We start from the raw sequence: 115,343 nt of genomic DNA on the forward strand, positions 1-115,343 counted from the left end.
TACTTGATACGCCTAAAGGTTTACGGGTATATGGTGGCGGTATTTTGTCTTCACCAACGGAAACTGAATATGCATTAAATGATAAAAATGTTGAAAGGAAACCACTCGATGTTTTAGATGTATTACGGACACAATATCGTATTGATATTCTGCAACCGGTTTATTTTATGCTAACCAAAGTCAGTGATCTCGATGAGATACGAAAATTAGAAGTAGAAGATATTATGGCCTTAGTAGAACAAGCGAAAAAAATAGGTCTACATCCAGCTAAATTTGAATTAAAAGCAAGTTAAGGAATTTTTTATGAGCGGCGAATTATCAAATCAACAATGTGAAGCATGCCAAGTCGACGCGCCAAAAGTTAGTGATGACGAATTGGCAAGTTTATTAGCACAAATACCTGATTGGGTTCCTGAAGTGAACGAGGGTATTATGATGCTAGAACGGGTTTATAAGTTTAAAAACTACAAGCTAGCATGGGCTTTTGCAAATAAAGTCTCTGAATTAGCAGAAAAAGAATTTCATCATCCGGCCATTTTATTAGAGTGGGGAAAAGTAAAGGTTACTTGGTGGACCCATGCTATTAAAGGGCTGCATAAGAATGATTTTATTTGTGCAGCAAAAACTGATCAGCTTCTGTAATGTTTTCTTAGTCATAATGAATAGCCTCCTAAAAATGGAGGCTTTTTTTTGTTGTAAAAATTAGTTTACAATAGAGGTATTAGATTTTTGTTGTTTGCTTGAGGTTAATAAATGCGTTTAGAAATTGGTTGCCAAGACCGAGTTGGTATTGCGCAAAGTGTGCTGGCAATATTTGTTGAGCGTGGGATTGACCTGCGTGGTATTGAGCTAAAACAGCCGGGAAAAATTTTTATTAATATCCCTGATTTAGAGTTTTCTGAGCTGCAAAGTTTTATGCCTCAATTACGTTTAATTGATGGTGTTGTCGATGTTAAAACAACGCCTTACATGCCATCTGAACGTGAAAGAAACGAATTTGAAACCTTAGTTAAAACCTTTCCAGACCCTTTTATTTCGGTTGATAATAAAGGCCAAATTCGAGTGGTCAATAACATTGCCGCGCAAATAATGTGTGAATCACTAGAGCATATTATTGGCGAGCATGTAGGGCAATGGTTAAAAGGCTTTAACTTTTCTCGTTGGCTCGACAGTGAAGAGGTGTTGGCTCAAACCCGCCGTGTTAAATTTCAAGATGACGATTTTGTTGCTGATATCATTCCCATACATATTGCTGAAGGTGAAGAAAAGAAAGTCCTCGCTGGCGCGGTACTGATATTAAAGTCAGAAGCAAGGTTAGGTCAGCAAATTAGTGTTTTTAAAAAAGCTAATGAAAATGACTTTACCGGTATTCAGGCTAATAGTAGTTCAATGCGTAAATTGATACGCGAAGCTAAGCGTATGGCCTTGCTAGACTCCTCTATGTTGATTGTTGGGGAAACAGGCACGGGCAAAGAGTTACTGGCGCGTGCTTGCCATGCTGCCAGTGATCGCACAGACAAACCTTTTATGACGTTAAGCTGTGCAGCGTTGCCAGATGATGCCGCGGAAACTGAGTTATTTGGCTCTGGCGCTGCAGGCCAATTAAATAGTAAACGTGGCATTTTTGAGTCAGCTGATGGCGGCACCATATTTTTCGATGAAGTCGGCGAGATGTCGGCTAAGTTACAAACTAAAGTGTTACGGGTGATTCAAGACGGAACTTTCAGACGCATTGATGATGAAAAAGAAATCAAAGTGAATGTACGTATTATCGGCTCAACAAACAGAGACTTACTTAATATGGTTTCTTTAGGTGAGTTTAGAGAAGACTTATATTATCGCTTAAATGTGTTGGGGCTTAATATTCCATCGTTACGTGAGCGCCGTTCAGATATTGTGCCTTTAGCGGAACTATTTGTCGCTAAGTTTGGTCAACGTATTGGTAAATCGCATATTTCTTTTGACAACGAATGTCTTGAGTTTATTGAACATTATCCTTGGCCGGGTAATGTTAGGCAGCTTGAAAACGTGCTGATACGGGCAGTATCATTAATTGAAGGTAATATAATCATGACCTCACACTTGCAGTTGCCTGCATATACACGAGAACATGGCTACCTTGAGCAAGACTTTGAAGGTACGTTAGATGCGGCCGTGAAAAATTTTGAAGCAGATTTATTGCGTAAACTTTATCCTGCTTATCCAAGTACACGACAATTAGCGAAAAAATTAGGGCTTAGTCATACCGCCATTGCAAATAAGCTACGTGACTACGATATTAATAAAAAAACCGTTAAAATTTAACGTAAATATGCCAATGTATTAGTCATTCTATATTGGTGTTATGTCCAACGTTATATGAGTATTAGAAATGAAATTATATGGTTATTGGCGTTCGTCTGCCGCTTATAGAGTTCGAATTGCTATGCACCTAAAAGGATTGACGTTTGAATCAATTCCAGTGCATTTAGTAAAAGAGGGCGGAGAACAACATAAAGATGCTTACACAGAGTTAAACTCAACGCATTTAGTACCAACCTTAGTTGACGAAGATGTTACTCTACATCAATCGATTGCGATAATTGAGTATCTAGATGATAAATATCCTTCGGTTGCTATCTACCCTAAAAACATAGTTGCTAAAGCAAAAATAAAGGCGCTTGCACTGGATGTAGCCTGTGAAATACATCCGGTTAATAATTTACGCGTACAACAATACTTAGTTAATAATTTTTCACTGCAAGAAAGTGATAAACTGACCTGGAGTCATCATTGGATGAATTTAGGCTTTGTCGCTATTGAGCACCAGCTAAAGCTAAACTCTGGAGAATATTGTTTTGGCGATAATATAACGATGGCCGATATCTGTTTAGTGCCTCAAGTATATAATGCATATCGATTTAATCTTGATATGAGCAAATTTCCAAATATCTGTCGAGTAGCAGAAAATTGCAATCGACACCCAGCATTTATCGCATCCTTACCTGAAAATCAGGCTGATGCACAGAATTAATATAGGATAACGTTTAAAATTCAACTACGAATTTCATCATTTTTTATTCCATTTATTACAAAGAACAAGGGTTATTATGTCAATTCAAAATACTGAACAAAAACAAACGCCTTGGGCTATTATTGCCATAATCATTGCTGCTATTATCGCTTTTGTTATCTATTACTATGTTATTGCTGCAGATGACAATAAAGTTATTGATACTGCTGTTCCTACCGTCATTGCACCCGTTGAAGAGCCCGTGCTTGAAATTGATATTACGCCTGAGATCATTGAGTCGGATATTACGACAGAGCAAGTTGAAGAAGACACTACTGATATTGAACCTGAAATTGTATTACCTACCTTAGACGAAAGTGACACTTGGTTCAGTACTAAATTGCCAACGTTAACTTGGCGTAAAGAATTACTGAAACTGGTGGTTACTGACGATATGATCCGCCGCTTTGTGGTCTTTACTGATAACTTTAGTCAAGGAACCCTAGCCTATGAACACACACCTTTAATTACCCCTAATGCGAAATTTACCGCTGTAGAAGAACAAACAAACGAGGGAATTAAATGGCAGTGGGATGAGAGTAGTGCTCGCAGATTTAGTAATTATGTTGATCTATTACGCTCGATGGATAGCGAAATGCTTGTGCAATGGTACGTTGAATTGAAACCGTTAATTGATCAAGCATATGGAGAATTAGGATATCCAGAACAAGACTTTACCGAAGTGTTGCATAACGCCATAACCAAGGTTTTAGATATGGAAGTCCCAAAAAATCAACCTGAGTTAGAACGTCCTAGCGTTATGTATAAATACAAAGATGAGTCTTTAGAGTCTTTAGATGACGCAGAGAAGCTATTGCTTAGATTAGGCAAAGAAAACTTACTTGTTATCAAATCAGTACTGCTAGAAATTAACGAAAAATTAGCAAGAGAACGTTGAGTCTTGGCTAGCGAAAAATGAATAAATTGCAAACGCCAACGTTACATTCGTGTATCGCAACCCGCGATTATGGCATGTTAAGACGATGCGCAAGTTACATGATGGTGTGCTTTGGATGGAAGATTATTGGAGAGTTGCCAAAACAGCCAAAGTTTATTCTTGCGGTGGCGCCTCATACCTCCAATTGGGACTTTTTTGTTGCCATCGCCAGTGTCTTTTCATTAAACCTGAAAGTGTCTTTTCTCGCTAAAGGCAGCATATTCCGGTGGCCAGTTAAATCGTTATTGACTGCCATTGGTGGTATTGGTGTCGATCGTAGTCATAGTCATGGCGTTGTCGGTCAAATGGTAGAAGAATTTAAAGCTCATGAGCAATTTATTCTAGGCATTGCACCGGAAGGAACCCGTAGTAAAACTATTGAGTGGAAAACTGGCTTTTTGCAAATCGCCAAGCAAGCTAATGTTCCCATTGTACCGGTGAGTTTTGATTTCATTAAAAAAGAAGTGCGATTTCATTCCGCCGTCCTTATAACGGGAGATATAAATCAAGAGTTAGTCGAATTTAAGCAAATATTTGCTGATGTTTGTGCAAAAAATCCGCAAGCAGTCTGATTTTCGTAACTAGCGCTTGCAACCAAGCAATTGATTAGCGATAATTCGCGCCGCGCTAAAGAGATTCTTTCAGCGCTTCTATGGTGACCCTTTTGGTCCCTCCGCAATGATACTCTGTGAATTCGGCCAGGTCCGGAAGGAAGCAACCGCAGCAGACGACTCATGTGCCGGAGTGTGGCTATTAGGGTTGCCACCCAATATTTAAAGTACCTCTCAAGACAGTAAAAAATACTCACCTTCTACGAACTCCAGAAAATATCATATTAGGTATCACAAGTAAGCTTGTCCTAGACCAATTACCTTATTTATCTAAGTCACTTTTTTCAACAGCCTCTAGACTAGCATGTGAAAGCAGCAGTATTTTTCTTAATATTTTTGAGAAATGAACATTGGAGTCCATTCTACTCAATATTTTTAGTCCAATTATATACCCAGCCTAAAAATCAGAAATTACAATTATCCAAGTTATAAACCGCTATATCGTTTTCACTCCATCGCGCAATAAATATATCTAATCAAATGGCTAAGTTAATTATACCCTGCAGGCCGGTAATAAATGAATACGTATGTAGATACTTGTATTAGAACTGACTAACTAATTAGGATATAGCACTACAAATAATAACTTATAAAATATCAGCTGAACCTTTCTTTACTAGTGATTAGTGCCAACAATAGCTATTAGAATAAAGGATGGTAATGGTATGAAACAGGATAATTCCACTATGAATTTTAGCCGAGCATTGATCATAACATCTGTTAGTTCCATTTTATCTTTTTCAATTTTTGGCTGTACATCTTCAGTAACGTTGCCTTCAAATTCATCAGTTATGTCGAATAAACAAACACCAGAATTTTACGGTACTTTGGATCCTTATGCTTCTGAATCAGTGTATTTTTTATTAACTGACAGGTTCGTTGATGGTGATAAAACTAACAATCATGAAGCGCAAGGCGGAAAATATCCTAGTTTCGATATTCCACTGAACGGCCCGGATGGACAACAAGCTAATGTTGGCTATTTAGGTGGTGACTTCAAAGGTGTATTAAATAACGCCGAGTATATTCAAAATATGGGTTTCACTTCGGTTTGGCTAACACCGATATATGACAACCCAGACCAAGCTTTTAATGGTGGTGATAAAGTCGCTTTTGGTGAGTATTACAAAGATGGCGGAAAAACCGGTTATCATGGCTATTGGGCCAATAATTTTTACCAAGTTGATGAACATCTACCGTCAAAAGACTTAAGCTTTGCTGACTTAACTAAGCAACTTAAAAATAAGCATGATTTAAATTTCGTGCTTGATATTGTCGCCAATCACGGTTCGCCTTCATACAGCATGGTAGAAGATCAGCCTAAGTTTGGCGAAATATATGATCAAAGTGGCAAGCTAGTTGCCAATCATCAAAATATCCATCCTGAAAAGCTCGATCCTAGTAACCCGATGCATGCCTTTTTCAATACCCATACTGGCCTTGCACAACTATCAGATTTAAATGAAAACAATGAAGCTGTGCTAGATTATTTTGAAGGAGCTTATCTTAAGTGGATAGCACAAGGCGCCCATGCTCTTCGTGTTGATACTATTAAAGAAATGCCACATCACTTCTGGAAAAAACTCTTTGACCGTATTCGTCAGCATCATCCTGATATTTTTATTTTCGGCGAAAGCTACTCTTATGACGCAGAATTTATTGCTGAGCATACTCGTCCTGAAAATGGTGGTGCTAGTGTTTTAGATTTCCCAGGCAGAAAAGCGATCACCGAAGTATTTGAAAATACGGATAGCGATTTTAGCGATATATTGTCGTATTTACATCTAGATGACGGTATTTATCAAAACCCGTATGAGCTAATGACTTTCTACGATAATCACGACATGGAACGCATGAATGCCACTGATGAAGGCTTCATCGATGCCAATAACTGGTTATTTACCACTCGCGGAATTCCTGTAATTTACTATGGCTCTGAAATCAATTTTATGACAGGACAGCCAGAGCATAAAGGTAATCGAAACTATCTCGGTCAGCAAAGAATTGAACAAGCTAAAAATTACATTATACATAATGAGTTAACCAGCATAGCCCATGTTAGAAAAAGCTCAGTTGCCTTACAACGGGGCTTACAAGTTAATGCCGACTTTAAAGGTGATTTGGCAAGCTTCTATCGTGTTTACCAAAACAATGGTGATAACCAAACCGCATTAGTGCTACTGAATAAAGGTGATAGCGAAGCCGAGTTCACTCTGGACAAAATGATGAGTACAGGACTATGGACCGATGCAATGACGGGTCAAGAGTATCTTATTGATAACAATAATTTAGCCTTGAATCTCACAGTGAAATCTCATGGCGTAGCGGTGCTACTACTTAATAGCCCTATCAATAATTCTGAACTACTAACACAGCTCCTTAGCCAACAAAGCAAACTCCACGAAGCAGCTTCACAATAAGCTCGGCTGTGATGAAAGGGATGTTTTTAAAAACAATTACTTATGCAATAAAAAGTAGGGCGTGTAATTTTTTTGTGATTGGGAATATGACGAACGTATAGAAAAATTTTTTAAAGATAACCAGTTGATATTTTTAAAAATCAGTTTTGTTTTGCATTCAAATTAATGGCGGCTGTTCAGGAACTTAATCGGGAAAAATTATGAATATTAGAATTCACAAACGTCGTGTTTACCTTTTGACGGCGGTATTTTTAATTATGCTTGCTGGCAATGGCTGTAGTGATACTGTTCATAGTGATAAAGCAAACCTAACTAATGCCTGCGATGCATCAATATCTGGCTGCGTAGATGGACGGTTAATACATGTTCCGTCACCAGAATGGCAAGATCAGATTATTTACTTCCTCATGATTGACCGCTTCAACGACGGTGAACCCGCTCGAAATGATCAAGGTTATAACCTCTATGATCCTAAAAAAGAAAGCCACTATAGCGGTGGTGATCTGCAGGGGGTTATCGACAAATTAGATTATATTCAAAATATTGGTGCTACCACCTTGTGGACCACACCACCTGTTACTAACCAATGGTGGAATGCGGCGCAGAATTATGGCGGATTTCATGGCTATTGGCCAATAGACCACAGAAAGATTGACGAGCATTTTGGGGATTTAGATACTTACAAAAATCTATCTCACGAGCTCCATAGCCGGGGTATGTATTTGATCAAAGATATCGTTATCAACCATACGGGCAATTATTTTGATTATGACCATGAGTACGATCCAAATGACCCCACCATAGGCTTCGAATTTGTTGGCAATAATATCCCCACTTCAGCGCCAACGATGCCACCGCTAGATATGAATAATGCCAATAACCCAGAACATGTTAAGGCCGGCATTTACCACTGGACACCACTTGTGGTTGACCTCGACGATCCGGTGCAGGAATGGACTTATCAAATGGGCCGATTAGACGATATCAACACCTCTAATGAATTGGTTCGTAAAGCATTTAAAGATGTTTATAACTATTGGATAAGAGAAGCTGGCGTTGATGCTTACCGTATCGACACAGTGAAATATGTTGAACATGATTATTGGCACGACTTTTTGCACGCGCAAGACGGCATTCTTAATACCGCAGCCGAAACAGGCAGAGACAATTTTCTTACTTTTGGTGAAGTTAAAGATGTTTCTAAACCATTGTCAGATGCTGCAGAGCGAAAACTGTTAACTTATTTGGGTACTGAAGAAAAACCAGAATTATCCTCAATCATTGGCTTTCCGCTGCACGAAGAACTGGGCCGAATTTTTGCCGCAGGTCGCCCAACCAGTTGGTTGACCTTTCGCGTTAAAGCACACTTAGAAGTTTATCCTGATCCTTATATCGTGCCCAACTTCATTGATAACCATGATACCCCTAGGTTTCCTGGCAGTGAGGCAGGCATGAGGCAAGCGCTAGCGTTAATTTTTACCATCCCAGGTATTCCGGTGATTTATCAGGGGAACGAGCAAAATCATGTTGATTCGCGCCAAGCCATGTTTGCCGGTGGTTACCTAACGGATACCGACCAATTTAATCAAGATTCCGAATTATTTAAATTCACTCAATCCCTAGCAAAGCTTCGTCAAGGTGACAAATTATTTAGCCGTGGTTCAATGGAATTACTGGCTGATAACCCTACAAGTGCTGGCGTATTTGCTTACAAACGCAGCTACAAAGGCGAGCACGCCTTTATCATTATGAACACTGCAGAGCACACTACCTTACTAAATAATATGCCGACAGGCTTGCTTGACGGGCAGGTGCTACAGCCTATTTTCTCAGACAAACTTGGCAACAATACAACCACCTTGGTTGTTGGGCAAGATGGTACTCTGACTACGGAAGTACCTGCACGGGGGCTGCTAATATTCAAAGCTGAAAATAAATCTAATGCTGAAGCAGTTGCAGCTCACAGTATTAGTGTTGATCAGGATTATCGCAAGAAAACGCTAAAGAAGAGCGTCACAATCAGTGGCTCAATCAGCAAACCAAATAGCACCTTAGCGCTAGTCGTTGACGGCAATCTTGATAACGTAACAAGTATCACCGCAGATGCTAATGGTCGTTGGGAGACCACATTACCAGTTGTTGACTTAGGCACTCATAAACGGTTCTTCGAAATGTATTCTACTGAGCTTAATGCCGCGAGCGAACGCCAGCAATATAACGAAACCGTAGTTAAAGCCAATTGGGATGTAGCGTTTAAAGATGGACTTAATGATGACAATGGCCTTTCGGGGAACATTTTTCCTCCAAGTGAATCTACCTTTGGCAAGCAAATGGATATTGAGGCCGTTCGTGCCCGTAGTGCTGGCGATACATTACTGTTAGATATTACTATGCATGAGCTCACTGATATGTGGGTAGCTTCCAATCATTTGGATCATGTCGCTTTTACACTCTTTTTTGATTTTCCAGGCCTAGAGGGTATAAAGCCCTTATCTACATTACAGGCAGAGGCACCAGATGGTTTCCTATGGGATTTTTCTCATGTGCTTTATGGCTGGGGCAATTTCTTATTTGACAGTAATGGAGCCACTGCTGATAAACCCGGACAAAAGCTTGGCACTGCCCCTAGTGTCGAGGTAGATAAAGATGCGCGTACTATTACGTTAGCTTACAGCGCTTCGGCGCTTGGCCAAGACGGTTGGGCAGGAGCCAAAATCTATCTTACAACTTGGGATAGAGCGGGCGAGGGCGGTATTCGAATCTTGTCTCCTGCAGGAGCTGAGTGGGAATTTGGTGGTGCTGAAGGCAGTGCCCCGTTGATTTTGGATGATTTACTGATTGAGCTTCCTAGCCCATAACAACCACCAAAAATAAAAGCCTGCTATTTGTAATTTCAACCTTTTTAGCGCTTTCGATTATTAATAAAGCTCACAGGATGCATCAAGTTAAACTGGTGCAAAAATTCAGGCGAAAAGTCGACTTTACTCGATACGAAAGGCCATTCTCAAGTGACAACACGAAGTGAATATAATGCCTATGGTGTTAAGTGCCCTTTACAGATAAAACAATTTAACTTTTATTTTCATCGTGTGATCCTATTTTAATTAATTATTTAATCTGCTTTTTATGTTAGCTATTTATGAATATAGAGCACAATTGCATACGTATTCATATATGAATCGACTTTGGTGGCTAGAAGCTAAAATCGCTAATGATTTTTTGTAAATTAGTTCTTCTTATATTCAATGTTAACTTAGTTATATTAAGCATGTGCTGCGCTTGCCGACATTTACGCCTACTTTTCAAACAACAATATTACTGAGCAATCAAGGCAATTATTGTTGGGTTTTGCCAATTAGGAATACGTATGCAGTCTATATCTATTGTGTTTTATGTTTTCTATATTGGTTTTAATCAATAAATCAGTGGTGAGGCTGATCTACAAATAGAATATTCAGGGATGAAATCAAGGGGGAACAATGTCTAAAATTAAACCAAGCTTTAAACTCAGTAACCTTACTTTAGCTATAATGACGAGTGGTTTGATTGCTTATTCTGGAGCTTTGTATGCTCAAGATGACAAGAAAACAGCTGTAGCAGAACAAGTTGAAAACATAGAAGTACCAGAAAAAATAGAAGTGATTGAAGTGACCGGCTTTCGTCGCTCACTGATACAATCTATTAACCAAAAACGTTTTGCTGATACGGTAACCGAGCAACTCAGCGCAGATGATTTAGGCAGTTTACCTGACGTTTCTATGGCGGATGCATTAACACGCTTACCTGGTATTTCTGCAGTAAGAACGGGTGGGCAGGCGGCTGAAATTAACATTCGTGGTATGTCAGGTGGTTTTGTTTCTACAACCTTAAATGGTCGCGAACAAGTCTCTACTGGCGGTAAACGTAGTGTTGAATTTGATCAATATCCATCAGAGTTAATTTCAAAAGCGGCAGTTTATAAATCGCCTAAAGTTTCATTAATTGAAGGTGGTGTTGCTGGTACGGTGGAGTTAACCACTGCTAGCCCCTTGTCTAACGAAAAAGATCACACCTTTAGTATTAATGCCCGTGGCATGTATAACGATTTAGCCGCAGATGTGCCAGATGCCACATCTACAGGTCATCGCTTTAGTGTTTCATATCAAGGTAAATTTGCCGATGAAACGCTAGGTGTTGCTTTAGGCTATGCTCGTTTATTTCAACCAAGCGCTACTGCGCAATTTGTCGGTTTAAATTACAGTAAATTACGCGACGTTGATAATCTTGATAATGATACTAACGGTCCGACTAAAGATAACGGCGTTAATATCAATAAAGAATACATCAGCGAAGGTTTTGAGATACAGCACAAAGGCGGTGAAGAGACCCGTGATGGCTTCATGGCAACGCTTGAATGGCAACCTACTGATAACTTCAAACTTAAAACAGATGGTTTTTATTCAAAGTTTACTTCGGAAGAGTTTGCTCGTGGTTTTCGAGTGAAATTTGAAGGAGATCAAGCCGCGATTAGTAACCCTGTACTTCATGAAAACTCTGTTATTGGTGGCAACATTAGCCGCACATCGAACAGCGCAACTCGCATTGAAATGGTTAACGATGATAATTCTGATGTTGATGAAGTGCAAAGTTTTGGTATTAATGCTGATTGGCAAATAACAGAACGCCTAAATATGAATCTGGATTTATCGTATTCATCGGCAAAAAGTGAATTTCAAAATGGCTTGATTTGGGCGCTAGTGGCACAAGATGCTAACGCGGATGTTCCTAAACTTGATAGCAATGTATCTATTAACTACTTATTGAATGGTTTAGACCTACCTGATGTTGGCTTAAACCAAGCTGACGCTTTTACTGATTTAAACAAAGTAATGGTAAGTAAATACGGGATCTATCCGTATGTTAATTCAGATGAAGTAAGCGCTGTTCGAGTTGATTTTTCTTATGAACTAGATAATGACTACATTACTTCAATTGAAGTAGGTGCGCGTTATTCCGAACGTGAATACAGTAACGATCGCTCGGTATTTGAATACGGTAGTGATAGTTCGTTAAGTTCATTAGAGGCGCCACTTCGCATTACTGATGATATGGCGACAATTGTTAACTGGAGTGGCAATTTTTCAAACTTCCCAAGCTACCTAGCGTTAGATCAAGATAAAGTATTGGATGCTTGGTTCCCTGATGGACGTCCAGATCCAGTGCAAACTTGGGGTGATAAAGCCAGCGGTGTCATTAACGGCGCTGCGATTGGTAAAACCTCTGATTGGACGATGAAAGAAAGTGGTCAAGTATATGAAGATGTTCTGTCAATTTATGTGATGGCGAACATTAATACAGAAATTGCGGGCATCCCAGTCACGGGTAATTTTGGCGTACGCATGGTGGAAACTACGCAAGCGTCAACATCATTGCAAGATGTTGGTTTAAGCACTAAGAAAGATCAATACGGGCAAGATATTAAAGATGCACAAGGTAACCCATTAGAATTTGCTAACGCTGACTTGGGTGCTCAATTTATCACGGACGAAGTGGGTCTAATTAACCAACGTTATTTTCCTACTGTGATCAGCAGTACTTACAGAGACTATTTACCACAGATCAATTTAAATTTTCAGTTAAGTGAAAGCGATCAAATTCGTTTTGCTGCAGCTAAAGTCATGAGTCGTCCTAACATTGAACGTTTAGCATCAAACTCTAGTTATAATATCAATGTGGTTAATACTGATGCTGGCAGTTATGCCAAAATTGGAGGCCAAGCGAAAAATAGCCCGCATTTAAAGCCGTTTTATGCCAATCAATATGATATTTCTTATGAAAAGTATTTTACTGAAACCGATGGTAAATTTGTTGCGGCTGTTTTTTATAAAGACATAGAATCAGCGGGTATTATTACCCAAACCATTACAGAATATGACTTTGCGGGCAATGGCTTTGCTGTACCCGAAGCCTATACCGATCCATTGAGTGGTATCCCCTTAGAAGTCAGAAATGGTGATTTTGAAACGGCATTTAACGACGAAGCCGGCGGTTACATTCGCGGTATTGAATTAGGTTATACGCAAATATTTTCATTCCTACCTGAGTTATGGTCTGGTTTAGGCTTTGATGCGAGTTATTCACACACCGAAAGTGAAATACAACAAATTTCACAACTTGGGCAACAAAATTTAGCTATTTCACTACCAGGCTTATCTGAAAATGTGCTGCAAACCACACTATTTTGGGAATACCAAGGCTTCGAAACCCGCTTAAGTGTGCGTTATCGCGACGAATTTGTTTCTGAACAAGTCGCTGTGGAAGCACAAACAGTCAACTACGATGGCGAAACTGTCCTTGATTACCAAGCCTCTTATCAAGTAAATGATAATTTAGGTGTAGTTTTCCAAGTGAACAATTTAACCGACGAACCTACCAAAAGTTACTTTGGCGAAACCGCTCAAACTGGCACGTTACAATACTTTGGCCGCCAGTTCTTTTTAGGTCTCACTTATTCATTGTAAGCATAGTTAAAGAGAGTAATAAAAATGAAAATATTCAAACAACTTAATGCTAACAATAGATTAGCGTCAAATAGCGCTCGAAACTCGGGCCAACGGAGTTCTGTTATGTTTACTTACAATGCCTTTATTAGGCTAGCGACAGTCGCGTTATTTAGCTTACTGTTATCAGCTTGTGGCGGTAGTGATGCAACTGAGCCCGGAAAAGTATTATTAAGCTGCGATGTGCCCTTGGTGCCAGATGCAACCGGCTCAACTTGTGTAGCCCCCGAGCCTATTCAATGTGCAGCACCAACAGTCCCCGACGCTTTAAATGAAAGCTGTGTTGTTGGCGTAGATCCTAATGCTGCTATTCCGGTATTTTTTCCTAGCGATAATCAAGCCGTACTTTATTACAACCGCACTGACGAAAACTATGCGGAATATAAAGTACATAATTGGAACGACACCACCTGTGATGCCTATGCCGATGATTCAATTGCCCCAAGCTGGGACAACGGTTTATCTCTAACCGGCATTGACCCAGTTTATGGCGCATATTGGGTATTTAACTTAAAAGAAGGTTATAACGAATGTGGTAACTTTATTGTTCATAAAGGTACCGATGATGCTGGCAAAGAATTTGGTGGTGGAAACTTTAAAATGCCACTTATGCAAGAAAATGAAACTTATCAACGGATGAATTTTACCATTTCTGGTGAAGGTTCGGTGTTTGAGTTTCCTATTGAATCTTTAGGTGAGCAAGCGTTAAAAATAGCTGATTTTGCGGGTCATTGGATTGATGCAAATACCTTGGTTTGGAACGCTGCGAATGTGAATGTTGCTAAACTGCATCACTCAGCAACGGCTGGCATTGCCGCTGATCCTGAAAACAATGGTCAAGTTAATGGTACCGCGTTGGAATTAACGCCAATTAACTTAACTGATGAACAAAAATCAGCAGCACCATTAGTGGCTGACTGGCCAGCTTATAGTATTGATTTAAGTATTGATGAAGCTAAAGCTGTTGCCAAAAATCAGTTAGTACTAGTAGGTTATGATGTGGACGACATCCCGATTGCCGCCACTTATGTGCAAGCAGATCTTGTTTTAGATGACTTATATACTAAAGGCGATAACGATGCTGATGAAGCCACGTTAGGTCTAGTTTATGAAAATGGTACTGTATTAGTTTCTGTATGGTCACCGACAGCTCAAAACGTAAATTTAAACGTTTATGATAGTGAGAAAAACCTGACGGCAACTCATCAAATGAGTGAAGACTCAGCTACGGGTATTTGGTCATATCAAGGAGATGCGAGTTTAAATCGTCAATACTATCGTTTTGAACTCAGTATTTATCATCCACAAAATAAAGCGCTTGAAGTGATTGAAAGTACCGACCCTTATTCAGTGAGTTTATCAACTAATGGAGAATACTCACAGTTTGTTAATTTAAATGACCAAGACTTACAACCTGAGGGATGGGAAGGTCATGCTGTAGCGAGTATTGAAAATTATGAAGATGCGGTAATTTATGAAGGTCACATTCGTGATTTCAGTATTAATGATCACAGTACCAGTGCAGAAAATCGTGGTAAATTTTTAGCATTTACCGAACTTGATTCAGTACCAATGAAGCATTTGAAGACCTTAGCTGACAACGGTTTAACTCATTTTCATATGTTGCCTGCCAATGATATTGCCACTATTGATGAAAACCCTGCGAATATTATTGACTTGAATAGCACTGTTCTTGATTTATGTAAAAAAGACTTCCAAGCACCGCCTTGTTATCAAGGTATTGACGATCAAACGTTACGTTCAGTGCTCGAAAGCTATGACAGTGCTACTGATGATGCCGCTAAATTGATGGAATTTGTGCGTAATTTTGACAGTTTCAATTGGGGTTACGATCCTAAACACTTTAATGTGCCAGATGGTATTTATGCTTCAAGCCCTGAAGGGGTAACTCGTATTAAAGAAATGCGAGCAATGATCAAAGGCTTGCATGACACTGGACTACGCGTAGTTTTAGATGTGGTTTATAACCATACTAATTCATCAGGTTTATGGGATAACTCAGTACTTGATAAAATCGTCCCAGGTTATTATCACAGCCGTGATGTAATCACGGGTAGCGTACAAAACAGTACTTGTTGTAGTGATACTGCGCTTGAGCATAAAATGATGGATAAATTGATGGTTGATTCATTAAAGCAATGGACTACACAATATCAATTTGACGGTTTCCGTTTTGACATCATGAGCCAAGGTTCAAAAGATCAAATGTTAGCGGCCCGTGATGCAATACAAGCTCTTGACCCAGATAACCATTTCTACGGTGAAGGCTGGTATAAAGAAAGTCGCGGCTTTGAACGTGCAGACCAAGAAAATATGGCCGGCAGCGAAATTGGTACCTTTAACGATCGTTTACGTGATGGTGTAAGAAGCGCGGCACTATTTAATAATCAAATGGAAGATAGTGAACACTTTGATGATGGTTATGCTTTCTACCAACAAGATATTATCAAGTTTGGTATGGCAGGCACATTAGCTGACTATATTTTAAAAACAGCGGGTGGCTCTGATACTCAAGGTAGCTCTTTTGGGCAAAAAATGTATGCTAAAGATCCTGCTGATATTATCAACTATATTTCAAAACACGATAACGAAACACTTTGGGATGTATTACAGCTAAATCTAACCCCGTCAATGACTATGGATGAACGTGTACGTGCGCAAAACGTTTCTCAATCAATTGTATTATTTTCTCAAGGTATTCCGTTTTTACAAATGGGTGGTGATTTCTTACGCTCTAAATCACTAGACAGAAATACCTATGATGCAGGTGACTGGTACAACTTAGTTGATTTCTCCTTAGAAGAAAATAACTGGGATATAGGCTTACCAATTGACCCTGGTTATTCAAAGTTAGAGAAAGCTAAAAATATCAGTGAAGATGATAAAAAGGATGCGCTAATACATCTTGCAACTACACCTGAAGCAAAGGTTTATGGCGCTGAAATGATGTTTGCATCATCAGTATTTAACGAGTTTTTAGCTATTCGTTCGACTAGCCCGTTATTTAGGCTAACCACAGCAGATGATATTATCGACCGAGTAGGTTTCCACAATATTGGTAAAAACCAAATCCAAGGTTTAATTGTAATGAGCATTGATGACGGTACTGAACTTGCCGACTTAGACGCAAATTACGACGCAGTAATGGTAATTGTTAACGGTAGCAATAATGAACAAACTCATACTGTTGCTACGGCTGCTGGCTTTAGCTTACATCCAAGTTTAGCTACTTCAATAGACAGAACAGTGGCAAGCGCTAGTTTTAATGAAGATGAAGGTAGCTTTACCGTACCAGCATTAACTACTGCAGTATTTGTGAAAGCCCAAGGCGAAGCTCAAGGTGTAGGTTTATCTGCTTATGCAACCGCTGGCGCACCTGATGTAGTGCCGTTCGGTGATGGTATTCCTCTAGTTCGTGGTGACATGAATGGTTGGGGTGAAGCTGACAGCCTAGTTTATAAAGGCGACGGCATTTACCAAGCAACAATCACTTTAAATGCTGATAGTTACGGTTTTAAAATTGCCTCAAGCGATTGGTCAACGGTTAACTTAGGTGCACCAGGTACAGGTGGCTTAGTTACTGAAGGTGAAACGTTCACCCTATTACCGGGAAGTAATGACAACCTCAGCATTAACATTGCAATAGATGGTACTTATATCTTTGAATTGGATGCTTCTAACCTTGATGCTCCGACATTAACCGTTACCAATGAAGAGCCCTTTGTTGGTACTGCCGTCTTTGTCCGTGGTGACATGAATGGCTGGAGTGAAGACAACCCGTTCACTTACATTGGTGGTGGTAAGTATCAAACTACCATTAGTATTAGTGCTTCAACACCTAGTTTCAAAATTGCTTCAGCTGACTGGTCAACTGTAAATATGGGCGCGCCTGCGGATGACATGGAAATAATTGAAGGTGAGCAACAGTTATTATTATCAGGCAGTAATGATAACTTCAGTATGGCCTTTACTGAAGATGGCGATTATACTTTTGTTTTTGACGCGTCAAATTTAGCCGAACCAACGCTAAGCATTTATGCCGCAGAAATGTATGCTGGCACGCCTGTATTTGTAAAAGGTAGTATGAACGGCTGGGGTGCTGTAGATGAATTGAGTTACCTTGGCAATAGCAGTTATAGTGTTGAAATTGCCCTCAACGCTGAGGCTTATGAGTTTAAAGTTGCTGATGCTGATTGGAGTAATATTAATATGGGCGCAGGCGAAAATAATATCGTTACTGTAGGTTCAACAACTGAGTTATCTCAAGGCTCACAAACTAACCTTAGCTTAACTATCGCAGAAGCAGGTACGTACATTTTTACTGTTACGGGCCCTAATCCACAAACACCGACCATATCATTATCTAAGAAACCTTAAATCATTGACATAAGTTATTTTGATGGTTTTTCTAAAGCACCCTATATTTAGGGTGCTTTTTTGTTTGCCCAGGGTTTGGTGAGCGGATGGTTGTGTCAGAAATTATTAATAACCTACACATCTTCAATAGCTCTTATAGTCAATTGCTACAAAAGATGTCACACCATGACACTAAAACTCATAGATTATTTATAAAATATTCTTTATGCCTTACATAGCTATCTGTTCAGATAACGCAATTCTGTAGCCATAAGAGCTCGTATACTAATGATTTTTAAAGCTTGAAAATTATTGTAAGGGGTTGTGAGTAGAGCTTGAGAATGGACACTTAAAAATAACTGATAAGGCTAAGTATCAATTTAATCGAAACTTAGCCTTTAACTTAATAGTAAAAGGGTACTCAGTTATAAATACATCCAATTTAGCAGTAAAGAAAGTGTTATCCACATTAATATGATCAACGGAATACCTATGCGCATAAAGTCAGAGAACTTATACCCTCCAGCGTTCATTACTAACAAGTTAGTTTTATAAGCCATAGGTGTTGCGTAGCTTAGGTTAGCGCCGAACAATACAGCTAAAATAAACGGCTCAGGTGGCAGGTTCAATTGGCTAGCAACTGAAATGGCTATTGGAGTACCAATAACGGCTGCGGCATTGTTAGAAACGATGTTGGTTAAGATGGCTAATAACAGCATCAAAGCAGCTAAAATACCACCTGGTGGTAATCCGGCTGATAATGCGACAAAAACTTGGGCGATATATTCGGCGCCCCCTGTCATCATCATCGCAGAGCCTAAAGCTAGTGAAGCAGCGACAATCAATATAACCTGAGTACTAAGCGCTGATGAAGCTTCTTGCCAATCTAAGCATTTAGTAAGCAAGAGTATAAGTACTCCACATACTGAACTAATTTCAATGGGTAAAATACCGAGCGCTGACGATACAACAACGCCTAGTAATGTCAGTAACGCTATGGGGGCTTTGCTCGTTTGTGGTAGTGATTCTGCACCATCAATGATCAACAAGCCGGGCTTAGCTTTTAGTAAAGCTATTTGCTCGGTTTCCCCTTGCACGAGTAAGACATCGCCGATCAGCAAACGGGTTTTCCCTATACCATTTCGGCCTATTTCCATCGCTTGACCTGCTCTATGCAAGGCAACTACAGTTAAAGCGTGTTTATTAATGAAGTTTGCTTCTTGTAAGGTTCGTCCTTCAATACCAGAGCCGGCGATGATAACAATCTCGGCCAACGTTTGTTTCTCAGCGTTTAAAGGGTGTTCATCATCAACTTTATGCTGGCCAGAAAATAAAGTTGCGCCTAATACCGTTTCATATTCTTTTAGGCGATCTGGGTAATCATGTACTTTTAATCTATCGCCCACAATAAGCACAGTATCAGGTAAAGGCACAATGTTTCGATTATCAGGACCGCGCTGGATACTCTCTATTTTTAGTTGCCCATCGGTTAAAGCAATTATTTCGGTAATTGTTTTCTCGTTAACGGCGCTTTCTTCGTTAATATTGAGATAAGCACTAAATATACGTGGCGAGGTATCAGGCATTGAAGGTGATCTACTCGGCAAAAGTTTTGGAGCTATCAACCATAAATAAAGTACAGCCACTACCGCAGCAATAAGAGCAGGTTGTGCAAAGTCAAATAGGCCAAATTCAGCAGCGCCCATATTTTTTGCAATACTAACCACCAGTAAGTTAGTTGAGGTACCAATAGTTGTTGCCATACCACCAACTAAAGTTGCTAGTCCCATAGGGAGCAACATCGGTGAAGAGTCAGTTTTAGTTCGTAATGACACACTGATCAAAATAGGCAGCAATAAAACCACAACAGGTGTGTTGTTTATAAAGGCACTTAGCCCCCCGGCAAGAACAAGGGTTATCAACAAAGATAATGTAGGACTTATTTTCCACAATTTTGCCAGGTATCGGCCGATAGGCTCTAATGCGCCGGTTCGCACAATACCGTGGCCAATAATCATTAATGCACAAACAGTGACTAAGGCTTCATGACCAAAACCAAAGAATAAAGAGCTTGGTTCGAAGTGTTTATCATCAACATAAAACGGAAAAACTGCAAACATTACACTCAATATCGCGATAACAGCAAGTGATGACGTTTCTAACGGTACATCATCTCGGCGAAATAAATATAATGCCAGTAGGGTGATTAATAAAACAGCTAATGCATGATTATTAGGGATATCTGGAATATTCAAAGGCTACACCTAGTTGATTTAATTATTTACTTTCAGAACAAGCCCTTAAAAAGCAGCGTGCGATATTTATAAAGTATTAATTATGGTCTTTCATAAATTCTAAAGATTTAGATACCGCAACTTTGACATTATTTTCCATTTCAAAACGTTCAGACGCGGGTAAATAAAATGCCATATCTACTTCATGCCGAATGTAGCGGGTAGGTAATTGGTTTAACACGACACAAACTAAGTCGTCTATAAAATCAGCACTGTAGTTATCTTCTAGTTTTAAATCTGTAAAGTGTTGAGAAACTAGTTTTTCGTAGTAGTTATGAATATCATCAGAAATTTTCATGTCTGCGACTCTTATTTTGAAAGTATATTTTCAAGACTAATGCTAGAGCAATGAAAACACCAACTTTTTTTATGGGTATAGGTAAATTATTTGATAAAATAATGAAGTACAGGGAGAGGTAGACTAAAACTTTTCCGATTGTGCTATTTCACGCTCTAATTTGGAAATGGCTTGGCGACATCGACCAAGGCGTTGATGCAGTGCGAGAACTTCGTCAGTTAGTTGCTTTGATTGTTTCGCGGTAATATTGTTATTTTGTCGTTCGCGCGCGTGGATCATTTCCAATAATCGTCGTTCAAATTCAAATGTTTCATTGAGCTTTTTATGTAAATTGTGGCTTGATTGCATCACCGCTTGAGCGGCTTTTTTATAGCGCCTAGCTTTCATAGCAACTAGTCTTTGTTCGGGCTCTTTATGTAATGCGCCATTTGCATTCAACGCGTTACGTAATGCTGATATTTGCTGCTCTATGATTAGCAAACGGCTGTAAGCTAATGCGTTTTTGTTAGCGATTAGTAAGCGAGAAAGTTCATTTGTTTTACTTTTTACTTCAGCAATATAAGGGTGGAAAAGATCGCTGTGGGTATTAAATAGTTTTTCAGAAAAAATATCATTTTCTTGAATTATTTTATGTGATTTTGAGAGTTTATTTTGTTGATCTACCTGCTTGGCTTGCTCGTCAAGTTGATCAAGAATGGCATGAATTTTATTAATTGCGCTTTGCATAAATAAACTTTCCTAGCTTAACCAAGCTTGATAAGCCAAGTTAATAGACATGAGAATGACAACGGTGATAAAAACTGGGCGAATAAACTTACTACCAAATTTAATTGCCCAATGTGCACCTACCCATGCACCCAGCATAATAAATATTCCCATAGAAATACCTAATACAAAATTAACATGGCCAAGATAGATAAAAGTTAATAAGCTAAAAAAATTGCTGACGAAGTTGGTTGAGCGAGCTAAACCAGAGCTTAAAAGAATGTTGATTCTATAAATAGCATTAGACGAGCTAACCCAAAATGCACCGGTACCTGGGCCAGCAACACCATCATAAAAACCTAAAATTAACCCTTGCACTACCTGTTTAACTTTAATATTGATTGTTTTTATCGGTAGTCCCTGTATTTCGCTAGTGACTGATTTTGAAAATAAGGTATATATTGCAGTCATGACTATTAGTACAGGTATGTATTTATCTAAAAACTCTACAGACAAGAAATTGACAATTATGGTGCCTAAAATGGCACCAATTGCAGTAGCAATAATAGCTAATCGCCAATACTTAGGATTAAAGAGGTTTTTTCGATAAAAAGTAAATGATGCCGTGAATGAACCAAAAGAGGCGGCGAGTTTATTTGTGCCCAAGGCAACGTGAGGCGGTAAACCTGAAGTTAATAATGTTGGAACTGTTAGCATCCCACCACCACCTGCGATGGCATCAATAAGCCCCGCGACGAAGCCGACACTACATAAAGTTATCCATAAACTCATGTCTAGGACGGGATCAATAACCATAGAAACTTTTGCACAGTAAATTTGCTGCAACTATAACACAGAGATCGCTTGATTCGATGGCCATATTTCTTCAAATTTCTAATATATAGTCAGTTTGTCGTTATTGTGTATTAATTAAACATAACTTACACATTTATTATGTTAGAGCAGTTGTTGCCGAATAAATTAAGCGGTTGATCAAACCTAAAGTATAAACAGAGCCTGCTAGCGCAGTGAATTGTCATCAAATTATAAGCTAAGTTAAAAATAATTTATATGAATATGGAGTAACTGTTCCTTTTTGTTTACATTTTCGGGCTTGTTGATTAAGTTACTGTAAATATTAGTTTATTTTGTTTTGTTATTTTTGGACATATTTTACCATTATCTAGTTTTTTAGAAATCACTTTCTAAACTAGAATGTTAATTAAAGTGTAACTTATTGCTTTAACGGACTTAATGCTTTTTTTTTGTTGGGATGGATGAATGTTAATGAGATTGTTGTGTAAGTTTTCACTTATGTAAATATTTTTATTATCTTGTTGTTTTTAGAATATATTGTACATTTTTTATATGATTTTTTAGTGCTTCTATCGTTAAATGTAACCAGAGGGTAACTGTTTGTATTGCCCGTTAACAATATTAGGTTTATTATCTTAGATGAAAGATTGGCTCTTAGAGCAAAATTAATCAACAACAAGGCAACATAGCCTTGAACTTAAACACTAGTATCACGAAAGTGGTCCAGGGAGTATATTATGTATAGTAATAGCAAAATAGCTAAAGCAGTACGCGTTGCCATGATGTTTGGCGCAGGTGCAGCAGCAGCAATTTCGGCACCTGCATTTTCAGCTGAAGAAGGCGCTGAAAGCGTAGAACGTATCGAAGTAACAGGTTCACGTATCAAACGTGCTGATATGGAAGGTGCAAACCCTGTCCAAGTTATCACTCGTCAAGACCTTGTTGCATCAGGTATCTCTAATATGGGTGATATTTTACAAGAAATACCTTCTGTAGCTGGTGCCGCAACGAATACTGCAATCAACAACGGTGGTTCAGGTGCCATTCGTGTTTCATTACGTGGTTTAGGTTCTCCTCGTACATTAGTACTTTTAAATGGTCGCCGTATGGTTGCCTCGGGTACTGGTGCAGACAGTTCGGTTGATTTAAGTACTATCCCGACTGCAATAGTAAAACGTGTTGAAGTTTTAAAAGATGGCGCATCAGCTATCTATGGGTCTGATGCCATTGGTGGTGTTGTTAACATTATCACGCGCGATGACTTTGAAGGTTTCGAATTCAATGCTGGTTATGACATCGGCACTGAAGAGTGGGATGGCGAAACCAAAAATATGGATTTAACCATAGGTTTTTCTGGTGACAAAGGTAATGCAGTTGTAAACGCATACTATGTTCAGCAGGGCGCACAATGGTCTGGCGATCGTGATTGGTCTGAATTCGATTTCAGAATGAATGCCGATGGTTCATTATCAAAAGCTGGGTCATCGGCTCCACCATGGGGGCAATATAATGGTGTAAATTCAGCTAATCCAGCTAACCTGACGCAGCATGCGAAAGATGACGATGGTAACTTGAGATATAAATTAGATGACAACGGTGATCCGATTTTAACTTCTCCAGTTTTGGAATTACCTACTGGCACTTGTAACTCATTTACTCACGGCGCAGCTAACGGTCCTGGTCAATTTGATCCGTCGAACCCAGCAAATGCTACTGGTTATGACTGTTGGGACGGGGGTAGAGATGCCTATAACTTCGCACCTGCTAACTACCACTTAACGCCACAAGAGCGTTACGGTATATTTGCCTCAGGTTCTTATGAAATCACTGATACTACCCGTGTATTTACAGAATTAAGCTTTAACCGTCGTACATCAAAAACTAAATTAGCGCCTTTACCATTAGCACCTTTAGCATTCTTTGGTTGGGGCGATGCAACATATTCTGCAGATAACTACTACAACCAACAATTTGGTCCAAAAGACAAAAATGGCGATACAGTAGATATTGCTGATTGGCGTCGACGTATGGTTGAAACAGGTGGTCGTGATTCACAATTTCGTATTGAAACTGTTCGTGCCATGTTTGGTATCGATGGTGAATTTGACAATGGTTGGGGCTGGGAAGCTAGCTACATTTTCGGTCGTAACGATTCAGCAACACAAGGTGCTGGCGGTGCAAACTTCGAAAAAGTTAGCTTAGCCGTGGGGCCATCTTTTATGGATGACTTAGGTAATGTATTGTGTGGACGTCCAAATGTTGCGCAGACTGACACTGGTGGTAACCCTTTATTAGATGACGATAACAACCCAATATTTAAAGATGAAATTGTTGAAGGGTGTGTATCTTTAAACACTTTCGGTACGCCAGGTACTGATGGTGCAGTTTCACAAGAAATGATGGATTACATCTTATTTGAAGCGCATGATGTGGGTTCTAACGAACAACAAATCATGTCAGCAAGTATTTTTGGTGATGCATTTGAATTACCGGCAGGTACTGTTGGTTTCGCAGCAGGTATTGAACATCGTGAAGAAAAAGGTGCTGATTACCCTGACGCGTTAATTGCGCTAGGTATTACATCGGGTTCATCACGTACATCAACAGAAGGCAGCTACGAAGTAGATGAAGTTTTCCTTGAAACGAATGTGCCACTATTAAGTGGTGTTGCTGGCGCAGAAGTATTAGAAGTAGATTTAGCGGTTCGTTACTCTGACTACAATACCTTTGGAGATACAACTAACCATAAAATTGGTGTTCGTTGGGTTCCATTTGACGGCCTAATGGTTCGTGGTACATCATCAACAGCATTCCGTGCTCCTTCTACATCTGATTTGTTTGCTGGTTCTTCAGACAACAGCCCACAAGTAGTTGATAAGTGTAGTGGTAAAGTTGATGGATTCGCTCCAGGTACACCTTCATGTCTTGCTTCAGGTGCTCCTGCAGTAGGCTTCGTACCTATTGGAGACCAATTATCTTCAACGCGTGGTGGTAATCAAGACCTTCAACCTGAAGAAGCTGATATCTTTACCGCTGGTATCGTATATAGTCCAGACTTCATGGAAGGTTTATCATTAACGTTAGATTACTGGAATATTGAAATTACGAGTGCAATTAGTACTTTAGGTGAGCAGTTAATTCTAGACAGCTGTTATAATACAGGCGAGCATTGTGATAAAATTACTCGTTTCGGCGTTGATAGCCCACTTTATGGTAACTCACTTGATATTGACGACCGTACAACTAACGTTGGTGGTGTAGAATCATCGGGTTACGACTTTAACATTCGTTACTCTACAGACCTTGAAGGTGGCACAATAACTTTCAATGTAGACACAACTTATTACGATACATATGATATTACACAAGCCAATGGCGATGTAATTGAAAATGCGGGTCAATTCCTACGTAATAGTGGTGATGGTAACTTCCCTGAGTGGAAGACTAATGCTGATGTTCGCTATACCAGCGATAATTGGTCTGCAGCTTGGTCAGTGCGTTACATTGGTCAAGTAGATGAGCCGTTTGGTGGTTCTTCACGTACGATTGATGAGCAAATTATTAATGATGCGCGTTTTAGTTACTTCATGGATAACATGACAGCAACTATCGGTCTTAATAACGTATTTGATGAAGATCCACCGTATGCAGCTACTGGCTTCAATGATAATACAGACCCACGTACTTATAATACTTCAGGTCGCCATGTTTACGTAACTTTAGGCTTGTCTTTCTAAGATAGTTTTAAAATAATGTAAACCATACAAAAACCATTGAGATTCACTCAATGGTTTTTTTTTGTTCGTAATTTATAAACGATATAATACGAAGTTGATTAATTAACTGCTCATTTTGAATGGTTAAAATTACTAATGACGACGTTATAAAATTTATAAATAGAATAATAATTGAGTAAATAGGGATAATAGTAGTGCCTATTTATGAGGAGAAATAAAAAACCTTACTAGGCTAACTAGTAAGGTTTTTTTAATATATAGGCGAGGTTGTTCTGGATACTAAAGAATTGTCTTTAGCACTTTATGGTAGCGCTAAATTGTTGAACCTGCGCTAGTTTGACTTTTGTATTCTTGAGATCTAAGCGCTTCTTGGTTTCTTCTTCTTACTTCGTCAGCGAGTTCTTTCTTCATACAAGTACGTTTTTTTCTATGACTGCCTGTCGTAGGTCTATATTCACAGACCATATCTTTGTCTTTTGCCATTTTGTCATACATAGCATCGTTTGCTTTAGATTTTCCTGGGTCAGTAGCGCTACAAGCGGCTAATAATACTGCAAGGCTAATCAGTGATATTTGTTTAAACATATTGAGCTCCATAGTTATTTTATAGTTATTTTACAGTTGTATATTTGCTAGGGTTACTAAGCTTCAGCAGGGCGTTAAACCTGCCTTATTATGTTCTTAACGGCAAAGGCCATCCTGCGAGGTCAATACAGTTGGTTTGTAGCAAATCCACACTTACATACAACTGTGCCGTAACCAATATTGAAAGTTAGCAACATTAACAAGGTTTTTATTATATTTCTTTATAAACAGTTGCTAATAAAGTCTAGACTATCATTTGTTGCAAGTCTGTAAATAATAAATTTGTAACAAATGACATAAATAAAAAATAATTTTAAATAGGCTATACAGGTGAATTTACAAAGATTATTCTGAACTGAAAATAATAGTGTGAGCAGATAGTTATGGATAATAAGCCGTATTTAAAAAAAGTAAGAGACCAATATGAAAGTTATCCATACCCCTTTAGAGATCCGTCTCAGGAGAGCCGTAGATTAGTTGAAATAGCGATTGAACGCATTGATTTGATCAACTTTTATTGCTTTAAAGGCGCTTGTAACTTCAATAAATTTAGAGTTTTAGTGGCTGGCGGAGGAACGGGAGATTCTATCATTTTTTTAGCTGAGCAGTTAAAGCATACAACGGCAGAATTATGGTATGTGGATATTAGCCAAGCTTCTATGAATATAGCTAAACAGAGGGCTGAAAAAAGGCGTTTGACCAATATAAATTGGCTGCACGCCTCACTACTATCACTTGATGAAAATATAGGTAAATTTGACTATATAAGCTGCACGGGAGTATTGCATCATTTAGATGACCCTTTGTTAGGTCTGAAAACACTTAAAAATTTATTAAATGATGCTGGTGCAATGGGCTTAATGCTATACGGTGAATATGGACGAACAGGTGTTTATCAAATGCAGCAACTGATGAAAATGATCAATGTGAACGAAAATCAATTAGCTGATAAGGTCATAAACACTAAAAAGATATTAGCCAACTTGCCAGAAACCAATTGGTTTACTCATAATGAAAAGTTTTTAGTTGATCATATTAATGGTGAAGACAATGGCTTAGTCGATCTCTTATTACACGAACAAGACCGAGCATACAGTATTTTAGATGTTTATCAATTACTCGAACAATCTGCGTTAAAATTTGTTGAGTTTAGTGATGTTAAAATGAGAATGTCATATCGTCCTGAACAATATATCAATGATAGTAGCTTGCTAAAGACAATAAAACAGCGACCGATTAAAGAGCAGCATGGCATTGCTGAATTATTAGTGGGGGCGTTTAAAAAACATGAGTTTTATGCCTCAATGAATGCTGATACTAAGGCAAGCTTTACAGAACTATCAAATATTCCCTTTTTCTTTCCGTCTGAGCATTATAAAAATTTAGGTCACCAGTTAGCGAATGCCATATTAGCTAGCCCAAATAAAGTTATCTCAATGAAACACAGCAGTGGTTTTGAATTCGATCTTAGTGCTTCTCAGTTGAATTATACAATATTTAAAAATATTGACGGTAAAAACACCTTACAAATGATTTTTGATGAGATTAGAAAAGAGCTAAAAAGTGAAACTTTAAATAATGAGCAATTAGTGGCTTATATATGTCAGTGCTTCAAGCCGTTTATACAACTTGATTGGATATTGTTGAAAGCAAGTTAAATTAAGTGACCTGTATTTTTAATAAATGGTTAATCAAGTTGTGCAGCGTGAGCGCTAAAAAAAACGGCAAATTAAATAAGTTATTTTATTAACTCGTTATTTCGAGCTTGTACTACTATTATTTTATTGACAGAGTATTTACTGGTATTGAACGATAAATTACATCGCAACACTGGGTTTTAGTCACTAGATTTGCGAGCCGCAATATTACTTAATGATTTATAATTGTTCAATTAAAAAGCTAATTAGCGAATTTACGTAGCAATTTAGCAATAATATTTGACTTACTACGAAAGAGTTAGTAAAACATAGGGAGCACATATTTTTACAATTAAGAGGACTTCTGTAACATTGGTTAAAACAATCATGTTCTTTACTAAATGAATATGGTATTTAATGTCAGGTTACAAATAGTTTACGGCGCTCCTTAAGAGCAAAATAAACATTCTTTTTAATGTACTTAGTTGACAGTTAGGCTGTCGTCTGGGAATATTGCATGGTTTTATTCTAAGAAATTAAAACTTAAAATGGCAGATTATTAAATTTGCGTTAACAATAAGCTTGTTATCAAAATTCAATAGCAATTGGTTGGGAACTATGTCCAAATTAAGCAAGAAAAGCCTTATCGCATCGACGATAATTGGCGCACTAGCATTTTCAGCAAGCAACTTCGCTGCTGCAGACGCATTAACAGAACTACAAAAAGCCGAAGCTCAAATTTTTAAAGCTTCAAGTAAATCACAAAGCAAAATAGACAATATTTACGGACAAACTCAAGAGTTGTTAGCTGAGTACCGTAATACAGTCGATGAAGCTGACGTGTTAAGCGGCTATAACGATCACGTTCAACTTATGGTTGACGATCAAAAAGCTAATATCCAATCATTACAAAAGCAAATTGCTGGTATAGATAAAACCAAGCAAGGCGTAGTACCTCTAATGTACAAAATGATTGACACGTTAGAGAAGTTTGTTGACCTTGATGTTCCTATGAACATTGATGCACGTAAAGAGCGTATTGCTGGTTTACGTGATGTAATGGGTGATTCAGATGTATCAGTATCTGAACAATTTCGTTTAGTGCTTGAAGCATATGAAATTGAAGCCAGTTACGGCACTATATTCGGTGTGTATCAAGGTGAGCTTGACTTAGGTGATCGTATGATTACTGCAGACTTCGTTCACATGGGTCGTATTTCTTTTGTTGCTCAATCTCTTGACATGAAAAACTCTTGGGTTTGGAACAATGAGAAGCGCGCATGGGAAGCTTTAGGTGACGAATACTTGAAACCTGTTACTGATGCCGTTCGTATGGCTCGTAAGCAATTACCACTTGATCTAGCTAAACTACCCGTATTTGCAGCAGGAGCAAAATAATGAAAAAAGTTATTAATTTCGTATTATTTGCTGCTTCAATGACAGTAGCAGCTTCAGCTTCGGCCAATCAGTTAGACGACTTATTAAAACAAGTCAAAAATGACCGTATTTCTGAAGCAAAAATTGATAAAAAACGTGAAGCAGAATTTATGTCTGCACGTTCTGACAAGCAATCTTTATTGAATAAAGCTAAAACAGAACTAGCAAATCAACAAGCAAGAAACAAACGTTTAACGAAAGAGTACGCTGCTAACGAAATTACATTAGCGCAAAAAGCTGTAGAGTTAGACAATGCCCAAGGTACTTTAGGTGAAATGTTCGGTGTAAGTCGTGCAGCTGCAGCTAATGCATACGGTTCAATTGTTACATCAATTGTTTCAGCTGAATACCCAGGCCGTGGCGAAACGTTAGACAAAATTGCTAACTCAAAAGCCATTCCTGAACTTGAGCAACTTGAAGAATTATGGTTTGCCTTGCAAACTGAAATGACTCAATCAGGTGAAGTTTCTAAGTTTACTACAGAAGTAACTAACTTAGATGGTTCAAAGTCAACTGAGTCAGTAACACGTATCGGTACTTTCAACTTAGTATCTGAAAACGGTTACCTAAACTACAATGATGAAGTTGGTCAAGTACAGCCACTAGCTAAGCAACCTGCTGGTTATATTGCTGGTGCTGCTTCTTCTTTCTTCGGTGTAACTTCAGGTTACGCTCCTTTATATGTGGATCCATCTCGTGGTGCTATCTTAACGCTAGAAACGCGTAAGAAAACACTAATGGAATTCTACCATGAAGGTAAAGAAGTTGGTTATGCTATCACTGTATTGTTAGTTATTGGTCTACTTATTGCCTTAGAGCGTATGATTGTTCTTGGTAACATGAGTTCTAAAATTCGCACTCAAGAGAAGAACCTTGATCAACCGAATGACAACAATCCACTTGGCCGTTTGTTAAAAGTTTACTTTGATAACAAATCGGTTGATGCAGAAACACTAGAACTTAAACTTGATGAAGCTATATTACGTGAAACACCAAAAGTTGACCGTGGTATTAACTTAATCAAAATGTTCGCTGCAATTGCACCACTAATGGGTCTATTAGGTACAGTAATCGGTATGATTATGACGTTCCAAACGATTACATTGTTTGGTACAGGTGACCCGAAAATTATGGCGGGTAACATCTCACTAGCACTTGTAACAACAGCTCTAGGTTTGATTTGTGCATTACCACTAATCTTAATACACAGCATCGTAGCTGGTAGAAGTAAATCTGTATTACAAAAATTAGACGAGCAAAGCGCTGGCTTAATCGCTGCTATTGCCGAGAAGGAGTCTAAATAATGTTATTCCTGATAGAGCTTTGGGAATCTGTCAGGAGTTTTATTGCGACTGGCGGTAACGTGCTTTACGTTGTTGCCTTCGCACTCTTATTGATGTGGATAATGATGATAGAGCGTTATTGGTTCTTATCTAAAGTTTATCCAAAAATGAAAGACGATATCGTCGGACGTTGGGATGCGAGAGAAGATACTACTTCTTGGTATGCACATCGAATTAGAGATACTTGGATCTCCGAAGCGACAGAACTACTAGAGCAACGTATGCTCACAATTAGAACCTTGGTGGCAATGTGTCCACTAATTGGTTTACTTGGTACCGTAACCGGCATGATCGGTGTGTTTGAAGTTATGGCACAACAAGGTACTGGTAATCCGCGTCTGATGGCGTCTGGTATATCAATGGCAACAATCCCGACAATGGCGGGTATGGTTGCAGCATTATCAGGAGTGTTTTTCAGTTCAAGGTTAGACGCTAAAGTTAAACTAGCAAAGGCTAAACTGGTTGACAGTTTACCTCATCACTAGAGAGATATTCGAATGGCACGTAAACGTATTCGTGAGGACGAAGAAGCAGTTATAGATATGACACCGATGCTTGACATCGTATTCATTATGCTGATTTTCTTTATCGTAACTACTTCTTTTGTTAAAGAAGCTGGTATTGAAGTTAATAAACCTAAAGCGGCAAATCAATCTAAACAAAAGTCAGCTAATATCTTTGTTGCAATTAAAGATAATGGCGAAATTTGGTTAGATAAGCGTCGTGTAGATGTTGAACGCGTAGCGGCCAATATTGAAAAATTATTGGCTGAGCAACCAACTGATGTTGTAATCATTCAAGCTGACAAAGACGCAAAACATGGCGTAGTTGTTAAAGTAATGGATGCAATTAAAGAAGCGGGCATAGACAGAATTTCTATCGCTGCAGCTAAGGGGTAGTCTATGGTTCGCTTTTTAGTATCTATACTACTAGGCGCGGCAGTAACATTTGCTTTGTTTGCTTTTATGGCGTTTCTTGTTTCTAGCGGTGATAGAACCAAGGAAGAAGCCTTAGAAAACATCATAGTAGAAGTTAATACGACGCCACCTAAGTCAGCTGCAGAACGCCGTCAACGTGTTCCGCCGCCGCCGCCGCCGCCGCCTAAAACGCCACCTAAGCCTCAAGCTCCAGAGCCTGAGACTAATAATGATTCTGGTGGATTAACGTTTAATATGCCTGGTGTTCAGTTAGCCGGAGCAAATGCAGGTATTTCTGCACCTGGTGCTGGTTTTGGTCGTGACGGAGATGCAACACCGATAGTTCGTATTGAGCCTAAATACCCAATACAAGCTGCTCGTGATGGTAAAGAAGGTTGGGTTACGCTTTCATTTACTATCAATGAAATTGGTGGTGTTGAAGATGTTGATGTTATTGAAGCCGAGCCAAAGCGCGTTTTTGACAAAGAAGCTAAAAGAGCTTTGCGAAAATGGAAGTACAAACCGAAAGTTGTTGATGGTAAACCTATGAGACAACCTGGTTTGACTGTACGACTTGACTTTAAAATGGACGGAGGAAATTAATAATGAATAAGATTTTTTCATCTTTACTGTTAATTATTTCAGTTGTTCTAATTCAATTGCCAATGGTTGCAGAAGTTTCTGCAGCCGGCGCTGAAGATTCAGAAAAGCCAAAGCGTAAAACTCAGCTTGTTGGTCCTAGTGTTGGTAAAAAAGTAGGTAAAGCCTTTGAATCTTATTCAGCGGATGATATTCCAGGTGCTTTAACTATTCTTTTAGATATTGATGCTAAGAAAGACTACGACAAAGCTTATGTTGCTCGTTTTATAGCGGTTATGTATGCAACTATGGGTGATGAAGAAGCTAACGCGATCAAATACCTAAAAATTGCTGTAGAACCTGACATTCTCAATGAGGGTGATCATGGTGAAGCGATTAAGTTGTTAGCTGATTTGCAGATGCAAACAAAAGCGTATGAAGAAGCCCTAGTCAATTATAAAGCTTGGATGGATTTTACGGGTAAATCAGATGGTGATACTTGGACTAAAATAGCTAATGCACATTATGCGTTGAAACAATTAGATAAAATGATTGTTCCAGCAGATAATGCGATTGCAGCTTACGGTGACAAGCAAAACAAAAATCCTTATATATTGAAAGTTACTTCATTTTATGAAAATAAAAAATATAAAGATGCTGTTAAAACGCTTGAAACTGTTATTCAAATATTCCCAGAAGATAAAACTTGGTGGACTCAACTTGGCATGTTTTACTTGCTAGTTGAAGATTATCAGAAAGGTCTAGAAACACTTGACCTGGCTTATAAACAAGGTTTCCTTGTTAAAGAATCTGAAATTAAAACACTAGCAAGTTTATACTCGCAAAATGCAGTGCCTTACAAAGCGGCTTTATTGCTAGAAAAGCATATAGACTCTGGTTTAGTACCTCGTGATGATAAAAACTTATCTTCACTAGCTAACGCTTGGCATGCTGCTCAGCATATCGATAAAGCGGCTAAGTATTACGGTGAATTGGCTAAAATGACTAACCTTTCTAAGCATTACAGCAAGCAAGGTATGTTATTAAAGCAGGATGAACAGTTTAAACCAGCAATTGTTGCGTTAAGCAAAGCTTTAGAGCTTGGTGTTAAAGATGAAGGTAAACTGCATATGAGTATTGCAGAATCACACTTTTATTTAGAACAGTATAAGCAAGCTTACAAAGCTATTAGTCTTGCGATGAAAGATCCTAAAACCCGAAGATCAGCAAAGGGTTGGGAAAGTTTCATTAAAGACACAGCACAACGTAAAAAAGTTTCTATCTAAAAATTTAGTTTTAGATTGTATGACACTAAAAACCAGCCTATTAGGCTGGTTTTTTTATGCTTGACCTACGGGGCTGGTAAACTTGTTGATACCAATTTCACTTTACGAAATCAAATAACACTACCTTTTAAAGCACTTTTGGTCTACAATCCGCGCCGATTAATCAAACGAAAGGAATGCTCATGTCAGAAGAAAACTTTAAAGATAGCACATCGCTCGTTCATATATTTACAGCAGTATTAGTGATGTTTGCCGCGCCGTTATTACCAATGTTGGCCGGTTGGTTTACATTGTTATCAAATTAATCAAAGACACTTGTAGTTAGCATGAAAATACTCGTTGTAGACGATAACCCAGCAATACTCGATAGTCTTAGTGCATTATTATCTGCTCAAGGTTATTTTATTAATACCGCATGTCATGGCCTTGCAGCATCTGAAAAACTGCAAAATGATTGTTATGATTTAATTATAGTTGATCACTTAATGCCAATTATGAATGGTATTCAGTTAACTAAACATATTCGTCAGCATGAAATTTATTCAGAAAAGCCAGTTATATTTATGACCACACAAGGGCGTAAAACGGTGAAGAATATTTGCGATACCAGTTTGTTTTCGGCAATCATTGATAAGCCGATAGATGAGCAAAACCTGCTTAAATTGATAAATGATTTACTATCGCCAAATACTCGCCTTCAGTCACTATAAATTTTCAGTGAATTGCTTTATTCTGTAACTAAAATATCTTTTGACTTTTAGAACATGACTGAAACAGAAATTAACACACTCAAATCCGCAATTCACACCATTCCTGATTATCCTAAAGTCGGTATTATGTTTAGAGACGTAACCGGGATATTGGATGATGCAGACGCATTCAAGCTCACCATAGATATTTTAGCTGATAAATTTAAAGATGGTGGCTATACCAAAATTGTTGGTACTGAAGCGCGAGGATTTCTTTTTGGCGCGCCATTAGCACTAGCAATGGGCTTAGGGTTTGTTCCTGTTCGTAAGCCAGGGAAGTTGCCAAGAGCTACTTATATGCAAGATTATCAGCTAGAGTATGGGCACGACACTTTAGAAATCCATCAAGATGCGCTAACAGAGCTCGACAATGTTTTAATTGTCGATGACTTACTGGCAACTGGTGGCACGATAGAAGCTACAACCAAGTTGATAAGACGCTTAGGTGCAAAAGTAACTGATGCTGCATTTGTAATATCTTTACCGGACTTAGGCGGTGAAAAAAAACTCGAAGATATGGATTTATCTGTATTTTCTTTATTGCAATATGCTGGCGATTAAGGCTGAAGTATGAGCTATCAGGTTTTAGCAAGAAAATGGCGACCAAAATCCTTTAGTGAGCTTATGGGCCAAGAGCATGTCGTTACTGTTTTGGTTAATGCACTTACTCAAAAGCGTTTACATCATGCCTATTTATTCACCGGAACGCGTGGTGTTGGTAAAACTACCATCGCGAGAATTTTTGCTAAAAGCCTAAATTGCGAAACAGGTATCACTGCAACACCGTGTGGCGTTTGTGACGCATGTGTTGATATTGATCAAGGTAAATTTGTTGATTTACTTGAGATTGATGCCGCTTCTCGTACAAAGGTCGATGATACGCGTGAAATATTAGACAACGTACAATATGCGCCAACAAGGGGTCGGTATAAGGTTTACTTGATTGATGAAGTTCATATGCTATCAAAAAGTAGCTTTAATGCTTTATTAAAGACACTGGAAGAGCCGCCAGAGCATGTTAAGTTTATTCTTGCGACGACAGATCCACAAAAGTTACCGGTTACAGTGCTTTCTCGCTGTTTACAGTTTCACTTAAAAGCGCTAACAATAAAGCAAATTAGCGATAAAGTTATAGAGATACTAAATCAAGAGTCGGTATCATTTGATGACGAAGCTATAGCACTTTTAGCCAAAGCTGCGCGTGGTAGTATGCGTGATTGCTTAAGCTTAACTGACCAATGTATTGCACAAGGGAATGGCAATATTACAAGAAACGATGTCCAGCAAATGTTAGGTGGAGTTGACAGAGACTGGGTCTTCAAAATCCTCGTCGCTTTATTAAAACAAGACGCCACTGCTTTAATGCAACTTTCACTGTCTATTGCTTCATATGCACCAAGTTACAGCCGATTATCCGCTGAGCTGATCCAATTGTTACACCAAATAGCCATGACACAAGTTGTCGAGGCTAACTTTAGTTTACCGACAGAGCATCAACAACTGTTAACGCGATTTTGCCAATTAATGTCGCCCGAAGATGTTCAGCTTTATTATCAGATAGTCTTAACGGCTAGAAAAGATTTACCTTACGCAGATGACGAACAGGCTGCATTTGACATGATGCTTTTAAGGTTGTTAGCGTTCAAACCCGTTGTTAATAATCAAGACTTACCTGTTGCAGCGATTGAGAAAACAGATGAACTGTTCAAAAAAGAACTTGATCAACTAACACTTGGTGAAACAGCCTCAATCGCAAAAACTGATGATTTAGCAGCAGACAACCTTCAGGCAAAAAGTAATATCACTACCCCTGAGCCAGAGCTGTCGCATTCAGTTCAAGAAGAAGTATTATTAGAAAACGACCCGTTCAATTCAGGTTTTAGTCATACGGCGCCAATTGATAGTGATGCAGCACAACCACACGCTAGCTCTATTGAAGTAGAACAAACGCAGAGTGAAGATGCTGGCATATTGTCAGCTCAGGAGTCTCAGGCGAATGATGTGCTCACAGCGGAGATGTTAGCAATAGATCATCAAGCCAATTCGCTTACTGAGCAAATACCTGAGTCGCAATCATTACAACCTGAGCAGAGTATTACTGATGAAATTATTCCTCATCAAAACACTACAGTTATAGAAGATGACAGAGCGGTTGCTTCAACAACAGACGAAATTGCAGACTCACCAGAAGATAATAACGATAAAACGTCATTCTCATCGCCAGTGGCTGCTGCAATCGCTACTCGAAATATGTTGAGAAGCAGGAAAAAGTCGATGGAGGAGGGCGGAAAAAAGCCTAATGGGGCTAAAGTACGTCCCATATCAGAGACAAGTGACGATACAAGTGTGGAAGCGGTTAAAAATAATGTTGTAGAACAGCCTAATGTACCTGATTTAGCCACATTACCTGAGCAACCTTATAGCGAAGATGTTATTAACCCCGCAACCATAAAGTTAGCAAACCAGGTCGATAAATGGGCACACATGATTGACAGCATGTCCTTAATCGCTCGTTTAAGGCAGTTAGCCATTCATGCTACGGTTGATGAAGCATCGACAGACGATGTGTTGATATTACAATTAGATCAATCGATAAAACACTTAAATAGTGATGCAGCACACAAGCAATTAGAAGCACGAATATCTGAATATTTACAACGACAAGTTACCGTTGAGTTAAACATTGTTGAAAAAACGGTGGCAGATCCCTATCAAATTCAATCAGATATTAATGCAAAACGTTATGAATACGCAAAGCAAGTGTTAGCTGAAGATGAAATAGTGATTGCCTTGCAACAACAATTTCAAGCTGAGCTTGATCAAGAAACTATCGTAGCGCGATAATCGCTACTTGAATTTTTAGCCGTTAACTACTATCTTTGGCGGCATATTACATTTGGAGTGAAAAATTATGATGAAAGGTGGCATGGGCAACTTAATGAAGCAAGCCCAACAAATGCAAGCGAAAATGGCAAAAGCACAAGAAGAGCTAGCCAATATGGAAGTAACAGGCGAGTCTGGTGCTGGCATGGTTAAAGTGACTATGACAGGTAACCATAACGTTCGCCGTGTAGTTATCGATGATAGCTTAATGGCAGATGACAAAGATATGCTTGAAGACCTAGTTGCAGCAGCAATGAATGATGCTGTGCGTCGTGTAGAAGAGCAAAACAAAGATAAGATGGGTGCACTAACTGGTGGTATGCAAATGCCTCCAGGGATGAAGATGCCGTTTTAATCCTGTTTTATGAAACAGTAATAATCTTTTGTTAAGCTTATTAAATTAAAGCCCAGCCATGCTGGGCTTTTTGTTATTTAGCTTCGGCTAGTTTAGCTAAAGTTGGTATACACCATATCGAGTGATATTTTGCTGGCAATGACAATGGCCATGAATTTATTAAAACTAATATTAAAGGAGATAAAAATTTGAAAGCGCAACTCTATTATATTTACGATCCCATGTGCAGTTGGTGTTGGGGTTATGCTCCTACGTGGCAGCGACTGCAAAAAGAGCTCGCGCCTCATGTCGATATTATTTATGGTCTTGGCGGATTGGCAACAGACTGTGATGAAATCATGCCCGAAGAAATGCAAACCTTCTTACAGCAAACTTGGCGCAATATATCTCAACAGCTAGGTACAGAATTCAATTATGATTTTTGGCAACAATGTCTACCAAGGCGCTCTACTTATCCAGCTTGTCGAGCGACAATAATTGCACGGGGTAGCGACAAAGAGCAGGCCATGCTCACGGCGATTCAGCACGCTTATTATTTACATGCAAAAAATCCATCTGATATAGATACATTGCATGCGTTGGCAGTTGAAATTGGCTTAGACAGTAGTGACTTTTTAGCAAAAATGAATAGTGAGCAAGTTAATAATATTTTCATAAAAGAAATGACTAGAATGAGAAACCTGCCGATCAACGGCTTTCCATCTCTAGTGTTAGTTCAAAACCATGCTACTAATACCATCCCTATCGATTATAAAGATTGGCGTAAAAGCTATGAGTTAATATTATCCAAAATATAGTTTAAGCAACGTTTATGCTAAATATAGACGATAAATACCGTAAAAATTCGTCAATAATCTGATATTTTGTAGTATCATAATACGATAAAAAATAGATTATTCTTTGCTTCTTAAAGTAAATAACAGCAAAAAAGGCTTATTATGACATACGCAGCAATTACCGGTTGGGGCAAATGCTTACCGCCCGCTATCCTTACCAATGATGACTTAGCGACGTTTCTAGAAACAGATGATGAATGGATCACTTCTAGAACAGGCATGAAAGAGCGAAGAATTTCTCATGTTACCGTGAGTGAATTAGCTCATGTTGCCTGTGCACGAGCCTTAGCTGCTGCGGGAAAAACGGCTAAAGATGTTGAATTAATTGTGTTTGGTAGCACGACATTTGATGAGATTTGTCCTAATGCAGCCTCTAATGTTCAGCGTTTACTGGGGGCTGAAAATGCCGCTTGTATCGATGTTAGTACGGCGTGTACCGGTGGTATGTATAGCTTAAGTGTTGCAACCTCTATGATCAAAAGCGGTGTAGTTAAATCTGCACTGGTAATAGGTGCTGAAACTATTTCACCTATTATGGACTGGAGTAATCGAGATGTTGCGGTATTATTTGGTGATGGCGCTGCAGCACTTTATTTGGAAGAAAGTGCTGAAGAAACTGGCGTTATAACACAAGCTTTAGGTTGCTATGGCGAATCTAGAGATATTCTTTCAGTGCAAGGCTGGGGGATGAAATATGCCAACAAAGGACGTTTGCTCGGACAAAGCAATTGGGCGTTTTTAGGGCAAGAAATTTTCAAAAAAGCAGTTGCTGGCATGGCTCAAGCGTGTGACAAAGCATTAACGCAAGCGCAATTGAGTGCCGATCAAATATCGAGTGTTGTTCCTCACCAAGCAAATTTGCGTATTATTGATACTCTCGTAAAGCGTTTAAAAATGGACAAAGATAAAGTATTTATCAATATTCATAAGTATGGCAATATGTCGGCGGCAACAACCTTGGTCGCATTTGTAGAAGCGATAGAAGAAGGTTTTATCGCCAAGCAGTCTTATGTGTTACTTCCTGCCTTTGGTGGTGGTTTAACCTGGAGCGCGCATGTCGTAAAATGGGGTGATAGAACCCATGCTTTGTCTACAACAGACGTTGATTTACCCGAATGTAAGCAATCTGGTTTAGCACTAGTTCAAGATATTATTGCTGCCAAATCTGTTTAAAATTTAACAGCCGACACACTATTGTGTTGGCTTCTCGCTATAAGTAAGGATACCCATGCGCTTTCTCTCTCGTCGGCTAATTTTGCCAAATGATTTAAATTATGCCAATTCATTATTTGGTGGCAGAGCATTAGCTTGGATTGACGAAGAAGCTGCCATCTATGCTATATGTCAGCTTGAAACAAACTGTTTGGTCACTAAGCATATTGGTGCAATAAATTTTGAATCGCCTGCTCAACAAGGCGACGTTGTTGAATTTGGTTTATCAACTAAGTCGGTTGGAAAAACGTCGATTACAATTACTTGCATGATGCGTAACAAAATCACCAAAAAAACAATATGTCTAGCGGATGACATTGTTTTTGTTCAAGTTGACCCTGAAACTAAACTCCCGATCCCACATGGCAAAACTTTAGAGTCGTTGTCAGATATTTGATTGAGCTTTAAGTTATAAGCTTTCAGCGATCAGTTAAAAGGCAGAGATGATTTGGGAGCGAAACTATGGAGGCTTGTTTTGTTTTTACTGACAGCTCGATACTGAAAGCTTACAGCTAAAATAATTTTTCAGCGTATTTAGGTTTCCTCTTCAGTTAGATATTGCTGGTAAGCTTTGATCGCAAAATAACGCACTGATTTTTTCAGCGTAACTCTTTTTGAAATAAGCGCTTGGTGACGAAAGATTTTAACCACTTGCTTCTCACCATTTACATCACTTTCAACGCTATGCAGCGGATTGTTTCGCAAATTATCAAACTCTGATCTCATGATTAATTTCATATTAAATAAAAACTATTTGGAAGTTTACAGGTATCAGTTAAAAGATAGTTAAGCGTTTGAAGCTGTCAGCTAGCAGTTAAAAGAAAGCAATTAGTTGTAGCTTGCAGTTAGACTTGTCTTTATTTTACTGACAGCTCATTACTGACAGCTCATTACTGACAGCTCATTACTGACAGCTCATAGCTATTTTTTTTATAGCTATGTTTTTTATAGCTATATTTTTCTCACAGCTTGTTGATCTCTTTTCTTATGTCATAACCTTCATCAGTGACAATTTTTTCTAACACTTGCATACGCTCTTCAAGTGCTTGAACTTGTTTATTCATAGCTACAGCTTGTTCATTACTCTGGCTATTGTGGTTTAAGGTTTTTTCTTTAAACTCTAAATGCTTTTTGTACATGTCAAATAGCACACCAAAGCCAACAGAGATAAACACAATTGCCACAACCATCGCTGTACCTGACATACCTAAAACCCCTTTTAAACTGATAAATAAAATCTAGTTAAGCATAGCGTATCTAAGAGAAAAACACCTAAAATTGCTTAATTACCTGCTTTGAAATTACTGCCTATATAATATAGGAATTGTTTACTAGTTAGTAAAAAGTCCGTTGAGCTCTTGCTTAGCTAAATAATTATCCATCGTTGAACGCAACAGTTTGTAAAGCAGTATTGAACCGTCAATTTCTTCTTTACGGTTGGTTAAACTCTCAATATTAAGCCCTAGAGGTAATTTGTAGGGTAATACAGCATCGAGTATTTGTACTAAGGTATTGCTGCAAATTCTAATTGATTCGTATAATGGTTTTTCAGCATTTAAAATGCGTAAACTTGTTGCTTCAGGAACACTAACACCAAGCCATTCAATAAACTCTAACGTTTTCTTACTACCACAAGGCGAGAAGGTTAAAATGATTCGTTGTGGTTTAATACCTTGTTGCTGACACTCAATAGCATAGCGGGTTAACACATCAATGGTTGCTTGAGCATTATAAATAGCTTGCGAGATAAAAAAGTTACAGCCTTGTTGATGTTTTTCAATTAATTTAGCATGCTCATTACCTTTATTCGCATGGCGCTCAGCGATAGTAATACCGCCAATAAAAAAATTGTTTTCATTGGCGACTAAAGTTTTATAGGCCTCGCCCAAAGGCAGACTAATATTATTTTGCTGGGAAGGACTGCCGACAAGTACAATGTCGCGAATACCATAGTCATGCCAAGCTTCGTTAGCCCATTGATTAAAGTCATCACTATTTGATTGCACAACGCTTTTGTAAGTGATCACGGGGCGGTTTGACTTTTGCTGTAAAAGTGAGGAATAAAGTCGAGGGTCATGAGTCGACTTAAACGGAAAAGGGCGCGGCTTTGAAGTTCGTGAATCTTCATTCTGAATGTCATAAACAATTAAACCGTCAAAGTCGATATCGCTAACTCGTTCAAGTAACTTGTCTGCAATTGTCGATACTTGCTCGGTTGGAGTATCACTTTTAGGCGGTGTTGTGCCGATAAAGTAAACGCCACGATTGACGTCATTATATCGTGCTCTTAGTTCTGAACCATTCTTCACTATCGTTACTTCTTATTTAAGGTAAATTAATTGTCTTTAATAACAATTATCTTACCTTGTTGCATGGTAAAAATCAGCGTTAGCCTAATAATAATTTTCTCAAAATTGGAGAGAATATTAATAAGGATATCAGGAGCGGTTTATAGCGTTAAATCGTTATGTCGATGCCACAATATCTATTTGATGAAGTATTTCATCTTTATTTTTTAACAGTTTTATAGCATTAAATAAGCTTTCTGCTTGCGGATATTGTAGTCTCAAATAGCGCAGCCATTGTTTTAAACGACTTGAAAAATAGAAGCTTTTATCACCTTGTAACTCTAATTCACTGTAGCGTTTTAATATGCCGATAAGTTCAGACCAAGGCATGGGTGTTTCATCAAACTTAATCACATTAGCCAAATTTGGCAAAGCTAGTGCACCACGGCCAAGCATTAAATTAGGCGTTTGGCTTTGACTTATACAGTTTTCGGCGTCATTTTTATTCCAAATTTCACCGTTAGCAAAAATTTCAATATCATATTTTTTTCTAACTTCGGCAATAAAGTGCCAATAAGCCGGAGGGCGATAGCCATCTTGTTTTGTTCTGGCATGAATTGTTAATTGATTAACATGGGCTGATTGCACAGCGCTAACAATTTCATCTAATTTTGAGGCATCAGTAAATCCGAGTCTTATTTTTGCAGACAAGGTAGCGTCTACGCCAATAGCACTCCTCATTTTAGCCATAATTTGATGTATTTTTTCTGGCTCATTTAGTAATACAGCACCGCCTTTGCTTTTGTTCACCGCCTTAGCAGGACAGCCAAAATTAACGTCAATACCGTGTGAGCCCATAGCGAGTGCTCTGACTGCATTTTCAGCCATCCAGTCAGGTTCTTGGCCCAGTAGTTGCATTCTTAAAGGGGTGCCGCTTTGAGTCATACAGCCATAGTCTAATTCGGGACAAATTTTTCTAAAAACATGCTTCGGCAATAAGGAGTCAACAACGCGAACAAATTCCGTTACACAAAAATCATAATTGTTTAAAGATGTTAATAAATGCCTCATTAACTCATCAGCCACGCCTTCCATAGGGGCTAAGATTATTTTTTTTACTTGTGGTTTCATGGAGATAAAGCTAGGCTCAATGGTGTTGTAAAAACAAAAAGGTTATTAAAATTAATTGAAAAAAATTTACAGCGCTTGAAATTTATTTTCATTGTATATGGTCTTTGTAAATAGCTATACGTATAGATGTAGTGTCAAATTGATAAAACAAAAGGAAAACAGTATGAAATTAATTAAAAAATCTTCAATTGCGGCTTTATTAGGCTTGTTTGCATTAGCAGTTGCGGCATCAATGCCAGTAAAAGCAGAAACTAATCCATTTGCTGTTCAAGATGTAATGACCATAGTGTCTGCTGATGAACACGAGAAAGGTAAGTGTGGCGAAGGCAAATGTGGCGAAGGAAAAATGAAAGACAAAGCCAAAGGTAAATGTGGCGAAGATAGAATGAAAGACAAAGCCAAAGGCAAGTGCGGTGAAGGCAAGTGCGGCGAAGGAAAAATGAAAGATGCAGCCAAAGGTAAATGCGGCGAAGGCAAATGTGGTGAAGGTAAAATGAAGCACGAAGCCAAAGGTAAATGTGGTGAAGGCAAAATGAAAGATAAAGCCAAAGGCAAATGTGGTGAAGGTAAATGTGGTGAAGGTAAAGCCGCAAAAGCTAAAGAAGGTAAGTGTGGCGAATAAGCCTAACGCTTAGTAAAAAAGCTTATCGATTGATAGCATATAAAAACCACTTCACTTGAAGTGGTTTTTTAGTTTTAATGCTGAATAATTATTTACATTTTAAAAGTTAAGGAAAAATAAATGAGCAATAATATTGTTATTACTGGCGCAAATCGTGGCATAGGTTTAGCCATGTGCATGCATTTTAAAGCGCAAGGAGATAATGTATATGCGCTGTGTCGAAAATCGTCTACTGAGCTAGAAGCCCTTGCAGTTAATATTATTGAAGATATCGATGTAGCAAGTGACCTTGGTATTGCTACTATGGTATCAGCATTAAGCTCTGTGCATATTGATGTACTGGTGTGTAACGCCGGTATTTTACGTGATGAAAGCCTAGCCGAACTTAACTTAGATACCATACGTGAACAGTTTGAAGTTAATGCGGTAGCACCACTGAGAGTTGTTGCTAGCCTGCAAAAACAACTGAACGAAGGGGCAAAAATAGCGCTTATCACTTCCAGAATGGGCTCTATTAGCGATAATGGTTCAGGCGGGCGTTATGGTTACTTTTCGTCACTGTGTATTGAACGAATTATTTGTAGATATTTTTCTTTGTGTTATTGTATCTACAAAGCTACATAGTGGTAAGTTAAGTGTTGACTAAAAAAGAGTTTGTAATTAAAAAGCACGGCATCGATTCAACCTATTGGGCGTTTTTCCAAAAAAATGGGGAAATAGATATAACCCCCACTATTTTGTTTGCCAAAATGTGTGAAGCAGACAGAAAAAGAAGCTGGGAGCTAAGCACTATTGAGCAGTATGCGAGTATTATAGCAATGTTCTTTGGAACAATGAGGATGTATCAAGCTACTATTCAAACTATAACCACAAAAGAGACGCAAGGCTTTATGCAAGCCTTATACATGAAAGAACTACCTTTTCAAGAGAAAGACGGGAATCCTACATCAATATCGCGCATGAATTCTGTTGAAACAGTATTAATCGATCTGGTTGAAAAAGCCGCTCAATTTGGATTTAGAGAAGACAGGAGCCTATCATTTAATTACAAAGAAATCTCAGGGACACTTGGGAAGCTTGATGATGCGGATAGAATCCACCAATGCTACATTCCTACTGGTTTGTTTGAAGAACTAATAAAGCATTTGAAAGTCGATGGGGACTTTGAAAAAGAGAGAGATGAAATAGCACTAAGAGTCGGGTATGAGTTAGGAGTAAGGGCGGAGGAGCTAGTGCGAAAGAATAACTTTTCTATTGAAAGGTTTAAAAAAGCCCGATTAACCTACAAATTTGGTGATGAAATTGATTTGAGAAATATTATTGGGAAAGGGTCGAAGGGGGGGAAGGCAAGAAATGTAATCATAAAACCTAAGTTAGCGGTTAAAGTTTTCGACTTTATAGAGAAACACAAAGCTATATACAAAAAAAGTGAGCACTTGTTTTGCCACCGAAGTGGAAGAAAGCTTTCCCCAAGACATGGAACGACGACTTTTCGGAATGCAAAAAATAATTTGAATCACCATGAACTAAATAACAAAAGTTTTCAAAAGTTACGACACTCATATGCTACCAATATGGCCATTTTCTGTCGTAAAAATGGAATAAATTCGCGCCTTATCCAAGACAGGCTTGGCCATGCTAACTCCAGTACGACTCAACTCTACATTGAAGTAGCTTGTCTTGTGGAAGGCGACTACGACAAAGCGGAAGAGATGAGAATGGTTCGCCATGAAAATCGCGATAAAAATAAAAAAAGAAAGAAATAGGCTCAAAATGGATAATGAAATAACCACAGGGGATGAGATTACAATGGAAAAAGAGGGGCTTGGTTATCTCTCTAAATATGTCGCAGAGCAAACCATTCATCTAGAACAACTCAAAGACAAAGTGCATTTTAAACTTGATTTGCTAGAAACTGAAGAAGGTAAATTAACCGATAAAACGCTTGAAATCCCAGAACCATTTAAAAACTCACTTTTTTGCCAAGCAATCATTGCGTACTTATACTATGACGTGTTTATCGGGCGTAGCGAGTCTACAAAAAGTGGTTATATTGACCTGCTTAATCGTTTCTTTTTATACCTAACAACCCATGACGAAGGCTTAGATAACAATGAAACCTGGGCCAGATTATTAACCTTGCCAGAGGGGGATTTACCTCACAATGTAATACACCAATTTCTATTGTATCTATCTGAGAATACTGGCACTGGAAGTAATTCGCTTCACGGCTACCAGAATAAACTTCTAATAGTGGTAACTTGGGCAACTCAACTTAATATCACAACTGCAGAACCCAACTTTGCTAATGGTAATAAGCTACTCCCTTATGTGTCAGATCAAAATAACCCTGAAATAAAAAAGGATGATGTCACGCCTAAGCCAGCACTATCGCAACTCTTTACTATTAATTATGAAACAGGTGAAGAAATTAAGTGTCCTTATTCTGATTCTAAACTTATAACTAACTTGCGCTGGTTTGCTATGTGGTACCTCAATACCATGCGCCAAAAACGACTTTTCTTACGTAAAATAATGTGGGATGAAGAGCGAACTATTTATGAGGTTTTAAAAGACAGGATAGAAGATGGTACTTGGTCTATAGAATGCGCCCCATTAAGTTCAATGTATGGGAGAGCGACGAAAACACCTATAACTGATTATCTCGAAGCGAGCGCTATGTATGCTAAAGTTTACGAGGCTCTATTACCTTCAAAAGTTGAGGCTAAAAAAATGTCTGGAGGCGAGATATCTTCAAACCTTGAAAATAGACTGATGTGGGCTGAGTCAGAAGGACATTCGACACAGAATTTTATACGCTTAGTAAAAAGCTTACCAGAAGAAGAGAGCTCTAGTGCAAGTATCATTAAAAGATTGGAAGAGCAAATATCATACAATTCAACAGTTTCACCTTCCAAAAATAAACATGAAAGCATAAAGGTTCCAATTAGGCTTTATTGCGGAAAAAAATTAAGAGCATCTCCGATACCGAACTTTAGCTTAGCATCAATGATTATACCAACAAAATCAGAAAACCTTGTCATGTCTTGGTTGCTTTCCTCTGAGAGCATTCAATCGTCAAATAAATACAGGTTAAAATTAGATGATTTAAAGCAATTTAATCGAGGGAATACATTACAAGCTATCACTGATGATATTCAGGTAGATTCCATTAAATTCGTTCATCACAAGGGCCGTTCGAAAGATAAAGCCAAACGAAGAACTGGTCAAGATTTTAAAACGATTGAATATAAAAAAGGAGACCCCCTTTTTACTACATACATAAACTGGCATAAAGATATGAAGCAAGCACAGCCTTATATAACTAAGCAGCAAGAAGCATGGCTTTATTATGGGCGTAGGGAAAGATTAACTGGGGGCTCTCTTATAAATCTTAGCTTCTTAGTTGCAAAGGATAGCTTATTTAAAAGTGCTTTTAAAAAATCGGAGAAAGAACTAAAGTTTCACAGTGAAGTCAATGGTGAAGGGGCATTTCAATGGCTATTTACTCAATTCATCATAAATCACGCAAATTTTTTGAAAATTCGTCACACACGCCATTTGAATAATCGTAATACCCCAAAAGAGATCTCTTTGAGTTCAGATGCTATACGCCAAAGCAGAATCATCTTTGAAGAAAGCGAAGATATAACTGACAAAGAAAACGCAAAACGCACCGCTCACAGCGAACAGCAGGTCGATGCATACAGAGAGAACGGTGTAGCCAAAGAACGCATCCAAAATGGTATAAAAGCCAATATACAAATCTCTAACAAGATGTATGAGGAAGCTGTAAGTATCGTAGACACATACCACCTGTTGAGCGTCGATGAAGTTGATAAACAATTTCATGCCCCAAAAGGAATGTCTAATGACGATGTGATTGGGTTTATTAATGAATGTGCAGCAACCCCAAAAAAATATGGCGTGACTATTTTTGGCGGAATAATGGATAAATCAAACCCCGAGGGCGGCATAATAATCATTAAGGATGTGAAGTCTGCTTGGATGATGCTCTGCTACATTAATCACATGGAGTCTGAGCTTGAACAAATCAAAGAGAACCATGATAAACAACAGGTAGGGGAACATATATTTAAGCACGCTCAATGGTCAATGCTATTTGAACGCTTCCCTATTGAAATGCAAGAGCAAGCCAAAGAACTTGCTAAGACGCATACTATACCTTACCCACCATTGTTTTAGGGGCTTTTAACATGGCAGTAAAAGAAGATATACACAATGGCATTGTTGAAGGCTTGGTTGAGCCACAATCAACAACTCCTAGAGTAAAGTCTACTGGGGCAATAAACCAGCTAGGCCAACCAATATGGATAATAAAAGATAGGTCAACTGACGAGTTAATGAACTTACACTTTAGCAGTATTGATGAGCGAAATTTAATTTGGGTTCAAAAAATGATACTTCATGACTTTCCTTATCAGGATGGGTATAACACATTGAGCTATGCGCACAGCACAATGAGGAAGCATAAAAATGGAATTGAAAAACTGCTTACTCAACTTAATAAGAAGGAAGGACCCAAGAAACTATTAAATAATTGGACAATGAAAGATGTAACTTCTTGTATTAAGGATACGGCGATTGATGATGGAGTATTAATGTCCAATGGAACAGTGAGGTTATTACTGGAGGCACTTAAAACAAGCTATTCGATGCGTCACAAACAGGACGGAATTGAACTCTCTATTCCCAACGTTATCTTAGTGAGGGTAATGACACCTATACTTGAAAACTTTGACTTGACATACTCGCAGTGGGAAAGAGGAGAAAGTTTTGGCATGGTACCAATGCCGGTCGCTACACTGATGCTAGCTGATGCTATTAAACTGATACGCAGTGAAAAATGTCAATTACTGCAATGCTATTTCACATCCTTCAAAGATAAAGAAATATCCTTAGCAATCATAAACGGAACAGCCCACAAAAAATCAATATTCAAAGATAATATTTCTGGTTTCATAAAGTTTAACCCTAAAAGTGCTCATAATAAATCCCACCAAAAACGACTGGAATTTGTAAAAAAAATACATGCTATTAACCCTGAACTCACTGATTTTCCGTTTAAGTCATTTAGCCAAATAAATGATTGCGTAGAAGAAATACACGGAGCATGCATAGCTATACTGCTATCAGTTACATTGATGCGTATTAGTGAGTGTCATAGCGTCGGATCTGACTGGATGGAAGCTATTGAATATCTAGATGTCAATGGAGAATGGGATGTAGATGCAATACTTAAATCTAAAATCATTAAGACAGGCGGAGGCATTGTTGCTAAAAGAGGTTTATCACCCCTTGGAGTTGAAGTAATTAAATTAATCAACACTCTATCATGGGTTGATAAAGAAGCACTAGGGTTAAAGCTTTTTGTTCCGACATATAAAGGTAATTGGACAAAAAAAAACATACCTGGCAATATTAAGAGAGCCTTTAGTAAAGTCACTTTACGGAAAAGACTAAAATCATATTACCATAAGTTTATAGCGCGCTCTCATAAATCTGTTGCTGAGACTTACCCTGATATTATTCCTCATAACTTACGTCACCTGAAAATGGCATTCGGCTTGCGTAAGTTCGATGGTAATCTTGAAGCTACAATCAGGCAGGAAATGCGTCACAACAACCCTCATACACAAGCCTATTCTCTAAACAAACTAAACGAAGTGGAATCAGCACAAGTGAGAAGAGATTTTGTAAGTGAAGTGGTAAAGCGCATATTAATTAACGACCAGGAAGATAAGTGGGTTGGCCCATCAATCAAGAAAGTAAGAAAGCTTGCTAAAAAACTTTTAGGTGATAGAGATATTAAAATGCTATCCCTAGTGGAATTAGCAGAGTTTCATGAGGAAATTAACGAAAACGTACACACCATGATGTTCCACAGCTACGGAGCCTGTATTGTGCTAAACGACGAAATAAAGGTAGCTCAATGCAGTATTAAGGACAACATAGTGATGGCGGGGTCTGCGACCTCAAGTAAATGTCAAATATGCACTAATTTTTGCGTTAATAATAAGTCTCACGAACACAATATGCTAACAAATAAAGCGAGATGGCAAGACACCGCAGATTGTGAAATCATTGCTTCTTTCCCTATTGTGGCCGAAGCCAAGAAAATGGTACAACACATTGAAAAGTTAGAGGCTGAACTGGTGGCGAGCGATGAGTGATTTCTTTAAACAATTTGAAAAAGAACAACCAAAGGTTGAGGAAGTAGAGGCTGAAATCAAAGAATACCCTGATTGGGTTCTTCACGCCAAAAGCCCTGATAAGACCATGATTATGTTTGATGTAGTGGTAGACCTATATGAAAAGGCAAAGGATAAAATTAAAAGAAGGGACTACGAACATACTAGGGAGGTCACGCTTTCAAACGCACAGGTCATTAAAGCCACCCCCTTTCTTGAATCGCGTTCTGCGTTAAAGAACCACCAGGGCATTGTCGGTTGGATCAAACTTAAAAATGAAGACTTAGCAAAGCGACTTCTTGACGCTAAAGCAAAAGGTAAGGGAGTATCCACAGCAAGAAAAACCAAGGATATGCTTCGGGCTGAGCGTGATGAATACATAGGTAAGCATACAGCTAAAACACAAATTGAGATGGAACACCTAATTCAAAGTGACATGCTAGTCTCACACGCAGACTCAATTCGAGTAAATGCTGAGCAAAAGAAAACTATCAATGAACTACATAAAGAAATAGCTGAAATTAAGCATGCCAACAAATCTCTACAAGAAGAAGTTAGAACCCTACAAGAGAAACTTTTCAAAGATCAAAAGCCTCTTGTTCTAAAAGTTAAGAAGTGAACTTATATCAACCTAGTAAGCCTGTTCATGGACTTATTCACGTTTTTTGACATAAGTCCAGCCAATGTTAGTGTGAACCTAATTTACAATATATGTCGACCAAACTTTAATCGAAAAATTAAAAGAGAAAAAACAATGAGTTCTGTTGGGAAAAATCAAAACATCCAGAAATGGAATGACTGGAAAGGAAATATGACCGATCAGCAATACGTGCAGATGGTTCATGACAATAAACTGAGTCGAAAAGTTATTGCAGAAGCATGTGGTTTCTCTAAATCTGCTCTCAGACAAAATCCTACGATAGCAAAGGAACTTGCTGAGCTTGAAAATGATCTAAGAAACCGGCTTATTCTGCCACCTTTAACACCCAAAGGTGAAGATGAATCACGAACACCCAAAGCAATACAAAAAGAATCAATGAAGGCCGCTAGGGAACAGTCCAGAGTTCCCGAACTAGAACAGCGCATACTAGAGCTTGAAGCAGAAAATAAAGCCCTAAAGGGGAAGTTGGGACGCTTTAGCGAATTAAGTGACGTTTTTATGGATATGGAGGAGTTAAGATAATGCAAACGTCCTATAAGGCTGATCTTGTTGTTCGCATTACAAAGGTGTTTAATAATTATAAAAAAAGAGACACGTCAATTAACTTTAGTGCGGTTTCAGTTCATAAGTTACACCATACGGTTCTGAGTAAAATAGATTACTACACAATTAAAGCCCCTAACACTATTTCACCAGAGCCTTGTGAGGGTGAAATATGGGCGATAATAGGTGATGCTAGTTATGAAGAAACTCAAAGTTTTGACGGGAATTACTTCATCAAAAAGCATCATGTAGTGGTTGTTACTGCGGAGATAATTCTTTCCAATAATCCAGTAGGGTTTAAATCGTTTATTGCAGATACCCCTCATTTTGAAGGGATAGGGATAGCAACAGCAGAAAAACTATGGCAAACGTTTGGCGGTGATATATACCAAATTTTAGAGGATAAAAATTTATCAAAATTATTGACTGTAAAGGGTTTAGGTAATGTTTCCGCAGTAAGCTTAATTACGGGCTACGAAAAATTTTCCTATCTGAGGTATTCAAAGTTCTTCACAGAATATGAAATACCGGTGCCAATTCAAAAACGCATCTATAAATTCAAAGGAGTCACCGACGGATCATTAATTGAAAAAGATGGGATTAAATTTGATCCTGATCCATCACTTATGATTACAGAAAACCCTTATTCATTAAGCATTTTTGGAATGACCTTTAATCAAAACGATAGAATAGCCAAAAAACATTTTGGAATTAAAGACGGTGACCCTAGACGATTGATTGCTGCTGTTACTCAATGCTTAAGGAAGCATACGTCTAATGGACATACGATAGCTATTAACAAGCAATTAGTTAAGCCATTAAAAGATATGTTGCGTTGTAATGAGTTGGTAAGTAAAGCACTGGCGGGAGCTTATGATAGGCGAGCATTTATCATTTACCCTGATAGTGGAGTATATCAATTTACCCCCACTTACATTATGGAAAATGTAGTAGAAAAACGTTTCTTAAAATTACACAATAAAGGTGAGACATACAACGAATCAGAAAATGATGCTTGTTCAAGTGCTTTTCAATTAAATTCCTTTGAATTGGAAGAACAACAACGTGAAGCTGTCATAACTTCAGTCAGTTATGCTATCTCATGCATAACTGGTGGAGCGGGTACCGGTAAAACAACAGTCCTTAATACTGTTTTAAATGCTTACGAACAGATGGGCTATAATATCAAAGCTGTAGCATTAAGTGGTCGGGCAGCAATGAGAATGCGACAAAGTATCCAACGACCCTGCTCAACGATTGCCAAATTTTTAAAAGAAGAACCCATTGATGATATTGGTAATAACAAATTTTTATTAGTTATTGATGAAAGCTCTATGATTGATTTACCGACCATATTTAAAATGGTCATACATATAGACCCCGAAGTAAGAATATTATTTGTTGGAGATCCTAATCAATTACCTCCTATTGGTGCAGGGAATATATTAGCTGACATAGTGCAATCAAGAATCATAAATAACACTGAATTAAATATTGTGAAGCGCCAAGGCGCAAGCTCTGGCATTCCTGAATATTCAAAGTTAATCAATCAAGGAATTGTTCCCAGTAAATTAACAACTGGTTCCATAACGTTTCATGAAACAGAATTTGAAGGTGTGGTAGATGCATGCGTAAAACTTTACAAACAAGCACCGTCAGACAGCCGTATAGTGGCTCCGACTAACGCCCTTGTTGATAAAATTAATGAGGAATGTCAAAAAGTATTAAACCCAGACGGCAAACAACTAGCATTTGAGATTGACGGGCAACACTTTTTTGATCGATTTTATCTAGATGATCCTGTTTTGTTTACACAAAATAACTATGACGCAGGTGTGCAGAACGGTTCGTTGGGTAAATTGATTTCCGTTGAGCAAACGGATGGACAGCTTGGTATAGTGCAGATGGATGATTTCGAAAATGAAGAAGACAAATTCGTACCATTGACACAAATATTACTTCAGTCTGTAAAGGCAGGATATGCTATTACGCTCCACAAGGCACAAGGTTCGCAATTTCCAAAGGTTATCATCGCTTTGTCGGCTGGTAGAAACTTAGATAGAGCATGGCTCTATACAGCCATTACAAGAGCTGAATCTGAAATTCATATTGTAGGAACAAGAGATAAACTGCTTAGCGCTATTAAAAATCAAAGTAATGCCAGTAAGCGGCAAACCTATCTAAAAGAGCTTTTAAAAAGTAAATAATGATAGGGGGCCACCTCCTGTAAACACCACTCTAAAACCGTAACCTAAACAAAGCTTAACATTAAGTTTGCATTCTTTGGTTGCTTGTTTCATGGGATACACAATAATTATTTGTGACTACGCATAATGTTTGAAATTGACTCTTAATAATCACTAATGCCACTTACTGACCTTATTTAGGTGTTAAAAAAACACCTCAAAAGGACGGCTTTTAGCCAAAAGCGGAAGTTAGCTTTTGAGTTAAAACGGCAGATCAGGGACCCTAAAGTTGTCGTTTTTATATAAAAACTCACATCCATTCACAATTGAGATTGTGCCGAAAATTTTTTCACGGAATTAGATCTCAAATCCCCAAAGCGGACATTGAATCATGCATGTAAGCTTTAAATAAATTTAGAGTATTAAATCTAAGGCGCTTTCGCCCCCCACGCGAGTTAGCGTCTCCTTCAAGCTCAGACTGTGTGAAAACTATTTTGAACTTGCGTAATTCGGAAATAACAACGAAAAAAGGCTCTGTAGATTTAAATCTGTAGTATGTTTGGTGTCAAACTACCTTTGAATTTACGTAGCGTTGCATAAAAATTGTAAGCTGAGAGTTTTCACACAGCTTTAGCTCAAAACAGACACTCACCGTTATTAGCAATAATGACTTAATTGAACGATAAGCAATCGTTTAATATACTTCATTTCACAGATTGTAAAATCATTTAAATTTATAAGTGACTATAGGTATGAAGACAATTGGCAAGCTCGCCAAAGAGTTAGATATAAATGTTGAGACCATAAGGTTTTATGAAAAAAAAGGGCTTATTTCTCAACCAATAAAGCCAGAAAATGGTTATCGTTTATATAGTAGTGCTATTGCAGACAAGCTTAGGTTTATCGCTAAAGCAAAAGCTCTTGGCTTTACATTAAAAGAAATATCCTCATTAATGTCTATGGAAAATAACTGCGCCCAAGTAGAAAGTCTAGGTTTGCAAAAATTAGATATAATTCGAAATAAAATATTTGATTTACAGCGTCTAGAGAGCGTTATTAGTAAAATGACTAATTCATGTAAAACCAATCAAGACCAATACTCTTGCCCTATTATTGACTCATTAAAGTAATTGTTGACTCCGTATCTATATACGGAGTTTATCGTGATTATAAATTACTTAGGAATGATTCTATATGATAAACAAATTACTCGATAAAGTTGGCTCTGGTGGGGTTTGGATAGCAGCTCTTAGTTGTACTGCCTGTTTTCCTGCATTAGGCTCGTTGGCATCAGCACTTGGCTTGGGATTTCTTTCATCTTTTGAAGGCGTTGCAGTAAATACTTTACTACCTATTTTCGCTACCCTTGCGTTACTCGTAAATATATATAATTGGTATCGCAATAAAAACTATTTAAGAGGTGCTTTAAGTATTCTTGGTCCTATAGCTGTTTTACTAACACTATATCCTCTTTGGCAATATGGTTGGAGTACCTATTTATTCTACTTTGGCATAAGTTTAATGGTCGTAATGTCAGTATTAGATATTGTAAAACCTATAAAGGAGCGAATATGCAAAGTGTAAAATTAAACTCAACAATAACTTGTCCTGAGTGTGGTCATAGTAAAACAGAAAAAATGCCAACCAATGCCTGTCAGTGGTTCTATGAATGTGAATCATGCAAAGTATTATTAAAGCCTTTAAAAGGTGATTGCTGCGTTTTCTGTTCTTATGGAACTGTTAAATGCCCACCAATTCAAGAAGGACAAGATTGCTGTAATAGCTAACCATCATAGTCATCCGTCAGATTTGAGCGTACATAAAATAAATCCGTAGCATGCTACTGTAGTAGCTCTAAAGTCTTCCACACTAATAAGAGAAGATGTTCTCTCAAAACAACGAGCCTGTAACAGGTTTAGTTAAAATGTCTTTTCATCTTTGAAAGTATTTCTAATTGTTTTTTGAGTCTCTACATATTTCGTCTACGAACTCAAATTCCAGTGTTGTATGTTCAAGATGAAAAGGGCTAAGTCGTGTCGATATTTCATGCTTTATTTCAATATATTCTTGTTTATCAAAATAATGATTCAACACTAAATGAGCAGTAAGTACATGCCTTTCACCATCAAGGGACCACAAATGGAAATGATGAATATCTTCAATAAACTTCAATGTTGATAATTCAATTTTTATTTTTTCTTGAATGGCTTGCTCTGGTGTTGCCTGTAAAAACAGACGTATTGCAGTGCGGAGGTTTTTTAATACATTAAAAAGAATAAATAAGGTAAATCCGATTGAAAGTATCGGATCAAGTATTGGGAGTTCGATAAACATTAGGACGATAGCAACAATGAATACGGCTACCCAACCTAAAACGTCTTCCAATAAATGCCAATTAAGTACACGTTCGTTTAATGTTTTCCCGTCACTTAATTTGAAAGCAGCATAACCATTAACAGTCACCCCTAATATCGCTAACCATAACATGCCTTGAGCATCAGGCATCTCTGGCGATAACAATCGAGGGAATGAAATAGTTAATACCCAAATTGATCCAGCGATTAAGACAACACCATTAATAAGTGCGCCTAATAAAGAGAAACGATGGTAGCCGTAACTAAACATTTCATCATGGCTTTTCTTGCTGAGTTTATTTAATCCCCATGCGAGACCGATGGATATACTATCTCCTAAATCGTGAACCGCATCCGCCATTATTGCGGTGCTGTTGGTTAACCAGCCGCCAATAAATTCGATAATAGTAAAACAAACATTTAATATAAATGCCCAGCCAATACGACTTGAAGACATATCTTTAGAAATATGATTGTGTCCATGGCTAGTTGAGTGTTGATGTAAATTGTCGGACATTACTTTCTCCTATAAATTGATATCCCGTAGTGAATACCTACGGGATATAGCGTTAAAGCAAACAGTTACATTTACTTTAACCAAGCAGAACTACCTTCTCATTTCTTCAATTCGACCTTTAGAAAACCAACCATAAAGTACGGGAAGGACAAATAAAGTAAGGAACGTTGCTGTAACCAAACCACCAACAATTACCGTGGCTAATGGTCGTTGTATCTCAGAGCCTACACCGCTTGACATGATAATAGGAATCAAACCAAGGGCGGAAGTAATCGCTGTCATCAGTACAGGGCGAAGCCTTGATACAGCGCCTTCGTAAACGGCTTTGGAAATACTTTCCGTACCTGTTTGAATGCGTAAATTAATCGCTTCAACCATAACCACACCATTAAGAACAGCAACACCAAATAAGGTAATAAAACCAATCGAGCTAGGTACAGATAGGTATTGACCAGAAATATATAAGGCGACAACCCCACCAATCATAGCTAAAGGTAAATTAACGAGGATGAGCATGGCTTGACCAACACTGGCAAAAGCAAAATATAATAAGAGCGCTATCATGGCAATAGAAAGTGGTACAACGATAGAGAGTCTTTGTTGTGCCCTTTGTTGATTTTCAAATTGCCCACCGATATCAACGGAATACCCGGGAGGTAAATCAACCTTACTCTCAATTGCTTCTCGAATATCTTTTACGACACTACCCATGTCTCGCCCTTGTACATTGGCTTGAATAACGACGCGTCGCTGAACATCATCTCGACGTACCTGAGGAGGGCCAGATTCAATGGCAATATCGGCAACATCACCTAGCCGTACCCATGCACCTGTTGGGGCTTGTAGTCGTAAATCAGCAATAGTTTGTTGCTGATTTCTAAACTCTTTGGCTATTCGCAGGTAAATGTCATAACGCTCATTTCCATTAATGACTTGTCCTACTTCGTGGCCACCAATACCATTACGCACTAATCTCATCACATCACCAACCGATAAACCGTATCGAGATAATTGACGACGGTTTGGTCTAACGACTAACTGAGATTCACCTGCTATTGGCTCCATAGCGACATCCCTTGCACCATCAACACCTTGAATAGCATTAACTATAGCCTGGCCTTGCTGAGCAAGGATATCGAGATCAGCACCAAATAGTTTTATGGCTAACTGCGCTTTAACACCAGAAAGTAATTCATCTACTCTTGTTGCTATCGGTTGAGAAAAATTCAGTAGTAAACCTGGAAATTGCTCAAGCTTTACTTCCATCAAACCTTGAAGTTCATGGCGTGTTTTAGCACTGGTCCACTCTACAACTGGTTTGAGACCAATATAGATTTCAATGTTACTGACCGGCTCTGGATCGCCACCAATTTCTGCTCGGCCAATACGACTGGTAGCATAAATTACTTCAGGAAATTCAAGTAATATTTTTTCCAATTTAGGTGAAACTGAAAGGGCAGTCGCTAAACTGGTTGAAGGGGCCATGGTTACCCGTAAATTAATAGTGCCTTCTTCAAGCTCTGGCACAAATTCAGTGCCTAAATTTGGCACTAAAAATAACATACCAACAAGCAAGGCTCCAGACCCGATAAGAACTACTTTTTTGGCGTTCATCGCTTTTGTTAAACTACTGCGGTAAAGCTTTTCTAGCACACTAACGAAAGGGCTGGTTCGTGCTTTAAAACCTCGTTGAAACAGGTAACTGGCTAACGCAGGTACAACAATGAGTGATACCGCTAAAGACGCCACCATAGCAATCATAATACTAATCGCCATGGGTTGAAATAGTTTGCCTTCAACGCCTTCTAAGCTAAACAAAGGCGCAAAAACCACCATAATAATGGTTACTGCAAAAAATACAGGCTTAGCGACTTCTCTAGCGGCAATTTGTATACGCAAACTTACATCGATATCTTTTTCGACATCAAAAGGGTTCTCACTGTCATGCGTTCCTTCATGACGACGGTCTGGCTGACTGAGATGTTTGAAAATATTTTCCATCATCACCACCGCACCATCTACCATCATCCCTATAGCGACCGCTAAACCACCCAGTGACATTAAATTCGCAGACAAGCCATTGTAAGCCATAATCATTAATGCCATACCAACAGAAAGCGGGATAGAAATAAGTACCAGTAAAACTGCGCGGATATTCAGTAAGAAAAGCACCAGCACAATAACAATAAAGACAAAAGCCAAAATCAATGCCTGCGAAACTGTACTGACGGCTTTTTCAATGAGGTCTGCTTGATCATAAATAGGTTCAAACGTCACTCCTTTTGGTAGGGCTTGTTGGATGAGCGGTATTCTGTCTTTTATGCCATCAATGGCAACTTTGGTATTTGCGCCCATACGTTTCAAAACAATACCCGATACAACTTCACCTAGAAATTTGCTTCCGTTAGCACCGACACGTTTTGTCATCGTGACCGCGCCTTGTCTAATTTCGCTTCCAAACTCAACAGTTGCCACATCAGCAAGATAAACAACAGTACCTTCAATTGTTTTAACAGGAATTTGTTTTAGTTCTTCAATACCTTTTTCATCACTACTTAACCAACCAACGCCTCTAATAATAAGTTGCTCTTGGCCTCTATCCATATACCAGCCACCCGCATTGTCATTATTATCATCCAATGCATTAGCAATATCTTCTTGGGTCAATTGGTAAGCCAGTAAACGTGAAGGATTAATATTCACTTGATATTGTTTAACATTTCCACCAAAGGCTAAGACATCCGTTACTCCGTCTACTGGCATTAATAATAATTTAACCACCCAATCATTTAGACTTCGAAGTGACGTACTGTCATAACCAGAATCTTCATCAGCGAGTAGTAAATATTGATATACCTGCCCCAAACCAGAGGTGTTTGGACCAATTTCAGGTGTTCCAACACCTTCAGGTATTAATTCTTTTGCTGATTGCAATCGCTCAAAAACCAATTGACGAGCAAAATAAATATCAGTGCCTTCCTTGAAGACAACCGTAATACCAGACAAACCTGTTTTGGAAATAGAGCGTACTTCTTCAACATCAGGTAAGGCATACATTACCGCTTCGATAGGAAAGGTAATGAGTTGTTCTACTTCTTCTGAAGCCAAACCTGGGGCTTCAGTATTTATGGCTACTTGCACGTTGGTCACATCTGGAAATGCATCCAAATTCAAACGAGGAATAGTAAAAAAGGCCGAAGCCGTTAACGCAATCAAGGCAAGTATCACCAATAATCGGTTAGCGACAGACCAGTCAATCAAACGATTTAACATGTGTTAGTTCTCCAATTATCAATAAATTAATGGTTATGTGCGTCAAAACTGCCTTTGGCAATTTCCGCGGCAACATAAAAAGCGCCAGTTGTGACAATTTTAGAGCCTGCTGGTAAACCATGAATTTCACGCAATTTTCCCAGTTGTCGTCCCAATTCAATTTCGACGCCTTTAAATTCACCATTTTCTTCAACAAAGACCATCCAATCACCATCACTACCACGCATTAATGCTTCTTCAGGCACAGTCAGAACTTTTTTGTCTGTTTCAAGGGCAAAATAGATATCAGCAAATAAACCGGGATGAAGCTTATGACCGTCATTTTGAACCTGTAAACGTATAATGCGTGTGCGAGTTACTGGGTCTATGGTATGAGCTTTTTGAGTGACCGTAGCTATGTATGTATTGTTACCTACATTTACTTGCGCCTTTGAATTTTCAGGTAAGTCCAATTCCATTGATGGAGCTAAACGTGCTTCAACCCATAACGTATCCTCATCAGCCAGATCAAATAAAGTACCGCCGGATTCTATGCGTTGTCCTTGACGGAAATTATCAGATAATACCGCGCCAGAAGTCTCTGCGTTTAGGGTGTATTGTCCAAGTTTTTTAGTGTTGGTAGCCAAAGAGGTAATAGCGTCAGCAGATAAGCCAAACGCATATAATCGTCCTAAGTCAGCCTCAAAATCGGTCTGAGCTTCTATAAAGCGTTTATCACCTACCGCTTTTCGACCAAGTTTTTGAACCCTTTTCCATTCTGAATCAGCGAGCCTATAGCTGGCTTGTGCTTCAGCCATTGACTCACTAAATAGGGTGACTAACGGTTGATTGATTTCAACATGATCACCTAAAGCAACATGGCGTTTTAGTATCACCGAATCTACTCTTGGCGAGACTAAATAACTGGTATAGTCATTCGCTTTTATCTCTCCTTGAGCATAAATACTGTAAGCCATCGCCTGAGGCTCTAGTACGGTTATGTTAATTTCAGCTAAATTTAATTGTTCCTTTGAAAGTTTAACTCCCGCACCTTCTTCTTCGTGTTCATTTTTACCTTCATGTCCATGCCCATCGTCTTTTTCTTCTTCGTGCTCATTTTTACCTTCATGTCCATGCCCATCGTCTTTTTCTTCTTCGTGCTCATTTTTACCTTCATGCCCATGCCCGTCGTTTTTTTCTTCTTTGTGTTCATTTTTAGCTTCATGTCCATGTCCATCATCTTTTTCTTCAACATGCTTTTCGGCTTTTTCAGATGATTGAACATTTGCAAATGTCGCAGTAGTTATGGTTGTTATCCCACAAAAAAGTGCGGCCAGCGTTATTAATTTAATTTGCTTATTCATATATTTTTTCCAAAATTGGTTCATTGACTATTATTTGATTCTTGATAATGCCTTTAATATTCAAAGCTGAGATAATTGCAGAGTCGCGGCCTTAATTTGGCCTACCTGTAATAGCCAGTCTATTTGGCTTAATTGAAATTGACTTTGTAATTCAATACCAGCATTAAGACCTTCAGCACGTTGTTGTAATGCAAGTAAATATTCGGTAGTACTTACATCACCGCTTTGCCATTGCTTTTGCAGTAAATCGCCACTACGTTTTCCTCTTCCATCCATCAATTGTTGCCAACGTTGATAGTTTTTTTGATAAGTGATTAAGGTGTCAGTGCTTGATTGGATAGCAAATCTCTGTTTGCGCATAACGGAGCGAAAATTTGCTTCAGCAGCTATTGCTTGTTGATTCGCAGCTCTTGCTTGTGCTGAATAATTGTTACGGATATTCAAAGGCATTGAAAAAGTTACGCCTAACACGTTTTCCCTATCATTTTTTCCTGCGTTAAAACCTATAGTTGGGTCAGCTTTAGTTTCTAACAAAGCTAGTTGAGCATCACTTCTAGTTATTTGCCACTGTGCTTTTGCCGCTAAGACTAAGGGATGTTGTTCAAGCCATTGAGGTGAAAGTTGATAATTAGTGATAGTTAAACCTTGCGCAGGTATAACCTCTTTATCTGGCGTCCAATCTCGCAATAGCTCTTTGGTTTGGGCTTCGGCTTGTTTTAATTGAACTTGTACCTTTGCGGTAACATTCAACATTTGGGATAAACTTAAAAAAGTAAGTTCGGCATCTACTTGCCCTAGATCTCCTGCTTTTTGACGGTCTTTAACGATATCAAGTAAGGTTTCTAACTGCTTTTCTTGCTCTTGGGCAATAACCGCTTGTTTTTTAGCTGCTTGCCAAGTAATTAACGCTTGTAAAGCTTGCGCTGTCTTTTCTTGAACAAGAAAGTCAAAGTGTTTGCTTGCTTGGGTTAAACTAAAGTTAGCTTGTTGCTCTTTCGTTTCTCGCTTATCCCACCAATCAATCGTTTGATTAATACCAATAGAATAATTATTAGCGTCACCTTCTCGTTCATAACCTGTCTCTAATTCAGGATTATAAAGTGGTTGCTTGTTTCCTTCAGCATTTGAAAAAACAGCATTCATTTCTTCTTTGGCGGCAATAATATCGGGATGTTTGTTTATTTGCATCGATAACCAAGATGTCGATGTTGTTTGTGCATTTACGCTTTGTATATTAATTAAAATAGCCAAAGACATACTGACGCATAGCACAGCGCCAATATTTTTTTGAAAAAATATTTTCATAAATTAAACTCATATTTATTTAAATAGTGTTAACTAACGACAGTGAAATCGTAGTAGACACGAATATAAAGATGCTCAGCTAAACTGAGCTATTCTAATAGAGTTAACTTATAGGGGGGATTATTGGGTTATCGTGAGGAGGGCTTGAATATTGAAATAAATACCCATACTGATGTCCTATTTGATTTGGACGCTCAGTAAAGGTTTGAGCTTGAACGAGCCACTGAATATGAGATCCATGGCAATGACCACAATGATGACAATCTTTAGCATTATGTTCATTGTCTGTTGGTAATTCTTTGTCAGCTACAAAGCGATCAGATTCATGTGAATGTTCAATTTGGATATGCTGAATATCAATTTCATGAATTTCTTGTGAATTTGCAATAGCTACAAATGATTGTAATACAATCAAAATGACTAAAGTAAAATTCAAAAGCACATTTTTCACAGCAAAGACCTTTAAGGATACATAACACAAATTTATTGAGAAGGTATTTAGAAAATAATTAAATTTAAGAATATTCAAAATAACCGCACAACAATAACATCTATAGTAGCTATAGAGTCAAGAAATATTTTCAGAATTAGCTAGATAACCCTTTTTTCATTTTATAATGATTATTTAATTAGTTTTCTAATGCTTTCTACATTTTTATTGATTAGATGTCGAATGACATTTTTATATAGCCAATTTTTAATGCCAGACAAATTAGTGCCATATTTCTCATAGAATTCATCTGGGGTGTTAAAAATACCAAAGTCATCATGTATACCTTCTTTTTGAATAAAGGTATCTTTGCCTGACCATTCCACTTGTGGATCTAATAAACACTTTGTTGCAATACCATATCCGCAAAAATTATTTTTCACATTTTTAAACTTAGATTGAATAGATTTTAGATACGAGTCATCAATAATAAAGCCTTCTAGATTGATCCAATTATCTTCAAAAAACACTTCAACCCAGCTATGAATAATGAATTCTGGAGCAAGCCACATAATGTAATTGGGTATAGCACCTTTTTGTAAGCTTTTCTCAATAGTAAATCCGTGAAATCTACAAGGAATATCCAATGCTCTTAATAAAGCCATTAAAAGAGTTCCTTTAGTATTGCATTGACCATACCCTTCAGCTAAAACAAAGCTCGCACTTATATCATCACGATTGTTATATCCAAACTTTATTTCATCTTTAACAAAACTGTAAGCAGCCCCTATTTTTTCAAAATCATCAAGAGAATTCCAGCCTCTATTTTTGATCAAGTCTGTAATTAGAGGGGTATCGTAATCTAGAATATTCGATTTCTTTAAATATATATTTGATTTCATAGGATTCTGCTTTACTAATTCAGTTGCTGGCTAAAACGAGCAATAGTCATTAATATATGCTCGTTATTTATTTTGTTATTAACAGCTTATAGGTCAACACATCAACACTATAATCTCTATAGTAACTATAGGGTCAAGGATGAATTGACAGAATTAGCTAGATAAATATTTTCAATGTTCATTTTAAAACCATTAGTCATCGATTTTTCTAATGCTGTCTACATTTTTGTTGATAACACCCAGTTATAAAAATATTTTTTAATACTTTACTCTATAGCAACTATAGGTATTACAATTGATAATAATTATCATTTGGGCTGTAATATTTAAGGGCCATAGTATGCAATTTTGTTGGAACGTGCGATTAATAAGTCAAAAAAATATAGGAATACAATCATTATTATGTTTAGTGTTGATGGCGATTCTTTTATTTTCGAAGTTGAGTGTAGCTTCAACGGTTGATGAGGTTGCTCAACTACGCCAGATAGCACAGTTGGCAGAATATGTGGGGGTCGATTACGCATCAGCGGTTGATAATGGTCAAGTTATTAACGATGATGAATACCAGGAAATGCTTGAATTCTCTCAATTGATAGTTGATAAAACGTCAAGTGATAATTATGTTATGCACTCTCTCAATGAGAAAGCATCGGCTTTACAAACCGCCATTTCAACTAAACAAAAAGTAGACACTGTCAGGCAATTTGCTTCTGAACTACGAATTTCACTATTGGCTATGATGCCTGAGTTACCTCTCCCTAAAAGATTACTGTCTAAAGACGCGACGTTTTCTTTATTTGAAAATAACTGTGCGAGTTGCCACGGTCTTTCAGGTCAAGGAAATGGTATTTTAGCATCGGGATTAGAGCCTGCTCCTACCGATTTTACCGATAAAAAACGTGCTGAAAACCGTTCACTTTTAGGCTTGTTTGACGCCATATCTAATGGGCTTGATGATACGGCCATGCCTGCATTCACACAATTAAAAGAACAGCAGAAATGGTCCCTTGCATTTTATGTCGGAAGTTTAGCATTTCAATCATCAAGCGAATTCATCAAACCATCACAATCAATTTCATTACAAAACTGGATAAATTATAGTCCATTAAAATTATCTACAGAAACTGAGGGATTAACGAAAAATGAAATTGAAGGGTTAAGAGCCGATCCAAAATTATTGTTTACCAATCAAAGTGGTCCTTTAGCTATAACCAAAACTCAATTAGCTGCCGCAAGCATTGCGTATAAAAATGAAGAGTATGAGAAGGCCAAAACACTTGCTGTGAGTGCTTATCTAGATGGTTTTGAATTAATTGAAAATAGTTTGGATGCACGAGACAAAAATTTACGTAAAAGCATCGAAGGAAACTTGATTAAGCTTCGTCAAGTGTTAAGTAACGCACAACAGGTTAATCAACTTGAAAGCCTTATGGAAATTACTGTGAGGCAACTCAATGACGCGGAAAAACTTCTGACAGAAACCACTTTATCAAATGAGGCTCTTTTTACTGCAAGCTTAGTTATTTTGCTAAGAGAAGGTTTAGAAGCCTTGCTGGTTGTACTGGCTTTGATAACAGTATTAATTCGAACTAAACGTCATGATGCCTTAAAATATGTCCATTTTGGTTGGCTCAGTGCGCTACTAGCTGGTTTTGCTACTTGGGCGGTAGCCCAGTCAATGATCAATATCAGTGGTGCAAGTCGAGAAGTCATGGAAGGTATTGCTGCAATGCTTGCAGCGTTAATGTTGTTCTATGTGGGGATCTGGATGCATAGTAAAACGAATGCTGAACATTGGCAGGCATACATTCAAAAGCACATTAATACACAATTAGAAGCAGGTACACTTTGGGGATTAGCCGTGCTCTCATTTATCGCTGTTTACCGAGAGGTTTTTGAAACGGTTTTATTCTATCAATCACTGTTAACACAAGCCTCAACGACTCAATACTCATTTGTTATCGGTGGATTTTTATTCGGGATAGCTGTGTTATCGATTATTGCATGGGGAATGTTTAAATATTCTGTAAAATTGCCAATTGCTCGTTTCTTTTCAACAACAACATATCTCTTATTAGCACTGTCATTTATATTAATGGGAAAAGCAGTTTCAGCATTACAAGAGGCTGCCGTTATTGGAATTTCTCCATTGCCAATTACTGTAAAGGTTGATTGGATTGGTGTTGGGTCTACTTGGGAAGGCATAATGGCACAGTTAACTATATTGGTTTTATTTGTCGTCTATATGTATAGATCTAGAAAAAAACAAATAATGATTTAAGATCAGCATGGCATCTAAATGCTTTTTGCTACGTCACAGGTAAGTTTTTGTAAAATACCACACTGCTCAATTGTTCCACCATTTGAGCAGGTGTTACTTAAGTCATTTAACTGTTCTTTAAGGCTGTTTAGTTCATTAATACGTTGTTCAACTTGCTGGATATGACTATCGATCATCTTGTTAACTGAGTTGCATTGAATCGAGGGTGAGCTTTGTAACTCAAGCAGTTGACGAATTTCTGATAAGGTTAAATCGAGCGTTCTACATTGTTTAATAAACATCAATTGCTTAAGTGAGGATTTATTATATAAACGAAAATTTCCTTCACTTCGCTCTGGGGATTTCAAGAGTTGTTCTTTTTCATAATAACGGATCGTTTGTACTGAACAATCTGTTAATTTTGCTAGTTCGCCAATTTTCATAATATTAAATTTCTTTGTTGACTCTATAGTTACTATAGGCTTTATACTTTGTAAAAAGGTGTTTAGCAAGGTTTTTTATGTCAAATAAATGTAGTGGCCAATGTGAGTCAGTTGTTACTGATTCTAGTATTAAAGAGTTTAAAAATACTGATGCTTTTGATGGGCGTTTCACCACTGATTATAAAGTGACCCAGATGGATTGTCCCTCTGAAGAGCGACTGATCAGGTTAGCGCTCGACGGTATTGAACCTTCTGTAGGATTAAAATTTGATATTCCTAATCGGTTAGTTAAAGTTTTTCATGATGATAATTTGGATGAAATAACTACGAAGCTTCAATCATTGAATTTAGGTGCTACGTTAGAAATAACCAGAGAAAGTTGCCGTGTTGAAGCAACCCAAGCCAAAGCATCAGCTAAAGAAAATGAAGGGAAAGAAACCATTATTCTTAAGTGGTTACTGATCATTAACGGGTTCATGTTTTTTTGTGAATTCATCGCGGGTTGGATTGCGCAATCCGCAGGGCTAATTGCTGACTCTTTAGATATGTTTGCAGATGCTGCCGTATATGGATTAGCAATATATGCGGTTGGTAAAAGTATTAAGATGAAACTCAAAGCAGCCCACATATCGGGATGGTTACAGGTTCTCCTTGCGTTAGGAGCTTTAAGTGAAGTATTAAGGCGATTTATATATGGAAGTGAACCCGTATCAAATTTAATGATGATTTTTGGTGCACTTGCGTTAATTGCCAATGTTACTTGTTTGTTTTTAATATCCGATAGTAAAGAAAATGGCGCTCATATGAAGGCTAGTTGGATTTTTTCAGCTAATGATGTTATCGCAAATGTTGGCGTTATATTAGCTGGACTACTGGTAACACTGACAGGATCTCGTTATCCAGATCTTGTTATTGGATTAATAATTGCCCTTGTAGTATTAAACGGTGCTCGCCGTATTTTACAGCTTAAATATTGATGGGACTTATCGATGATTAAATCTGTTGATAGTATAAATATTAAAAAGAACAAGAACACATGGTATATGTTCGCTTTGAGTTTATTGATTTTAGATCAGGTGACGAAATATTTTGTTGTTTTACTACTCCCATTACATGGTTCTACAGACGTTTCATACTTTTTTAACATTGTACATTTTCGTAATGAAGGCGCAGCGTTTAGTTTGTTTGCTGATGCTGGAGGGTGGCAGCGTTATTTTTTTGCATGTGTTGCCTCAATTACATCTCTTTGGTTGATTTTTATGATTAACAAAAGCCAGTCAATGAGAGAGTTACTTGGCTTTTCATTTGTTCTAGGGGGAGCTTTAGGGAATTTAAGCGATAGGTTGCTTAGGGGAAATGTAGTCGATTTTTTAGATTTTTATTGGAAAGGTAGCCATTGGCCTGCTTTTAATTTTGCTGATGTAACAATTATTTGTGGTATTTGTTTGTTAATTTCATTAATTGCTCTGCCTAATTCTAAAGTGGTTACAATTACAGAATATCGTGCTAGAGAGCAATGAAGCTATTGCAACCAATCTATTTAAAACCATGCATATCATACATGATAATGATTTTGGTAGCGGTACAATCCGTTCTGTTTTCTTTCGAAGGGCGTTTAGTTGATAGTTATTCTAAAACATCAATAACTAAGTCTGATTCTCTGTCTAATTTTTCAGAAGTTATTGATATCGATTTGATGCATGATTCTGTCGTGGCTGATGATTGCCGTTATTGCTACTCTTGTCACATATTTTTAAATGTAGACTCGCCCTGCAATATTCTACAAACAATAGATTATTTCCCCGCTTTTTCGTTTGTTTCTAGTGAACTAAAAACATACATGTCAGTGCCATTTCGACCTCCTAAATACACCTAGATTTTCACACCTAGATTTTCACACCTAGTCAGAAAGGCCAAACTTTAACGGCCTAAATTACAATATAAATTTACAGGAAAGTATATATGGTACTCAATACATCAGTGTATCGTAAGATAGCAATTAGGAGGTGTGTAACACCTCAGGTTAAATATATTGTTTGTCTTGCTTTATCACTTTTTACAGTCAATGTTTACGCCATTGAAAAGCAACTAAACCTCAAAGATGCTATTCAATGGACACTTAAAAAAAATCCCGAACTAAAAATATTTGAATTCAAACAAAACATGTTAATTGGACGTGAAAGAACAGCAAATTTAACTCCTGCTTATGAACTGGACATTGAAGCTGAAAACTTTGCTGGTTCAGGAAAATTCAATCAGTTTGATAGTGCGGAACTAACTGTCGCTTTGTCTTCAGTTATTGAAATGGGAAATAAGCGCTCGGCGAGAATAGCACTTGTTTCAAGTTCTAGAGCGTTACTCATCGCTGAGAAAGAGGTTGCGGCACTTAACTTAATGGCTCAGGTTACTGAAAAATTTGTTGAGGTGCTTGCAGCTCAACAAAGAGTCTTATTGTCTGAAAATGCACTTGACCTAGCAGAAGAAACGTTAAAAATTGTATCTCAACGCAATCGCGCAGGTGCAACACCGGAGGCTGAAGTGAAACGGTCAAAGGCAGTTATTGCTCAGGCTAACCTAACAGTTCAATCTGAACACAAACGCTTAGAATATTTAAAACTCTCATTAGCAGCCTATTGGGGAGAGACCTCGGTATCCTTCTCTAGAGTGAATGGCGACCTTTATCAGTTTGGTCATGATAGTGATTTCAACAGCCTTTTTGCTCAGTTAGAGAACAACCCTGCTATTCAAATCTATGCTAATGAACAGCGATTAAAAGAGGCCGAAATACGGTTAGCTAAAACTGAGTCTAATGCCAATATTAAATGGTCTGTAGGTGTAAGACGTTCTCAAGAAAGCAATGATACAGCACTAGTAGCAGGTTTTAGCTTGCCCTTATTTGCAGAAAAGCGAAATTCAGGTGCAATTGCAAGTGCGTTAGCTGAACGTGATCAAGTTGTCGTAGATAAAGAGGTAACTAAGCTGAGGTTTAGAAATTATTTACTACGAGCATACTCTAATAGAAAACAAGCAATATTAACTGCCAATGCATTAAGGAAGTCGGTTATTCCAATGCTAGAGGAAGCCCTGGAAGATACTCAATTGGCCTATCAAAAAGGAAGATATGGCTATCTTGATTATGTATCTGCTAGACAAGAATTGTTAAATGCACGACGTACCCTTATTGATGCTGCTTCTGCCGCTCTAATTTATGGGGCAGAAATAGAAAAATTAACAAACGAAGCGCTGTCATTATAAAAAAGGCATCACTTTACGATTAACCATATTTTTTAATTCAGTTATCAACTGATTTGTTTAGGATTTAAAAATGAAAAACTATTTACTCGCACTATTGATTTTTGTTGGGTATTTGTCACCCATTCAAAGTGTTTTCGCTAGCGAAGATGAAGGCGAAGAAGGCATAAGTAAAATTAAAGATAGTATGGCAAAAAGGGTTGGTGTTGAAACAGCCAACCTGTCATCAAAAATATTGAACCAGACCATTCCTGTATACGGCGCTACGACGATAGGCGCTGAACAGTTATTTCAAGTTGGTGCAAGATATAACGGCGTAATAAAGACGATAAATTTCACCGTTGGTGATAACGTAAAAAAAGGCAATTTATTAGCCGTTATTGAATCTAACGAAAGCTTGAATACATATAAAATTACGTCTCCTATTTCTGGGGTAGTTTTACAGCGAAATGGAAACGTTGGCGGTATCACTCAAAACACCAGCTTGTTTGAAATCGTAAATTTTGACACTTTGTGGGCCGAATTTAAGGTTTTTACTAACCAATATAATCAAATCAAAGTCGGTCAACATGTTGACATTATGCATGGCGAGCAAACATTCAACTCAACAATCACCAATATAATTCCATCTAAAGATCAACCTTATGTATTAGCGCGAGTGCGATTAGACAATACAGCGCTAAATCTAACTTCAGGTCAACTCCTAAAGGGAAGTATTAGGGTAAGTCAATTTGAGGTTGATCTAGCCGTCGAAAAAATAGCTCTACAAGAGCTGGGGGGCCGAATAGGTGTATTTGTGAAAGAAGGTGAAGAATATGAATTTACACCGCTTGTGTTAGGTCGTTCAGATAATTACTACATAGAAGTTGTTGATGGTCTTAATAAAAACTCTGAATATGTAAATAAAAACAGTTATCTGATAAAAGCAGATATATTGAAATCTGAAGTAGAAGACGACGATTAGGAGACGTAATATGATTGAATCAATTTTGCGTCTAGCAATAAATAGGCGCTATTTAGTATTAAGTTTGTTGTTGGTTATTATCGGTGTTGGTATGTGGAGTTTTCAAAAGCTTCCTATTGATGCCGTCCCCGATATAACAAACGTTCAAGTACAAATAAACACTTCTGCACCCGGTTATTCACCTTTAGAAGCCGAGCAGCGGGTAACATTTCCAATAGAAACAGCTCTAGCAGGTTTGCCAAAGCTATCTCACACTCGCTCCCTTTCAAGATACGGCTTATCTCAAGTGACCGTTATCTTTGAAGAGGGAACTGATATATATTTTGCCCGAAACCTAATAAATGCAAGGTTAGCTGCGATAAAAGGCGTTATTCCCTCTGGCTTAGAGCCACAAATGGGTCCTATTTCTACAGGGCTTGGTGAAATATTTATGTATACAGTTCAAGCTTCTCCTGACGCTAAAATGTCTAACGGAGAGCCGTATACCGCCATTGCCTTGCGGGAAATTCAAGACTGGATCATAAAACCGCAATTAGCTCAGGTTAAAGGTGTCATTGAGGTAAATAGTATTGGTGGCTATAACAAGCAGTATCATATAACTCCCGATCCTGAAAAATTACTATTCCATCGAGTTAGCTTCGAAGATGTTTCAGATGCATTACGTAAAAATAATGATAACCGTGGCGCTGGCTATATTGAAAAAAGCGGACAGCAAGTGTTGGTTCGATCCATTGGCCAACTTGCAACAATCGATCAGATACTCAATATTGTAATCAAGAAAAATAATGAAACCCCTGTAAAAATAGGTGATGTATCTAGTGTTGGAATAGGGAAAGAGCTTAGGACAGGAGCCGCTACTCGCAATGGCATTGAGACTGTTTTGGGTACTACCATGATGTTAATTGGAGAGAACTCTCGAACCGTAGCATTGGAAGTAAAACAAAAGCTAAGCGAAATACAGCAATCCCTTCCTAAAGGCGTTACCGCTGAAGCCGTATACGATAGAACAACTTTGGTAGACAAGGCTGTTGCGACAGTCACTAAAAATCTCGTTGAAGGTGCTGTTTTAGTTATTGTTGTGCTTTTCTTGTTGCTTGGAAACTTACGCGCAGCATTAATAACGGCTGCTGTAATACCACTATCAATGTTAATGACAATCACTGGTATGGTAAAAACCGGAGTGTCTGCCAATCTAATGAGTTTAGGCGCATTGGACTTCGGTTTGATAGTTGACGGTGCTGTCATTATTGTTGAAAACTCTGTTCGTCGGTTAGCAGAAGCACAACACAACGATTATAGGCAAAATTTGAAAGAACGTTTGAATACTGTTTATGAAGCCACATCAGAAGTCATACGACCAAGCCTTTTTGGTGTTCTAATTATCACGGTGGTCTATATACCTATTTTCACGCTAACTGGCGTTGAAGGTAAGATGTTCCACCCAATGGCGGCAACCGTAGTTATGGCTTTAATTTCAGCGATGATTTTATCTGTAACACTTGTACCTGCTGCCGTAGCTGTGTTTATGAAAGGTAAAATCAGCGAAAAAGAAAGTGTTGTGATCAGCTCAACCAAATCTGTTTACAAACCATTGTTAAAAATGGCGTTGAAATTCCGTTGGGGTATCGTTTTATTTTCGACATTTTTAATGGGATATAGTCTTTGGTTAGCAACAACACTGGGGACTGAATTTGTTCCGCAGCTAAATGAGGGAGATATAACGGTACAAGCATTAAGAATACCTTCAACTGGTCTTGAACAATCTGTTGAAATGCAAGAGGTACTTGAGCAACGTATAAAGGCATTTTCTGAAGTTGATAAAGTGTTTTCTCGCATTGGAACCGCAGAAGTGGCTACCGATCCAATGCCACCGAGTATTGCCGATATTTTTGTGATTTTAAAACCACGTAAGGATTGGTATGACCCAAAAAAACCAAAGAGTGAATTGGTTGAAGAAATGGAAGAAGCACTGAAGCATATTCCGGGCAACAACTATGAATTTACTCAGCCAATTCAGATGCGTTTTAATGAGTTGATTTCAGGAGTTCGAGCTGACTTGGGGATCAAAGTATTTGGTGACGATTTGGATCAGTTACTACTTACGGCAAAAGATATTTTAATTATTGTGAAAACCATCGATGGCGCAGCAGATGTCCGTATGGAGCAAGTTACTGGTGTACCTTCATTGTCTGTTATTCCCAAACGAGATGCATTGGGCAGATATGGTCTGAGTGTGGTTGAATTGCAAGATTGGGTTGCCGCCGCAATTGGAGGTGAATCTGCGGGGATAATGTATGAAGGTGACAGGCGTTTTGAGTTAGTTGTTCGTCTCCCTGAGCAAATAAGAACGGATATCGATGGATTGAAGTTTCTGCCAATTCCGCTTGATGATGGTAGCTACGTACCTCTTGAAGAAGTTGCAGAACTTAAGTCAGAATCTTTACCAGCACAAATTAGCCGTGAGAACGGAAAAAGAAGAGTTGTGGTTACAGCTAATGTTCGTGGTAGAGATTTAGGAAGTTTTGTAGAGGATGTGAAAACTAAAATTAATCAAGAAGGAGAAATTCCAGCAGGATATTGGCTTGATTATGGAGGAACTTTTGAGCAGCTAGAGTCAGCAAGTAAACGATTAAGCATGGTAGTACCTATAACATTGATCGTTATATTGGGCATTTTAGTCATCGCATTTGGTTCGTTAAAAGATGCGTTGATTATATTTAGTGGTGTTCCTTTGGCGTTGACGGGGGGCGTATTTTCACTTTATTTAAGAGACATGCCCTTATCAATTTCAGCAGGTGTCGGTTTTATAGCGCTGTCCGGTGTCGCTGTATTAAATGGCTTGGTTATGTTGGCTTTTATTCGAGATCTCTGGCATGAAAAAGGTGATCTTTATTTAGCTATCATTGAAGGTGCTATAATTCGCTTAAGACCTATTTTAATGACCGCCTTAGTTGCTAGTTTGGGCTTTATTCCAATGGCGTTAAATACAGGAATTGGTGCGGAGGTGCAGCGACCTCTAGCTACCGTTGTAATTGGGGGTATTGTATCTTCCACAATTTTAACTTTGTTTGTATTACCTGTTTTATACCTATGGGCACATGGCTCTGAGAATAAGAAACAGCAATCTAGTGAAATTTAAATAGAAGGGAGCAGCTTAATTTATAGTTAAGCTGCTTTGAATTTTTTCACTTCCACTATGAACATATGTGGAACGTCACAAATAATGAGAAATGCGTCACACGATGAGGAAATTTAACATTTAAGTTACACCTGAGAAAAATTTTGTAACTCGTCAACGATCCAATATGGTCAGCAAAGATACGACCGGACGTTAGCATCAATGGATTTTCGAGCTGTTTCTAGTGTTCATTAGACATTGAGCTACCTTCATCTTGATAGTCAACAAAACCACCTTTGAACTAAACCGCTCTCGCGGTAATGGTGTTCTTTTCAAACTATGTATCATCATCTAACTGAAGAATTCTTTTCTACTCTTAGTATTGAGGCATTCTGTCCTTGCCAGATACACGAACATAAGTTTCCTGCAAAATATCTTCTACGTCCTCATCACGCACTACAAAGCGTCGAAGTGACGGCAAGTCGTTTAAATACGTATCTAAAGACGGCCCTTTGGGCATACCAGTACTCTCCCTCAATGAGCCTTTAAAACTCAGAGATAAATTAACTATAAAACTATAAAACTATAAAACTATAAAACTATAACAGCTCAGCAGATAAAAACCCGACAATAAAAATTGATCATTTTATGAAAGATGAAAATTAGAAAGGGATAAGTCTAAATACCGTGATTGTAAAAGACGTTTTTCCGAATATTCAGAAGTTAACTCAAGTGACGAAGCAGAGTATTTAATAAGATACATTTACATCATAATTTTGACTTCTTTTTGTGATAATTGCTATCTCACTATGTGCCCCTAAGTGCCCCTAAGTGCCATAGAATCATAAATTTAATACCTAAAATCATATTAATCTAATGTCCGCTTTGCTATTTTCTAATCAAATTAGAATTTTTGACTTTATAGATTCCTGATGAAATTTAGAACAATTCTATTATCTAAAGCAGGGCTTATTTTCATCGGTTCAAATGTCGCTAGATAAGCCAAGTCTAAGGTCTATATCAGTATTTATAATCAAACTTGAGTATTGATTTTTCACGTTTCAAGTTAAAAATTTAGAAGAACTTCATTGTCTAGTTTAGGACCGCTTGGTCGGAGCAGAAGTCATAAGCGCATCAAAGATGCTAACGACTGCTTTAAGTCTTGGAGCTGCCGTTAGTAAAGCAAACGCTACCGTCAACAATACGCACTATCATGACCACTTTTACCACAGACTATCAAAGAATCAAATATGACGCACAACAGGAGCTGAAAGAATTGCTTTAGATGATATTTTCACAAGAGTAATTTTGATGACTTCATTGTAGCCAATCTGAACGTTCAGTCCGCTCTAACCGTTCTTTAAATGTTTCAATCGTTAACATAAATCACCTCAATTCACTCAACCCCAACGCTATAGATTCTTGTTGAAAACGACCAGATATATTGATCACTCGTTCATAAGCATTCGTCAAAAAATGTTTTTCAACCACATCATCAAACCCATTTAAAGCAACTTCTAGCTTCGGTGGACTTGCTCTTTTCTTATCGAAAGTCACAGCACTTAAATCTTTACCTTCAATATCCTCTTGAAGGACAGCTTTCATCTTCTCAAACTTAACAACATCAGCTTCAAAAGGAACGTCTTGTTTAACACGGTATGCGTACTCTAAAAGCTTTGGCTCAGCAGGCATGTACATAATAGCCTCTTGATTTTTAGAACCCGTCATTCTCAGTATTCGGCCTAAAATCTGTCTAAAGTGCATTTCCGTTTTTATATTGGTGAGATGACAACAAACCTGTAAACGAGGAATGTTTGTTCCTTCGCTGATCATACCTACCGAAATTATCCATTTAGTTTGTGCATGCCTAAATTGTTGAATAATACTGGTTGGCTCACTTTCCCTGTAGGTAACAACAACGGTATCTTCGTTAAAGCAGGTTTTCATTAATGTTGATATTTTTCGTGCATGATCAACAGATGAAGCAACAATTAAGCCTGCCGCGTCTGAGTTTTTTGTTCTTATTGAGCTTAGCTTTTTTTGTGCAGAAGAAATTACGTATTTAATTACCGCTTCATTTTCAATAATCTCCTGATAAGGAACTACTGACTCCATTAATAAAGATTTAAAGCTACTGAATGTTTTTGTCTCAACGTCATCTACAACCGAAATATTATTATTATCAATCGCAATTATCTGCGGCACACGACAAACATCATCTGTAATAGCCTCAGAAAGCCCATAAACATAATCACACGATATTTTGTTGCTAGGGTGCATATAGTTTGAAAGAACAATAGGAGCCGCGTCTGAGCGCCAAGGCGTTCCCGTTAAGGCTAATGTAAATTTAGCCTTATCTTGAATGTTCAGTATTATCTGTTCACCCCATGAATTGGCATTATCAATATTAGATCCCGCACAATGATGAATCTCATCAAAAATCACGAAAACTCGATACCGTTCAAATAACTGCCAAAAATTAACATCTAAATACTGCAAATTTTGATACGTTAAAGATCTCCCTCTAGCCCCTATCAACCCATCAAATCGTTCCTGAGTTTTTAACTGCAAACTTTCACTAAAATCTTGAGAAACAATTGAAGAAGGTGAAAAACAGATGATTAAATCAACCATGTTATTTTTTAACAACTGATTCGCTAATTCAGATGCCATCAAGGTTTTACCTGATCCTGGTGTTGCTAAGGCTAAAAAATGGCTAGTGCCATTTTGATATTGTGTTAAAGCTAAATTAATACACTCAGCTTGCCATTGTCTTAGTTTCATATTTTCTCTAGTGGTTCATCTTGCTTAAGTAAGCCTTCAATAGCCCTGATCTTCCCTAATATTCTGGTGTTGTTATCTCTAGCCTTATTGTATTGCGGCTGTAATTCATCAACTAACTCAGGAAACTCTGAATAAAGCTCTTTATAAGCTTCAGACTCACCAATATTTAATAGCAGTTCAGCTTTATAGTGATTCAATTTACCAAATAATTTCACTTGCTTATCATTCTGTTTTTTAGGTGAATTAATTACTTCAAACTTAGCCAGTATTGTTATTACATTAATATCAAAATCTTCTGTTTTATTGAATCGGGTGAATCCTTTTTTATTCGATATCCGTTTCTTCAGCCACCCCTTTTTTACCAGCTTTAAAAGTTCGGCATATATATTTCGTCTAACTTTTGCAGGATCTAAAGAAGAGTCGCTTTTCAAGGCTAAATAAGCGGACCTGACATCGCTCGTTGTGAAGTGATCAAAATTTGTTGCGACAATAATTTGAGCTACAAAATGGTCAAATTTCAAAGTAAATCCTAATCAACATATAACAATAATGGGTATTATAGGGCGTGGTGCTTTACTGCTCAACATGAAAATCTAATCATTTTGCCTGAAGGAAAAATAAGGTGAGTGATTTAGTTAAAGAATTCGGTAAAATGCTTCGCTTAAAACGCAAATCTGCTGGTTACTCTCAAGAGAGTTTTGCCGCGTATGTAGGCATAGAAAGGGGTAATTACGGTAAGATGGAAAGAGGTGCTGTTAATATTAAATTAGAAACATTATACAAACTGACTAATGCACTAAATTGTGAGTTTGAAGAGATAATGCCTTCAAGACTAAAGCATAAAATTGATCTAGATTAACTTAAAATCAATTTAACCATCACTACTCATTTTTATAAAAGTAAATTCATATATTTCAGTTTGTTATGTCATAATGACTCACTAGAACATGAAGCTTAAAGTCAACTTGGAAGATCTAATGAGCAATATTTCAGTAAAATTAAAAATGTACCCTGCAAGTAATGGAGATGCTTTTTTAATTTCAGCAAACGTGCCTGAGCCCTTAAATATCATGATAGATGGAGGCTATGCAAGCACATACAATAAATATATTTCCCCCGATTTGAAAGAACTTGCATTAGAAGGCTGTTCTTTAAATTTAGTAGTGGCAACACATATAGATGCTGATCATATTCTAGGCCTTATTGAATTTTTTAAGTCTAATGGTTGTTCTACAAAATCTAAGATAATACCAGTGCTTAATGTTATACATAATAGTGTTCGAAGTTTAAATCCATTGAAAGCTGATCTTATTCGAAATGATGATTTAGAGTTGTTAAAAGAAATAAATCATCAAGGATATCCAATATCTGAAAATAAAACAGAGGAAGAAATCAGTGCTCGGCAAGGAAGTTCATTAGCTGCATTATTACTAGCGGGTAAATATAATTGGAATTTTTCTGATGGAAATCAGAGTATTAATTGTGATAGTTTCCCGACAATAAAATTAAATAGCAATGCAAGTTTGAAGCTTCTTGGCCCCTCAATTGAACGATTGAATGAATTAAAAAAATGGTGGCTAAAGGAGTTACAAAGGATAGGTATTATCGGAGGGATTACTGAGGATATTATCTTTGACGATGCATTCGAGTTTTTATGTGCAAAAAATCTTTTCAAAAGAAATTATACAAAAAAGGAAAAAGATGTAATTAGTCAGGTTAGCGGTTCCAGCACTCACTCCCTTAAAGATGTTTATTCCCCTGACTCATCTATTACTAACTCTAGCTCAGTAGCTTTTATTGCTGAAATTGGCTCTGCCATGTTACTTTTTCTTGGTGATGCATGGTCTGAAGATATTGAAATAAAAATTCAGGAGCTTAAAACCAATACAAATAAATTACTATTTCAAGCAATTAAAATATCACACCATGGAAGTCTGCATAATACGAGCACATCACTATTGGAATTAATTGATGCCGCATCCTATTTTATTTCTTCTGATGGCAATCATCATGATCACCCTGATATTGAAGTATTAAAGGAAATTGTTGATAGACCAAGTAGATTTACGCGACGTCTTTATTTTAGTTACCCCACCCCAGCATCTACATTTATGAAAAACTACAAATCACAGAGTGGCGCTTGTTTTACTGTTCATGAAACTGCAAATAATTGGATTGATCTGACTTCGGAAATATTATGATAGAAAATTTTGTTAAAGCTTCAACTTGTAAAGTTGATTGTGGTGATGAGCTAGGAACTGGTTTTTTAGTTTCCGAAAGTATGGTCCTCACAGCTCGCCATTGCGTAATTGAATCTATTACCGATGATGCTGAAATAGAGTTATCTTTCCCTGAGCATCCAGACAGTTTAGTTGCAAAGGTTATTTCAGTAAGCGATGAATATGATTTATGCCTTTTATCTATTTCAGAAGATTTAGATATTACTCCTATGGAATTTGGCGACACCATGCCTGTAGAGGGAGAAGAATGGTACGCATGTGGCTTCCCTATAATCAAAAGAACTATTGGTCACCGAGTATCCGGAAACATATTACAAACTCTTAGTCAGCCAAAATTAAAAATCGATATTGACTTAGCTATTAAAAAAGATGTTGCCCTAACACAATATGACGGATTTTCTGGCGCAGCCTTAATTTGTGATGATGTATGTAGAGGTCTCATCCGTTTAAAAGTTGATAAAACTATTGCTGCTATTAGTGCAGTTAAAATAACTGAGTTTCTTGAACAGCATAATGTTCAGATAAAACAAAATAAATCTAAGTCCAATGACATTTTGATTCAACGTAAAGAATTTCAACTAGCATTTGAGGAAAAAGTCAAAGATTGTAAGGGTGGATATATATTTCTTAGTGGTTCAAATGGTATAGGTAAGTCGAGTTATTGTAATCACTACCGACCTTTTGCCTCTTCACTAGAGATGCTTGGCTGTTATAGCCTATCTTCAGCTAGGGAGGAGCTAGGAGCGAGCCATAAAGTTCAACCAGCGGTATTGTTTGATTGGTTATCTACTACAATATCAATAAAATTAAGTGGAAAGGCGTCACGTAAGGAAGATTTGTCTTATCCTGTTTTGATAGAAAAAACATCAAAACTTCTTAGTGAATTTGGTCGTTATTGTTTATCACAAGGTCGACAAGGGCTTATATTTATTGATGGCTTAAACGAAGCTCTAGAAATTAGTGAAGAACAGTTTTCTCTGTTTATAGGACTACTCCCTACAAAGCTGCCAGAGGGAGTAACTGTTGTACTTACAGCCCCAAATTTTGAAAATATTTCATCCTACTTAAATGGACGAGTAGATACGGAAAATAAAATAGAACTACCAAGCTTAAAACGTAAAGTTGTTAGACGCTATTGTTGGAAAGAGCTTAGAGAAGAACGCGCAACTACATCAATTATAAAGATCGTTTGTGATAAAGCTCAAGGGCATCCACTGTACCTTAGGTATTTAATTGAATTTATAAATAACTGTTCTGATTTAAATGATTTAAACGAATTCCCTAAGTTTTCTGGAGCCGTTGGGGAATATTACGAGAAGTTATGGCTAAAATTACTTCAAGATCAAGAAGCAGTTAACCTCTTAGCCATACTCTCACGCTTGCGAAGTAGTATTAATATTGAAGAATTACCCAAAATTCTAAGTGCATCAGAACGTACCGTTTTAATCCCAACATTAAGTAGGGTTCGCCACTTATTAGCTAACTCTGAGACAACAACAATTTATCATTCATCGTTTTCTGAGTTTTTAATAGAAAAGACAAAACAACTTAATCAGGATGTTGAGGAAAGGATTGCAAAGTTTTGTATTGATAATAGTGACCTAAAATATTGTGCTTTAAATTCTGTATATCACTTTCTTCTCTCGGGAAACGAAGGTTGTTTAAAAGCAATTCAAAAGTGTGACCAATCATGGGTTGATCAATGTGTAACAATTGGAGTTAAGCCTGACACATTACTATTTGACATTGAAAATGTACTAACGGCAGTTACTGAATGTGGATCTACTGTCGATATTATCAGAATGTTGTTACTCTCTCATCGTGTTAATTTTAGATATAATACCCTTTTTGCTCAATCAGCCTCGCTGATTGCAGAAGCATTAGTTGCTTTAGGTAAACCCCAAGAAGCGATTCAACATACCATTAGATTTAATACTTTAATTATCAGTCCTGATGAAACTTTTAGAATAGTTGTTTTTTTACTTGATAAAGAATACATAAAGGAAGCTAAAGAGTTACTGACTCTATTAGATGAATCCATTGAGGGAGTACTTACTTCACAAGGACATCAACTTAATGATTATATTATTTTATGCCAATACCGAATTCGTAGCGCTCTTTTATTAGATTTTATTGATGAAAATCCTATAAGTTATCAGGCTATGAATATCCTTTATAGTGCTATGAAGACTATTCACACGAATACCGAGGAGTTATCTCAAGAAGACTTCTTCGAAATTACAGCTGAGTTACAGTGTATTGTCCCAAGTTTTAAGCTATGTTTCCCAGACATATATGCTGGTTTAGATGAGTTAAAACAAAGAGGGCTTCAATTACCGCCAAATATGCTGGAACTATTGATATGTACTTTAGATCATTGTTTAGATTGGTTTAATAACTTTCAAAAAATTAAAAAAAGCAAGTGCTTACCTGAAATACTATCGGATATCGAAGAAACACTGTTATCTGGTTTATACATAAATGAACGCTTTCCTACCCAAACTATTGATACATTAATACAAGTTGGGGCACCAGTATCGCTTATTGAAAACATGAACGAGGATGAGGCTCAGCCAACACAAATTAAAATATTAAATGATGATGGGGTTGAACTTGAACACCAACAGATATTTCAAGGTGCAAGTGACTGGCGAATTGCTACCTTTTTATCAGATGATGTAGATTGCCCTCAGTTTAACGGTTGGAGTAAAAGTAATTGGCTGAATTCTCTTGAATTGATACTCAGCGCGTTATATTGGTGTGAAGGCACTGCTCTGCGAGGTAAAGCAGAAAACAACGAAAACTTACTCAAAATTGCCATTGAAAACATACAGTCTCATGTTCTTTTACCGCTATCTTTTTCACTTAAAGAAAGAGTGTCATGGGAGAACAGCTATTCGATCCCTGAACAATTAGTACCTATCATATATAAAAAGCTTTCTGAGCTCTATTTAGATTGTTTTCCTGAAAAGTCACTATCATTTTTAAATTATATAGATGAAAACTTTAATACTCAGTTAGGAATATATTCTGAAGGATTTCGAGCTGCATTATTTTCAGTGATAAACGAATTTACATCTCTAGAACTAACGAGTGCTGTAAATGATCAAGTATTCGAAATACTGAATAATTGGAAGAACTTTATAGTTGATAATCTCGCTAATAGGCACGAGTTAGTTCCTGAATTACTGATGCTTATCCCTTTATTTGTCAAAATTGATGCTAATGAAATAGCAGAAGATCTATATCAGAAGATGCTCAATGTTTCCATGGGACCAAACTGGTATAAAGAAGATCAATTTGGATTGATGTTAAGCCTTATAACTAGCACCGAGAGCTTAGATTATGATCAAAAAATCATACCTAAAATAGCTGGTTTATTAGAGAAAGCATCCGGTGAAATGACTTTTCAGCGATTTGTTAGGTATGAAAAAGCAGAACTTATAGGAGAATTGGTACGTCATAAAAAGCACACTCAAGCAATTGGATATTTCAAAAAAGAGACTTGCGGAACTTTACCTGAACTTTTGATTGAGGCTACTAAAGGTGAAATTGATAGGGTCGACTATTTAACTGGTATGCGCTATCCAGGAGGTGCGTTAGATGAACAGGATGCAATTTTCAAACTTGTACATAATGCAATAGATGCAGATTGGCGTTTACGTTGGGCCTTACTTGAAATTTATTTGTTTGGAGATGAAAGGTATACCGACCGGTTTGCTAAGGAGTTTGCTGGATTAGTTAATTCATTTGGTGACGATTCTGAAGTTATTTTAGAAATGAAAAATAGAATGACGTTGTTAATTTCTTCCGAACTTTCTTATTCACAACAAAACGAATTTTTGAGTTCTTTTCAAAATACACTTGATAAAACATTTCACAAAAATTTTTCAGTCTTATTCGGGGGGCTCCCAACGGATAAAGTTAATGAGTCGCATATTAGGCATTCCGAATCAAAAGTAGATAAAGAGGTTGAAGAAGTTGATGACGATATGTTCTTTATGCCTGGAACATTTGGCCGAAGATCTGCTACTAAAGAAGCAAGTCGTCTATTGTCTACTGCTGAATCAAAAATTAAAAGAGGAAATACAACTGAAGCTCGGAACATAGCGGTTAGCGCTTTACAAGTTTTACAGGATGGAGGTTGGTCTATCTGGGGTAATCTATCAGGCGAAGCTAGTAGGTTGATGGATATTATACAAAGTAACAATTTAGATGCAGATAAAGTAAGTCAACTGTATGCCCCCTTATTACTTGATGAACGCTATGAATCAAGATGGCGTCTTGCGGAACACTTGATAGATAGGTGTGGCAGTATTATAAATGGTGAAAATATCACCTCTCTAGCTCATAGTGTTCTAGAACATATTGGGCTAATGGTCGGAGATGCAAAAGATGAAATAGAAAGTTTTGAATTCCTAGAAAGTAACGATACAAAGGATATATCGCTTGAAATATTAGATTTGATTCTTTGGCTTGCAGATCATCCCCAATGGTTACGTAAAGAGAAAGCGGCGAATATGTTGGCTTGGCTTTTAAGCAAAGACCATTCATATTATAAAACCCTTGCACCTGAAGCCTTTTCAATGCGAGAAGGACATGGGCCTGATGTACTTTGCGGTATATTTGATGGAATGTCTCTTTCGAAACCATTAGAGGTATGGGAACTAATCGAGCCTAATCTTGATGTTACTAATATTCTAGAATGTAGGCATATTAGTCGCTTAGCTATTTTACACCGTGTTGTTACTAGAGCTTCCACAATAGGGTCTGAATCAGCTACTAATGTACTAGATAAAATCAATGAACTTCTTAGTTCTAAAGGCCTTCTTAAAGATAGCTTTAATAATGATAGGCCTCTCCCTGTTTGGGCTAGTTGCATAAAAGAAGTTTGGGATGAATTGTATTCTCTAAATATCGTAAATGATGAATTTATAAAATGCTTTGAAGAGGAAATGAATAATGTATGTTCTCCTTTAAACGTTGAAACAGCATGGCAGCTTGAAGAAATGGTATCCCGAGGGTTTAATGTGAGTAAAACTCAAAGCTTAAATAGGTGGGAAGGGAATGTTCGCTTTGCATTAAATATCGCCTTATTTCATAGCAATAATAGGAATAACTTTTTAATTTTAGAGCCAATTCTTAGAGTGTTTAACCCTTCTAAATTATGGTTAACTTTTGTCTCAGGAAAGAAATCTAGATCTAATAAAATCATCGAGGCTCTTTCTAACAAATGTGATCCAAAAAGTGTTATTAATAACACCGGTTCTGTTCTCTTAAATTATCACGAAATGATAAATCGTGAAGATCTTAAAAGCTGTCTTCAAGTTGAAATTACAGCTGTTATGACCTCGAGTTACTCGGGATATAAAGCTACGCCTCCAACAGATAGTTCTCATTTTTGTTCAAAAATCAGTCCGGATATTAATACCAGTGTTCCAGGTAATGAAATTTCTCATCGAATTGATCCTGACTATGTATTTCTTGGGATTTATACACCTGCGATTCCAACAAAAGCTTTTGTAAAAATGATTAATGCTCAAGATTACGATTTCATTAGAAGTAATTGGAAAGAAGGTCGTTCTTCTAACCAACATACACTTGGACAACCAAATATTGAAGGGTGTTCATTAGAAATTAAACGAGAAAAACTTCGCTTACCTAATGGTTTTAATTTAGCTTGGGTGTTTAAAGTTAATGGTGAGGTTATTGGCATACAACGCGGAATGGGACTCTAATTATGAATAAGATTGAAACCATGGATACTCCTTCAACACGTGAGGAATTTGAATACCGTTTCCATGTATTAAATGAACAAATCAGAAGAGATAAGTACCATAACCCATTCTCAGCTGGACTTGATGAAGTTCGTCTTCTTCCTAACGGTCGTATTGATATATTAAGTATAAACGAACACGCTAGGTTACAAGCTAATACGATGTCCCAGTTTAATTCAAAACGGATGCAAGAATTAATTAAAGCGCAAGATATAGAAGATCCAAATGATTAATAGTTTGGGGGTTAGTCATAAGTGTACAAATATAAAAATTTCGCAGGGATAAACAACTATGTTTTTAGCAAATATTAGAATATGGAATTTTAGGAAATATGGCTCTTCAAATGAAATAGACTTAAACAATCCTAATTTAGATTTAAACTTTACAAAAGGTCTAAACATTCTTATTGGCGAGAATGATTCAGGTAAAACTGCGATAGTTGATGCTATTAAATTAGTGTTAAAAACACATAGTTATGAATGGATTAAATTAGAAGACTATGATTTTTTTGATTCGTCTAACAGGTTTAGAATAGAGCTTCGTTTTGAAGATATGGAAGAAGAAGCTTTTCACTTTACAGAATGGCTTGGTTTTGAGGGGCAAGGCGATAAAGTTAAGCCGTATTTAAGAATAATTTACGATGTATCGAGAACTTCTCAGCGTATATTACCCGCCGATATATGTGCAGGAGTTGACAGCCAAGGTACACCACTAAAAGCTGCTGCTCGTGAATACCTTAAAGCCACTTATTTAAAGCCACTTCGTGATGCTAATCTCGACTTAACACCTAAGAAAAATTCCAGACTATCAAATATTCTTCAAACTCATGAAGCTTTTGAAAATAAAGAAGAACATCGATTAGTTACTCTCTTTCAAGAGTTCAATAAAAATGTTGCTGCATATTTTGAGGGCTTAGATGCTGATGGAGAAATTCTAAAAGATGATTTAAAAGGAAAAGAATTAAAAGATAAAATTGACACCTTCGTAGAATTATTTATTGATGAAAAGTATGCGACTAATTTTGATGTAACTAACGCTAATTTAAAATCAATTTTAGAAAAATTAGAACTACAAATACTAGAACAAATCAATCCTGGCCTTGGCACAATGAACAAGCTATTTATGGCGACGGAGTTACTCCATTTAGAAAAAGATAATTGGACAGGTTTAAGATTAGGCTTAATAGAAGAGTTAGAGGCACATTTACACCCACAAGCTCAGATGAAGGTAATTGAAGCATTACAAAATAAGCAAGATATACAGCTAATATTAACTACACATAGTCCAAACTTAGCATCGAAAGTAAAACTAGAAAATATTATTATTTGCCACAATAAAAATGCTTACCCCTTAAATAATAAATGTACGCTATTAGCTCCTGATGATTATAAACACTTAGAACGATTTTTAGACACTACCAAAGCAAACTTATTTTTTGCGAAAGGCGTAATAATGGTTGAAGGTTGGTCTGAAGAAATACTCATACCTGCTCTTGCTAGAAAAATGAAAAAAGACGGTTTAATTACTAAAGATATAACAGAAGCAGGTGTTTCTATTGTAAACGTTGCTAGCGCAGAGTTTATAAAATTCGCTAAGATTTTTTTAAGACAAAAAGAACCTTATCTAACTTTACCTGTTGCTATCATCACCGATGTGGATGTACCAGCTTATGAAAAAGAGTTGGCTATAGACAGCGGAGGCAAAGCTATTAAAAAAGGTAAAAATAATACATACAACTATCTCAAGTGCTGTGAAATTGAAGTTACTAAACAATCTTTATTACGAAAAGAAGAAATAGAAAAAAAGTTTAATAATCAATCTACTCACGTCTTTGTAACTGAAAGCTGGACTTTGGAATATAGTTTACTTATTTCTAGTACTTTAGGGAAACATGTAGAATCTGTTCTATTAGATATGTTTCCAAACATAGACACCTCAAATTATGGAAGCGAATTAGCCAAAAAACTACTAGGGAAAGACATTAAAAAAACTGAATTTTCTTACCAACTTGCAAATTTAATAGACCCTAATTCAGATGATTATGATGATTCAATAAAACTAGATACAACAGATCAGCCAATTGCTTCTCTTATGGAGGCAATTAAAGATGCCTGTAATTAGTATTACTGATGAGGATATTAAATACGCTGAATCTATTTTATTAAAAGCTGGACAAAAATTCGATGATGAACGAATTGAGTTCTTAAAAGACTTAAATACGCTTGATTTACAGGCCGTCCCAGGCAGTGGAAAGACAACGATTCTCTTAGCAAAACTATTGATTTTTGAACGTTATATGCCTTTCAAAAGCGGCTCTGGTGTATTAGTAATATCTCATACAAATGCGGCAATTAATGAAATAAAAAACCGTATTGGTCCTTACTGTCCAAAATTATTTTCTTATCCAAATTTTGTTGGAACAATTCAAGGCTTTGTTAATGAGTTTTTAGCTAAGCCTTATTTTAAGCAGAGCTTTGGAAATGATATTATTAAAATATGTGACCAAGCATATGCGCAGCAAATAAAAAACAAATTAACTTTCGATTTATTTGGTCAAAGAGAGTCGTTCAAAAAAGTTAAATATATTTTCTCCTGTAACGACTCAAAGATATTTAATTATCGTTTTTCGCAAGAACCCAAGAGTAGAGATTTAGTCAGCACAATAAATGGTTCTAATTTAAAAATAAATAAGCCGAAACCAAAGTCCATAAACTATCAAGATTATTCAGATGAAGAAAAGTCAGATATTTTAGATTATTTATTTAAATTAAAGTGGAAAGTCCTTGCCGAAGGTTATCTACACTTTGATGATGCTTATGCTTTAGCTTATAAATACTTATATGCTCAACCACAGATAATCAATATTATTCAACGGCGTTTTTCTTATGTATTTGTTGATGAAATGCAAGATATGGATGAACACCAATACCAAATTTTAGAAATGTTGTTTTTTGGTAACGAGATTTGTAAATCTGTATACCAACGTGTCGGCGATAAAAACCAGGCGATTTTTAATGGTGATATTAAATTAGATGAGATATGGATAGATCGAAAAATAGTAAAAAAAATCACTGGCAGCCATCGTTTATCACCTCAAATCGCTAGCCTCACAAATCAATTCAGTTTAACGAAATCGAATATAATAGGCTTAAATCCAGATAGTAATATAAAACCACTGATACTTATTTATACCACTGAAAATAAAGAAAAAGTAATCGAGTTCTACACATCGATAATTAATGAGTTAACTGAGAAAGGCATACTCCCCTCTTCCTCTTCAAAGACAATAGCAGCTGTAGCATGGGTTACAGGGAAGAAAGATAAAGAAATACAAATCACGCTACCTAGTTATTATCCAAGCTATAGCCGTGAACAAGAAAAACCTAAAAGTGAGTATAACTGTTTAGCGCAATATTTAATCTGTTTTGAACAAATTGATAGCAGTTTAAAACCAATTGCTTTCAACATTAAAAGTGCAATTATGAAATCGCTTAGAATAGTGAATATTAAGGGTGATGATGGAAAATTCTTTAAAGAATCGACTTTTAGAAAGTTGCTGCTAGAAAAGTCACTATTAAATGAAAAAGAGGTAACATTTGAAAAGAATATTTACATGTGGTCAATCAACGTAATGAGGGGAAACCACAAGGATGTATTGGGTGAACTACAAGTTTATATTATTTCAATTTTCAATGAATTATTCCCAGAATACATTCCAGAACATAATTTTTTATATGATCACTATTTACCGAATATTAACGAGTCCGCTACGCCTGAATTAACAAATAGTAATATTTTATTCAACACAGTGCATGGTGTAAAAGGGAATACGCATTTAGCAACTTTATATTTAGAATCCTTTTATTATGGTGAGTATGAATCTACTTTATTAAGTGAAGTATTTAATGGTGTATGTAGTATGGATTTTATTAATAACATTGAAAAAAAAATTAACCAACTAAATTTTGAAATTGTTGAATTGAATAAAAAAGGTAAAAAAGGAGCTATAAAACGGCAAGATGAAATTAGCACGTTAAATACAAAAATGGATAATATAAAAAGATACTCTAAAATGTTGTACGTTGGCTTTTCTAGACCAACACATTTATTAGCCTTTGCTGTAGAAGAAACTAGATTTAATGCATTAACTATTAATGAAGATGTTTGGGATGTAACTTATGTTTAACCAGTAGCAGCTTAGATAGCTTATTTACTTTTTTGTCTGTAAAGCTAGTCCACTTCAGTTTTTCGGTTATTAACAATATGGTCGATAATTTAAGACCTTTAAAGTTACTATAATATCTACATTATCAATTAAGGTTTGAGCCTGTTAGCTGTTACTTTCACTAATTATAACAATATCTACAGTAGATGTTATTTTTACACCTTATTTTTATATTGTGTCCATTAAAACCTTTATTCCATCTTATCTAGCACTCACTCACTCACCAAACATCTACAAACACTACTAGCTAAAAGGTTGTAGAATGTCGAAGGCGGCGTTAAATGCAGCAGCCATGTCGTTGAGTCATGATCTTGCTAGTAAGCATGTTGCTGTTGGCGTATATCACCCCGGTTATGTACAAACCGATATGGTTAATTATGGTGGCGATATCAGCGCCAGTGACTCTGCTAAAAAGTTGGTAGGGTTAGTGAATCAACTCACCATGGCAGAAAGTGGGGTGTTTAAACATTCCAATGGTAGTGTGCTTCCTTGGTAAATAAAACCAATATAGCATCTGAACATACCAAGCCAATGAATAGTAAACATATAAAAATATGGCAAACCGTTCAGGCGATCCCCTTGGGTAAAGTCGCCTGTTATGGTCAAGTCGCTGATTTAGCTGGCTTGCCTGGTCGCGCTCGGCTAGTAGGGAAAGCATTAGGTGCTGTGCCTAAAAACGGTTGGCGTGGGGCAAAGGTGCCTTGGTATCGAGTGGTTAACTCCCAAGGAAAAATTTCATTTGCACCGGGGAGCGAGCATTTCAATCGACAACGGGATTTACTGCAAGATGAACAAGTTGTGGTTATTGGTGCGCGTATAAAATTACCAACCTTTCAGTGGCAACCTGACTTAGCTGAACTGCTATTTATTTTGGAAGGTTAAGGTTTTTTATTACGGCAAAAGCACCGAACCAAGCAAAGGATAGCCCGGTGCTCATTTAATCATTTTATAAATGGGTTCTTACTTCAAACAACTCAGGGAAAAAGCTGACATCGAGTGCCTTTTTTAAAAATCCAACGCCTGATGACCCGCCTGTACCTTTTTTGTAACCGATAATTCGCTGCACAGTATACATATGCTTGAAACGCCACTGTTGAAAGGCATCTTCAATATCGACCAATTTCTCTGCTAATTCATAAAGTTCAAAATAGGTTTCTGGCTGTTGATAAACATTCAGCCAAGCTGCTAGTACACTGTCGTTACGTTGATAGGGCTGAGTAATATCGCGTTGACTGATGGTAGGATCAATATCAAACCCAGCTTTTGCTAACGCGATAATGACTTCATCGTACAGGCTATTGTTATTTAACAGCTTATCTAGTTCTTGATAGGCTGAGCTACCTGCTGGATGAATTTTCAGCATATCGGCGCTTTTATTGCCCAGTAAAAATTCTAATTTACGATATCCACAAGATTGAATACCTGATGAGCGACCTAAGTCATCACGAAACTTTAAATAATCGCTTGGCGTTAAGGTCGATAAAATATTCCAAGATTGCGTTAGTTGCATAAATATCTGCTTTACTCGTGCAATAACTTTAAAGGCAGGGCCAAAGTTTTCAGCTTTTATATAATCAATGGCACTTTGCAGTTCATGACCCGCAAGCTTTAACCATAGTTCACTGGTTTGATGAATGATGATAAAAAGCATTTCGTCGTGTTCACCACTTAATGGTTTTTGCGCCGAAAGCACGCTTTCCAATTGTAAGTAATCACGGTATGACATTTCATTATCAAGGTTTTGATGAATGCCGTCTTCTAGCGGACGAGTATTATCGTTAGCTTGATGATGAAAAGGGCAGCCCGAAGCTTTGCTATCGCTGCTGGTTTTATTCTTCGTGTCAGTGTGCTTTGTATTAGCTGTATTTGAGCTAGCTTTAGTCATTACCTTGCTCTCCCAAGTTTGTCTTAGTTGTTAAATTTTTATCAGTGCTAAACGCCGCTTGCGCTAATTGCTGCAATTTTTCATAAACAAAGCTTGTTTGCCAGCAGTGTTCAATATCGGGGATTTGCATGATTTTCTGCATAATTTCTTGCTGAATATCGCCAATGGCTAAGGCTTTAGAATAAGGCAATAAGGGCGAAAAGGTCACCATAGCATAAAGCGGAGTCCAAAGATTTGGGTGGCGCTGGTGAAACTCTGCTTCAATTTTCTTTTGTAATAAAAAAGTGGCTTGGCCCGATAACTCACTCATTTCGACAAAGTTACGCTGGGCTAATTCAGTGATGGCATCAGCATTGATCTTTCTCGCGGCTTGATAGGCGGGAAATATCTTTGACCAGTCTTGCTGATGTTCAGTAATTAATTCATCTAAAATACGACAATCTTCAAAGCCGCAGTTCATGCCTTGACCATAAAAAGGCACCATTGCATGCGCTGCATCACCAATTAAGGCGACTTTTTCGTTAATCACCCAAGGGTCAACTTTAAGCAAAAATAACGGGTTGGCAGTTTTATCCAGAAACTCATCTATTGGATTTTCCAGTAAAGGCATGGCATCAGCAAAGTTTGCTTCAAAAAATTGAGTTACGTCAGTTCGTGTTGTTAATGACGAAAATGAAACCTCACCTTGATAGTCTAAAAATAAAGTACAAGTGAAGGAGCCGTCAGGGTTCGGTAAGGCAATGAGCATAAATGTTTTACGCGGCCAGATATGTAAAGCATCTTTGGCCATTTTAAATGTACCGTCTTTGTTGGCAGGAATGTGTAATTCAATATAACTTTGCGGCATATATGACTGGCTATAACTAAAACGTGGCGTTTCTTGTGCTAATCGTCTCACCTTAGAGTACGCGCCGTCTGCGCCAAATAAAATATCTGCCGATACTTTTTCTACGTTATGTTCATGGCTAAAGCTGGCGCTGGCATTGCTAAAGTCTACGTCAATTAAGCGATGTTCAAACTTAATATCGATTAAGGTTTCTTGTTCTGCCAATTCAAGCAGTTGTTCGTTAATACCTGAGCGCGAAACTGACCAAATAGCTTGTCCCTCTTGACCATAAGCTTGTTCGGTTATCGTGCCGTCAATAGCGTGCATTACACGCTTTTTCATAGCAATAGCATGCTGTTTGACCTCAGCTTCAATTCCAACCGACTTTAACGCTAGCCAACCCCGATCAGAAAGAGCAATGTTGATCGACTTTCCTTGATAAATATTATGGCTGCGAGAATCAGGTCGCGACTCAAGCAGTTTAACGGGGTGACCTTGACGAGCTAACATCACAGCAAGCAATGTACCAACGGGTCCAGCACCGGCAATGGTTATTTTTTCACTTGTTGACATTAAATACACTCCTTTAATATTCTGACAAAGTGATAAACATCCTCAAAGCTATTGTATAAAGGCGCTGGCGCTACACGAATAACATTAGGCTCACGCCAATCGGTAGTTACACCCTTATTCTCTAAAGCAGTAAACATAGCTTTACCATCAAGACCCGGGACATTAATCATGAGCGATAGCTGACAGCCGCGTTCTGCCGGGTCTTGTGGTGTAATAATATGAATTTTTTCTCCCAGCTCTTGGTTTATCAAGGTGATCATGTAGTGGGTCAATAATAAAGACTTCTTACGCAGGGCAGGCATACCACCGGCAAGCTTAATGGTATCAAAAGAGCCACGCACAGCAGCAAGCGACAGTACCGGCGGGTTCGATAATTGCCAACCCTCTGCACTAGGAATAGCTTTAAAAGTATTTTCCATTTTAAAGCGGCTAGTCTTGTCATGTCCCCACCAACCGGCAAGACGGTTAAGTTCGGTATTTTCTACGTGCCTTTGATGGACAAAACAACCCGCGACTGAGCCAGCACCGCTGTTAAGGTATTTATAACTACACCAACAAGCAAAGTCGACTTGCCACTGGTGTAAAGATAATTCAATGTTACCCGCAGCATGTGCAAGGTCGAAACCGACTTTAATGCCTCTGGCATGGGCGACTTCAGTTATGCGCTGCATATCTAATACTTGGCCGGTGTAATATTGCACGCCAGGTAGTAAAATTAATGCTATTTCATCGCCGTGTTGCTCGATTAATTGCCAAAGATCTTGATAATTTAATAACGCTTCATCGGCTCTTGGTGTCCATAAAAGTAAGTTGTCATCGACACTTTTATTATGATGTTTTAGTTGTGATTCCACCGCATAATGATCAGATGGAAAGGCATGATCTTCGATTAAGATCTTCGAACGCTGCTCGGTCGGTTGATAAAAGCTCGCCATCATAAAATGTAAATTGGCGGTAAGTGAGTTCATCATCACCACTTCCTTTGGCAATGCACCAACAATTTCTGCGGCTTGTTCGGTTAAGAACTCATGATAAGGCAGCCAAGGGAAATCCCCTTCGAAATGGCCTTTAACGCCCCGTGCTTGCCACGAATCAAGTAACTCTATTACAGCCGCACGGGCTAATTTAGGCTGAAGGCCGAGCGAATTTCCGGTGAAGTAATATTCGTCTGTGCCATCTGCCTGTTTAGGAATAGAGAATTGTTCGCGCATTGCCCTGAGGGGATCGTTACGATCAAAGTTTTGTGCGTAAGCTAAAGAATTTATATCAGCTTCAGTCGTTGATTTGTTATTACTCTCATTGCTCATGATGTACTCGTTTTTAATTATTATTGAACCGCTCTGTTTATAAGCTTTGTTGTGCTCATTTGTTTCGCTATTTCAGTGATATCAGTGCTGTTTAGCAATCCAAAAGCTCCGCTTGATATAACATCGGGCGACTGGGCGCTGCATCATTTATAAAAGCTGGCGTTTGTAAATTCAGAAAATAGAAACCATCGGTTATTGTGTTGTCGATATAAGCCATTTCAGTAATGGTTTTATTGATTAAACTATTTGGACTCGGCTGGTGTGCACCCTCCATAACTTGCCAAAATAAATGATGGCAAGTCAACAGTCCGTCATCGTTGAGCCGGTCGAGTGATGGCAGATCTAGAATAAGGTGTTCAACACCACGCTCTTTGAGATAAAGCACAGCATCTCGGCTGAAAAAGGCCGGTTGGTTAGCCTCATTATAGTTGGCCTGACATTTATCATCGCTATTGGGCAGTGTTCTTACTGCTAAACACTGTAGTTGTTGATCATGATAAGGCGTGAGCAACTGTTCGAGTTGCGCGCGCGAAATAACTCGATCATTTACGTCAAAATTCGGCGTATAGTCGTCGTGAGTATCGCTGGCGTTTATCGGGGTAATTGAAATCAAAGGGCATGGCATTAAGGGCGGTAACTCTAGTGCTGAAATACTAAGTGCTAAGGCGTTTTCGGCATCGCAAATATGGCGAATGGTTTCGGTATGAGTGCCATTACAATGCGGATTAAAGCTTAATTCGTTAACATTGCAACTACCGCCTTGTTCAGTATCACCCATAAAGCCACTAACTTGCATCGGCTTTGCCATTGCGGGCGTTGCGCCAAAATGATTCGGTTGATTATCACTTTGTTGAAAGTCTAAAGCGATAGCTAAAGAATGGCCAAAATCGGTATTAACGTTATAGTGCTTGTCTCCCAGCGTTATGGCTACTTTCATTGTTCACTCCTAACAATGTTTAAGGTGCTTGGCAAATGTGCGATTTGTGTATTCAGCAGCATCATAAAAATTGCTCCTTAGTTAAACCTAGCCAATTAAGCGCACTGCCATGTAATAATTTAGCTTTAATGTCATCGGTAAAGTGACTCTCTTCAATCAACTTACCAGGGCTAAGTTCTCCTAAAGGAAAGGGGTAGTCTGTGCCTAGGGCAATATTGTCTGGGCCCATTAAATCAACCAGGTATTTTAAGGCTAATGGGTCATGCACTAATGAATCTAAATAAATTTGTTTTAGAAAATCACGCGGATTTACCGGGCAATCAACCGCACAAAGATCGGGTCGAACATTAAAACCGTGTTCAATACGGCCAATAGTCGCGGGAAACGAACCACCACCATGAGCAAAGGCAATTTTAAGTTTCGGTAAACGTTGCAGTACACCACCAAAAATCATCGAACAAATGGCTAAGCTAGATTCTGCAGGCATACCCACTAACCAAGGCAACCAGTATTTTGGCATTTTTTCTTTTGCCATCATGTCCCAAGGATGAACAAATACCGCGGCCCCTAAATCTTGTGCGGCTTCAAAAATAGGGAATAGCTGTTCATGATCTAAGTTCCAATCATTAATATGCGAGCCTATTTGAACGCCAGCTAAGCCGATGTCATTTACACAACGTTCTAACTCTTTTATCGCTAAGTCAGGGGCTTGCATCGGTAAAGTGCCCAGACCAATAAAACGTTTGGGATGATCGTTAACAATACCGGCGATATGATCATTTAAATATTTCGATAAATCTAAAGTGTCACGAGGCTTTGCCCAGTAATTAAACATTACCGGGACCGTAGACAGCACTTGTACATCAACCTTGTGCTGCTCGCAGTCTTTTAAGCGAACTTTAGGATCCCAACAGTTATGATCTATTTCGCGAAAAAATTTTTCGTCCACCATCATACGAGCACAACCACATTTATGATGATCTAAGCTGACAAAACCACCATAGCCATACTTTTCGCGTAGGTTAGGCCAGGTTTTTGGCAGAATATGAGTATGAATATCTATTTTTAACATCTCGCCTCCTTATGACTTTTTAGCGGTATGACCACACTTTTTACATTGGCAGTTTTGGCTATTATCATAAAAATTACTGAACACTTTGGGTAAATCAGTTTCTATATTGTCTAAGGTAAACTGTTCATTGTATAAAGGCGTTTTACAACCTTCGCAAAACCAAAACAATGCGTCTTGCTGGCCTTGTGCTCTTTTTTGCTCAACCACTAGTCCCACGCTGTGTTCAAAACGTTGCGGTGAATGTAATACCTTAGGCGGCAGCAAAAATATCTCCCCTGCTTTAATGGCGATATCAGTAAATTCAAAGGCCTTGCTTGGCGATTTTTCAATTTCTTCACTGAGCTGTATGTAGCTCTTTTGAATGTCATCAGCAGCATCTTCATTGACAACACGCAGTACCATTTCGCCTTCAAGTTGGTAAAAAAGCTCAGGAGTTTCGTTATAATGAAAATCGCTGCGATTATTCGGCCCGCCAACCACCATGACAATATAATCGTCTTGCTCAAATATTTGCTTGTTACATACTGGCGGTTTGAGCTGTTCTCGATGCTCATCAATCCATTGTTGCAAGTTAAAAGGCAGAGAAAATTTAGCCATAATTTATACTCCTTATTTATTCGAAGTAACGGGTAGTGCCGCAATGCACTTTAATTCGATGGCAATCGGCGTGGGTAATTTGTTGATTTCGACCGTAGTACGACAGGGGAGGTTTTCTGAAAAATAGTCGGCGTAAATACGATTGTAGGTAGCAAAATCATCCTTCATATTGGTGAGAAAAACCGTAACATCCACTAAGTCCATCCAGTCAGCACCCGCAGAGGCTAATATTGTACTGACATTTTGGAAAACACTATGGCATTGGGCTTCAATATCGTAACTGATAATTTCACCTTGCTGATCGAGTACTACTCCTGGGATGTCTGAGCTGCCAGCTTGGCGAGGCCCAACACCCGATAAAAATAGTAAATTGCCCACTTGGCGAGCATGCGGGTATAAACCTACTGGGTTTGGTGCTTGTGCGGAATTAAATATTGTTGACATAGTTGTATCCATTTACGTGTTTTATGCGTTACTTGTAACTGTACTGGCAATTTTTCCGCGCTATGCCGAAAACTAACCACCAGAAGAATTATTGCAGATATTTACCCGACTCTTGTAATGGTAGCCGAGTTTAAAAATAGGGCAGGGTTGGATCAAATCAAGGTCCATTTGCAGCCTAAAACGCTCGCAAATATCGCTCCTGATGATTTAAATTTACAACATGTTTGACTCATATTAATACTTCACGCAAACATTTTTGCTTTCGGTAAAAAAACGCATGGCTTCATCGCCACCTTCTCGGCCAAGGCCAGAATGATTCATGCCTCCAAATGGTGTGCGTAAATCTCTTAGTAGCCAGCAGTTTATCCAAACAATGCCGGTATTTATATTTTCGGCTAGAAAATGCGCTCGGCCTAAATTATTAGTCCAAATAGTCGCGGCTAAACCGTAGTCACTATCGTTTGCCAGTGCTAAGGCTTCTTGGTCAGTGTCAAAAGGTTGAATGGTGATCAAAGGGCCAAAAATTTCTTCCTGATTACAACGAGCATTATTTGCTAAACCTTCAATAATCGTCGCTTGTAAAAAATAGCCCTCTTGGCAACGTCCGCTAAGCTTAACTTGCTCACCACCGATTAAAATTTTACCGCCTTGAGCTTTAGCATCTTCAACATAGCTCAGTACTTTTTGTAAATGTGTACTTGAGACAATAGCGCCCATTTCACTAGTATCTAGCAGCGGGTCATTAGGCTGTAACGCTTGCGCTTTAGCGATTAAGGCTTGTTTAAATTTTTCGTAAATAGGACGTTCAATATAGAGCCGTGATGCGCATAAACAAATTTGCCCTTGATTGGCAAAGCTGGCGCGAAAGACCTGATCGACAGTACTATCAAAATCACAGTCAGCAAAAATTAATGCTGGATTTTTACCACCCAGTTCGAGAGACAATTTTTTAAACTTGGGGGCTAAAAGTTGTGCGATATCAGCGCCAGTAGTCGTGCCACCAGTAAATGAAATAGCCTTTACTTCTTCATGTTGACAAATGGCCTGCCCGACATTTGCACCCGTGCCATGCAAAATATTTAACACACCGCGAGGTAAACCAACTTTTTGGCAAATTTCGCCGAGCATAGCGGCGGTTTTTGGGGTTATTTCTGAAGGTTTGGCAATTACGCAATTACCCGCAGCTAATGCAGGCGCTATTTTCCAAGTAAATAAATAGAGCGGTAAATTCCACGGTGAAATACAACCAACCACGCCAACCGGTTGTCGTAAGGTATAGTTAATTGCGTTGCCAGCCATAGCGTGAGATTCACTTGCAAACTGTGAACAAGCATGAGCAAAAAATTTAAAATTACTTGCGGCGCGAGGTATATCAACGCTACGCGCAAGGCTAACCGGTTTACCGTTGTCAATTGCTTCAGCCAGAGCAAGCTCTTCAATGCGTCGCTCAATTTCCTGTGCTATGGCAGTTAAATAATCGGCACGTGTTTCTAGAGGTAAGGCTCGCCATGCAGGTAAAGCTTTTTTCGCAGCGGTGACAGCTAATTCAACATCTTCATCGCCACTATCAGGAATTTGTCCATAAACCTTACCGGTTGCGGGCTCTATATTATCTAGATATTGCTGTTGGTGTGGCGCTTGGTATTGGCCATCAATAAAGTTTGCAATAATATCCATTAATTACTCCCTAAAGACAGCTAGTTCGACCGCCATCAACAGGTAAGTTAATGCCAGTAATATAGCCAGCAGCAGGCGAAGCTAAAAATGCTGCTGCCGCGGCAAACTCTTCAGGCGCTGCGAAACGACGCATAGGTATTTGTGCTTTTTCGTTAGTAGTGGCCTGTTCAACAGAGATATTCTGCTTTTGTGCCTTACCGGCAATAATGGCGTCTAAGCGGGCTGTTGCAGTCGCACCGGGTAAAACATTGTTAACGGTAATACCAAAAGGACCGAGTTCATTGGCTAATGTTTTAGACCAACTAGCAACCGCGCCTCGAATAGTGTTTGAAACACCCAATCCTGGAATAGGCTGTTTTACCGAGGTAGAAATAACATTGATGATACGGCCATATTGTTTTTCTTTCATCGCGGGAATTAGCGCTTGGACTAAGTGATGATTAGTGACGAGGTGAAGGTTGAAGGCGTCGATAAAGGCGCTAACCTCGGTGGTACTGGCTGGGCCTGGCGCCGGACCACCGGTATTATTAATCAGAATATCAAAACCGCCGTTGGCAGCCACATCAGCGAGAATAACTTTATTTACTTCTTCGGGCTGGGAAAAGTCGGCAATAAGCACCTGGTGCTTTTGCCCTTGTGAGCAACTAAGCTCATTTTTAACCGCTTCAAGCCTTTCTGGATTTCGTGAAAATAGGGTAATGCTAGCGCCTAAGTTGGCAAGTTCAATTGCACAAGCTCGCCCAATACCTTGGCTACTGCCACAAACTAAAGCTTTTTTTGATGCTAAGTTAATATCCATTATTGACCTTTATGTTGTATTTTTTATTATCAAATGTATCGAGAAAACGTTAAAAGTATAACGTGGAAATTTCAACTACCATTCTTTTATAAGCACTTTTTTAGCATAATAAAAAATTTAATGTCAGTAAAACTTCGACAAAAATTGTGCAAACTATTTGCTCTTGTGTCAGGTTAAATTTCCGCAGGTTAAATAAGCGGAATTTGTTGTTAAAAAAATCTTATCCCCGAGATTCATAAATCAAGAAGTAATCAAATGAGTTACGAAGTGGTATATTCATTAATCGAAATGGGCGTTGAGTAAACGATATGGCTTAGCTTTGTACTGTTAACAACCGCTTTATTTACAAGCAATTATAAGGTCAATATCAGGACGAAATTACGGTGCTTGTCGCTGAATTTCTGCAGATTAACGAAAACATCAAGACTTTGCTAATCAGGCTAGGTAAAGTAAATCAATAGACTAACCGTTAGCTGTACTGACAAAATTCAAAGCAAGTTGTTATAAAAACACAACGAATACTGAACTACACAGGGAGCCAAAAATGAACCGTAAAGTACTATCTATCTTAGTTGCATCAGCACTAACTGCCTCGTCTTTTACTGCGAGTAATGTTTTAGCATTTGAGCAAAATACTGCTGATTACATTGCTAAAGATTATAAACAACACTTAGCACCGCTATGGGATCATTTTCACCGTAATCCTGAATTGTCATTAATGGAAACTAAAACAGCAAAGCGTTTAGCGCAAGAGTTGAGTTCAGCTGGCTATGAGGTGACGCAAGGTGTTGGCGGAACCGGTATTGTCGCTATGATGAAAAATGGTGAAGGTCCGATGGTTATGGTTCGAGCTGACATGGACGGATTACCTGTAGTGGAAGAATCAGGTTTGGCCAACGCATCAACGATAAAAATGAAAGATTGGAACGGTGAATTAGTTGGCGTTATGCATGCTTGTGGACACGATGTTCATATAACTAGTTTAGTGGGAACTGCCCGCTATATGGCTGCAAATAAAGATAAATGGTCAGGTACTTTAATGCTGATAGGCCAACCAGCAGAAGAAAAAGGTCCTGGTGCCTCAGCAATGATGGCAGATAATTTATGGCAGCGTTTTGGGCAGCCCGATTATGCCTTTGCTTTTCATGTTGATGCTGATACTGAAGCCGGTAAGATTACTGTTGATGAAGGTTCGCCATATGCAGGAGCCGATACTGTAGATATTACAGTACATGGCATTGGTGCCCATGGTGCGTACCCACATCAGGGCAAAGATCCTATTATGATCGGTGCTCAAATAGTCAATAACTTGCAAACCATTATTAGCCGTGAGCTAGCGCCACGCTATGCTGGTGTAATTACTGTTGGGTCGTTTCATGCAGGCACCAAGCACAATATTATTTCGGACCAGGCCAAGTTACAGTTAACCGTACGCAGCCTAACACCAGAAGTACGAGAGCAACTACTAACAGCAATTAAGCGTATCGCTATTGGTACAGCACGTACCGCAGGTATACCAGAAGACAAGTTGCCTGAGGTTGTGGTTAATGAGTTCTCTTTTCCTCCAACCTTTAACGATCAAAAACTTGCACAGCGCTTAAAAGGTGTATTAAGAGATAAAATGGGTAAGGATGCTTTGTTAGCGCCAGCAGAAACTGGAATGGGCGCAGAAGATTTTGGTTTTTTTACTACAGAGCCTTATATTCCGAGCGTTTACTTTAATGTTGGAGGCACCCCTAAAGCTGACTTTGAACGCGCAGCTGCCGGTGGAGCAGCCGTACCAAGCCATCATAGCCCACAATTTAAAATAACGCCTGAGCCAGCCATTAAAGCAGGTGTTGAGGCAACAGTACACGCACTACTAGATGTCATGGCTAAGTAATATTAGCCAAGAGTATTGAACAAGCATTGCTAGAAGAGCTCTGCTTGTTCTTATGTTTGAATAGGAGAGTTTGAGTTATATTACGGCTAAATAATACTTGCAGCAGGCAATAAGTTATTAGCTTATTAATTAGATTATATTACCCATCTTGTGAAGCCACTTCCTTTTTATTTTAGTAAAAACACCTTTTCTCTCTAATTTATCCATGGCCTTACTAAGCGATTGAATAATTGATTTCTCTGTTTTCAAACTACAGGCAAAGTAAAACTCAAATTTGAAATTCTCAAAGGTATGAACATTTTTATATTTAGATGATTCAATAGCATTATTTACTCGGTTAGTGAGCAAATCGTCATTTATTACGATTAAATCAATTTGACGATTAGGGACTTCCAGTAACTTGAGTAATGCTTCATTATTATCCATAACATAGATATTTTTGTTTTCAATAAAGCCTTTTGAAAGCAGGTAATGATGCGCAACATCATCCTTTATGACCGCAACTTTATAATCTTTTGCCTGTTCTAATGAACTGATTTTAATAGGACTATTTTTTAAAGAGTAGAATGAAGTTGAACTGGTTGCGATATGTCCTACCCATTGAAATAGTGCGTCTCGCTGTGGAATTCGCACTATTGAGTATATACAGGTGTTTTCTTCTTTTAACGCACGGTTATAAGATAGTGACCAAGGATGAGCATCTATATGGTAAGTAATGTTTGCTTCTTTTAATGTCGCTTCGATAATCTCAGTAAACAACCCACTGATAGTGTTATCTTTAACAATTTGAAATGGTGCCAGATGTTCGGTAACAATATTGATACTCGCTGAAATAGCGCTGCGAGAAAATAAAACTACCAATAACAGTAATCCTAGTTTTAGCTTATTTTTAACTGTGATGTCCAAGTACAAATCCTTTTGTGTTATCGCTTTAATGATTGTATACCAAATTATATGATTATGGTTTATCTCCTAGTGAAATAGTCTGAGGGGTTAGTATTAATTTATTTTTCAGCGCTTTAATTTACGCATAAAAAAGCCCAGTCATAGACTGGGCAAAACAAAAGGGGGAGAGTAATCAATGTAGAGGGTTAACTTTTCTCTATCACATCACGTTGTTGTAATAAGCTTTTACCATTAATAGCAATTTTTCTTGGCTTCAACGCTTCAGGGATTTCTCGCTCTAAATCTATAGACAGTAAACCATGCTCTATGAACGCACCGATAACTTTAACATGTTCGCCTAATTGAAACTTACGTTCAAAGTTGCGATCTGCGATGCCTTGGTGCAAAAATCTACGTTCTTTATGACTATCGTTACCGGTTTTTGTCCCTGTAACAATTAACGTATCTTGCTTTGATTCAATGTCTAGTTCTTGTTCTGCAAACCCGGCAATAGCCATGGTAATACGATATTGATCTTCCCCAATTAACTCTACGTTATACGGAGGGTAAGATGATTGTTTATCTGCTCTTGATGCTTTGTCGATTAATCCGGCTAAGTGGTCGAATCCGATAAATGAGCGGTAAAGTGGGCTGAAATCTGTAGTTGTACGCATAATTCATATCCTATCTAAGTTTAGCAATATGTTGTCTCTGTAAATATCTTTCTGATGCTAAAACCAGCTAATGCTGCGAATTATTACATCTGAAATTTAATCTTTTCAGAGTTTAATTGTGCCTTTCATTATTGAACAGGCGGTTTATGTAGACCCTATCGGCGACTACACTATTAGAGATGGGATTAATGAATTTAATTTCAAGAGGAATGTTGAATTATTTTAAATTAATTGCAGTGTTTTACTTTATTGTGTTGATATTAAAGGTTTTATTTTTAACTTGTTATTCTCGGGAAATGGCAAGAGCTCACTGGTTTCAATTTACTCTTACCCCTTAATAATTTTTATAACGGTTATTCTGATTGCTCATTTGTTGTCGTTTCAGTTGGCTTAACTGTTTGACTCATTGATTTTAATTTTGTTAACGCCGTTTCATAATCTGGGTGTTGAGAAATATTAGCCACTAATTCCTTATAAGCTATTTTTCCGTCAGCATCGATGATAATAATAGCGCGTGTTAACAAGCCCATATCTTTAATAAGTAAACCATAATTATGGCCAAAATCACGCCAAACTGCGTCAGATAAAACTCTGATATTGTCTACTTTTTCAGTTTTACAAAAGCGTTTCTGAGCAAAAGGTAAATCATTGCTTATCGTTAACATTACAACGTCGTCGGGTAGGTTTTCGACCTCGTCATTAAAGCGTTTTGTTTGAATAGAGCAAACGCCAGTATCTAAACTCGGCACCACTGAAATTAATACCGATTTATGCTTAAATTCAGACAGCGTGACGGGTGAAAATGACTCAGTGACTACTTTAAAGTCAGGAGCCTCATCACCTAAGTTAACTTGATTGCCAAGTAGAGTGACGTATTTATTGCCCGCCTTAACTAAATTGGTGGTTTCTGTTAGTTCAGACACAGAAATATCAGCAGAAGCTGAAAACACAAATACTGAGCTAAGAAGTACAACTGCCGGTAATTTTAAAATATTCATAATTTGGATATTTACTAAGAATTAAATAGGCTTCAAGCTTACCTTTGTGTTGGAAAAAATGCGAATTAATCGTGTTTTATTTTCAAAATCAAACTATGTTTACTATAGTGGCTCAAGTTTATATTGGGTGTTTAGTCACGACAATAGTAGCGTAGACTTTTATTGCCTGAGTATACCTTACGAGGCTTTTTATTAAGCTATCTCTACTATAGCAACATAGGATTTTCCCGTTATGCCAACTGCTTTACTGATATGCGATGACTCTAGTATGGCGCGAAAACAAGTGGCTCGATCACTGCCAAGTGGTTGGGATGTTGATATAACCTTTGCGAGCAATGGTGTTGAAGCTATAGCGGCTATTAAAGCGGGCAAAGGGGATATATTATTACTTGATTTAAATATGCCAGAAATGGATGGTTATCAAGTGCTTGAAATTATTGTTAAACAAGACTTACCGACATTAGCAATAGTTATTTCTGGTGATATTCAACCTGAAGCGCTGCAAAGAGTAAGGGCTTTAGGGGCATTAGACTTTATTAAAAAGCCCATAGATAAAAACAAACTTAGTGAAGTGTTACATGCTTACGGCGTTTTTAGTCAAGATGGGGTTAGCGTTAATGAAACTGAGATATTAACCTCACAAGGGGTAAATAAAGCCGTTTCTTCGATAACGGACATCGAGGCTACTGACATTCAAAACGCAGCAGTTAAATCATCACTGCAATCCCAGAAGACAGACTCAAAAGAGCTGAAAGTTAATAGTGAGATGCTTGATTGTTATCAAGAAATTGCGAATGTGGCGATGGGGCAAGCGGGAGGTTTATTAGCCCGATTATTAGATGTTTTTGTTGTGCTGCCTATTCCCAACGTTAATTTTATTGAAGTGAGCGAACTCACCATGGCACTTACTGACGTTGAAAGTAAAGATACTACTTCGGGTATTTGTCAGGGCTTTATCGGTGCTGGCATTTCAGGAGAAGCACTATTAATTCTCAATGACTCTAGCTTCAAAGATATCGCCTCACTCATGAAATATGAACATACCTTTGATGAGAATATCGAATTAGAATTATTAATGGACATGGCTAATATACTCATCGGTGCTTGTTTAAATGGTATTTCGTCGCAACTTGATATGTCATTTAGTCAAGGTCATCCGGTCGTCTTAGGTCAGCATAGAAAAATTTCAGAATTAATCGCGACAAATACCAAAAAATGGAAGAAAACTCTCGCTGTTGAGATAAGTTACAGTATAGAAAATTACGCCATTAAGTGCGACTTACTTTTGCTCTTTACCGAAGCGTCAGTAGCTACCCTGAATAACAAAATTGCTTACTTGTTGGATTAACCATGTCATTACAAACACAACAGTTAAATGAATTACATTGGATGATGGAGATGCTCCATACCATTGATGTCGGGCTTGTAGTTCTTAACCGTGATTATACTATTCAAATTTGGAATGGTTTTATGGAAAACCATAGTGGCCTGTTACCAGGAGATGTTAAAGGTAAGTCACTATTTGAGCTTTTTGATGAAATACCAGAAGACTGGTTTCGTCGCAAAGCTGAATCGGTGGTTTTATTGAAAAATAAAGCGTTTACCATATGGGAGCAGCGACCATATGTATTCAAATTTAACAATTATCGCCCCATTACTGGCACTGCTGATTTTATGTATCAAAACACCACCTTTATTCCTTTGATGTCGACAACGGGGGACGTTTCTCATTTATGTTTGTTGGTATACGATGTCACTGATAATGCAACTCATAAAAAGGAGCTGGAAAAGGCTAATATCAACCTAGCTGTTTTAAGCCAAACCGACGGCTTAACGCAATTATTTAATCGTAATCATTGGCAAAAATGTTTAGAGCAAGAATTTAAACGTTATATTCGAAATCATCATACAAGTACCTTGGTTATGTTAGATATTGATAAATTCAAAGTGGTCAATGATAATTATGGCCATAAAGTTGGCGATGATGTGATTAAACATTTAGCTAAAGTTATCCATGAACAAGTACGCGAAACGGACATTACTGGACGCTATGGTGGTGAAGAGTTTGTAATTTTATTAGCGGATACTAATACCAATGACGCGATGATATTTACTGAGCGTTTGCGTAAAACCGTTGAGGAGTCAGTGTTTATTTATAATGATATTGAAATTAAATACACAATTAGCATCGGGATTGCAGAAGTTCTACCAACTTATAAATCAGCATCTCAGTGGCTTGAAAATGTTGACAATGCATTATATGAATCGAAAAATAATGGCCGAAATAGAGTCAGCGTTTATAAAGCGTGATTTAGCGTCTAGCTTCACATATTTAGCTAGTTTCATTACTTTGTTATCGAAAATATAGTAGCACTTTAGCGGCTAAAGCAATTAACTTACACTATGCTATAGCGCTAAAATGAGGCTATAGCGCTAAAATGCTGACAATTGACTGATTAATCCATGTTACGTGATGATATTAACCAGTGTAAGCCTTGGCTAATCATTATCGCTATTAGCACACCACCGGCGTTAGCCGCCATGTCTAACCATTCACCATAGCGGTTCACATATGGCTGAATCAATTCAATTAAACCACTCCATACAATGAAGAATAAGGCATAGGCTAGCCAATATTTAGGTCTCCTTAATGCCGTCGGTAACATTAACGCACAATAGGCAATAAAATGGTGCGTTTTGTCGCTACCGGGTGCTGCGGGCAAATGTTCTACAGGAAACAATGACCCCAGTGTTATCATCGCTAATATTACCAAAGTAATAGTTTGCCAAAACTGCTTAATAAAGCTTGTTATTGCGGTAACCATAATTATTTTTTATACACCAACTTGCCATTAACCCACGTTTTTTCAACGGATATTTGCCAAATGTTTTGCTCAGGTATGGTGAATAAATTATTGTCGAGTAAAACAAAATCAGCTTTTTTCCCTTTGGCTAAGCTGCCAATAATATTTTCCTGGTGACCAGAATAGGCGGCATCTAGGGTAAAACTTCTAAACGCTTCTAATGGTGTCATTTTCTGATCAGCAAACCAACCACCTTGTGGGCTGTTTTTATGATCTTGGCGAGTAATTGAAGCATGAAGACCAAAGAAAGGATTTGGCGATTCTACTGGAAAGTCTGAGCCCGCAGCTATGATTGCATTAGCATCTAGTAGCTTTCTCCAAGCATATGCGCCTAAGATTCTCGTTGGCCCAAGTCTGTCTTGTGCCATATTTTTATCGCTAGTCGCGTGGGTTGCTTGCATGGCAGCAATAATATCTAGCTCTGCAAACCTTGGTATATCTTCAATGCGCAAGACTTGAGCATGCTCAACACGGTGGCGTAAATCTTGGGTTTTAGTCGCTTTAATATATTTTTCGTAAGTATCTAGTACAAGTTTATTAGCATTATCACCAATAGCGTGGCTATTCACTTGAAAGCCTTTGCGCATTGACGTATTGACTAAATTTTCAAACTCTTTTGGCGTATTTAGCAGTAAACCTTTGTGACCAGAGTGGTCAGAATAATCTTCAATTAACGCTGCACCGCGACTACCTAAAGCGCCGTCAGCTTGAATTTTTACACTATTAAAAGTGAACATATCATCTTTACTGCGATATTTGCCGCCTGCCAAAGTTTGTTGCCATTTAGCTGAAGGTAAATACAACATAGCATTGACGCGAATGCTCATGGCATTCTCTTGGCTTAATTCTTTAAAAGCATTTAAGTTATCAGTATCAATACCGGCGTCATGTACGCTCGTAAGGCCATAACTGGCAAGTGAGTCCATAGCTTTCACTAATACTTGTTTTTGCTCTTTAATGGTTAAAGGCGCAATGCTGTTATCGATTAACGCCATGGCATTATCAATAAAAACACCAGTAGGTATCCCGTTTTTATCTTTAATGATCTCCCCGCCTTCAGGCGAAACTGTTTCTTTGGTGATCCCTGCCATTGCCATCGCTTTTGAATTTGCCCAACCCGCGTGGCCATCAATACGTTTAAGCCAGACGGGTTGTTCTGGAAATTGCTTATCTAAACTTTCTGCACTAGGGAAGGCATTACTTGGCCATTGCGTTTGATTCCAGCCGCGGCCTTGTATCCAGGTTAATTCCGTATTGTTTTTAGCGTATGCCAAGGTTTTATAAATAGCATCTTGCTCTGAGGTACTATTCACTAAGTCTGCGCGTAATAGGCTTAATCCGTAGTTTAAAATATGCCCATGAGAGTCAATTAAACCAGGGATTAAGGTTTTTCCTTCACCATCAATAACCGTTAAGTTTTTTGCTGTAGGCAGTTTGTCTGTTGCTGAGTATATTTTATCAATTTTGTCATCGGTAAATGCAATAGCGGCGAAACTCTCAAGGTTATTGTCCGTTATGGTGTAGCCTTTTATATTAGTAATTAATGTCGTTTTTGCAAAAACTAACATAGGGCTCATTGTTGCTATGATTAAAGCTGTTTTGACCTTGTTTGATAGACTGTTCATTAAACTTCCTTGGTTTACTTTTTTTATCGCTAAATACTAGCATGAAAATATTGAAAAAATTATCTTATTTAATAATCGAAATATACTCTGCTACCAATAAATATAAAGGGCCCGAAGGCCCTTGATTATCAGATAATATTTATCAGTCGCTCTCTGTTAATAGCAAATAGGAACGGTAACTTTTATGACTAGGTTAATGTTGCTTAGTTTTAAAGCGCATTTTTGCCTAAACGGTTCTAGTCGCTATTGCTGGCGCTATCATAGAGGCTTTTCTTGCAGGGTAAAGTACCGCCAATTGTCCGACAATAAATAGCGCCAAAACACCAAAAGCAACTAACTCAAATCCAATGGGGGATAAATTAAACGCGCTGACCAACCACATATTAAGCGCAACGGCACCGATACATCCGATGATATTACCGAATGTGGAAATAATAAAATTTTCCATCATAAAGTAACGCATTATTTGTCCTTTTGTTGCACCTAGTGCACGGCGAGTACCAATTTGTTTAGTGCGGCGATTAATACTAAAAATAGCTAAACCAACAATACCAAACCCAGTGATCAAGGTCAGTGTTATGACTACCGTTGTCAGAATTTTATTCGTGGCATTATGCTGTTGGTAACTTCGTTTCCTTGTTTCCTCAATAGTTGTTACGCGACGAATTATTCTTTCTTTATCACTCTCAGCTAGTGCTTTTTCAATAATAGGCATTAACTCATCACGACGTCCTGCTTCCGTGCGAATAAAATAATAACTGCCTTTGGCTTCGCGTTTAAATGGTACCAGCATACTACGTTCAACGCCGTTCCAGCCATTCCAAGGAGCTTGCAACGCCTCTACCACGCCGATAATTTGCATCGGTTGTGTTTGTGAAATATAAACTGTTTTTCCAATGGCTGATTGCCAATCGTCAGGATATAAGTTTTCAGCGAAAGCTTTGGTAATGATGGTTTTTGCTGGCCAGGTTGACTGGCCTTCTTTACGTAATTCTATATCGGCTGGTTTGAAGTTAGCGCCCGCTATCAACTCTAAGCCCATACTGTTAATCGCATGGTCATCCACCATGTATATTGCTGAGCCGACCGCATCTTTATCTTCGCCGGACTCATGTTGCAAAGCCATTGACCAGCCGCTGCCACTTAATGGCACTGCATTTATTTGAATGGCATCGACAACACCCGGGGTGTTGCGGATCATGTGTAAATCAGTTTGTAAATGGGCCTGAATATTATAGTCTTGCCCAAAGACAGTATTGGTTAAATAAAAGGTATTGGCTTCATCTAGGCCGCTTTCACGCTGCATTTGCTGTTGACGATCTTGGATCATAAAAATAGCGTTGACCATAATCGTCATGGTCAGGGCAATTTGAAACGCGATGAGCAGTGCGCCAATTTTATTGCGAGCCAACGCGCGCAGTATCAGTCCGGTTTCTAACATAATAATTCCTTACTTTATTTGCACTAAGCTTATTGGCTTTTTAGTTGCTGGGCTGGCTGGATGTTACAAGCACGCCAGGTAGGATATAAACCGGCGAGAATAGTTGATACAAGGGCGAGTACGACCGCTAATATCGCCATATTGGTATCCAAGCTCGCTAAGCCTTTCATATAATCACCATATAAGCCTTCTACACCTTTTAAGCCGAGGTAAGCGAGTATTAAGCCTAATATGCCACCCAATATACCAATACAGGCTGATTCAATAATATATTGGCTAAACAAGGTGCTTTTGCTTGCGCCTAGTGCCTGTCGCAAACCAATTTCAGGTGCTTTACCTAAAAATTTTGCTAGTAATAAACCGACCGTGTTTAGCAAACAAACAATCAAAAACATAAATGACATTGCCATCATCATTTGGGCATCATCAGCCACCACCTCTTGGGTTTCTAACCATTGCATAACGTTACTTAAACGGTTATCTATTGGACGTTGAAAGCGTCCGAATTGTTTTTGCTCTTCGACATAAGCGTTGAGAAACTGTAGGTAATCTTCTTTATCTTGCTGAGTTTTTAATTCCACCCAAAACTGTGTCCAAATACATTCAGAAGCAAGAAAAGCTTTAAAACCATCACCGGTAGGTTTCCAGCAGTTGGTATTGCCCGAACGGGAAATTTTTTCATCAGCAATTAAATGAAAGGGGACAAATATATCTTCAGAGTCGTTAAATGCGCCGGTGGTGATATCATAAAATCTTGGTTTTGGTTGCCAAGTATCAATAACGCCGACGATACGGAACATATTACCTTCAAGTTTTATTGATTCACCGACGGAGTCCTTGCCACCAAAAAGTTTGTCATTGGTTTCTTTACTGAGCACGACCACAAACTCTTTGCTTTCATCACTTTGGTTCGACCAACCGCTGCCGTAAATAAAAGGCACATTGAACATTGAGAAAAAGTCGGCAGTGTTCGCTCTGCCATTGACAATTAAAGGCAACATTTCAGGATCAGCCGGTTCAATCACGCCAAAGGCTTGTGCTTGAACATTTTGGCGAAAGGCTTGTTTAGCACGCATTAAATTGCTTGAATCAGTATAAGTTAATTGATCGGGCGGATTTAAACCGTCGTCAAATGGGTCGTTAATATCCCAACTGTCGAGTTGCACATAATATAATTGTTGGCTTTTTTCAGGAATTGGATTGGCCGACATTAGATAGTTCACGGTCACTGTGGTCATGGCGGTGCCAATGCCTAAGCCAATGGCACACACCATTAACAGGCTTAAGCCCCAGTGCCGAAGAATACTTATCCAAGCGAGTCGTAAATAATAACTAAACATAATATTGTCCTTGTTTTTTTGTGCTCTGTAATTAGTTAAGCAATAGCTTGGCTAATATGTGGAGTTATTATTTCTAGCTCACTGACTCTGCCATCTTTAACTTGTATGGTGCGTTTCGCGCGTTGAGCTAACTGTGCATCATGCGTCACCATAATAATGGTGGTACCTTGCTGATTGATTTCTTCAAGCAAGTTTAAAACACCTTGAGCCATTTCAGAGTCGAGATTACCTGTGGGCTCATCAGCTAAAAGAAAACGTGGGCTAGTTGCCAGTGCTCTTGCAATGGCGACACGTTGTTGTTGGCCACCAGATAATTGACTAGGTAAATGTTTCATACGCGAGGCGAGGCCGACACGCTCAAGGTTTTCTTCAATTCGGCGTTTACGTTCTTTGGCATTAAAACCACGATAGCGCAGTGGCACGTCTACGTTGTCATAGAGGTTTAAGTCAGGTATTAAATTAAAACCTTGGAAGATAAAACCTATTTTTTGATTACGCATACGAGAGCGTCCGTTGTCGTTGAGCTTGCCAACATCTTCACCATCCAGTAAAAACTCACCATTGCTGTAAGTTTCAAGCAAGCCTGCAATATTTAAAAAAGTGGTTTTACCTGAGCCAGAAGGGCCGGTAACACTAATAAAGTCGCCTTCATTAACTTGTAAACAAAAATCACGTAAGGCATGAGTTTGAATATCTGCGGTTTGGAATGTTTTATTTATATTTTTCATTACTAGCATGTTGAATTCCCTTATATTTTGTAAGCCGTGCTGTACTACTGTTATGTGTTTATTGTTGAAATTTATTTACGTTAATCGCGACCAGTGCATTTACGCTTAAATGAGCTTTTTAGTGGCTGATTAATCACTAAGTAATACTTGTTCGGCGGCATTGAAAGTATCGGTGCCCGAGATAATGATTTGATCGCCAAGCGTTAACCCCTGTAAAATTTCGACATGGCTTAAGCTTCGAGCGCCCGTGGTAATTGCGGTTTTTTCGGCTAAGCCGTTGTTAACTCGAAAGGCAAAGCGACCGCCACTACTTTCTAGGAATTGCCCCCGCTGTACTTGTAAGATATTTTCTTTGTACTCAAGAATTATTTGGGTGTTTAAACGTTGATTTTGGCGTAGTTTTTTCGGAATTTCGTTGATAAAACGTACTCGCCCAGTAACCTGATTATTCAGTATTTCGGGGGAAATCGTTACGAGACGAGCACGAAAGGGGTGTTGTTCAAATTGAATGTTAACGTCCATACCTATGGCTAAGTCATCGGCGTAACTTTCGGGTATTTCAATTTCAACTTCAAACTGTGATAAGTCCACTATGGTTAAAATGGCTTGGTTTTTACTTAAAAAGGTTTTGTTATTCGTGCTTAGATTGCCGACAATGCCATTAACGGGTGAGGCGATATTCAAGCCATCGACTTGGCGCTGTAACTCTTTCACTAATAATTTTTGACGTCTAATATCTAAATCCAACGATTGACTGTCAAAGTCTAAGCTTTCGATATTCAGGGCCGCATCTTGGACTGCGTGTTTATGTTGCAGGTTGGCTTGCTCTAATTCGTCTTGTGCCTTTTCATAGTCAATTTGGCTAATTGCACTTTTTTCATAGCCTAAATCAGCACGACGCTTTTCTCTGTTTGCGGTAACAAGTTTTACATTGGCTAAGTCGACTGCTTTTTGGTCTATGAGCCGTTGTTTTTTCGCTTGAATTTTTTGACGAGCGAAACTTGATTGTAAACTTTCTAAGGTTGTTTGCTGTTGAAATAAACGGCTATTCAGCTCTGGACTTTCAAGCATTGCCAGAATTTGTCCTTGTTTAACTTCATTACCTGCTTCTATCATTAAAGTGATGGTGCCATCAGCAGGGCTATAAACCGTCGGGCTTACCGCCGCTACAACGCGTCCTAATACAGAAATGTCACGAATAAAATCACCTTGCGTAATCGTTGCAAGTCGTACACGGTCTAGCGAAATAGTTTGCTCTGCTTTACTCCAACGAGAGGCAGAAGGTGCCACTTGCCAGATAACACAGGCGATAATAATGGTCGTTAAGATGATGGTTATCCAACGTTTTTTTGGTGATGTTGTTTTTTTTATTTGAATATCTTGTTCACTGGTGTCTTTAATAGACATGACTTATTCCCCCGAATGTCAAATCAGTGCTAAATCTAAAGCAAAGCCTTTTGCTAAAGTGCACTGATATTTACTAAGTAGCAGCGAGTATGAAAAAGGTTTAAATGTAAGGGGAATTATTTTTTATGGGCTAGTTTAATAAAAATTGAAACAGGTAGGACATAGCTTGTTAATACTGCGCTATAGGCAAATTATTTTGCTAATATAATATTGAGAAAAGTACGATTTTTAAAAGCTAAAAGCTAAAAGCTAAAAGCTCCTATGTAACGTTTTGACTTTCTTTGTGCTGAAATCGGCGAATAAATGCCAACAATAAGAGTAATAAAGGAATGGCAAAGTCGATAATACGTGTATAACGCGCGTAAGGTGTTAACCCTGTTACTAAAGGCACTTGAGTGCTAAGTACCGCTTGTTCGAACTGTGGGATTTGTTTGAGAATATCGCCTTGATGATCAATAACAGCCGTGATGCCATTGTTAGTTGCTCGCAAGAATGGTCGGCCAAACTCTAACGCGCGCATTCTTACAATTTCTAAATGTTGGTGCGGACCATGTGAGTCACCAAACCATGCATCGTTACTTACGGTGAGTAACAAGTCAGTTTGATTAGAAAAGTTGGCGCTAAGTTGCTCTGCAAAAGCCACTTCAAAACAGATGAGTGGCAGCAAATGGTAGCCATTGGCTATTAAGTTGTTTTGGACGTATTCACCGCGACTAAACGATGACATAGGTAAATTAAAAAACGGCGCTAGTGGTCTTAACCAATCCGCAAAAGGGACAAATTCACCAATGGGCAATAAGTGATGCTTAGCGTAACGATTTTCATTGTTATATTGATAACTACCTTGCTCGTCATCAGGAGACTCTTTGCCGAGGACAATTAAATTGTTGTAATAGTCTTTGCTATTGAAGTTGTAATCAATAATACCGGAAATAATCGTGCTGTTATTGAGTAAGGCAGAGCTTTGTGCAATTTCTAGAAACTCTTGCGCTTGCGTACTCGGCTCTATCGCGGTAATAGCCGACTCTGGCCAAATAATAATATCGGCAGGGTAATGTTGCCGGGTGAGGTCTACATACTTCAACATGGTAGGCCAAGTTAATTCTGGCGCCCATTTCATTGCTTGCTTGATATTTCCTTGTACCATAACGGTTTTAACAGACTTACCCGTTGGAGATACCCAAACTGTCTGTTGTAACGACAAACTAGCTACGCATATCGCGGCAAGAAAAGCCAAATGTAGATAGCGCTTGCGCTGTTTGATGATATAAACGATAGCGATGCTAATGGCAATAATGAGCGCACTGATGCCCTTTTCGCCAATGACAGGGGCAAAAGCAGCTAAAGGACCATCGATTTGGCTATAACCTAAAGTTAACCACGGAAAACCGGTTAATAATACGCCACGTAAAAACTCAGCGAGAAGCCAAAAGGGTAATAAAAGCCAGAGGTTAAGTTTGTTTTGATAGGAAAAACGGGCGGCTAAAAAACAGGCCAGGGCGAGAAATAACGCTAAATATAAACACAGAGCGACCATCAGTAATATCGAAACAGCTAGCGGTAATCCGCCAAACTGGTCAATACTGACATGTACCCAGCTGATACCGGCAGAAAACCAACCAAAAGCAAAAATAAACCCTTGTTTAGCGGCCGCTTTAGCTGACTTTCCTTGCAGTGAATATAACCACGCCGGCAAGAGTATTACCATCAGCCAATAATAAGAAAATGGCGCATAGCACAACACTAACGCCAATCCTAAAAAGAAGCTGAGGGCATTCTCTTTATCGGTTATATTTCTGTGGATTCGTTGTAACATTTTTTTTAGCATAAAGTGTTAATCAGCGACTTTTCCTGCTACAACATGTTCTTTTGGTACGGTAATTTGCAAAGTTTGAATACGACGACTATCGGCTGCAGTCACTTTAAATATGACTTTATTAATGGTGATTTTTTCACCTTTTTTAGGCATATGACCAAAGTGTTGTATAACAATACCCCCAATGGTGTCTGCGTCACTTTCATTAAATTGGAATTTAAAGTAGTTATTAAAGTCGGTAAGATCCGTAAGGGCTTTTACTTGATAAACTTGGCCCGCAAGATATTTAATATCCTCTTCCATGGCATCATCGGTTTCATCTTCAATTTCACCCACGATTAACTCTAAGATATCTTCAATGGTTACGACACCGGATACCCCACCGTATTCATCAACAACAATGGCCATATGATAGCGTTGTTGGCGAAACTCTTTTAAAAGCGGATCAACTTTTTTACTTTCAGGTACAATAATTGCTGGGCGAATCACCTGTGCGATGGTGAATGCTTCTTCAACCTGATGAAAGCCGTAAGCTAATAAATCCTTCGCTAACAATATTCCTTCAACATCGTCAATATCTTCATTGATGACAGGAAATCTTGAATGCCCAGAATCGACTATAATAGCTAGTGATTTCTCTAAAGGATCATTAATATCTAAGGTGATCATCTGCGATCGCGGGATCATAATATCACGTACTTTCATATCAGATACTTCAAGTACGCCTTCGATCATTTGCTTGATTTCAGGGTTAATAAATTCACGGTCTTCAGCATCGTTTAATGCATTGACGAGCTGGTCTTTACTTCTCGGTTCTCCGGTAAATACTTGCATAATTTTATCCAAGATTGACTTATTTGAAGAACCGTTACTAGAGTGGGGTTGGTCGTCGCTCATAGAGCCTTTTTAATTCCTTGTTGGTTTATTACCAAGTGAAATAAATAATTGTTCACTTACTTAATTCAATTGCTATATTTTACAATGTAAAACTATTAGGTCAGTTTGTAACCGATTGTTGTTAAATTCAAGTAATAAATTGTAGTTTACTTTCTTAAGTCTTCATTTTACTGAAGTAGATCAAATAATCGTTTGTTATTTTCTGCTAATTTATTTCATACGGAGCAGCAAAAC

94 protein-coding genes and 1 other RNA gene (2 of these 95 only partly in view) are annotated in these 115,343 nt (G+C 38.0%); 55 read left to right on the forward strand and 40 right to left on the reverse strand.

Annotated elements, in window-relative coordinates; translation table 11 throughout:
- From phhA to pulA, 11 genes are all read left to right on the forward strand, one after another.
- On the forward strand, positions 1–293 hold the 3' end of the coding sequence (phhA, locus tag B5D82_RS03140) for a phenylalanine 4-monooxygenase (RefSeq protein WP_081149178.1). The gene continues 508 nt to the left of window position 1, outside the view; the window shows 293 of its 801 coding nt (coding positions 509–801); its start codon lies beyond the left edge, outside the window; its stop codon occupies positions 291–293.
- Between the two features lie 10 nt (positions 294–303).
- Positions 304–642 carry a 4a-hydroxytetrahydrobiopterin dehydratase gene (locus tag B5D82_RS03145; RefSeq protein ID WP_081149180.1) on the forward strand — a complete coding sequence of 113 codons (339 nt, stop codon included), beginning with the start codon at positions 304–306 and terminating at the stop codon, positions 640–642.
- A 111-nt stretch (positions 643–753) separates the two neighbouring features.
- Positions 754–2,304 (forward strand): transcriptional regulator TyrR, encoded by a 1,551-nt coding sequence (tyrR, locus tag B5D82_RS03150; protein WP_081149182.1) that lies wholly within the window; start codon positions 754–756, stop codon positions 2,302–2,304.
- 67 nt (positions 2,305–2,371) lie between these two features.
- Positions 2,372–3,013, forward strand: coding sequence for a maleylacetoacetate isomerase (gene maiA, locus B5D82_RS03155; protein WP_081149184.1), 642 nt, complete (start codon positions 2,372–2,374; stop codon positions 3,011–3,013).
- Between the two features lie 76 nt (positions 3,014–3,089).
- Positions 3,090–3,950: a DUF3014 domain-containing protein gene (locus B5D82_RS03160; protein ID WP_081149185.1), complete on the forward strand. Its 861-nt coding sequence runs from the start codon at positions 3,090–3,092 to the stop codon at positions 3,948–3,950.
- A 17-nt stretch (positions 3,951–3,967) separates the two neighbouring features.
- Entirely contained in the window at positions 3,968–4,561 is a 594-nt protein-coding gene (locus tag B5D82_RS03165) for a 1-acyl-sn-glycerol-3-phosphate acyltransferase (RefSeq protein ID WP_245807546.1), read from the forward strand.
- 90 nt (positions 4,562–4,651) lie between these two features.
- Positions 4,652–4,748, forward strand: an RNA gene (ffs, locus tag B5D82_RS03170) — signal recognition particle sRNA small type.
- Between the two features lie 517 nt (positions 4,749–5,265).
- Complete coding sequence (locus tag B5D82_RS03175) at positions 5,266–7,020, forward strand: alpha-amylase family glycosyl hydrolase (RefSeq protein WP_245807547.1); 1,755 nt, start codon at positions 5,266–5,268, stop codon at positions 7,018–7,020.
- A gap of 200 nt (positions 7,021–7,220) precedes the next feature.
- Positions 7,221–9,878, forward strand: a complete 2,658-nt coding sequence (locus B5D82_RS03180) for an alpha-amylase family glycosyl hydrolase (RefSeq protein ID WP_081149189.1) — start codon at positions 7,221–7,223, stop codon at positions 9,876–9,878.
- Positions 9,879–10,499: 621 nt separating this feature from the next.
- Positions 10,500–13,520 carry a TonB-dependent receptor gene (locus tag B5D82_RS03185; RefSeq protein ID WP_081149191.1) on the forward strand — a complete coding sequence of 1,007 codons (3,021 nt, stop codon included), beginning with the start codon at positions 10,500–10,502 and terminating at the stop codon, positions 13,518–13,520.
- A 105-nt stretch (positions 13,521–13,625) separates the two neighbouring features.
- Entirely contained in the window at positions 13,626–17,957 is a 4,332-nt protein-coding gene (pulA, locus tag B5D82_RS03190; protein WP_081154271.1) for a pullulanase-type alpha-1,6-glucosidase, read from the forward strand.
- Positions 17,958–18,361: 404 nt separating this feature from the next.
- Here the strand turns inward: pulA and B5D82_RS03195 are convergent, their stop codons facing one another.
- The 4 genes from B5D82_RS03195 to B5D82_RS03210 all read right to left on the reverse strand — a co-directional run bounded on the left by B5D82_RS03195 (position 18,362) and on the right by B5D82_RS03210 (position 22,049).
- The gene (locus B5D82_RS03195; protein WP_081149192.1) at positions 18,362–20,191 is read right to left on the reverse strand and encodes an SLC13 family permease; all 1,830 of its coding nucleotides are present in this window, start codon (positions 20,189–20,191) and stop codon (positions 18,362–18,364) included.
- A 76-nt stretch (positions 20,192–20,267) separates the two neighbouring features.
- A complete protein-coding gene (locus B5D82_RS03200; protein ID WP_081149194.1) occupies positions 20,268–20,528 on the reverse strand; it encodes a late competence development ComFB family protein in 261 nt (86 codons plus the stop codon).
- A gap of 123 nt (positions 20,529–20,651) precedes the next feature.
- Positions 20,652–21,254, reverse strand: a complete 603-nt coding sequence (priC, locus tag B5D82_RS03205; protein ID WP_081149195.1) for a primosomal replication protein PriC — start codon at positions 21,252–21,254, stop codon at positions 20,652–20,654.
- A gap of 12 nt (positions 21,255–21,266) precedes the next feature.
- On the reverse strand, positions 21,267–22,049 hold the full coding sequence (locus tag B5D82_RS03210; protein ID WP_081149197.1) for a TSUP family transporter: 783 nt from the start codon (positions 22,047–22,049) through the stop codon (positions 21,267–21,269).
- A gap of 737 nt (positions 22,050–22,786) precedes the next feature.
- On the opposite strand from B5D82_RS03210, the gene B5D82_RS03215 reads away from it, so the two are divergent.
- Entirely contained in the window at positions 22,787–25,786 is a 3,000-nt protein-coding gene (locus B5D82_RS03215; protein ID WP_081149199.1) for a TonB-dependent receptor domain-containing protein, read from the forward strand.
- A gap of 312 nt (positions 25,787–26,098) precedes the next feature.
- Here the strand turns inward: B5D82_RS03215 and B5D82_RS03220 are convergent, their stop codons facing one another.
- Entirely contained in the window at positions 26,099–26,371 is a 273-nt protein-coding gene (locus B5D82_RS03220; RefSeq protein WP_081149200.1) for a hypothetical protein, read from the reverse strand.
- A 383-nt stretch (positions 26,372–26,754) separates the two neighbouring features.
- Between B5D82_RS03220 and B5D82_RS03225 the strand changes: the two genes are divergently transcribed.
- From B5D82_RS03225 to B5D82_RS03290, 15 genes are all read left to right on the forward strand, one after another.
- Positions 26,755–28,029, forward strand: coding sequence for a class I SAM-dependent methyltransferase (locus tag B5D82_RS03225; protein ID WP_081149203.1), 1,275 nt, complete (start codon positions 26,755–26,757; stop codon positions 28,027–28,029).
- Positions 28,030–28,626: 597 nt separating this feature from the next.
- Positions 28,627–29,406, forward strand: a complete 780-nt coding sequence (locus B5D82_RS03230) for a DUF3450 domain-containing protein (RefSeq protein WP_081149204.1) — start codon at positions 28,627–28,629, stop codon at positions 29,404–29,406.
- Positions 29,406–30,749, forward strand: a complete 1,344-nt coding sequence (locus B5D82_RS03235) for a MotA/TolQ/ExbB proton channel family protein (RefSeq protein ID WP_081149206.1) — start codon at positions 29,406–29,408, stop codon at positions 30,747–30,749. The genes B5D82_RS03230 and B5D82_RS03235 overlap by 1 nt, the downstream gene beginning before the upstream one ends.
- Entirely contained in the window at positions 30,749–31,273 is a 525-nt protein-coding gene (locus B5D82_RS03240) for a MotA/TolQ/ExbB proton channel family protein (protein WP_077285344.1), read from the forward strand. The genes B5D82_RS03235 and B5D82_RS03240 overlap by 1 nt, the downstream gene beginning before the upstream one ends.
- Positions 31,274–31,285: 12 nt before the next feature.
- Positions 31,286–31,687 carry an ExbD/TolR family protein gene (locus B5D82_RS03245; protein WP_081149207.1) on the forward strand — a complete coding sequence of 134 codons (402 nt, stop codon included), beginning with the start codon at positions 31,286–31,288 and terminating at the stop codon, positions 31,685–31,687.
- A 3-nt stretch (positions 31,688–31,690) separates the two neighbouring features.
- Positions 31,691–32,308, forward strand: coding sequence for an energy transducer TonB (locus tag B5D82_RS03250; RefSeq protein ID WP_081149209.1), 618 nt, complete (start codon positions 31,691–31,693; stop codon positions 32,306–32,308).
- A gap of 2 nt (positions 32,309–32,310) precedes the next feature.
- Positions 32,311–33,570, forward strand: a complete 1,260-nt coding sequence (locus B5D82_RS03255) for a tetratricopeptide repeat protein (protein ID WP_081149210.1) — start codon at positions 32,311–32,313, stop codon at positions 33,568–33,570.
- A 182-nt stretch (positions 33,571–33,752) separates the two neighbouring features.
- Positions 33,753–33,875: a hypothetical protein gene (locus B5D82_RS20225; RefSeq protein ID WP_281255939.1), complete on the forward strand. Its 123-nt coding sequence runs from the start codon at positions 33,753–33,755 to the stop codon at positions 33,873–33,875.
- Between the two features lie 21 nt (positions 33,876–33,896).
- On the forward strand, positions 33,897–34,280 hold the full coding sequence (locus tag B5D82_RS03260; RefSeq protein WP_081149213.1) for a response regulator: 384 nt from the start codon (positions 33,897–33,899) through the stop codon (positions 34,278–34,280).
- 54 nt (positions 34,281–34,334) lie between these two features.
- Entirely contained in the window at positions 34,335–34,880 is a 546-nt protein-coding gene (gene apt / locus B5D82_RS03265) for an adenine phosphoribosyltransferase (protein WP_081149214.1), read from the forward strand.
- A 9-nt stretch (positions 34,881–34,889) separates the two neighbouring features.
- Entirely contained in the window at positions 34,890–37,163 is a 2,274-nt protein-coding gene (gene dnaX, locus B5D82_RS03270; RefSeq protein WP_081149216.1) for a DNA polymerase III subunit gamma/tau, read from the forward strand.
- Positions 37,164–37,227: 64 nt separating this feature from the next.
- Positions 37,228–37,557, forward strand: a complete 330-nt coding sequence (locus B5D82_RS03275; protein WP_172820665.1) for a YbaB/EbfC family nucleoid-associated protein — start codon at positions 37,228–37,230, stop codon at positions 37,555–37,557.
- A 188-nt stretch (positions 37,558–37,745) separates the two neighbouring features.
- On the forward strand, positions 37,746–38,354 hold the full coding sequence (locus B5D82_RS03280; RefSeq protein ID WP_281255940.1) for a DsbA family protein: 609 nt from the start codon (positions 37,746–37,748) through the stop codon (positions 38,352–38,354).
- Between the two features lie 141 nt (positions 38,355–38,495).
- Positions 38,496–39,566 (forward strand): beta-ketoacyl-ACP synthase 3, encoded by a 1,071-nt coding sequence (locus B5D82_RS03285; protein WP_081149219.1) that lies wholly within the window; start codon positions 38,496–38,498, stop codon positions 39,564–39,566.
- A 55-nt stretch (positions 39,567–39,621) separates the two neighbouring features.
- The gene (locus tag B5D82_RS03290) at positions 39,622–40,002 is read left to right on the forward strand and encodes an acyl-CoA thioesterase (RefSeq protein WP_081149221.1); all 381 of its coding nucleotides are present in this window, start codon (positions 39,622–39,624) and stop codon (positions 40,000–40,002) included.
- A 137-nt stretch (positions 40,003–40,139) separates the two neighbouring features.
- On the opposite strand, the gene B5D82_RS03295 is transcribed toward B5D82_RS03290, so the two are convergent.
- The 4 genes from B5D82_RS03295 to B5D82_RS03310 form a co-directional block, all read right to left on the reverse strand.
- Positions 40,140–40,331, reverse strand: coding sequence for a hypothetical protein (locus B5D82_RS03295; RefSeq protein ID WP_245807548.1), 192 nt, complete (start codon positions 40,329–40,331; stop codon positions 40,140–40,142).
- Between the two features lie 236 nt (positions 40,332–40,567).
- Entirely contained in the window at positions 40,568–40,810 is a 243-nt protein-coding gene (locus B5D82_RS03300) for a hypothetical protein (protein ID WP_081149224.1), read from the reverse strand.
- A 126-nt stretch (positions 40,811–40,936) separates the two neighbouring features.
- Entirely contained in the window at positions 40,937–41,914 is a 978-nt protein-coding gene (locus B5D82_RS03305; RefSeq protein WP_081149226.1) for a methylenetetrahydrofolate reductase, read from the reverse strand.
- A 156-nt stretch (positions 41,915–42,070) separates the two neighbouring features.
- Positions 42,071–43,024, reverse strand: coding sequence for a tRNA-dihydrouridine synthase (locus B5D82_RS03310; RefSeq protein WP_081149228.1), 954 nt, complete (start codon positions 43,022–43,024; stop codon positions 42,071–42,073).
- Between the two features lie 163 nt (positions 43,025–43,187).
- Here B5D82_RS03310 and B5D82_RS03315 point away from each other — a divergent pair, with 163 nt between their 5' ends.
- From B5D82_RS03315 to B5D82_RS20120, 11 genes are all read left to right on the forward strand, one after another.
- A complete protein-coding gene (locus B5D82_RS03315) occupies positions 43,188–43,646 on the forward strand; it encodes an HvfA family oxazolone/thioamide-modified RiPP metallophore (protein WP_081149229.1) in 459 nt (152 codons plus the stop codon).
- Between the two features lie 120 nt (positions 43,647–43,766).
- Positions 43,767–44,270, forward strand: coding sequence for an SDR family NAD(P)-dependent oxidoreductase (locus B5D82_RS03320; protein ID WP_081149231.1), 504 nt, complete (start codon positions 43,767–43,769; stop codon positions 44,268–44,270).
- Positions 44,271–44,281: 11 nt separating this feature from the next.
- Entirely contained in the window at positions 44,282–45,412 is a 1,131-nt protein-coding gene (locus B5D82_RS03325; protein ID WP_081149233.1) for a tyrosine-type recombinase/integrase, read from the forward strand.
- A complete protein-coding gene (locus tag B5D82_RS03330; protein ID WP_081149234.1) occupies positions 45,375–47,852 on the forward strand; it encodes a hypothetical protein in 2,478 nt (825 codons plus the stop codon). The genes B5D82_RS03325 and B5D82_RS03330 overlap by 38 nt, the downstream gene beginning before the upstream one ends.
- Positions 47,853–47,863: 11 nt before the next feature.
- Complete coding sequence (locus tag B5D82_RS03335) at positions 47,864–49,840, forward strand: hypothetical protein (protein WP_081149236.1); 1,977 nt, start codon at positions 47,864–47,866, stop codon at positions 49,838–49,840.
- Positions 49,833–50,477, forward strand: coding sequence for a hypothetical protein (locus B5D82_RS03340; RefSeq protein ID WP_081149237.1), 645 nt, complete (start codon positions 49,833–49,835; stop codon positions 50,475–50,477). Before B5D82_RS03335 ends, B5D82_RS03340 begins: the two co-directional genes overlap by 8 nt.
- Before the next feature lie 135 nt (positions 50,478–50,612).
- Positions 50,613–51,041, forward strand: coding sequence for a VPA1267 family protein (locus B5D82_RS03345; RefSeq protein WP_081149239.1), 429 nt, complete (start codon positions 50,613–50,615; stop codon positions 51,039–51,041).
- Positions 51,041–53,269, forward strand: a complete 2,229-nt coding sequence (locus B5D82_RS03350) for an AAA family ATPase (RefSeq protein WP_081149240.1) — start codon at positions 51,041–51,043, stop codon at positions 53,267–53,269. The genes B5D82_RS03345 and B5D82_RS03350 overlap by 1 nt, the downstream gene beginning before the upstream one ends.
- A gap of 731 nt (positions 53,270–54,000) precedes the next feature.
- Positions 54,001–54,378, forward strand: a complete 378-nt coding sequence (locus tag B5D82_RS03355; RefSeq protein WP_081149242.1) for a MerR family transcriptional regulator — start codon at positions 54,001–54,003, stop codon at positions 54,376–54,378.
- Between the two features lie 64 nt (positions 54,379–54,442).
- Entirely contained in the window at positions 54,443–54,832 is a 390-nt protein-coding gene (merC, locus tag B5D82_RS03360) for an organomercurial transporter MerC (protein WP_081149243.1), read from the forward strand.
- Positions 54,820–55,035 carry a GDCCVxC domain-containing (seleno)protein gene (locus B5D82_RS20120; RefSeq protein WP_081149245.1) on the forward strand — a complete coding sequence of 72 codons (216 nt, stop codon included), beginning with the start codon at positions 54,820–54,822 and terminating at the stop codon, positions 55,033–55,035. The genes merC and B5D82_RS20120 overlap by 13 nt, the downstream gene beginning before the upstream one ends.
- A gap of 163 nt (positions 55,036–55,198) precedes the next feature.
- Here B5D82_RS20120 and B5D82_RS03370 read toward each other — a convergent pair whose 3' ends face one another.
- The 6 genes from B5D82_RS03370 to B5D82_RS03395 all read right to left on the reverse strand — a co-directional run bounded on the left by B5D82_RS03370 (position 55,199) and on the right by B5D82_RS03395 (position 63,372).
- Entirely contained in the window at positions 55,199–56,119 is a 921-nt protein-coding gene (locus B5D82_RS03370; protein ID WP_081149246.1) for a cation diffusion facilitator family transporter, read from the reverse strand.
- A gap of 90 nt (positions 56,120–56,209) precedes the next feature.
- Positions 56,210–59,392: an efflux RND transporter permease subunit gene (locus B5D82_RS03375; RefSeq protein ID WP_081149248.1), complete on the reverse strand. Its 3,183-nt coding sequence runs from the start codon at positions 59,390–59,392 to the stop codon at positions 56,210–56,212.
- A 26-nt stretch (positions 59,393–59,418) separates the two neighbouring features.
- Entirely contained in the window at positions 59,419–60,735 is a 1,317-nt protein-coding gene (locus B5D82_RS03380; RefSeq protein ID WP_081149249.1) for an efflux RND transporter periplasmic adaptor subunit, read from the reverse strand.
- A 60-nt stretch (positions 60,736–60,795) separates the two neighbouring features.
- Complete coding sequence (locus B5D82_RS03385; protein ID WP_024592058.1) at positions 60,796–62,040, reverse strand: TolC family protein; 1,245 nt, start codon at positions 62,038–62,040, stop codon at positions 60,796–60,798.
- Between the two features lie 103 nt (positions 62,041–62,143).
- On the reverse strand, positions 62,144–62,491 hold the full coding sequence (locus B5D82_RS03390) for a hypothetical protein (RefSeq protein WP_024592057.1): 348 nt from the start codon (positions 62,489–62,491) through the stop codon (positions 62,144–62,146).
- 170 nt (positions 62,492–62,661) lie between these two features.
- The gene (locus B5D82_RS03395) at positions 62,662–63,372 is read right to left on the reverse strand and encodes a transglutaminase-like domain-containing protein (RefSeq protein ID WP_081149251.1); all 711 of its coding nucleotides are present in this window, start codon (positions 63,370–63,372) and stop codon (positions 62,662–62,664) included.
- A 340-nt stretch (positions 63,373–63,712) separates the two neighbouring features.
- On the opposite strand from B5D82_RS03395, the gene B5D82_RS03400 reads away from it, so the two are divergent.
- Positions 63,713–65,653, forward strand: a complete 1,941-nt coding sequence (locus B5D82_RS03400; RefSeq protein WP_081149252.1) for an FTR1 family protein — start codon at positions 63,713–63,715, stop codon at positions 65,651–65,653.
- A gap of 14 nt (positions 65,654–65,667) precedes the next feature.
- Here B5D82_RS03400 and cadR read toward each other — a convergent pair whose 3' ends face one another.
- The gene (cadR, locus tag B5D82_RS03405) at positions 65,668–66,075 is read right to left on the reverse strand and encodes a Cd(II)/Pb(II)-responsive transcriptional regulator (protein WP_081149254.1); all 408 of its coding nucleotides are present in this window, start codon (positions 66,073–66,075) and stop codon (positions 65,668–65,670) included.
- A gap of 77 nt (positions 66,076–66,152) precedes the next feature.
- Here cadR and B5D82_RS03410 point away from each other — a divergent pair, with 77 nt between their 5' ends.
- The 5 genes from B5D82_RS03410 to B5D82_RS03435 all read left to right on the forward strand — a co-directional run bounded on the left by B5D82_RS03410 (position 66,153) and on the right by B5D82_RS03435 (position 73,430).
- The gene (locus B5D82_RS03410) at positions 66,153–67,052 is read left to right on the forward strand and encodes a cation efflux transmembrane domain-containing protein (RefSeq protein ID WP_081149255.1); all 900 of its coding nucleotides are present in this window, start codon (positions 66,153–66,155) and stop codon (positions 67,050–67,052) included.
- A gap of 12 nt (positions 67,053–67,064) precedes the next feature.
- Complete coding sequence (gene lspA / locus B5D82_RS03415; RefSeq protein ID WP_081149257.1) at positions 67,065–67,595, forward strand: signal peptidase II; 531 nt, start codon at positions 67,065–67,067, stop codon at positions 67,593–67,595.
- Between the two features lie 442 nt (positions 67,596–68,037).
- Positions 68,038–69,330 (forward strand): TolC family protein, encoded by a 1,293-nt coding sequence (locus tag B5D82_RS03425; RefSeq protein ID WP_081149259.1) that lies wholly within the window; start codon positions 68,038–68,040, stop codon positions 69,328–69,330.
- Between the two features lie 70 nt (positions 69,331–69,400).
- Positions 69,401–70,291 carry an efflux RND transporter periplasmic adaptor subunit gene (locus tag B5D82_RS03430; protein ID WP_081149260.1) on the forward strand — a complete coding sequence of 297 codons (891 nt, stop codon included), beginning with the start codon at positions 69,401–69,403 and terminating at the stop codon, positions 70,289–70,291.
- A 10-nt stretch (positions 70,292–70,301) separates the two neighbouring features.
- Positions 70,302–73,430, forward strand: coding sequence for an efflux RND transporter permease subunit (locus tag B5D82_RS03435; protein ID WP_081149262.1), 3,129 nt, complete (start codon positions 70,302–70,304; stop codon positions 73,428–73,430).
- A gap of 355 nt (positions 73,431–73,785) precedes the next feature.
- On the opposite strand, the gene B5D82_RS19830 is transcribed toward B5D82_RS03435, so the two are convergent.
- From B5D82_RS19830 to B5D82_RS03445, 3 genes are all read right to left on the reverse strand, one after another.
- The gene (locus B5D82_RS19830) at positions 73,786–73,929 is read right to left on the reverse strand and encodes a hypothetical protein (RefSeq protein WP_157673831.1); all 144 of its coding nucleotides are present in this window, start codon (positions 73,927–73,929) and stop codon (positions 73,786–73,788) included.
- Positions 73,930–74,795: 866 nt separating this feature from the next.
- Positions 74,796–76,193 (reverse strand): DEAD/DEAH box helicase, encoded by a 1,398-nt coding sequence (locus B5D82_RS03440; protein WP_081149264.1) that lies wholly within the window; start codon positions 76,191–76,193, stop codon positions 74,796–74,798.
- Positions 76,190–76,714: a hypothetical protein gene (locus tag B5D82_RS03445; protein WP_081149265.1), complete on the reverse strand. Its 525-nt coding sequence runs from the start codon at positions 76,712–76,714 to the stop codon at positions 76,190–76,192. The genes B5D82_RS03440 and B5D82_RS03445 overlap by 4 nt, the downstream gene beginning before the upstream one ends.
- 101 nt (positions 76,715–76,815) lie before the next feature.
- On the opposite strand from B5D82_RS03445, the gene B5D82_RS03450 reads away from it, so the two are divergent.
- The 8 genes from B5D82_RS03450 (at position 76,816) to B5D82_RS03485 (ending at position 89,317) form a co-directional block, all read left to right on the forward strand.
- The gene (locus B5D82_RS03450) at positions 76,816–77,052 is read left to right on the forward strand and encodes a helix-turn-helix domain-containing protein (protein WP_081149267.1); all 237 of its coding nucleotides are present in this window, start codon (positions 76,816–76,818) and stop codon (positions 77,050–77,052) included.
- Between the two features lie 118 nt (positions 77,053–77,170).
- On the forward strand, positions 77,171–78,394 hold the full coding sequence (gene avs1a / locus B5D82_RS03455; protein WP_081149269.1) for an AVAST type 1 anti-phage system MBL fold metallo-hydrolase Avs1a: 1,224 nt from the start codon (positions 77,171–77,173) through the stop codon (positions 78,392–78,394).
- Complete coding sequence (gene avs1b, locus B5D82_RS03460; RefSeq protein WP_081149270.1) at positions 78,391–84,171, forward strand: AVAST type 1 anti-phage system protease Avs1b; 5,781 nt, start codon at positions 78,391–78,393, stop codon at positions 84,169–84,171. Before avs1a ends, avs1b begins: the two co-directional genes overlap by 4 nt.
- A gap of 2 nt (positions 84,172–84,173) precedes the next feature.
- On the forward strand, positions 84,174–84,443 hold the full coding sequence (gene avs1c, locus B5D82_RS03465; protein WP_081149272.1) for an AVAST type 1 anti-phage system protein Avs1c: 270 nt from the start codon (positions 84,174–84,176) through the stop codon (positions 84,441–84,443).
- A gap of 58 nt (positions 84,444–84,501) precedes the next feature.
- Positions 84,502–86,331 (forward strand): ATP-dependent nuclease, encoded by a 1,830-nt coding sequence (locus tag B5D82_RS03470; protein WP_081149273.1) that lies wholly within the window; start codon positions 84,502–84,504, stop codon positions 86,329–86,331.
- On the forward strand, positions 86,318–88,396 hold the full coding sequence (locus tag B5D82_RS03475) for a UvrD-helicase domain-containing protein (protein ID WP_081149275.1): 2,079 nt from the start codon (positions 86,318–86,320) through the stop codon (positions 88,394–88,396). Before B5D82_RS03470 ends, B5D82_RS03475 begins: the two co-directional genes overlap by 14 nt.
- A gap of 301 nt (positions 88,397–88,697) precedes the next feature.
- The gene (locus B5D82_RS03480) at positions 88,698–88,931 is read left to right on the forward strand and encodes a Rossmann-fold NAD(P)-binding domain-containing protein (RefSeq protein ID WP_081149276.1); all 234 of its coding nucleotides are present in this window, start codon (positions 88,698–88,700) and stop codon (positions 88,929–88,931) included.
- Between the two features lie 35 nt (positions 88,932–88,966).
- Positions 88,967–89,317 (forward strand): MGMT family protein, encoded by a 351-nt coding sequence (locus B5D82_RS03485; RefSeq protein ID WP_081154275.1) that lies wholly within the window; start codon positions 88,967–88,969, stop codon positions 89,315–89,317.
- A gap of 64 nt (positions 89,318–89,381) precedes the next feature.
- Here B5D82_RS03485 and B5D82_RS03490 read toward each other — a convergent pair whose 3' ends face one another.
- The 9 genes from B5D82_RS03490 to B5D82_RS03530 form a co-directional block, all read right to left on the reverse strand.
- A complete protein-coding gene (locus B5D82_RS03490) occupies positions 89,382–90,320 on the reverse strand; it encodes a tryptophan 2,3-dioxygenase (RefSeq protein WP_081149278.1) in 939 nt (312 codons plus the stop codon).
- The gene (locus B5D82_RS03495) at positions 90,313–91,719 is read right to left on the reverse strand and encodes an FAD-dependent oxidoreductase (RefSeq protein ID WP_081149279.1); all 1,407 of its coding nucleotides are present in this window, start codon (positions 91,717–91,719) and stop codon (positions 90,313–90,315) included. Before B5D82_RS03495 ends, B5D82_RS03490 begins: the two co-directional genes overlap by 8 nt.
- On the reverse strand, positions 91,719–93,026 hold the full coding sequence (kynU, locus tag B5D82_RS03500; protein WP_081149280.1) for a kynureninase: 1,308 nt from the start codon (positions 93,024–93,026) through the stop codon (positions 91,719–91,721). Before kynU ends, B5D82_RS03495 begins: the two co-directional genes overlap by 1 nt.
- Before the next feature lie 91 nt (positions 93,027–93,117).
- On the reverse strand, positions 93,118–93,963 hold the full coding sequence (locus tag B5D82_RS03505) for a cyclase family protein (protein WP_081149281.1): 846 nt from the start codon (positions 93,961–93,963) through the stop codon (positions 93,118–93,120).
- Positions 93,964–94,024: 61 nt separating this feature from the next.
- The gene (locus tag B5D82_RS03510; RefSeq protein WP_081149283.1) at positions 94,025–95,035 is read right to left on the reverse strand and encodes an amidohydrolase family protein; all 1,011 of its coding nucleotides are present in this window, start codon (positions 95,033–95,035) and stop codon (positions 94,025–94,027) included.
- A gap of 9 nt (positions 95,036–95,044) precedes the next feature.
- Positions 95,045–95,632, reverse strand: coding sequence for a cupin domain-containing protein (locus tag B5D82_RS03515; protein ID WP_081149284.1), 588 nt, complete (start codon positions 95,630–95,632; stop codon positions 95,045–95,047).
- Between the two features lie 12 nt (positions 95,633–95,644).
- Entirely contained in the window at positions 95,645–96,076 is a 432-nt protein-coding gene (locus B5D82_RS03520; protein WP_081149286.1) for a RidA family protein, read from the reverse strand.
- Between the two features lie 234 nt (positions 96,077–96,310).
- Complete coding sequence (locus tag B5D82_RS03525) at positions 96,311–97,753, reverse strand: aldehyde dehydrogenase (protein ID WP_081149288.1); 1,443 nt, start codon at positions 97,751–97,753, stop codon at positions 96,311–96,313.
- Positions 97,754–97,763: 10 nt separating this feature from the next.
- Positions 97,764–98,552: an SDR family oxidoreductase gene (locus B5D82_RS03530; RefSeq protein WP_081149289.1), complete on the reverse strand. Its 789-nt coding sequence runs from the start codon at positions 98,550–98,552 to the stop codon at positions 97,764–97,766.
- Positions 98,553–99,096: 544 nt separating this feature from the next.
- Here B5D82_RS03530 and B5D82_RS03535 point away from each other — a divergent pair.
- Positions 99,097–100,434, forward strand: coding sequence for an amidohydrolase (locus tag B5D82_RS03535; protein WP_081149291.1), 1,338 nt, complete (start codon positions 99,097–99,099; stop codon positions 100,432–100,434).
- Positions 100,435–100,563: 129 nt separating this feature from the next.
- Here B5D82_RS03535 and B5D82_RS03540 read toward each other — a convergent pair whose 3' ends face one another.
- The 3 genes from B5D82_RS03540 to tpx all read right to left on the reverse strand — a co-directional run bounded on the left by B5D82_RS03540 (position 100,564) and on the right by tpx (position 102,991).
- On the reverse strand, positions 100,564–101,340 hold the full coding sequence (locus tag B5D82_RS03540; RefSeq protein WP_157673832.1) for a substrate-binding periplasmic protein: 777 nt from the start codon (positions 101,338–101,340) through the stop codon (positions 100,564–100,566).
- 185 nt (positions 101,341–101,525) lie between these two features.
- Entirely contained in the window at positions 101,526–101,993 is a 468-nt protein-coding gene (locus B5D82_RS03545) for an Hsp20 family protein (RefSeq protein WP_081149294.1), read from the reverse strand.
- 353 nt (positions 101,994–102,346) lie between these two features.
- Complete coding sequence (gene tpx / locus B5D82_RS03550) at positions 102,347–102,991, reverse strand: thiol peroxidase (RefSeq protein WP_081149296.1); 645 nt, start codon at positions 102,989–102,991, stop codon at positions 102,347–102,349.
- Between the two features lie 232 nt (positions 102,992–103,223).
- Between tpx and B5D82_RS03555 the strand changes: the two genes are divergently transcribed.
- Positions 103,224–104,339, forward strand: a complete 1,116-nt coding sequence (locus tag B5D82_RS03555; protein WP_081149298.1) for a response regulator — start codon at positions 103,224–103,226, stop codon at positions 104,337–104,339.
- 2 nt (positions 104,340–104,341) lie between these two features.
- Entirely contained in the window at positions 104,342–105,301 is a 960-nt protein-coding gene (locus B5D82_RS03560) for a GGDEF domain-containing protein (RefSeq protein ID WP_081149299.1), read from the forward strand.
- 146 nt (positions 105,302–105,447) lie between these two features.
- Here the strand turns inward: B5D82_RS03560 and B5D82_RS03565 are convergent, their stop codons facing one another.
- The 9 genes from B5D82_RS03565 to ybeY all read right to left on the reverse strand — a co-directional run.
- Entirely contained in the window at positions 105,448–105,816 is a 369-nt protein-coding gene (locus B5D82_RS03565) for a VanZ family protein (protein ID WP_081149301.1), read from the reverse strand.
- Positions 105,817–105,818: 2 nt separating this feature from the next.
- Complete coding sequence (locus B5D82_RS03570; protein WP_081149302.1) at positions 105,819–107,480, reverse strand: amidohydrolase; 1,662 nt, start codon at positions 107,478–107,480, stop codon at positions 105,819–105,821.
- A gap of 226 nt (positions 107,481–107,706) precedes the next feature.
- A complete protein-coding gene (locus B5D82_RS03575) occupies positions 107,707–108,921 on the reverse strand; it encodes an ABC transporter permease (RefSeq protein WP_081149304.1) in 1,215 nt (404 codons plus the stop codon).
- Positions 108,922–108,950: 29 nt separating this feature from the next.
- On the reverse strand, positions 108,951–110,261 hold the full coding sequence (locus B5D82_RS03580; protein ID WP_081149305.1) for an ABC transporter permease: 1,311 nt from the start codon (positions 110,259–110,261) through the stop codon (positions 108,951–108,953).
- A 35-nt stretch (positions 110,262–110,296) separates the two neighbouring features.
- On the reverse strand, positions 110,297–110,998 hold the full coding sequence (locus tag B5D82_RS03585) for an ABC transporter ATP-binding protein (protein WP_081149307.1): 702 nt from the start codon (positions 110,996–110,998) through the stop codon (positions 110,297–110,299).
- Positions 110,999–111,118: 120 nt separating this feature from the next.
- Positions 111,119–112,396 carry an efflux RND transporter periplasmic adaptor subunit gene (locus B5D82_RS03590; protein ID WP_081149308.1) on the reverse strand — a complete coding sequence of 426 codons (1,278 nt, stop codon included), beginning with the start codon at positions 112,394–112,396 and terminating at the stop codon, positions 111,119–111,121.
- A gap of 259 nt (positions 112,397–112,655) precedes the next feature.
- Positions 112,656–114,212, reverse strand: coding sequence for an apolipoprotein N-acyltransferase (gene lnt, locus B5D82_RS03595; protein ID WP_081154277.1), 1,557 nt, complete (start codon positions 114,210–114,212; stop codon positions 112,656–112,658).
- 18 nt (positions 114,213–114,230) lie between these two features.
- Positions 114,231–115,109, reverse strand: coding sequence for a CorC family transporter (locus B5D82_RS03600; protein ID WP_081149310.1), 879 nt, complete (start codon positions 115,107–115,109; stop codon positions 114,231–114,233).
- 205 nt (positions 115,110–115,314) lie between these two features.
- Positions 115,315–115,343 carry the end of an rRNA maturation RNase YbeY gene (gene ybeY / locus B5D82_RS03605; RefSeq protein ID WP_081149311.1) on the reverse strand. The gene runs 442 nt beyond the window's last position, so the window shows 29 of its 471 coding nt (coding positions 443–471); its start codon lies off the right edge, out of view — the gene reads right to left on this strand; it ends in the stop codon at positions 115,315–115,317.

Source organism: Cognaticolwellia beringensis, assembly GCF_002076895.1.
GTDB classification, from domain to species: Bacteria; Pseudomonadota; Gammaproteobacteria; order Enterobacterales; family Alteromonadaceae; genus Cognaticolwellia; species Cognaticolwellia beringensis.

Bases quoted from the DNA above. Each gene is read 5' to 3' on its own strand.
- B5D82_RS03145 (WP_081149180.1), top strand. From the start codon at position 304: ATGAGCGGCGAATTATCAAATCAACAATGTGAAGCATGCCAAGTCGAC.
- tyrR (WP_081149182.1), top strand. From the start codon at position 754: ATGCGTTTAGAAATTGGTTGCCAAGACCGAGTTGGTATTGCGCAAAGT.
- maiA (WP_081149184.1), top strand. From the start codon at position 2,372: ATGAAATTATATGGTTATTGGCGTTCGTCTGCCGCTTATAGAGTTCGA.
- B5D82_RS03160 (WP_081149185.1), top strand. From the start codon at position 3,090: ATGTCAATTCAAAATACTGAACAAAAACAAACGCCTTGGGCTATTATT.
- B5D82_RS03165 (WP_245807546.1), top strand. From the start codon at position 3,968: ATGAATAAATTGCAAACGCCAACGTTACATTCGTGTATCGCAACCCGC.
- B5D82_RS03175 (WP_245807547.1), top strand. From the start codon at position 5,266: ATGAAACAGGATAATTCCACTATGAATTTTAGCCGAGCATTGATCATA.
- B5D82_RS03180 (WP_081149189.1), top strand. From the start codon at position 7,221: ATGAATATTAGAATTCACAAACGTCGTGTTTACCTTTTGACGGCGGTA.
- B5D82_RS03185 (WP_081149191.1), top strand. From the start codon at position 10,500: ATGTCTAAAATTAAACCAAGCTTTAAACTCAGTAACCTTACTTTAGCT.
- pulA (WP_081154271.1), top strand. From the start codon at position 13,626: ATGTTTACTTACAATGCCTTTATTAGGCTAGCGACAGTCGCGTTATTT.
- B5D82_RS03200 (WP_081149194.1), bottom strand. From the start codon at position 20,528: ATGAAAATTTCTGATGATATTCATAACTACTACGAAAAACTAGTTTCT.
- priC (WP_081149195.1), bottom strand. From the start codon at position 21,254: ATGCAAAGCGCAATTAATAAAATTCATGCCATTCTTGATCAACTTGAC.
- B5D82_RS03210 (WP_081149197.1), bottom strand. From the start codon at position 22,049: ATGGTTATTGATCCCGTCCTAGACATGAGTTTATGGATAACTTTATGT.
- B5D82_RS03215 (WP_081149199.1), top strand. From the start codon at position 22,787: ATGTATAGTAATAGCAAAATAGCTAAAGCAGTACGCGTTGCCATGATG.
- B5D82_RS03220 (WP_081149200.1), bottom strand. From the start codon at position 26,371: ATGTTTAAACAAATATCACTGATTAGCCTTGCAGTATTATTAGCCGCT.
- B5D82_RS03225 (WP_081149203.1), top strand. From the start codon at position 26,755: ATGGATAATAAGCCGTATTTAAAAAAAGTAAGAGACCAATATGAAAGT.
- B5D82_RS03230 (WP_081149204.1), top strand. From the start codon at position 28,627: ATGTCCAAATTAAGCAAGAAAAGCCTTATCGCATCGACGATAATTGGC.
- B5D82_RS03235 (WP_081149206.1), top strand. From the start codon at position 29,406: ATGAAAAAAGTTATTAATTTCGTATTATTTGCTGCTTCAATGACAGTA.
- B5D82_RS03240 (WP_077285344.1), top strand. From the start codon at position 30,749: ATGTTATTCCTGATAGAGCTTTGGGAATCTGTCAGGAGTTTTATTGCG.
- B5D82_RS03245 (WP_081149207.1), top strand. From the start codon at position 31,286: ATGGCACGTAAACGTATTCGTGAGGACGAAGAAGCAGTTATAGATATG.
- B5D82_RS03250 (WP_081149209.1), top strand. From the start codon at position 31,691: ATGGTTCGCTTTTTAGTATCTATACTACTAGGCGCGGCAGTAACATTT.
- B5D82_RS03255 (WP_081149210.1), top strand. From the start codon at position 32,311: ATGAATAAGATTTTTTCATCTTTACTGTTAATTATTTCAGTTGTTCTA.
- B5D82_RS20225 (WP_281255939.1), top strand. From the start codon at position 33,753: ATGTCAGAAGAAAACTTTAAAGATAGCACATCGCTCGTTCATATATTT.
- B5D82_RS03260 (WP_081149213.1), top strand. From the start codon at position 33,897: ATGAAAATACTCGTTGTAGACGATAACCCAGCAATACTCGATAGTCTT.
- apt (WP_081149214.1), top strand. From the start codon at position 34,335: ATGACTGAAACAGAAATTAACACACTCAAATCCGCAATTCACACCATT.
- dnaX (WP_081149216.1), top strand. From the start codon at position 34,890: ATGAGCTATCAGGTTTTAGCAAGAAAATGGCGACCAAAATCCTTTAGT.
- B5D82_RS03285 (WP_081149219.1), top strand. From the start codon at position 38,496: ATGACATACGCAGCAATTACCGGTTGGGGCAAATGCTTACCGCCCGCT.
- B5D82_RS03290 (WP_081149221.1), top strand. From the start codon at position 39,622: ATGCGCTTTCTCTCTCGTCGGCTAATTTTGCCAAATGATTTAAATTAT.
- B5D82_RS03295 (WP_245807548.1), bottom strand. From the start codon at position 40,331: ATGAGATCAGAGTTTGATAATTTGCGAAACAATCCGCTGCATAGCGTT.
- B5D82_RS03300 (WP_081149224.1), bottom strand. From the start codon at position 40,810: ATGTCAGGTACAGCGATGGTTGTGGCAATTGTGTTTATCTCTGTTGGC.
- B5D82_RS03310 (WP_081149228.1), bottom strand. From the start codon at position 43,024: ATGAAACCACAAGTAAAAAAAATAATCTTAGCCCCTATGGAAGGCGTG.
- B5D82_RS03315 (WP_081149229.1), top strand. From the start codon at position 43,188: ATGAAATTAATTAAAAAATCTTCAATTGCGGCTTTATTAGGCTTGTTT.
- B5D82_RS03320 (WP_081149231.1), top strand. From the start codon at position 43,767: ATGAGCAATAATATTGTTATTACTGGCGCAAATCGTGGCATAGGTTTA.
- B5D82_RS03330 (WP_081149234.1), top strand. From the start codon at position 45,375: ATGAAAATCGCGATAAAAATAAAAAAAGAAAGAAATAGGCTCAAAATG.
- B5D82_RS03335 (WP_081149236.1), top strand. From the start codon at position 47,864: ATGGCAGTAAAAGAAGATATACACAATGGCATTGTTGAAGGCTTGGTT.
- B5D82_RS03340 (WP_081149237.1), top strand. From the start codon at position 49,833: ATGAGTGATTTCTTTAAACAATTTGAAAAAGAACAACCAAAGGTTGAG.
- B5D82_RS03345 (WP_081149239.1), top strand. From the start codon at position 50,613: ATGAGTTCTGTTGGGAAAAATCAAAACATCCAGAAATGGAATGACTGG.
- B5D82_RS03350 (WP_081149240.1), top strand. From the start codon at position 51,041: ATGCAAACGTCCTATAAGGCTGATCTTGTTGTTCGCATTACAAAGGTG.
- B5D82_RS03355 (WP_081149242.1), top strand. From the start codon at position 54,001: ATGAAGACAATTGGCAAGCTCGCCAAAGAGTTAGATATAAATGTTGAG.
- merC (WP_081149243.1), top strand. From the start codon at position 54,443: ATGATAAACAAATTACTCGATAAAGTTGGCTCTGGTGGGGTTTGGATA.
- B5D82_RS20120 (WP_081149245.1), top strand. From the start codon at position 54,820: ATGCAAAGTGTAAAATTAAACTCAACAATAACTTGTCCTGAGTGTGGT.
- B5D82_RS03370 (WP_081149246.1), bottom strand. From the start codon at position 56,119: ATGTCCGACAATTTACATCAACACTCAACTAGCCATGGACACAATCAT.
- B5D82_RS03375 (WP_081149248.1), bottom strand. From the start codon at position 59,392: ATGTTAAATCGTTTGATTGACTGGTCTGTCGCTAACCGATTATTGGTG.
- B5D82_RS03380 (WP_081149249.1), bottom strand. From the start codon at position 60,735: ATGAATAAGCAAATTAAATTAATAACGCTGGCCGCACTTTTTTGTGGG.
- B5D82_RS03385 (WP_024592058.1), bottom strand. From the start codon at position 62,040: ATGAAAATATTTTTTCAAAAAAATATTGGCGCTGTGCTATGCGTCAGT.
- B5D82_RS03395 (WP_081149251.1), bottom strand. From the start codon at position 63,372: ATGAAATCAAATATATATTTAAAGAAATCGAATATTCTAGATTACGAT.
- B5D82_RS03400 (WP_081149252.1), top strand. From the start codon at position 63,713: ATGCAATTTTGTTGGAACGTGCGATTAATAAGTCAAAAAAATATAGGA.
- cadR (WP_081149254.1), bottom strand. From the start codon at position 66,075: ATGAAAATTGGCGAACTAGCAAAATTAACAGATTGTTCAGTACAAACG.
- B5D82_RS03410 (WP_081149255.1), top strand. From the start codon at position 66,153: ATGTCAAATAAATGTAGTGGCCAATGTGAGTCAGTTGTTACTGATTCT.
- lspA (WP_081149257.1), top strand. From the start codon at position 67,065: ATGATTAAATCTGTTGATAGTATAAATATTAAAAAGAACAAGAACACA.
- B5D82_RS03425 (WP_081149259.1), top strand. From the start codon at position 68,038: ATGGTACTCAATACATCAGTGTATCGTAAGATAGCAATTAGGAGGTGT.
- B5D82_RS03430 (WP_081149260.1), top strand. From the start codon at position 69,401: ATGAAAAACTATTTACTCGCACTATTGATTTTTGTTGGGTATTTGTCA.
- B5D82_RS03435 (WP_081149262.1), top strand. From the start codon at position 70,302: ATGATTGAATCAATTTTGCGTCTAGCAATAAATAGGCGCTATTTAGTA.
- B5D82_RS19830 (WP_157673831.1), bottom strand. From the start codon at position 73,929: ATGCCCAAAGGGCCGTCTTTAGATACGTATTTAAACGACTTGCCGTCA.
- B5D82_RS03440 (WP_081149264.1), bottom strand. From the start codon at position 76,193: ATGAAACTAAGACAATGGCAAGCTGAGTGTATTAATTTAGCTTTAACA.
- avs1a (WP_081149269.1), top strand. From the start codon at position 77,171: ATGAGCAATATTTCAGTAAAATTAAAAATGTACCCTGCAAGTAATGGA.
- avs1b (WP_081149270.1), top strand. From the start codon at position 78,391: ATGATAGAAAATTTTGTTAAAGCTTCAACTTGTAAAGTTGATTGTGGT.
- avs1c (WP_081149272.1), top strand. From the start codon at position 84,174: ATGAATAAGATTGAAACCATGGATACTCCTTCAACACGTGAGGAATTT.
- B5D82_RS03470 (WP_081149273.1), top strand. From the start codon at position 84,502: ATGTTTTTAGCAAATATTAGAATATGGAATTTTAGGAAATATGGCTCT.
- B5D82_RS03475 (WP_081149275.1), top strand. From the start codon at position 86,318: ATGCCTGTAATTAGTATTACTGATGAGGATATTAAATACGCTGAATCT.
- B5D82_RS03480 (WP_081149276.1), top strand. From the start codon at position 88,698: ATGTCGAAGGCGGCGTTAAATGCAGCAGCCATGTCGTTGAGTCATGAT.
- B5D82_RS03485 (WP_081154275.1), top strand. From the start codon at position 88,967: ATGAATAGTAAACATATAAAAATATGGCAAACCGTTCAGGCGATCCCC.
- B5D82_RS03490 (WP_081149278.1), bottom strand. From the start codon at position 90,320: ATGACTAAAGCTAGCTCAAATACAGCTAATACAAAGCACACTGACACG.
- B5D82_RS03495 (WP_081149279.1), bottom strand. From the start codon at position 91,719: ATGTCAACAAGTGAAAAAATAACCATTGCCGGTGCTGGACCCGTTGGT.
- kynU (WP_081149280.1), bottom strand. From the start codon at position 93,026: ATGAGCAATGAGAGTAATAACAAATCAACGACTGAAGCTGATATAAAT.
- B5D82_RS03505 (WP_081149281.1), bottom strand. From the start codon at position 93,963: ATGAAAGTAGCCATAACGCTGGGAGACAAGCACTATAACGTTAATACC.
- B5D82_RS03510 (WP_081149283.1), bottom strand. From the start codon at position 95,035: ATGTTAAAAATAGATATTCATACTCATATTCTGCCAAAAACCTGGCCT.
- B5D82_RS03515 (WP_081149284.1), bottom strand. From the start codon at position 95,632: ATGGCTAAATTTTCTCTGCCTTTTAACTTGCAACAATGGATTGATGAG.
- B5D82_RS03520 (WP_081149286.1), bottom strand. From the start codon at position 96,076: ATGTCAACAATATTTAATTCCGCACAAGCACCAAACCCAGTAGGTTTA.
- B5D82_RS03525 (WP_081149288.1), bottom strand. From the start codon at position 97,753: ATGGATATTATTGCAAACTTTATTGATGGCCAATACCAAGCGCCACAC.
- B5D82_RS03530 (WP_081149289.1), bottom strand. From the start codon at position 98,552: ATGGATATTAACTTAGCATCAAAAAAAGCTTTAGTTTGTGGCAGTAGC.
- B5D82_RS03535 (WP_081149291.1), top strand. From the start codon at position 99,097: ATGAACCGTAAAGTACTATCTATCTTAGTTGCATCAGCACTAACTGCC.
- B5D82_RS03545 (WP_081149294.1), bottom strand. From the start codon at position 101,993: ATGCGTACAACTACAGATTTCAGCCCACTTTACCGCTCATTTATCGGA.
- tpx (WP_081149296.1), bottom strand. From the start codon at position 102,991: ATGAATATTTTAAAATTACCGGCAGTTGTACTTCTTAGCTCAGTATTT.
- B5D82_RS03555 (WP_081149298.1), top strand. From the start codon at position 103,224: ATGCCAACTGCTTTACTGATATGCGATGACTCTAGTATGGCGCGAAAA.
- B5D82_RS03560 (WP_081149299.1), top strand. From the start codon at position 104,342: ATGTCATTACAAACACAACAGTTAAATGAATTACATTGGATGATGGAG.
- B5D82_RS03565 (WP_081149301.1), bottom strand. From the start codon at position 105,816: ATGGTTACCGCAATAACAAGCTTTATTAAGCAGTTTTGGCAAACTATT.
- B5D82_RS03570 (WP_081149302.1), bottom strand. From the start codon at position 107,480: ATGAACAGTCTATCAAACAAGGTCAAAACAGCTTTAATCATAGCAACA.
- B5D82_RS03575 (WP_081149304.1), bottom strand. From the start codon at position 108,921: ATGTTAGAAACCGGACTGATACTGCGCGCGTTGGCTCGCAATAAAATT.
- B5D82_RS03580 (WP_081149305.1), bottom strand. From the start codon at position 110,261: ATGTTTAGTTATTATTTACGACTCGCTTGGATAAGTATTCTTCGGCAC.
- B5D82_RS03585 (WP_081149307.1), bottom strand. From the start codon at position 110,998: ATGCTAGTAATGAAAAATATAAATAAAACATTCCAAACCGCAGATATT.
- B5D82_RS03590 (WP_081149308.1), bottom strand. From the start codon at position 112,396: ATGTCTATTAAAGACACCAGTGAACAAGATATTCAAATAAAAAAAACA.
- lnt (WP_081154277.1), bottom strand. From the start codon at position 114,212: ATGTTACAACGAATCCACAGAAATATAACCGATAAAGAGAATGCCCTC.
- B5D82_RS03600 (WP_081149310.1), bottom strand. From the start codon at position 115,109: ATGAGCGACGACCAACCCCACTCTAGTAACGGTTCTTCAAATAAGTCA.